This is a genomic window from Colwellia sp. MB02u-10, assembly GCF_014077185.1.
Lineage (GTDB): Bacteria > Pseudomonadota > Gammaproteobacteria > Enterobacterales > Alteromonadaceae > Cognaticolwellia.
Genome location: NZ_JACGVK010000118.1, coordinates 1 through 115343 on the forward strand (window position 1 = coordinate 1; position 115343 = coordinate 115343).

At 38.4% G+C, this 115343-nt stretch carries 89 protein-coding genes and 1 pseudogene; 40 read left to right on the forward strand and 50 right to left on the reverse strand.

The features are described 5' to 3' along the window. Positions 1-80 precede the first annotated feature (80 nt). The gene (locus H4J59_RS09845) at positions 81-506 is read left to right on the forward strand and encodes a hypothetical protein (RefSeq protein WP_182238956.1); all 426 of its coding nucleotides are present in this window, start codon (positions 81-83) and stop codon (positions 504-506) included. A 57-nt stretch (positions 507-563) separates the two neighbouring features. On the opposite strand, the gene sucD is transcribed toward H4J59_RS09845, so the two are convergent. The 8 genes from sucD to sdhC form a co-directional block, all read right to left on the reverse strand. Then, the gene (gene sucD / locus H4J59_RS09850; RefSeq protein ID WP_182238958.1) at positions 564-1436 is read right to left on the reverse strand and encodes a succinate--CoA ligase subunit alpha; all 873 of its coding nucleotides are present in this window, start codon (positions 1434-1436) and stop codon (positions 564-566) included. Then, positions 1436-2602 (reverse strand): ADP-forming succinate--CoA ligase subunit beta, encoded by a 1167-nt coding sequence (sucC, locus tag H4J59_RS09855; protein ID WP_182238960.1) that lies wholly within the window; start codon positions 2600-2602, stop codon positions 1436-1438. Before sucC ends, sucD begins: the two co-directional genes overlap by 1 nt. Before the next feature lie 162 nt (positions 2603-2764). Then, positions 2765-4282 (reverse strand): 2-oxoglutarate dehydrogenase complex dihydrolipoyllysine-residue succinyltransferase, encoded by a 1518-nt coding sequence (gene odhB / locus H4J59_RS09860; RefSeq protein ID WP_182238962.1) that lies wholly within the window; start codon positions 4280-4282, stop codon positions 2765-2767. Positions 4283-4333: 51 nt separating this feature from the next. After that, positions 4334-7138: a 2-oxoglutarate dehydrogenase E1 component gene (locus H4J59_RS09865; protein WP_182238964.1), complete on the reverse strand. Its 2805-nt coding sequence runs from the start codon at positions 7136-7138 to the stop codon at positions 4334-4336. Between the two features lie 92 nt (positions 7139-7230). Continuing rightward, positions 7231-7941, reverse strand: coding sequence for a succinate dehydrogenase iron-sulfur subunit (locus tag H4J59_RS09870; protein WP_182137706.1), 711 nt, complete (start codon positions 7939-7941; stop codon positions 7231-7233). Positions 7942-7953: 12 nt separating this feature from the next. Next, positions 7954-9723: a succinate dehydrogenase flavoprotein subunit gene (sdhA, locus tag H4J59_RS09875; protein ID WP_182238966.1), complete on the reverse strand. Its 1770-nt coding sequence runs from the start codon at positions 9721-9723 to the stop codon at positions 7954-7956. Continuing rightward, positions 9724-10071, reverse strand: a complete 348-nt coding sequence (sdhD, locus tag H4J59_RS09880; RefSeq protein WP_182238968.1) for a succinate dehydrogenase, hydrophobic membrane anchor protein — start codon at positions 10069-10071, stop codon at positions 9724-9726. Next, the gene (gene sdhC, locus H4J59_RS09885) at positions 10065-10439 is read right to left on the reverse strand and encodes a succinate dehydrogenase, cytochrome b556 subunit (RefSeq protein WP_182188874.1); all 375 of its coding nucleotides are present in this window, start codon (positions 10437-10439) and stop codon (positions 10065-10067) included. The genes sdhD and sdhC overlap by 7 nt, the downstream gene beginning before the upstream one ends. A gap of 408 nt (positions 10440-10847) precedes the next feature. Between sdhC and H4J59_RS09890 the strand changes: the two genes are divergently transcribed. The 3 genes from H4J59_RS09890 (at position 10848) to tcdA (ending at position 15562) form a co-directional block, all read left to right on the forward strand. After that, positions 10848-12134: a citrate synthase gene (locus H4J59_RS09890; protein WP_182238970.1), complete on the forward strand. Its 1287-nt coding sequence runs from the start codon at positions 10848-10850 to the stop codon at positions 12132-12134. Between the two features lie 370 nt (positions 12135-12504). Next, the gene (locus H4J59_RS09895) at positions 12505-14049 is read left to right on the forward strand and encodes a hybrid sensor histidine kinase/response regulator (protein ID WP_182238972.1); all 1545 of its coding nucleotides are present in this window, start codon (positions 12505-12507) and stop codon (positions 14047-14049) included. Between the two features lie 727 nt (positions 14050-14776). Next, the gene (tcdA, locus tag H4J59_RS09900) at positions 14777-15562 is read left to right on the forward strand and encodes a tRNA cyclic N6-threonylcarbamoyladenosine(37) synthase TcdA (RefSeq protein ID WP_182238974.1); all 786 of its coding nucleotides are present in this window, start codon (positions 14777-14779) and stop codon (positions 15560-15562) included. Between the two features lie 37 nt (positions 15563-15599). On the opposite strand, the gene H4J59_RS09905 is transcribed toward tcdA, so the two are convergent. After that, a complete protein-coding gene (locus H4J59_RS09905) occupies positions 15600-17291 on the reverse strand; it encodes a SufS family cysteine desulfurase (RefSeq protein ID WP_182238976.1) in 1692 nt (563 codons plus the stop codon). A gap of 169 nt (positions 17292-17460) precedes the next feature. On the opposite strand from H4J59_RS09905, the gene H4J59_RS09910 reads away from it, so the two are divergent. Further along, positions 17461-17703: a hypothetical protein gene (locus H4J59_RS09910; protein WP_182238978.1), complete on the forward strand. Its 243-nt coding sequence runs from the start codon at positions 17461-17463 to the stop codon at positions 17701-17703. A gap of 158 nt (positions 17704-17861) precedes the next feature. Here the strand turns inward: H4J59_RS09910 and H4J59_RS09915 are convergent, their stop codons facing one another. From H4J59_RS09915 to rimP, 9 genes are all read right to left on the reverse strand, one after another. Further along, positions 17862-19295 (reverse strand): lipopolysaccharide assembly protein LapB, encoded by a 1434-nt coding sequence (locus tag H4J59_RS09915; RefSeq protein ID WP_182238980.1) that lies wholly within the window; start codon positions 19293-19295, stop codon positions 17862-17864. Between the two features lie 23 nt (positions 19296-19318). Beyond that, positions 19319-20236 carry a lipoprotein NlpI gene (gene nlpI / locus H4J59_RS09920; protein WP_182238982.1) on the reverse strand — a complete coding sequence of 306 codons (918 nt, stop codon included), beginning with the start codon at positions 20234-20236 and terminating at the stop codon, positions 19319-19321. A gap of 134 nt (positions 20237-20370) precedes the next feature. Next, the gene (pnp, locus tag H4J59_RS09925) at positions 20371-22491 is read right to left on the reverse strand and encodes a polyribonucleotide nucleotidyltransferase (RefSeq protein ID WP_182238984.1); all 2121 of its coding nucleotides are present in this window, start codon (positions 22489-22491) and stop codon (positions 20371-20373) included. 588 nt (positions 22492-23079) lie between these two features. Then, positions 23080-23349: a 30S ribosomal protein S15 gene (gene rpsO, locus H4J59_RS09930; protein WP_182238986.1), complete on the reverse strand. Its 270-nt coding sequence runs from the start codon at positions 23347-23349 to the stop codon at positions 23080-23082. Positions 23350-23473: 124 nt separating this feature from the next. After that, entirely contained in the window at positions 23474-24418 is a 945-nt protein-coding gene (gene truB / locus H4J59_RS09935) for a tRNA pseudouridine(55) synthase TruB (RefSeq protein ID WP_182238988.1), read from the reverse strand. A 2-nt stretch (positions 24419-24420) separates the two neighbouring features. Continuing rightward, positions 24421-24828 carry a 30S ribosome-binding factor RbfA gene (gene rbfA / locus H4J59_RS09940; RefSeq protein ID WP_182238990.1) on the reverse strand — a complete coding sequence of 136 codons (408 nt, stop codon included), beginning with the start codon at positions 24826-24828 and terminating at the stop codon, positions 24421-24423. 134 nt (positions 24829-24962) lie between these two features. Next, a complete protein-coding gene (infB, locus tag H4J59_RS09945; protein ID WP_182238992.1) occupies positions 24963-27647 on the reverse strand; it encodes a translation initiation factor IF-2 in 2685 nt (894 codons plus the stop codon). Positions 27648-27668: 21 nt separating this feature from the next. Then, positions 27669-29165 (reverse strand): transcription termination factor NusA, encoded by a 1497-nt coding sequence (nusA, locus tag H4J59_RS09950; protein WP_182238993.1) that lies wholly within the window; start codon positions 29163-29165, stop codon positions 27669-27671. A gap of 29 nt (positions 29166-29194) precedes the next feature. After that, entirely contained in the window at positions 29195-29656 is a 462-nt protein-coding gene (gene rimP / locus H4J59_RS09955) for a ribosome maturation factor RimP (protein WP_182238995.1), read from the reverse strand. A 487-nt stretch (positions 29657-30143) separates the two neighbouring features. On the opposite strand from rimP, the gene H4J59_RS09960 reads away from it, so the two are divergent. From H4J59_RS09960 to nth, 8 genes are all read left to right on the forward strand, one after another. Then, positions 30144-32030, forward strand: coding sequence for an EAL domain-containing protein (locus H4J59_RS09960; protein WP_182238997.1), 1887 nt, complete (start codon positions 30144-30146; stop codon positions 32028-32030). A gap of 227 nt (positions 32031-32257) precedes the next feature. Then, positions 32258-32839, forward strand: coding sequence for an electron transport complex subunit RsxA (rsxA, locus tag H4J59_RS09965; protein ID WP_081153075.1), 582 nt, complete (start codon positions 32258-32260; stop codon positions 32837-32839). Continuing rightward, a complete protein-coding gene (gene rsxB / locus H4J59_RS09970; RefSeq protein WP_182238999.1) occupies positions 32839-33393 on the forward strand; it encodes an electron transport complex subunit RsxB in 555 nt (184 codons plus the stop codon). The genes rsxA and rsxB overlap by 1 nt, the downstream gene beginning before the upstream one ends. A 12-nt stretch (positions 33394-33405) precedes the next feature. Beyond that, positions 33406-35751, forward strand: a complete 2346-nt coding sequence (rsxC, locus tag H4J59_RS09975) for an electron transport complex subunit RsxC (protein WP_182239001.1) — start codon at positions 33406-33408, stop codon at positions 35749-35751. A 9-nt stretch (positions 35752-35760) separates the two neighbouring features. Then, the gene (gene rsxD, locus H4J59_RS09980) at positions 35761-36825 is read left to right on the forward strand and encodes an electron transport complex subunit RsxD (RefSeq protein ID WP_182239003.1); all 1065 of its coding nucleotides are present in this window, start codon (positions 35761-35763) and stop codon (positions 36823-36825) included. Beyond that, positions 36825-37466: an electron transport complex subunit RsxG gene (gene rsxG, locus H4J59_RS09985; RefSeq protein WP_182239006.1), complete on the forward strand. Its 642-nt coding sequence runs from the start codon at positions 36825-36827 to the stop codon at positions 37464-37466. Before rsxD ends, rsxG begins: the two co-directional genes overlap by 1 nt. Beyond that, on the forward strand, positions 37463-38167 hold the full coding sequence (locus tag H4J59_RS09990) for an electron transport complex subunit E (RefSeq protein WP_182239008.1): 705 nt from the start codon (positions 37463-37465) through the stop codon (positions 38165-38167). The genes rsxG and H4J59_RS09990 overlap by 4 nt, the downstream gene beginning before the upstream one ends. Positions 38168-38220: 53 nt before the next feature. Continuing rightward, positions 38221-38883 carry an endonuclease III gene (gene nth / locus H4J59_RS09995; RefSeq protein WP_182239010.1) on the forward strand — a complete coding sequence of 221 codons (663 nt, stop codon included), beginning with the start codon at positions 38221-38223 and terminating at the stop codon, positions 38881-38883. Positions 38884-39086: 203 nt separating this feature from the next. On the opposite strand, the gene H4J59_RS10000 is transcribed toward nth, so the two are convergent. Then, on the reverse strand, positions 39087-40013 hold the full coding sequence (locus H4J59_RS10000; RefSeq protein ID WP_182239012.1) for a LysR family transcriptional regulator: 927 nt from the start codon (positions 40011-40013) through the stop codon (positions 39087-39089). Positions 40014-40128: 115 nt separating this feature from the next. Here H4J59_RS10000 and H4J59_RS10005 point away from each other — a divergent pair, with 115 nt between their 5' ends. Further along, complete coding sequence (locus H4J59_RS10005) at positions 40129-40770, forward strand: LysE family translocator (protein WP_182239014.1); 642 nt, start codon at positions 40129-40131, stop codon at positions 40768-40770. A gap of 217 nt (positions 40771-40987) precedes the next feature. On the opposite strand, the gene H4J59_RS10010 is transcribed toward H4J59_RS10005, so the two are convergent. Then, the gene (locus H4J59_RS10010) at positions 40988-41896 is read right to left on the reverse strand and encodes a homocysteine S-methyltransferase family protein (RefSeq protein WP_182239016.1); all 909 of its coding nucleotides are present in this window, start codon (positions 41894-41896) and stop codon (positions 40988-40990) included. Between the two features lie 356 nt (positions 41897-42252). Between H4J59_RS10010 and H4J59_RS10015 the strand changes: the two genes are divergently transcribed. The 10 genes and pseudogenes from H4J59_RS10015 to H4J59_RS10060 all read left to right on the forward strand — a co-directional run bounded on the left by H4J59_RS10015 (position 42253) and on the right by H4J59_RS10060 (position 56461). After that, on the forward strand, positions 42253-43614 hold the full coding sequence (locus tag H4J59_RS10015; protein WP_182239018.1) for a GH1 family beta-glucosidase: 1362 nt from the start codon (positions 42253-42255) through the stop codon (positions 43612-43614). A gap of 175 nt (positions 43615-43789) precedes the next feature. Further along, complete coding sequence (locus H4J59_RS10020; protein ID WP_182239020.1) at positions 43790-45118, forward strand: glycoside-pentoside-hexuronide (GPH):cation symporter; 1329 nt, start codon at positions 43790-43792, stop codon at positions 45116-45118. Positions 45119-45425: 307 nt separating this feature from the next. Next, positions 45426-48455, forward strand: a complete 3030-nt coding sequence (locus H4J59_RS10025) for a TonB-dependent receptor (RefSeq protein ID WP_182239022.1) — start codon at positions 45426-45428, stop codon at positions 48453-48455. A 236-nt stretch (positions 48456-48691) separates the two neighbouring features. Continuing rightward, entirely contained in the window at positions 48692-50248 is a 1557-nt protein-coding gene (locus tag H4J59_RS10030; RefSeq protein WP_182239025.1) for a tryptophan halogenase family protein, read from the forward strand. A 63-nt stretch (positions 50249-50311) separates the two neighbouring features. Beyond that, entirely contained in the window at positions 50312-51040 is a 729-nt protein-coding gene (locus H4J59_RS10035; RefSeq protein ID WP_182239027.1) for a SapC family protein, read from the forward strand. A gap of 50 nt (positions 51041-51090) precedes the next feature. Beyond that, complete coding sequence (locus H4J59_RS10040) at positions 51091-52107, forward strand: cupin-like domain-containing protein (protein ID WP_182239029.1); 1017 nt, start codon at positions 51091-51093, stop codon at positions 52105-52107. 66 nt (positions 52108-52173) lie between these two features. After that, positions 52174-53658 carry a tryptophan halogenase family protein gene (locus H4J59_RS10045; RefSeq protein ID WP_182239030.1) on the forward strand — a complete coding sequence of 495 codons (1485 nt, stop codon included), beginning with the start codon at positions 52174-52176 and terminating at the stop codon, positions 53656-53658. Positions 53659-54095: 437 nt separating this feature from the next. Beyond that, positions 54096-55265, forward strand: coding sequence for a carbohydrate binding domain-containing protein (locus H4J59_RS10050; protein ID WP_182239033.1), 1170 nt, complete (start codon positions 54096-54098; stop codon positions 55263-55265). Between the two features lie 520 nt (positions 55266-55785). Next, a pseudogene (locus tag H4J59_RS19830) lies at positions 55786-56136 on the forward strand (polysaccharide deacetylase); the annotation flags it as partial. Further along, positions 56111-56461, forward strand: coding sequence for a hypothetical protein (locus tag H4J59_RS10060; RefSeq protein WP_182239035.1), 351 nt, complete (start codon positions 56111-56113; stop codon positions 56459-56461). The pseudogene H4J59_RS19830 and the gene H4J59_RS10060, both read left to right, overlap by 26 nt. 72 nt (positions 56462-56533) lie before the next feature. Here the strand turns inward: H4J59_RS10060 and H4J59_RS10065 are convergent, their stop codons facing one another. From H4J59_RS10065 to H4J59_RS10075, 3 genes are all read right to left on the reverse strand, one after another. Continuing rightward, on the reverse strand, positions 56534-57652 hold the full coding sequence (locus H4J59_RS10065) for a glycoside hydrolase family 16 protein (RefSeq protein ID WP_259369467.1): 1119 nt from the start codon (positions 57650-57652) through the stop codon (positions 56534-56536). Positions 57653-57757: 105 nt separating this feature from the next. After that, positions 57758-60358, reverse strand: a complete 2601-nt coding sequence (locus tag H4J59_RS10070) for a glycoside hydrolase family 3 protein (protein WP_404852018.1) — start codon at positions 60356-60358, stop codon at positions 57758-57760. An 8-nt stretch (positions 60359-60366) separates the two neighbouring features. Next, on the reverse strand, positions 60367-61629 hold the full coding sequence (locus H4J59_RS10075) for a sugar MFS transporter (protein WP_182239037.1): 1263 nt from the start codon (positions 61627-61629) through the stop codon (positions 60367-60369). 306 nt (positions 61630-61935) lie between these two features. Between H4J59_RS10075 and H4J59_RS10080 the strand changes: the two genes are divergently transcribed. The 4 genes from H4J59_RS10080 (at position 61936) to H4J59_RS10095 (ending at position 65847) form a co-directional block, all read left to right on the forward strand. Beyond that, complete coding sequence (locus tag H4J59_RS10080; RefSeq protein ID WP_182239038.1) at positions 61936-62934, forward strand: LacI family DNA-binding transcriptional regulator; 999 nt, start codon at positions 61936-61938, stop codon at positions 62932-62934. 330 nt (positions 62935-63264) lie between these two features. After that, positions 63265-63684, forward strand: a complete 420-nt coding sequence (locus tag H4J59_RS10085) for a VOC family protein (protein ID WP_182185749.1) — start codon at positions 63265-63267, stop codon at positions 63682-63684. A gap of 116 nt (positions 63685-63800) precedes the next feature. After that, positions 63801-64334 (forward strand): YaeQ family protein, encoded by a 534-nt coding sequence (locus tag H4J59_RS10090; protein WP_182239040.1) that lies wholly within the window; start codon positions 63801-63803, stop codon positions 64332-64334. A gap of 115 nt (positions 64335-64449) precedes the next feature. Next, on the forward strand, positions 64450-65847 hold the full coding sequence (locus H4J59_RS10095) for a M28 family metallopeptidase (RefSeq protein WP_182239042.1): 1398 nt from the start codon (positions 64450-64452) through the stop codon (positions 65845-65847). A gap of 227 nt (positions 65848-66074) precedes the next feature. Here H4J59_RS10095 and H4J59_RS10100 read toward each other — a convergent pair whose 3' ends face one another. After that, positions 66075-66440: a GNAT family N-acetyltransferase gene (locus H4J59_RS10100; RefSeq protein ID WP_259369468.1), complete on the reverse strand. Its 366-nt coding sequence runs from the start codon at positions 66438-66440 to the stop codon at positions 66075-66077. A gap of 317 nt (positions 66441-66757) precedes the next feature. Between H4J59_RS10100 and H4J59_RS10105 the strand changes: the two genes are divergently transcribed. After that, complete coding sequence (locus H4J59_RS10105; protein ID WP_182239045.1) at positions 66758-68617, forward strand: DUF885 family protein; 1860 nt, start codon at positions 66758-66760, stop codon at positions 68615-68617. A gap of 35 nt (positions 68618-68652) precedes the next feature. Here H4J59_RS10105 and H4J59_RS10110 read toward each other — a convergent pair whose 3' ends face one another. The 21 genes from H4J59_RS10110 to rpsB form a co-directional block, all read right to left on the reverse strand. Continuing rightward, on the reverse strand, positions 68653-68844 hold the full coding sequence (locus H4J59_RS10110; RefSeq protein WP_182239047.1) for a hypothetical protein: 192 nt from the start codon (positions 68842-68844) through the stop codon (positions 68653-68655). A 400-nt stretch (positions 68845-69244) separates the two neighbouring features. Beyond that, positions 69245-69814: a PhnA domain-containing protein gene (locus H4J59_RS10115; RefSeq protein ID WP_182239049.1), complete on the reverse strand. Its 570-nt coding sequence runs from the start codon at positions 69812-69814 to the stop codon at positions 69245-69247. Positions 69815-70075: 261 nt separating this feature from the next. Continuing rightward, on the reverse strand, positions 70076-71311 hold the full coding sequence (gene sstT, locus H4J59_RS10120) for a serine/threonine transporter SstT (RefSeq protein WP_182239051.1): 1236 nt from the start codon (positions 71309-71311) through the stop codon (positions 70076-70078). Between the two features lie 112 nt (positions 71312-71423). Next, entirely contained in the window at positions 71424-72800 is a 1377-nt protein-coding gene (gene tilS / locus H4J59_RS10125) for a tRNA lysidine(34) synthetase TilS (RefSeq protein ID WP_182239053.1), read from the reverse strand. A 95-nt stretch (positions 72801-72895) separates the two neighbouring features. Next, entirely contained in the window at positions 72896-73852 is a 957-nt protein-coding gene (gene accA / locus H4J59_RS10130) for an acetyl-CoA carboxylase carboxyl transferase subunit alpha (protein WP_182188919.1), read from the reverse strand. 52 nt (positions 73853-73904) lie between these two features. Further along, on the reverse strand, positions 73905-77459 hold the full coding sequence (gene dnaE / locus H4J59_RS10135) for a DNA polymerase III subunit alpha (RefSeq protein ID WP_182239055.1): 3555 nt from the start codon (positions 77457-77459) through the stop codon (positions 73905-73907). A gap of 8 nt (positions 77460-77467) precedes the next feature. Further along, positions 77468-78118 (reverse strand): ribonuclease HII, encoded by a 651-nt coding sequence (gene rnhB / locus H4J59_RS10140; RefSeq protein WP_182239057.1) that lies wholly within the window; start codon positions 78116-78118, stop codon positions 77468-77470. A gap of 18 nt (positions 78119-78136) precedes the next feature. Then, entirely contained in the window at positions 78137-79285 is a 1149-nt protein-coding gene (lpxB, locus tag H4J59_RS10145) for a lipid-A-disaccharide synthase (protein WP_182239124.1), read from the reverse strand. 64 nt (positions 79286-79349) lie between these two features. Next, positions 79350-80138 carry an acyl-ACP--UDP-N-acetylglucosamine O-acyltransferase gene (gene lpxA / locus H4J59_RS10150; RefSeq protein WP_182239059.1) on the reverse strand — a complete coding sequence of 263 codons (789 nt, stop codon included), beginning with the start codon at positions 80136-80138 and terminating at the stop codon, positions 79350-79352. Between the two features lies 1 nt (position 80139). After that, positions 80140-80592, reverse strand: coding sequence for a 3-hydroxyacyl-ACP dehydratase FabZ (gene fabZ / locus H4J59_RS10155; RefSeq protein WP_182234505.1), 453 nt, complete (start codon positions 80590-80592; stop codon positions 80140-80142). Positions 80593-80683: 91 nt separating this feature from the next. After that, entirely contained in the window at positions 80684-81706 is a 1023-nt protein-coding gene (gene lpxD / locus H4J59_RS10160; RefSeq protein ID WP_182239061.1) for a UDP-3-O-(3-hydroxymyristoyl)glucosamine N-acyltransferase, read from the reverse strand. Positions 81707-82156: 450 nt separating this feature from the next. Then, on the reverse strand, positions 82157-82675 hold the full coding sequence (locus H4J59_RS10165) for an OmpH family outer membrane protein (RefSeq protein WP_182239063.1): 519 nt from the start codon (positions 82673-82675) through the stop codon (positions 82157-82159). A gap of 141 nt (positions 82676-82816) precedes the next feature. Continuing rightward, positions 82817-85291: an outer membrane protein assembly factor BamA gene (gene bamA, locus H4J59_RS10170; RefSeq protein WP_182239065.1), complete on the reverse strand. Its 2475-nt coding sequence runs from the start codon at positions 85289-85291 to the stop codon at positions 82817-82819. 29 nt (positions 85292-85320) lie between these two features. After that, positions 85321-86676, reverse strand: coding sequence for a sigma E protease regulator RseP (rseP, locus tag H4J59_RS10175; protein ID WP_182239067.1), 1356 nt, complete (start codon positions 86674-86676; stop codon positions 85321-85323). Positions 86677-86696: 20 nt separating this feature from the next. Continuing rightward, the gene (ispC, locus tag H4J59_RS10180; protein ID WP_182239069.1) at positions 86697-87896 is read right to left on the reverse strand and encodes a 1-deoxy-D-xylulose-5-phosphate reductoisomerase; all 1200 of its coding nucleotides are present in this window, start codon (positions 87894-87896) and stop codon (positions 86697-86699) included. 5 nt (positions 87897-87901) lie between these two features. Further along, positions 87902-88768, reverse strand: coding sequence for a phosphatidate cytidylyltransferase (locus H4J59_RS10185; RefSeq protein ID WP_182239071.1), 867 nt, complete (start codon positions 88766-88768; stop codon positions 87902-87904). Positions 88769-88961: 193 nt separating this feature from the next. Further along, on the reverse strand, positions 88962-89729 hold the full coding sequence (locus H4J59_RS10190) for an isoprenyl transferase (RefSeq protein WP_182239073.1): 768 nt from the start codon (positions 89727-89729) through the stop codon (positions 88962-88964). Positions 89730-89827: 98 nt separating this feature from the next. Beyond that, the gene (gene frr, locus H4J59_RS10195) at positions 89828-90385 is read right to left on the reverse strand and encodes a ribosome recycling factor (RefSeq protein ID WP_182239075.1); all 558 of its coding nucleotides are present in this window, start codon (positions 90383-90385) and stop codon (positions 89828-89830) included. Between the two features lie 19 nt (positions 90386-90404). After that, complete coding sequence (gene pyrH, locus H4J59_RS10200) at positions 90405-91145, reverse strand: UMP kinase (protein ID WP_146878084.1); 741 nt, start codon at positions 91143-91145, stop codon at positions 90405-90407. Between the two features lie 296 nt (positions 91146-91441). Next, positions 91442-92314 (reverse strand): translation elongation factor Ts, encoded by an 873-nt coding sequence (gene tsf / locus H4J59_RS10205; protein WP_182239077.1) that lies wholly within the window; start codon positions 92312-92314, stop codon positions 91442-91444. Positions 92315-92408: 94 nt separating this feature from the next. Beyond that, positions 92409-93137, reverse strand: a complete 729-nt coding sequence (gene rpsB, locus H4J59_RS10210; protein ID WP_182137637.1) for a 30S ribosomal protein S2 — start codon at positions 93135-93137, stop codon at positions 92409-92411. Positions 93138-93510: 373 nt separating this feature from the next. Between rpsB and H4J59_RS10215 the strand changes: the two genes are divergently transcribed. The 5 genes from H4J59_RS10215 to H4J59_RS10235 all read left to right on the forward strand — a co-directional run bounded on the left by H4J59_RS10215 (position 93511) and on the right by H4J59_RS10235 (position 101500). After that, positions 93511-94137 carry a hypothetical protein gene (locus H4J59_RS10215; protein WP_182239079.1) on the forward strand — a complete coding sequence of 209 codons (627 nt, stop codon included), beginning with the start codon at positions 93511-93513 and terminating at the stop codon, positions 94135-94137. Between the two features lie 380 nt (positions 94138-94517). Next, positions 94518-95306 carry a type I methionyl aminopeptidase gene (gene map, locus H4J59_RS10220; protein WP_182239081.1) on the forward strand — a complete coding sequence of 263 codons (789 nt, stop codon included), beginning with the start codon at positions 94518-94520 and terminating at the stop codon, positions 95304-95306. 102 nt (positions 95307-95408) lie between these two features. Continuing rightward, the gene (glnD, locus tag H4J59_RS10225) at positions 95409-98033 is read left to right on the forward strand and encodes a [protein-PII] uridylyltransferase (protein ID WP_259369471.1); all 2625 of its coding nucleotides are present in this window, start codon (positions 95409-95411) and stop codon (positions 98031-98033) included. A gap of 30 nt (positions 98034-98063) precedes the next feature. Beyond that, entirely contained in the window at positions 98064-98894 is an 831-nt protein-coding gene (dapD, locus tag H4J59_RS10230; RefSeq protein WP_182239085.1) for a 2,3,4,5-tetrahydropyridine-2,6-dicarboxylate N-succinyltransferase, read from the forward strand. A gap of 695 nt (positions 98895-99589) precedes the next feature. Continuing rightward, entirely contained in the window at positions 99590-101500 is a 1911-nt protein-coding gene (locus tag H4J59_RS10235; RefSeq protein WP_182239087.1) for a methyl-accepting chemotaxis protein, read from the forward strand. An 859-nt stretch (positions 101501-102359) separates the two neighbouring features. Here H4J59_RS10235 and H4J59_RS10240 read toward each other — a convergent pair. The 3 genes from H4J59_RS10240 to truC all read right to left on the reverse strand — a co-directional run bounded on the left by H4J59_RS10240 (position 102360) and on the right by truC (position 105936). Then, on the reverse strand, positions 102360-103202 hold the full coding sequence (locus H4J59_RS10240; RefSeq protein ID WP_182137631.1) for a nitrate- and nitrite sensing domain-containing protein: 843 nt from the start codon (positions 103200-103202) through the stop codon (positions 102360-102362). Between the two features lie 39 nt (positions 103203-103241). Continuing rightward, positions 103242-103964 (reverse strand): methyl-accepting chemotaxis protein, encoded by a 723-nt coding sequence (locus H4J59_RS10245; protein WP_182239089.1) that lies wholly within the window; start codon positions 103962-103964, stop codon positions 103242-103244. A 1219-nt stretch (positions 103965-105183) separates the two neighbouring features. Beyond that, complete coding sequence (truC, locus tag H4J59_RS10250) at positions 105184-105936, reverse strand: tRNA pseudouridine(65) synthase TruC (RefSeq protein ID WP_182239091.1); 753 nt, start codon at positions 105934-105936, stop codon at positions 105184-105186. A gap of 399 nt (positions 105937-106335) precedes the next feature. Between truC and H4J59_RS10255 the strand changes: the two genes are divergently transcribed. The 3 genes from H4J59_RS10255 (at position 106336) to H4J59_RS10265 (ending at position 109425) form a co-directional block, all read left to right on the forward strand. Further along, on the forward strand, positions 106336-107376 hold the full coding sequence (locus H4J59_RS10255; protein ID WP_182239092.1) for a DUF3549 family protein: 1041 nt from the start codon (positions 106336-106338) through the stop codon (positions 107374-107376). 8 nt (positions 107377-107384) lie between these two features. Then, positions 107385-107687, forward strand: a complete 303-nt coding sequence (locus H4J59_RS10260; RefSeq protein ID WP_182239094.1) for a DUF3301 domain-containing protein — start codon at positions 107385-107387, stop codon at positions 107685-107687. Positions 107688-108306: 619 nt separating this feature from the next. Further along, on the forward strand, positions 108307-109425 hold the full coding sequence (locus H4J59_RS10265) for a hypothetical protein (RefSeq protein ID WP_182239096.1): 1119 nt from the start codon (positions 108307-108309) through the stop codon (positions 109423-109425). Between the two features lie 1474 nt (positions 109426-110899). Here the strand turns inward: H4J59_RS10265 and H4J59_RS10270 are convergent. Continuing rightward, positions 110900-111550 (reverse strand): GNAT family N-acetyltransferase, encoded by a 651-nt coding sequence (locus H4J59_RS10270; protein ID WP_182239098.1) that lies wholly within the window; start codon positions 111548-111550, stop codon positions 110900-110902. Between the two features lie 176 nt (positions 111551-111726). Next, entirely contained in the window at positions 111727-112575 is an 849-nt protein-coding gene (locus H4J59_RS10275) for a choice-of-anchor H family protein (protein WP_182239100.1), read from the reverse strand. A gap of 254 nt (positions 112576-112829) precedes the next feature. Between H4J59_RS10275 and H4J59_RS10280 the strand changes: the two genes are divergently transcribed. The 3 genes from H4J59_RS10280 to H4J59_RS10290 all read left to right on the forward strand — a co-directional run bounded on the left by H4J59_RS10280 (position 112830) and on the right by H4J59_RS10290 (position 115265). After that, positions 112830-113141: a PepSY domain-containing protein gene (locus H4J59_RS10280; protein WP_182239102.1), complete on the forward strand. Its 312-nt coding sequence runs from the start codon at positions 112830-112832 to the stop codon at positions 113139-113141. Between the two features lie 3 nt (positions 113142-113144). After that, a complete protein-coding gene (locus tag H4J59_RS10285) occupies positions 113145-113834 on the forward strand; it encodes a response regulator transcription factor (protein ID WP_182239104.1) in 690 nt (229 codons plus the stop codon). A 114-nt stretch (positions 113835-113948) separates the two neighbouring features. Continuing rightward, on the forward strand, positions 113949-115265 hold the full coding sequence (locus tag H4J59_RS10290) for an ATP-binding protein (RefSeq protein ID WP_182239106.1): 1317 nt from the start codon (positions 113949-113951) through the stop codon (positions 115263-115265). Positions 115266-115343 lie beyond the last annotated feature (78 nt).

The following is a 115343-nucleotide window of genomic DNA, read 5'->3' on the forward strand; positions in this document are numbered from 1 at the left end:
TAAAAAGTGGACGATGCCGATAAGAAATTGGAAAACGGCCTTGAATCGTTTTATGATTGAATTTGAAGACCGTTTGAAAGATGTTATTTAAACCTGGCAGTTACACAAAATCTGTTACAGGGTCCAAAAGAGGTACTATTAGTAAAAATGAAAGAGATGAAGTGACAATTAATCAGTCTAAAAAATTTATATTTTGCAAAGTTGACACTGATGAAGAATTATTTCCAGAATTAAAACATGGAGATATAGTTACTTTAGAGGGAGAAGTCACTCGCGAAAACAAAACAACTAATAACATGGGATTCAAATATTTAAATCACATCCTCACTGCTTACCCTGAGAATGGAAACATTGTTCAATACAAGCCTCTTTTATTTTTAAACTGTAAGCTATATGGAATTGTCAGTCGAGCAGATGATAAAGGTAATATAACATTGATAAAGCCTAAACTAATTTTTAGCAACCTTGAGTCTTTAGATAAAGATAAAAGTAAATCATTATTCTAACAAAAAACCCGCTAAATAGCGGGTTTTTATTAAGAATTACAAACTGTAAGCGTTAGCCTACCAACCTGTTTTCTCTTTAAGTGCTGAGCCAATTTCAGCTAAAGAACGTACAGTTTTAACACCGGCCGCTTCTAGTGCTGCAAATTTCTCATCAGCTGTACCTTTACCACCGGCGATAATCGCGCCAGCGTGACCCATACGCTTACCTTCTGGTGCAGTAACACCAGCAATGTAAGATACTACAGGTTTAGTAACATGAGCTTTGATATATTCCGCAGCTTCTTCTTCAGCAGTTCCGCCAATTTCACCAATCATTACGATTGCTTCAGTTTGTGGATCGTTTTGGAACATTTCCAATACGTCGATGAAGTTAGTACCCGGGATAGGGTCGCCACCAATACCTACACAAGTAGATTGGCCAAAACCAGCATCAGTAGTTTGTTTAACGGCTTCGTACGTAAGCGTACCAGAACGTGAAACAATACCTACTTTACCAGGCTTGTGAATGTGACCAGGCATGATACCAATCTTAGTTTCACCAGGAGTAATAACACCTGGGCAGTTAGGACCGATCATACGAACGCCAGATTGATCAAGCTTAGCTTTAACGTCAACCATATCTAAAGTTGGAATACCTTCAGTGATAGTAACGATAAGCTCGATGCCTGCATCAATAGCTTCTAAAATTGCATCTTTACAAAACGGAGCTGGTACGTAGATAACTGTTGCTGTTGCGCCAGTTACTTCTACTGCTTCACGTACTGTATTGAATACTGGCAGGCCTAAATGCGTTTGACCGCCTTTACCTGGGCTTACGCCACCAACCATTTGTGTACCGTACTCAAGTGCTTGTTCTGAATGGAATGTACCTTGACCACCAGTGAAACCTTGACAGATTACTTTAGTATCTTTATTAATTAAGACAGACATTATTTGCCCTCCGCAGCTGCTACAACTTTAGTCGCTGCATCAGTTAATGACTCAGCAGCAATGATGTCTAAGCCAGAATTTTTAAGAACTTCACGACCTAATTCAGCATTAGTACCTTCTAAACGTACTACAACTGGTACTTTAACGCCTACTTCTTTAACCGCGCCAATAATACCTTCAGCAATCATGTCACAACGAACGATGCCACCAAAGATGTTAACTAAAACAGCTTTAACGTTGTCGTCAGAAAGAATGATTTTGAATGCTTCAGAAACACGTTCTTTAGTCGCCCCGCCGCCAACATCTAGGAAGTTAGCTGGCTTGCCGCCGTGTAAGTTAACGATATCCATAGTACCCATTGCTAGGCCTGCACCGTTAACCATACAACCTACATTGCCGTCTAAAGCTACGTAGTTTAATTCAAAGCGTGCTGCATGAGCTTCACGTTCATCTTCTTGAGATGGATCGTGGAACGCGCGCATTTTAGGTTGACGGTATAACGCATTACCATCGATACCAATTTTGCCATCTAAACAGTGAAGATTACCTTCGTCAGTAATAACTAACGGGTTAATTTCTAGTAAGGCGAAATCGCAATCTTCAAACATTTTAGCCAGACCTAAAAAGATCTTAACAAATTGCTTCATTTGCGTTGGGTTTAAACCTAACTTAAAGCCTAATTCACGTGCTTGGTACGGTTGAGCACCTACAAGTGGATCGATTTCAGCTTGATGAATTAACTCAGGAGTCTCTTCAGCAATCTTTTCAATGTCAACACCGCCTTCAGTAGAGGCCATGAATACTACTCTACGACTTGCGCGGTCAACAACAGCACCAAGGTATAATTCGTTAGCAATATCTGTACAGCTTTCTACTAAAATTTTAGCAACTGGCTGACCATTCGCGTCAGTTTGGTAAGTAACTAAGTTCTTACCTAACCAGTGTTGGGCGAAATCTTTAATTTCTTGTTTTGTTTTAACTAGCTTAACACCGCCAGCTTTACCACGGCCACCAGCGTGTACTTGAGTTTTAACAACCCACATTGTGCCGCCGATTTTATCAGCCGCTTCTGCCGCTTCCTGAGGAGTATCGCAAGCGAACCCTTCAGAAACTGGTAAACCATATTCAGCGAATAATTGTTTCGCTTGATATTCATGCAAATTCATGGTGTTTTATCCATTTATCTGTAGATGAAAATGGCAATAATTGTTAAATTACTACCATCGAAAAAAGTCGAAAGAGTATAGTACAAAAGCTCTAAAGAACATAGTCCTTAGAGCCTAATACTATAGTCTAGATCGAACAATAGATTTTATTATTACTACTTACTATATGTTCAGCAACAAGCGTGTTGGATCTTCCAACAGCTCTTTAATTGTTACTAAGAAACCTACCGATTCTTTACCATCAACTAAACGATGATCATAAGAAAGTGCTAAGTACATCATAGGTAAAATTTCAACTTTTCCGTCAACTGCCATTGGGCGGTCTTGGATTTTGTGCATACCTAAAATTGCTGCTTGTGGCAAGTTAAGTATAGGTGTTGAAATTAATGAACCAAAAACGCCGCCGTTAGTGATAGTAAAATTACCACCTTGCATTTCGTCCATGGTTAATTTTCCGTCACGACCTTTAATTGCTAAGGCGCGAATACCGTTTTCGATGCCCGCCATGCTAAGTTGATCTGCATCACGTAATACCGGTGTAACTAAACCACGAGGCGTAGATACGGCAATCGATATATCAAAAAAGTTATGATAAACAATATCATCACCATCAATTGAGGCATTAATTGCTGGGTAGCGCTTAAGTGCTTCAGTGACCGCTTTAACGTAGAACGACATAAAACCTAAACGGGTATCATGCGTTTTCTCGAATACGTCTTTATATTGTGTGCGAAGATCCATAATTGGCTTCATGTTAACTTCGTTAAACGTGGTTAACATGGCCGTAGAATTTTTCGCTTCTAGTAAACGTGTCGCGATTGTTTTACGCAAACGTGTCATAGGTACACGTTTTTGTGTGCGCTCACCTAATCCGGCAGAAGCTGGTGCAGTTGGCGCTGGCGCCGCTGCTTTAGCTGGTGCTGCTTTTGGTGCACTTTTAGCAGCAAGGGCGGCGGCTTCTACGTCTTCTTTAGAAATACGACCGCCTTTACCTGTGCCAGTAACATTACTAGCCGTTAGACCTTTCTCGGTCATTAAACGACGTACTGATGGGCTAGCTAGTTCGTCAGAACCAATAGCTTCTTCAGCTGAAGCAACTGGCGCTGAGCTTGCTGTTGCACCGGCGTTAAGCTCACCAAGTTTTTGACTGCCTAAGACGGTATCACCTTCAACATGAATTATTTTACCAATAACACCGTTTTCTTGGGCGACAACTTCTAAAACGACTTTATCAGTTTCAATATCGACTAAGTTTTGGTCAACAGTAACTGTATCGCCTTCAGCAACATGCCAGGCTGCTACAGTTGCATCAGCAACTGATTCTGGCAATACCGGCACAACGATATCAATCACTTTAGTTGCACTGCCTGATGCTTTAGGAGCACTTGCGGTGGCTGTAGCTTCTTCGCTCTTACTTTCAGATACTTTATCTTCAGATGCTTTACCTTCAGACAAAATAGCAATAACTTGCTCGCCTAAAACCGTAGCACCTTCAGCTTGAGATATTTCAGTAATAACGCCATCTGATGTTGCTGGTACTTCAAGTACCACCTTGTCAGTTTCGATATCGACTAATACTTGATCGCGAGTTACTTTATCGCCTACTTGTACATGCCAAGTCGCTATTGTTGCATCTGCAACTGATTCAGGTAAAACGGGAACCTTGATTTCGGTTGTCATTTATATAATTCCTTACACACTCTTAATTAATCTCTTTATAAAAAAGAGGGTCTATTCCACATTAAGCGCGTCATAAACTAGCGCCTGTTGTTCTTTTACATGTACTGACATATAACCTACAGCTGGTGCTGCAGAGGCATTACGACCTGCATATGTCAAATAGCCTTTCTCAGGGATAGCCGCTCTAAAGTGATGCTGTGAACAGTACCAAGCACCCTGATTTTGCGGTTCTTCCTGACACCAAACGAATTGCTTAACGTGCTGATATTTTGCAATTTCAACTTTTAGCTCATCTTCTGGGAACGGGTATAATTGCTCGACACGAATGATGGCAACATTAGTTTGCTCATTCTTACGGCGTTGATCCAGTAGTTCGTAGTAAACTTTACCACTACAGAACACTACACGTTCAACACTGTCAGCATCAAGCTCATCGACTTCACCTATCACATTATAAAAAACACCGGTAGAAAGCTCTTCTAATGAAGAAACGGCCATCGGGTGACGCAATAATGATTTAGGTGACATAACCACCAATGGACGGCGCATAGGGCGAACCACTTGGCGTCGTAGCATATTAAACACTTGTGCAGGTGTTGTAGGTACACAAACTTGCATATTGTGATCAGCACACAGTTGTAAAAAGCGTTCTAAACGTGCAGATGAGTGCTCTGGGCCTTGACCTTCATAGCCATGAGGTAACAACATAGTTAAGCCACATAAACGGCCCCACTTTTGTTCACCTGAACTAATAAATTGATCAAATACCACTTGTGCACAGTTAGCGAAATCACCAAATTGTGCTTCCCAAAGGGTTAAGCCACTTGGCTCTGCTGTAGTATAACCATATTCAAATGCTAGTACTGATACTTCTGATAATACTGAGTCATTGACATTAAATGGGCCTTGACCTTCTCTAATGTGTTGCAATGGTAGATGACAACTAGCATCGTCTTGATTATGTAAAACAGCATGACGATGGAAAAACGTACCACGACCTGAGTCTTGACCGGTCAAACGAACACGCTTGCCTAAATCAACAATTGAAGCATAAGCTAAATTTTCCGCCATGCCCCAATCCAGTAATTTTTCACCACTAGCCATTTTTACACGATCATCGTAAATTTTATTTACGCGATTGTGTACTGGAAAATCTTCTGGAATAGTCGAAATTTTACTCGCAAGCTCTTTTAACTTCTCAAGCGAAATTTCTTTATCATAGTCATCATCCCAGTTATGACCAATATAAGGTGACCAATCAACAGAGTGTTCTGTCATTGGACGCCACTGTTCTACAGCACATTGGCCTTCATCGAGCAATTTACGATAATAAGCGGTTAACTCGTCAGTTCTCGCTTTGTTAAGCGAGTTTTCAGCATTAAGTTTGTCAGCGTAAAGTTGACGGGGAGTAGCATGCTTTTTAATTTTTTTGTACATAACTGGCTGAGTAGCACTGGGCTCATCAGCTTCGTTATGACCATGACGGCGGTAACAAACTAGATCGATTACCACATCACGTTTAAATTCATTACGATAATCAAGGGCAATTTGCGTTGCTAAGATCACCGCTTCAGGGTCATCACCATTAACGTGAAGAATCGGTGCTGACACCATTTTTGCCACTTCAGTACAGTATTCACCGCTGCGGGTGTCTTCTGAACTTGATGTTGTAAAGCCTACTTGGTTATTCACCACGATACGAATAGTACCGCCAACTTTAAATGCCCGTGCTTGCGACATATTAAAGGTTTCTTGCACGACACCTTGGCCAGCAATTGCCGAGTCACCATGAATGGTGATGGGTAATACTAAATCACCCTCATTGCAATCACGACGGTCTAATCGTGCACGCACAGAACCGATAACCACAGGATTAACAATTTCAAGATGCGATGGATTAAAGGCAAGTGCTAAATGAACATTGCCACCTGGGGTAACAAAGTCAGACGAGTAACCTTGATGATATTTAACATCACCAGAAGATAATATTTCGTCATGCTTACCGGCAAACTCGTCAAATAGCTTAGATGGGTTCTTACCCATAACATTAACTAACACATTTAAACGACCACGGTGGGCCATACCCATGACGACTTCTTTAGCACCTTGTGTACCGGCACGTGTGATGAGTTGTTTCAACATGGGGACTAGCGCATCAGCACCTTCAAGAGAGAAGCGTTTTGCACCGGGGAATTTTGCCCCTAAGTACTTTTCAAGTCCATCAGCCGCAACTAATCCCTTAAATATTTCTTCTTTCTCTTCAACGCTAAGTACAGCTTGTGACTGCACTGATTCCAGACGTTGTTGTAACCAACGCTTCTCATCAGTGGAGTTGATGTGCATATATTCTGCACCAATAGAGCCACAATAAGTCGTTTTAAGCGCTTTATATAAGTCACCAAGTTTCATTGAATCATGGCCAGTCGCCAAAGAGCCAATTTTAAACTCACGATCAAAATCATTTTCTGATAGTTCATGGTGAGATAATTGTAGGTCACGTACTTTGTCACGTTTCCATAACCCTAAAGGGTCAAGGTTAGCATTTTGATGTCCGCGAAAACGAAAAGCATTAATCAGCTGTAAAACTTTTACTTGCTTAGCGTCACTGCCACCTGAAACAACCACGGTTTTATGTGTCTGCTGGGCCAGCTCTTTAAATTCATCGCGGATTTCAGAATGCCGATATTCAACGTCAGCACCTTCAATTTTAGGAAGTTGTTGGAAAATACCTCGCCACTCTGCAGTAACAGATTGTGAGTTATTAAGATAAGATTCGTATAATTCTTCAATATAAGCAGCGTTTGCACCACTTAAATGGGAAGACTCTATCCAAGCCTTCATAGCACCTTCGGGCATTGCCTGTTCCTTTATGGGATAAAAGCAATTAAAACAAATGGTTAAAATAAAATATCCGAATACATTCGCTAGAAAGCACTCGGATGATTAAATTAAACCGCTCTGGTTAGCAACATTGACTTAATATGGCCAATGGCTTTGGTTGGGTTTAATCCTTTCGGACAAACATCAACACAGTTCATGATGCCGTGACAGCGAAATACACTGTAAGCATCTTGTAAGTCATCTAAACGTTCTTCTGTTGCAGTATCACGGCTATCGATAAGAAAACGATAAGCATGTAATAAACCCGCTGGACCGATAAATTTATCAGGATTCCACCAGAAAGAAGGACAAGATGATGAGCAACACGCGCATAAAATACATTCATAAAGCCCGTCTAATTTTTCACGTTCTTCAATAGATTGCAAGTGTTCACGTGCAGGTGGCGCTTTACCATCGTTAATAAGGTAAGGTCTGATTTTTTCATATTGATTATAGAACTGAGTCATATCAATAACTAAATCACGTATCACCGGTAAACCTGGCAATGGGCGTAAAACAATCTTCTTTGCTGGAACAGCAGATAAAGGTGTAATACAAGCCAAACCATTTTTACCATTAATATTCATACCATCAGAGCCACAAACACCTTCACGACATGAACGACGAAATGATAATGATGGATCTTTTTCTTTTAATAACGTGATAGCGTCAAGTACCATCATGTCTGAGCCTTCTGGAATTTCCAGCTCATAGTCTTTCATGTAAGGCTTGTTATCAACATCAGGGTTGTAACGGTATATCGAAAAAATTTGTTTCATCGCTAGTTCTCCTTAGTAAGTTCTTGCTTTCGGAGGGAAAGCTTCACGGTGGACCGGTGCCATATTTACTTGACGCTTAGACATAGATTCTGTCTCTGGCGTATAAATACTATGGCATAACCAATTTTCATCATCACGAACAGAAAAATCTGCACGCGCATGGGCACCGCGTGATTCAGTACGGAAATTCGAAGCTTTTGCCGTACAAAAAGCAGTTTCCATCAAGTTGTCTAATTCTAAACACTCGATACGTGCAGTGTTAAATTCTGAAGACTTGTCATCAAGGCTAGCATGTTGAATACGTTCACGAATTTCTGTTAATTCTTTCATGCCTTCAGCCATGGCATCGCCATCACGAAACACTGAGAAGTTATATTGCATGCACTTTTGTAGATCTTTACGGATCTGGAATGGACTTTCACCTTTAGTAGATGACTCCCAACGATTTGTACGCGCTAATGAAGCCTCTAAATCAGACTCAGATGCATCTGTACCTGCTTGGGTATCATTTAGGTAAGTTCCTAAAAAGTTACCTGCAGAACGACCAAATACCACTAAATCAAGTAAAGAGTTACCACCTAAACGGTTTGCACCATGAACTGATACACAAGCAATTTCACCAACAGCAAATAAGCCTTCTACAATCGTCTCTTTACCCGTTTCTGGGTTAAAGTTAATTGCTTGACCATTGACATTACAAGGTATACCACCCATTTGGTAATGACATGTTGGTATAACTGGAATAGGTTCTACCGCTGGGTCAACATGAGCAAATGTTTTAGACAAATCACAAACACCTGGCAAACGCTTTTCTAGCGTTTCACGACCTAAATGATCAAGTTTAAGCTTAAGATGTGGACCCATAGGACCGTCAAAACCACGACCTTCACGGATTTCTGTCATCATAGATCGAGCTACAACATCGCGTCCGGCTAAATCTTTAGCATTTGGCGCGTAACGCTCCATGAAACGTTCACCGTCTTTGTTAAGCAGGTAACCACCTTCGCCACGACAACCTTCAGTTACTAGCGTACCTGCACCAGCAATACCTGTTGGATGGAACTGCCACATTTCCATGTCTTGCATTTGTATGCCAGCACGAACCGCCATGCCAACGCCGTCGCCCGTGTTGATATGGGCATTAGTTGTTGATGCATAAATACGACCAGCACCACCCGTAGCAAGTACTGTTGCACGGGCTTTAAAGTAAACTATTTCACCTGTTTCAATGCAAATAGCCGTACTACCAACAATGGCACCGTCACTATTTTTAACTAAATCTAAAGCGTACCATTCTGAGTAGACGTTAGTTTTGTTTTTAACATTTTGTTGATACAAGCAATGTAACAATGCATGACCGGTACGGTCAGCTGCTGCTGCTGTACGTGCGGCCTGCTCGCCACCAAAGTTTTTAGATTGACCACCGAATGGACGTTGGTAAATTTTACCTTCTTCGGTACGAGAAAAAGGTAAACCCATTTTCTCTAGTTCGATAATGGATTCTGGACCCGTTTTACACATATATTCAATAGCGTCTTGGTCACCGATATAATCAGAACCTTTAACGGTATCGTACATATGTTGTTCCCAATGATCTTCATGAGCATTGCCCAAGGCTACGGTAATACCGCCTTGCGCTGATACCGTATGAGAACGAGTAGGAAATACTTTTGAAATCAAAGCACAAGATTTGCCTGATTCTGATATTGCTAAGGCAGCGCGCATACCTGCACCACCTGCGCCAATAACAATGGCGTCGAATTCACGAATTGGAACGTTCACTTACACACCCCACACAGTTAATGAGCCTGCTACAAGATATACTAGCAACAGAACAGAAAAGAAAAATTGCAAACCACCACGTAAAAGCGCTGGTTTAATGTAATCGGAAAGTACTTGCCAGACACCAATCCACGCATGAACTAATAACGCAATAAGTGCTAAAATTGTAAATATTTTAGTGACTAAACCACTAAAAAATGTCTGCCATATTTCAAAAGTTACATCTGGGGTTATAACGAAAAAACCGACAAGATATAAAGTATAAAATGCTAAAATTATTGCACTTGCACGAACAAGTACATAGTCATGTACGCCACTACGGCCTACTGTTGCTGCATTGTTTACCATAATTTAACTCCTACCACTACAGTAAGCACTAACCAAAGTGCGATAACAAATTTTGCTGTAGCATTACCCGAAGCTAACTCTTCAAAATAACCTAAATCCATAATTAAATGACGAATACCGCCAAGTAGATGATAGATAAGGGCAGAAAGCGTACCGAGGATAATTATTTTGAAGAAGACACCACTAAGTAGTGTCTCTATTTGGCTGAAACCTTCAGCAGAAGATAGGGATAAAGAAAGCGTCCACAATAAAATACCAATAGCAAACACCATGATTACACCTGATACTCGGTGTAATATAGAAGCATTAGCTGCTGCATGCATTTTAATTGTTGACAAATCTAAGTTTACAGGACGTTGTTTTTTCACGATTGTCGCCTAAGGAGCTCTTGGAGCATTCAACTTATTTGTTTTTACGCTACCTAACTAATTTACTCAGTTAGATAACCCCCTTTCGATGCAAATTATATTTCTACACTTAATAATTGAATGCAAAAAAAAGAATTTAGATCGGCCCGATTATATAGATGAAATCCATTAATTACAATTCTCTTGCCGACAAATTGGAGCCTATTTTTAAGGCGTACGACTAATGGCTACCCTTAGTTTACAAATATCTATTTGCACATCTGACTTTAGTCTAAGTGTTCAACAAACGAATTGACTTATAGGGGGTGATCTGAAGTAGAATGGTGTCAGTTTTATATTAACAAAAATTGTATAAGCACTTAATTTTCACGTTTTAACAATTTTCAATTTATAATGGGGACGAAACATATGGCTGATTCAAAAGCCTCTCTTAGTATCGACGGTAATGTAATTGCGGAATTGCCAATTCATAAAGGTAGTGCCGGTAACGATGTTATAGACATCCGTACACTAGGTGCTGCAGGCTACTTTACCTATGACCCAGGTTTTATGGCAACAGCGTCTTGTGAGTCTGCGATCACTTTCATTGACGGTGATAAAGGTATCTTACAACACCGCGGTTATGCGATAGATAATCTTGCTAAGCAAGCAGATTACTTAGAAGTTTGTTATATTTTATTGCACGGCGAAGCGCCAAATAGAACGCAATACGATGAATTTAAAAGCATTATTAATAATCACACTATGGTACATGAAAAATTAGTACACTTTTTTCATGGTTTTCTCCCTGATGCGCATCCTATGGCGATGCTATGTGGTGTGGTTGGCGCGTTATCTTCGTTTTATCATAGTGACTTAGATATCCACGCACCTGATCAACGTATGCGTAGCGCACATCGCTTAATTGCCAAAATGCCAACTATTGCGGCAATGGCATACAAATATAGTATTGGACAACCATTCGTTTATCCACGTAACGATTTAAATTATGCAGAAAACTTTTTGCATATGATGTTCTCTGTTCCAGCAGAACCCTATGTTGTTAGCCCAACAGTTGCACGTGCGATGGACCGAATTTTTACGCTACACGCTGACCATGAACAAAATGCATCAACGTCTACTGTACGCTTAGCTGGTTCTTCTGGTGCTAATCCATATGCCTGTATTGCTGCAGGTGTTGCATCATTGTGGGGCCCTGCACACGGCGGCGCAAATGAAGCATGTTTAACTATGCTTACAGAAATTGGTTCTTTAGACCGTGTTGACGAATATGTTGCTAAAGCAAAAGATAAATCTGACCCTTTCCGTTTGATGGGCTTTGGTCATCGTGTTTATAAAAACTTCGATCCTCGTGCCACGGTAATGCGTGACACTTGTCACGAAGTGTTAAAAGAATTAGGTATTCAAGATCCGTTGCTTGACGTAGCAATGGCATTAGAAAAAGTAGCGCTTGAAGACCCTTATTTCATTGAGAAAAAATTATACCCAAATGTTGATTTTTACTCAGGCATCATTCTAAAAGCTATTGGTATTCCAACGAATATGTTCACGGTAATCTTTGCCATGTCACGTAACGTTGGTTGGATTGCTCATTGGGATGAAATGCTAGGTCAACCTGGACAAAAAATTGGTCGTCCTCGTCAAAAATATACTGGCGAAATCAACCGTAAATTTATCCCTCTAAGTGAGAGATAATAAAGCTAAATCTCATTAGCTCACCTTCATCTTAGATAAAAAAGGCAACCTCTTGGTTGCCTTTTTCAATTTATAATTTTGTTCAGTCCTGAAATAATATCAATTTCATTAATTAGGTGCTCTACTTTATACGCAGGGAAAATGGCCAAATATAGGCATTTATTTAATAACTAGTTGTTCTAATTATTAAATAAATAACGCAGTATTAGGTTATTTTAACCAGTAAAAATGATCAGATAATTAGTGAGATTGGTATAAGTTATTGTTCAACTAATAACCTAATATATTGGGTAAACAAAGTTCTGTACATTGCTGTTTCAAACACTATATTGTTACAGCGATTTTTTATAATTTAAACGGTATCGTATTTGTGCTTGACCATATTTTAATCGTCGATGAAAGTCGCTTAGTACGAGAAGCTCTCGCTAAAATATTACTCTCCTGTGGTATTAACAAAAATGCCATTGCTTGTATTGAAAATACTGAAGACGCAATAGAATATGCGCAATTTTCAGCCATAAGCTTGTTGATTTGTTCAGATAATTTAACCAGTAAAAATAGCTTAAATTTTCGTGACAAATTAGCAAAAGCATCAAATATAAAACAACTGCCTTTAATGGTGCTGTCGCATCAAATTGACGAAAAAAATTCAGCTGTAAAGTTAAACAAAGCCCATAATGTAAAGTGCGCATTAACTGATAGCATCTCTCTATTTCCCCCCTTTAGAAAACAATATGTGATCGAAGCATTATTTGCATTAACACAAAACGCTATATTTACCGCTCAAACTCATCAAGCAGATGATAGTGATGCATTATCAAAGCCTGCTAGTAACACAGCACCTGTGTTACTAGAACAAAAGCCAACTATCCTTGTCGTTGACGATGAAAGCAGTAACATTGATGTAGCAGCCGGTAACCTGCGTGATCTTTACCGCGTAATGGCGGCAAAATCAGGTGAACATGCACTGAAAATAGTGGCCAACAATAAGTATAATATCAGGCTGATTTTACTTGATATTATGATGCCAAAAATGGATGGCTATCAGGTCTGTAAAAGCCTTAAAGACAATGAAGCTAGCGCCAGTATCCCAGTAATATTCCTTAGCGCTAAAGCACTCGTTGAAGATATAAAATATGGTTTTGATTTAGGTGCTGTAGATTATATTACTAAACCATTAAATGGTGATTTGCTGCGTGCTCGTGTTGCTACACACATCCGCTTACAGCAGCAAAAGCTAGATCTGTCTGCGCAAGTAGCTACCCTTAAAGAAAATGCCAAGTTACGTGAAGATATTGAGAAAATAACTCATCACGATTTAAAAGCGCCTCTGAACAATATTTTATTTGAAACATATCGATTAGCTGATAAAAAAGCAGCAAAATCAATTAATCGCGCAGTCAATAATGTTGTTAACATGGTTAATAACTCACTCAATGTCTACAAAATTGAGCAAGGTATTTATACACTAATGCCGCAGGTAACCAACTTAAACCTGTTAATTGAAGATGCCATCAATGCGATATCTAGTATTAGCCATGATAAAAAAATTCACTTTGCATTAAATGGCTTTGATAGTGAATATGCCATTATGGCTGAGCCTTTACTTTGTTTGTCAATTTTCAATAATTTGATCAAAAATGCAGTAGAGGCCTCACCTGTAAATCACACAATAACGATAGAACTAACGCATGATAATAATGATATATGCTTTAAACTCACTAACCACGGAATTATTGTTAAGCACTTACGCTCATCATTATTTGAGAAGTACAGTAGCTCAAACCATAGTACAGGCACAGGATTGGGCACCTATTCGGCTAAACTAATGACTGAGGTACAGCATGGGGAAATATCGTTTAATATTATCAATGAGCAGCAAACACAGTTTATAGTCAAACTGCCTGCGGCTTAACAGTGTTGTTATAGATATTATTTAGCTATAGCACGAACAGCGCCGAACAAATGGCTAAAAATTAAGGCTATATTCATAATTACAGTGGCCAAAAAAAACACTTAATTAATAGCCTTATTTGTAATACCATCTAACTAAACGTCTTTGTAAATGACTAATGATCACCTGATAGATCCCTTATTTAAACCGCTTTAAATATCCGATGCACAAGCTAATAATGTGGCTAAACCATTAAGCAATAACCCTTAAAAAAATCAGCACATGGCTAATACAGCTTGAATATTTGTTATTCATAGCCATAAACATGTCAAAAAAACCTCATCTTATGGCGATTAAAAAGTAATAGAGTGATATTTCGATAAATATCAGCGTTAATTAAAACAATTATTTTATAAAAATGACTCTTAATTTGCTAAAAAATGACATATTTACCTACATTTACACTTATATTTATCACAATTTTTTATACTATGACTAAAGTAAGCTTAATTTGTGATTGAAAAAACAACACCCTTGGCTATTTATCATCAAGATAGGTCTAATTTTCTATCAATACCGTAAATATTCATTATAAGGCTAATAAATACTAAATAGAGTGATATGGTGAAAATTGAAGCTAATAAAACAAAAACGATATCTTTACTGAGCGCTATATTAACTGCATTCGTAGCTTTACTGAAAGGTACTGCTATAATGCGCAGCGAATTTTCAAGCGAGTGAATAAATAATGTCAGATTATCAATTAAGGTTCGGTGGTATTGCCAGGTTATATGGTAATAGTCAAAGTGCAGCGCTACAGCAAGCAAATTTTTGTGTGATCGGTATCGGCGGTGTTGGCTCATGGGTAGCAGAAGCCTTAGCCCGTAATGGCATTGGGCAGATAACATTAATTGACCTAGATGATTTATGCGTAACCAATATTAATCGCCAAATTCATGCCTTAACCGATACCGTAGGCTTAAGTAAAGTTGACGTTATGCGCGATAGAATAAAGCAAATTAATCCTGAGTGCTTGGTTAGCACTGTAGAAGACTTCGTAACGCTGGAAAATGTCAGTGATATACTGTCAAATTCGTTTGATTACGTTATCGATGCTATCGACTCTGTTAATGTTAAAACGGCGATTATTGCTCATTGTAAACGAAATAAATTACCGATTATTACCATTGGCGGTGCTGGTGGCCAAATTGATCCTAGTAAAATTGCCATTGCCGATTTAAGCCAAACATTTCAAGATCCGCTGTTAGCGAAAGTACGAAACCAGCTGCGCCGAGAGTACAATTTTTCACGTAATGTGAAACGAAAGTTTTCAATTGATGCGATATTTTCCACTGAACAACTACGTTACCCAGACTCCGAAGGTAATGTTTGCCATGCTAAGCAGTCAGGCGATGGATCGATGCGTTTAGATTGTAGTGGTGGCTTTGGCGCAGCAACCCACGTTACTGCTTGTTTTGCTTTTTTTGCGGTTGCCAAGGCTATGGATAAATATTTGAAAAAAGCGCTTAGTTAGCCTTTATATATTCTACATAAAGGCTAACAGGTCACTATTATTCCTCTATTGAGTGCTGTATTTTCTGCACAATAGCCCTAAGGCCATTCCCCCTTGAAGGGCTTAAGTGTTGTAATAAGCCTAACTTAGCGAAATAACTGTCCATATCAAAAGCACTTATTTGCGCTGCCGTTTTGTTATCAACCGCGGCCAATATAATGGCAAATAGGCCCCTAATAACTTTGGCGTCACTATCACCTTTAAAGCGAAATAAATCATCTGCCTCTTGATAACACAACAACCATGCCTGACTTTCACAGCCAGAAATTAATGACAGTTCGGTTTTATCTTCATCAGGTAAGCGTAATTGCTTTTTACCCAACATCATAATTTCACGATGTTTACTGTCCCAACTTTTTGCTTTAGCGAACATAGCTAATATGTCGTCAACGGATAAATTACTGTTGGTAAGCGCATCAACACTAATAATGTCATCAGGTTTTGAAGCAGTTAAATCATCACTAACATTCGAGATTGAATCACTCAGCCTTCGTAATTGCTGCACCGTAAAGTCTATCTCTTGAAAGCTATTATATGCAGACAAAGATAAGCGGATGCAGCCATCAATATTGAGATATTGCATTAAAGGCATAGCACAATGATGCCCCGAGCGAACCGCAATCCCTACGCTGTCTAGCGCAGTAGCAACATCATGATTATGTTGCCCTGCAATAGTAAATGAAAACACTGGAATATCCGGCGCTTCGTCAACAATAAAGTTTAACCCCTGCACACTTGATAACTGCTCAAAGCAATATTGTGTTAATTGTCTTTCGTAGGCAAATATCCCGCTATGCCCTTGTTTTTCAATAAAACTAATCGCCGCACCTAAGGCTACAACACCCGCAATATTAGGGGTACCGGCCTCAAACTTATACGGTAAGTCATTAAATGTTGTTTGCTCAAAGCTAACCGCTTTGATCATTTCACCACCGGCTTGATATGGTGGCATTTTCTCTAATAATTCCTGTTTACCATACAGCACACCAACACCGGTTGGGCCATACATTTTATGAGCAGAAAAAACATAAAAGTCGCAGCCTAATACACTGACATCGACACTTAAATGAGCAATTGCCTGAGCGCCATCAACTAAGGTTAATGCTTGGTACTTATTCGCTACACGAATGATCTCTTCAATGGGATTAATTCGGCCAACAACATTAGAGATATGACCAAAACAAACAATTTTGGTGCGTTCGCCAATAATTCCCTCTAATTGGGCAACATCTATTTCACCGGTTTTCGTTAGTGGCAATACTTTAATTTTAGCACCCGTTTGCTTTGCAACAATTTGCCAAGGCACAATATTAGCGTGATGCTCGCTATAGCTTAAAACAATTTCATCATTGGGCTGTAATATTGTTCGTCCCCAACTCTGCGCAACTAAATTAATGCTTTCAGTACAACCTTTGGTCCAAATAATTTCTTTACTGGTTTTAGCATTAATAAATTTCTGTGCTTTTTCTCTAACGCTTTCATAAGCCACAGTTGCTCTGGCGCTTAAGGCATGAGAAGAGCGATGCACATTGGCATTATTCGATTGATAATAATTTTTATGGCTGTCAATAACACAGCTTGGTTTCTGAGTTGTGGCCGCATTGTCAAAATAAATTAACGGTTTGCCATTAACTTTGCCGGCAAGAATAGGGAATTGTTGACGAAAGGAAGTAGAAGAAAATTTTTCCATAAAAATGTAATAGTAATTTCATTAAGTTGCCACAATTATATCTTAACTTGTTAGTTAAAATCTTTATAAGCGTGAGAAAATCTTTAGATAGATAAAATATTAAATATCGTTCAGCAAAAAGAAATAATTTACGCTATACCTTAGGTGAGTAATTGGAGGAATAAATACTATGGCATTATTTTCATGGTTTCTTAGAAGGACGAAAGTTAGCCCCACCAAAAATAGCAAAACGTTAATAGAGGAAGAACTGTCAGTATTTAACAATAACACCATGTGGCCGATAGCTAAAGTAAGAATAAACACGGTATTACAGCAGGAATACGCAAATTCGGCAGCACATTTAAAAAAAGCAACTAAGTTCAATGCACCAAAGGAACCTAAGATTAATGTACTTAAAGAACACATTAGCTGACACCAAGTTAACTAATGAAACAAAAAACATAACCATATAGCCAATAAGTGTAATGTTTAAGTTGGCTATATTTTATAGTTGCTAAGTGCTAAGTTGCTAAGTGTTAATTAATCAAATTGCTTAACCTTTACTATACCTCCCACCTTGGCACAATTCCCTTAATGAGCTAAATCTCGCTTCAGATTAAAATGATAATTTGGCATTAAAAAAAGCTCGGGTGCTAACTCAATAATATTTAAATATATTTCCGGAAAATACAATTCAAAATACTCCAGCTTTGTACGTGAAGCTAAGGGTTTAAATGCTTGTGTCTTGCGTTGTTTATTACAAGAAGCTGTGGTGAATAGTCCTATTTCATTTTGATATGTTACTGGTGTGGCTAACGTCCAGCCTTGCTGATACTTCGACAATATTGGTGTTGAGTGTTTAATTAAATTTCGCCATGGCACCTGAGACAGTATGCTTGCTCGCAACTTCTCACGCTGCCCTTGATAAAAACCAGGTAAAACAACCAAATTATGAGCAAACGGGCTTTGCTGAACTTGCTGACACTTTTGATGTTGTTTGGGTAGCGGATATTCATCAACAAAACCAATGAAATGACTAAGCTCATGAATTAAAACATCAAGGCTGTCCTCCTGGTCTATATACATAATACCATGATCAACATTAGCACCACCTTGCTCAACAATAACACCAAGATAACGAGTATTAATGTCATTGCGTGTGATCCACACACTGGTATTACAGCTTATATTTTCGCTAACGCCATGCAGGCAATTAATGGCTTCGGCAGGAATATATTTAGGTGTTCGTAAACAAATATATTTTGCCAACTTGTGATGCTCAAAGGCTGACATTAACTGTTGGCCATGTCGTAAACCTTTTAAGTTTGTTGCAAACAGTTGCACATCTGCCAAACAAGCTGAATTTTTTTTTATATTTTGTTTTATATTTTTTTTTATATTATGTTCTATATTTTGTTCTATATTATACTCGAGTTTTTCTTCACTCTTCGTTTGGTCTTGGCTTTCACTAAACACAGAAAACTGTTCAAGTTCATTGTACAAGCCAATATTAGCGCCTTGCGCTAACCTGTTTTTATGCGCTGCAATAAAGGCTAGATCACCTTGATATAAGGCTATTTTATATAACATGGCTAGCGCATTTTTGTTCCCTGCAATAGGCAATAATAATGGTTTAATGTCAGCATATTGTTGATGCTTAAAATAAATATTTGCCAAGGCTATTCGCGCCGCAACATGCTGCTGACGTATAGCTACGCGATACCATAGTTCAGCTGATGTTATTTGCTTATCGCGACGATAATATTCAGCTAATTGATAAGCCGTATGAGCGTTGGAATCGCCATGGAGTTTTGCTAAGTGTAGCCATGCCTTATTATTACCTTTTGCTAACAACTGAACTAATCGTTCATCGGTATTAATAAATAAGTCTAAGGTTTCTAGTATCGATAGTTGTTGACGAGTGATCTCGGCGTTAGCAATTTTTTCGCGATAATCAGTGATGAAAAAAAATAAGCTTAGCGATGTAAAGACAACTAAGCTTATTAGAATTTTTTTAATTATCATTAAATTTTGTCTGTAAATGCAGATTAAGGTTCACTACTTTCTAGTACTGTTTCACGCATTAAGTCTAATTCAAGTTTGGCATACCTGTGCTCAACAAATTCATATACGTTGGTACTGAGCGCCAGTTTAAAAAAGTTAATCGCCGCATTAACATCACCTTGCAGTTGACTGTACTTACCTAAATAAAAATAGGCTTCACATAAGCGCTCTGTCAGTGCTTCATTGGAAGTAACATCTTCTGCCATCCGGTCAATAAAAGTACCTTGGCTCATTTCACCTAAGTAAAGTTTAATAACATTTTTTGCCCAAACACTTTCATCTATCTGTTGTGCATACACCACTAAGTCTTGATTGGCTTTTTGCTGATCTAATTCTACGTCCGCCAAATATTGCCACAACAGGCGATAAGGATCGTTCTGCTGGTATTGTCTAAATACCTTAAAGTCATCTGCAGCTAAATTTGGCCGGCCACCATAATACAGCGCAATGCCACGATTTAAATAAGCGTATTCATGATCGGGAGCCAATTCTATCGCGGAATCAAAGGCATCGTATGCCTGATTAAATTCTCGTAACTGAGTAAAATGAATACCTAAGAAATTGTAGGCGTCTGACATATCAGGTTTTAGATTAAGCGCTTGGTTAAAGTCAAAGCGAGCTAAAGCACGTAAACCCACTTTGTCGTATTCAACCCCGCGCTGATAAAACAATTCTGCTCGTTGGCCATCGCTGATTTCAGCGCGTTGTAACACTTGTGTTAATCGTGCCAGCGCTATTTCATTTTTATAACTAATGGCAATGGGTTCAGCAATGATCAAGTCGCCAATAACAGATTGCTCAGGGGTTGTTGATAAGCAACCTTGAGTGAGCAATAAACCTGAAATAAGTAACACTTTGGAAAGTAAAGCTTGAGAAAGTTGTGTTTTAGAAAGTAAGCGCACGAAAAGCAGTATCCTAGTGAGTATTTATACTGTTGAGTATATAAAAAAGGGAGCAATTAAGCTCCCTTTTTGTGTACAAGATGTCAGGTAGGTTTTACAAACGTACCTGATACACTTGATTTATAACAAAATAATTATTCTGCTGCGTCAGTTGTAGGCGCTACAACAGGTTTTTCCATTGCTTCTTTCATGCTTAAACGTACGCGACCTTGACGGTCAACTTCTAGTACTTTAACTGTTACGTCTTGGCCTTCTGTCAATACGTCGCTAACAGCGTTAACACGTTCTTCAGAGATTTGAGAAATATGTACTAAACCATCTTTACCTGGCAATACGTTAACAAACGCACCAAAATCAACGATACGTACGACTTTACCTGTATAAACAGTGCCCACTTCAATTTCAGCAGTTAATGCAGTAATACGTGCAATAGCATCTTTAGCTTGCTCGCCATCAGTCGCCGCAATTCTAACGGTACCATCGTCTTCAATTTCAATGGTCGTACCCGTTTCTTCAGTTAACTGACGAATAGTTGCGCCACCTTTACCGATAATGTCACGAATTTTATCTTGAGGAACTTTCATGGTATGAATGCGTGGAGCAAATTGAGAGATATCATCACGATGTCCGCCAATAGCTTCATCCATAACAGCTAAGATGTGATTACGCGCTGCTTTTGCTTGGTTTAAAGCAAGTTGCATAATTTCTTGCGTGATACCTTCAATTTTAATGTCCATTTGAAGTGCCGTAATACCACCCGTAGTACCCGCTACTTTAAAGTCCATATCGCCTAAGTGATCTTCATCACCTAAAATGTCAGAAAGTACAACAAAGTCATCGCCTTCTTTAACTAGGCCCATAGCAATACCAGCAACTGAAGCTTTGATTGGTACACCAGCATCCATAAGTGCTAATGACGTACCACAAACAGAAGCCATTGAAGATGAACCGTTTGACTCAGTAATTTCAGACACTACGCGAACTGAATACGGGAATTCTTCAGCAGAAGGCATAACAGCCAACATACCGCGTTTTGCAAGACGACCATGGCCGATTTCACGACGCTTAGGAGAACCAACAAAACCTGTTTCACCAACACAGTATGGAGGGAAGTTATAATGTAGCATGAAGCTATCAGTTTTCTCACCCATAATAGTGTCAAGACGTTGTGCATCACGTTGTGTACCTAAAGTAGCAACAACTAAGGCTTGAGTTTCACCACGAGTAAACACAGCAGAGCCATGAGTACGTGGTAATACACCCGTCATTACGTCTAGTGCGCGGATCATTTCAGGATCACGACCATCGATACGAGGCATGCCTTTTGTAATACGACCACGAACGACTGTTTTCTCTAAGTCGTGAAATAAATCTTTGGCTTCTTGCACGTCAAGCGCAGGATCAGCCGCTAATAATGTTTCGATAACACCATTGCGAATTTCTTTAATTTTTTCGTAACGAACTGCTTTTTCAGTAATTTGATAAGCTTCGTTTACTTGGCTTTCAGAAAGCTCTGTAATTTTAGCGATAACATCAGCGTTCTTAACCGGTGCAACCCAATCCCATTTAGGATTGTTAACTTCTGCAGCCATTTCTTTAATCGCCGTAATAGCTGTTTGCATTTGCTCATGACCAAACATAACAGCGCCAAGCATAACTTCTTCAGAAAGTACGTCAGCTTCTGATTCAACCATTAATACAGCAGAGTCAGTACCAGAAACAACTAAGTTTAACTGAGAAGCTTCTAATTCAGATTGTAATGGGTTAAGAATGTATTTTCCGTCAGTATAACCAACGCGCGCTGCACCAACAGGACCGCTAAAAGGCATGCCTGAAATGGCTAATGCAGCAGAGGTACCCAATAAAGCGATAATATCTGGAGAAATTTCTGGGTTAGCAGAAACTACAGTGATAACGACTTGAACTTCGTTAGTAAACCCTTCAGGAAATAGTGGACGAATTGGACGATCGATTAAACGACAGATTAATGTTTCTTCTTCTGAAGGACGGCCTTCACGTTTAAAGAAACCACCTGGGATTTTACCAGCAGCGTAAGTACGCTCTTGATAGTTAACCGTTAATGGGAAAAAGTCTTGTCCTGGTTTTGCTTCTTTTTTACCAACAACAGAGACTAATACTGAAGTATCGTCCATGCTAGCCATAACGGCACAAGTGGCTTGACGAGCAATAACGCCCGTTTCTAGAGTTACGGTATGTTGACCGAACTCAAATGTTTTAGTAACTGGATTAAACATTTAGTTAGTTCCTTAGATATTTTTGATTTTAATCAATCTGTACAATTATTTATTCACTTAGTTAATCATTAAGGCGTTACCGATAAGTTACGCACTAAGCTGAACAAAAAATTATACAGTTTGATTGATTAGTTTTTTACAAATACGAAATTTGCACGCACATTATACTTAACACCTATGTTTTTACTAGCCTGAAAGCATAAATGATGGGTTTAAAAGAGAAAAACCTGAAGATTTTTGCCTATATTCGCTATTTTGACAATTTAAAAGTAAGTGCCATGGATTTAGACTCATAAGGATATCCATTGGCATCAACTAGAATCAATTTTTGATACTCTATCTGGGTGTAATACAGCTGTCGCCCAAGCAATATAATCGCCTAACAAGTTACCTACTAGACTTTTATTGATTTGCAATTTATCTATACAGCAATAACTATTTCAGCGTAATGTTCAATTTTATAGCTGTAAAACAGCGTAGGACACAGTTTCATATCTCTCAAACTTAGGTGGGTAAACTCAAAGGATAAAAAAAGGAGCCATTAGGCTCCTTTTTATGATTTTTGCTTATTTTATAATAAAGCTCGTCTTAACGACGTATACCTAATTTACCGATTAAAACAGTATAACGTTCAACGTTTTTACCTTTTAAGTAATCAAGTAATTTACGACGTTGGCTTACCATGCGTAATAAACCACGACGTGAATGGTGATCATGGATGTGCTCTTTAAAGTGACCTTGTAAGTGGTTGATTTGTATAGCTAACAAAGCAACTTGTACTTCTGGAGAACCAGTATCACCTTCACATTGTCCGTATTCTGCAACGATAGCAGCTTTTTCAGCAGCATTTAAAGACATAATATTTACCTTAATTTTAGTGTTTAAAATCGCGTCGAGCCGAACACTAAATCAGCAAGACGTTCTAAGAGCGCGTAGTCTATCAATAACTGCTGTAATTGCAACCTAAACCTAGAGTATAAAGTTATCCGACAACAGTGATACGTTTAGGATTAACTAAACCATCATCATCGATTTCTCCAACGCCAATAAATTCACCCGTATCAACATCATCGCCAATGAATACTTGTACTAGACCATTTGCTGGCGCATTTGAGCACTGTACAGGATTACCATGACGTAAAAAATTTGCTGACATATCATCAACAAAAACCGCAGGAATACCATCACAAGCGGTTGTCATCGGTAGTAATAAGTCATCTAAATACACCGATGGCGGAACATCTTCAGCGACTGCTTGTGCTAACAGGGTTTCTAATGTTTTGATTGTCACCATTTTTTCTGTCGGGTAATTACCCACAGCACTGCGACGTAATTGAGCAACATGAGCACCACAGCCTAAAAGTTCGCCTAAATCGTCAATGATGGTGCGAATGTAAGTACCTTTAGATACATGAATATCTAAATCAACTTCATCACCTTCAAAACGTAATAAGTCCAAGCGAAATACCGTAATGTCACGTGACTCTCTAGGTACTTCAATACCTTCACGGGCATATTTATATAAAGGTTGCCCTTGATACTTTAACGCTGAGTACATTGATGGGATCTGTTGAGTTGTACCGCGAAATGAGTCTAATGCTATGGCTAATTGCTCAGCACTGACATCAACAGACTTTTCACTAACAATCTCACCATCCGCATCACTAGTGCTAGTACGCACACCTAATTTAGCGGTAACTTGGTAAGTTTTATCTGTATCAAGTAAGAACTGAGAGAACTTAGTTCCTTCACCCAAACATATCGGTAACATACCCGTGGCCAATGGGTCTAAAGCGCCGGTATGACCTGCTTTTTGCGCGAAATAAATGTGTTTAATTCGCTGTAGCGCATTGTTAGATGACATATCATAAGGTTTATCAAGTAATAAAACGCCGTTAATAGCACGGCCTTTTCTTTTCTTCGCCATGGTTATTCGCTCTCTGGGGCCGGGGCTTCGTCTATTTCACCTTCGTGATTCTTCACGTCTTCAGCAACCGCGTTATCAACTAGGTTACCCATGCGAACACCTTCAACCATAGAGCTATCATAAATAAATCGTAGCTCTGGCATAATACGGGCATTAATACGTTTAGCTAACAAAGTGCGAATGTAACTTGCCGCTTCATTTAATACCTCGATTGACACATCAACATTTTGACCTTCCAAAGTGAAAAAGGTAACAAATATTTTTGCATAGGCCAAATCACGGGTAATTTCTACCGCATTTACCGTCACCATGCCTAGACGTGGATCTTTTACTTCGCGCTGAATAATCATCGCGATTTCTTTCTGAATTTCTTGTGCAACTCGATCAGTACGAGCAAATTCTCTGGCCATAAATAATTCCTATAACATAATGAACTAATGTTGATGACAGTATACCTGCATCAATATTAAGTATTACTTATATTTTGTAAATGAAAATGGAGGCTAAGCCCCCATTTTAACTAAACTATGAAAACTAAACGCGATTAAAGTGTGCGTTTAATCTCAACTGTTTCAAATACTTCGATTTGGTCACCAACACGAACATCGTTATAGTTCTTAACACCGATACCACATTCAGTAGAGTTACGAACTTCTGCTACATCGTCTTTAAAGCGACGTAAAGATTCTAACTCACCTTCGTAAATAACTATGTTTTCACGCAATACACGAATTGGTGCTGAACGTTTGATAATACCTTCAGTAACCATACAACCAGCAATTGCGCCAATTTTTGGTGACTTAAATACATCACGTACTTGTGCTAAACCAATGATCTCTTGCTTAAACTCAGGAGCAAGCATACCGCTCATTGCTGCTTTAACTTCGTCGATTAAGGCGTAAATAACGCTGTAGTAACGTAAGTCAATTTTATCAATCTCAATGACTTTACGCGCTGCTGCATCGGCACGAACATTAAAACCAATCACAATTGCGTTAGAAGCCGAAGCTAAAGTTGCATCTGTTTCAGTAATAGCACCAACACCACTACCAATAATGCGTACTTTAACTTCATCAGTAGAAAGCTTAGTTAATGAATCTGAGATGGCTTCAAGTGAACCTTGAACATCAGATTTAAGTACTACATTAACTTCAGAAACTTCACCAGTAGCCATGCTTGCAAACATATTTTCAAGTTTAGCTTTCTGTTGACGCGCAAGTTTCACATCTCGGAATTTACCTTGACGGAATAAAGCAACTTCACGCGCTTTCTTCTCATCTTTAACGACAGTTGCTTCATCACCTGATATAGGTACACCACTTAAGCCAATAATTTCTACTGGAATAGATGGACCTGCAGATTGAATAGTGTTGCCATTTTCATCACGCATAGCACGAACACGACCGTATTCTAAACCACAAAGTACGATATCACCTTGGTTCAATGTACCTTCTTGAACAAGTACAGTAGCCACTGGGCCACGGCCTTTATCAAGTTTAGACTCAACAACCACACCATTAGCCATTTTATCAACAACAGCCGTAAGTTCTAGAACCTCTGACTGTACTAGTATAGCGTCAAGTAGTTCGTCAATACCTAAACCAGTTTTAGCCGATACATGACAGAATTGAACGTCTCCGCCCCACTCTTCAGAAAGTACGCCGTGCTGTGATAACTCACTCTTAACACGATCAGTATCTACACCTTCTTTATCCATTTTATTGACAGCGATGATAATTGGCGCGTCAGATGCTTTAGCATGCTGAATAGCTTCAATTGTTTGTGGCATTACACCATCATCTGCGGCAACAACAATAATAATAATATCTGTTGCTTTAGCACCACGTGAACGCATGGCTGTAAAAGCCGCGTGACCAGGAGTATCAAGGAATGTAATCATTCCGTGCCCTGTTTCTACATGGTAAGCACCGATATGCTGGGTAATACCACCTGCTTCGCCATCAGCTACTTTAGCTTTACGAATGTAATCAAGTAATGACGTTTTACCATGGTCAACATGACCCATAATAGTCACCACAGGTGCACGTGTAATAGCTTCACCAGTATGATCGCGATCTGAAAGTACCGCTTCTTCTAAAGCATTTTCTTTCACTAACACAACTTCACGACCCATGTCTTCAGCAACTAATGCTGCAGTTTCTTGGTCAATCACTTGGTTAATGGTTGCCATAGCACCCATTTTAAACATAGCTTTAACGACTTCAGCGCCTTTAACCGACATTTTGTTCGCTAACTCTGCCACCGAAATTGTTTCGCCAATGCGAACTTCGTTTAGCTTAATTTCAACTGGCTTAGTGAAACCATGCTTTAAGCTTTGAGGTGAAGATAAGCCTGACTTGCCTTTACCTCTAGCATTACGACCGCGGTTATTTCTGTCTTGGCCAGCAGGTTTTTTCTTCTTGCGGCGACGACCACTTTCATCTGCCGAATCACTTTTATCTTCAGCTTCTTGCGCGTATTTAGAAGAGGTTAAATGTACCACTTCTTTTTCTTTCGCTTTACGCTCTGCTTCTTGCTCTTTCCAGCGTGATTCGTTTTCTTCAGCCAGTTTACGTGCTACTTCTGCAGACAAGCGGGCTTCTTCTTCAACTTTAGCGGCTAATTCAGCATCTTGCTGTAAGCGTAATTTTTTCGCTTCTTCAGTTTCAGCTACCACTGGTGCTGGTTTAGCAGCCGACTCTTCAATGTTTTTTGCTTTCGCTACAGCAACTTGCTTAGCTTTAGCGTCTGCTTCAACTTTTGCTTCGGCTTTAGCTTCTGCCTGCACTTCTGCTTTTACAGCGGCTACTGCAAGCGCATTTACTACTTCTTTAGCATCAGCTTCTGCTTTAGCTTTCAAATCGATTTCTGCTTGAATACGTGCTTCTTCAGCAGCTTTCGAATCAACGTCAGCTTGTTGTTGCTCTTCTAAATCGCTACGTTTTACGTAGGTACGCTTTTTACGTACTTCTACTTGAACCGACTTAGCTTTGCTGCCGTGACCTAACACCAAAGTAGACTTTTGCTTACGGCTAAGGGTCATTTTGCTTGGATTAGCGGCTGAGTCACCATGTTGCTTTTTCAAGTGGTCAAGTAATGATTCTTTTTCTTCTTGCGAAACAGAATCAGTTGCCGATTTATTCACGCCAGAGTCAGCCAATTGGCTAACTAAGCGATCCACCGGTGTACCGATCTCTTTGGCAAGTTGTTCTACTGTTACGTTTGCCATCTATATAATTCTCCCGGTGAGTTATTCTTCGTTAAACCAACAAATATTACGTGCAGCCATAATTAGCTCGCCCGCTTTGGTTTCATCTAATTCTTCAATGTCCGATATTTCATCAACACCTTGTTCAGCAAGATGTTCTAATGTTGTAATACCACGACTCGCTAATACAAACGCTAAATGACGCTCTAAACCGGCAAGATTTAATAAATCTTCTGCTGGCTCTGAACTTTCAAGTGTTTCTTCACTGGCTAATGCTTGCGTAGTAATTGCCGCTTTTGCACGTTCGCGCAATTCTTCAACCATGTCTTCATCCATGCCGTCAATATCAAGCATTTCAGCAACAGGTACGTAAGCAATTTCTTCTAACGATGTGAAGCCTTCTTCTACTAACATCAAGGCAAAGTCTTCATCAAGGTCTAGCTTGTCAATAAATAGCGTTAATACTTTATCGTTTTCAGCTTGGTGCTTTTCGTTCATGTCTGCAACGGTCATGACGTTTAGTTCCCAGCCAGTTAATTGGCTAGCTAAACGTATATTTTGACCACTTCGACCAATCGCCATGGCTAAATTGCCTTCTTCAACAGCGATATCCATGGTGTTTTTGTCTTCGTCAACAATGATAGAGGCAACTTCTGCCGGTGCCATTGCATTGATAACATATTGTGCCGAGTTGTCATCATATAAAACGATATCAACACGTTCACCACCTAATTCACTTGAAACGGCTTGTACGCGTGAACCACGCATACCAACACACGCACCCACTGGATCGATGCGTTTATCGTTACTTTTTACAGAAATTTTCGCACGAGAACCTGGGTCGCGAGCTGCGCCTTTGATCTCAAGCATTTCTTCACCAATCTCTGGTACTTCAACACGAAAAAGTTCAATTAACATTTCAGGTTTTGTACGGCTAACAAATAATTGCGCACCACGTGCTTCTGGTTTAATTTCATAAAGTAAACCACGAACGCGATCGCCTGGACGGAAACTTTCACGCGGTAACATGTCATCGCGGTAAATAATCGCTTCTGCATTATTTCCTAAATCTAAAATAACACTGTCACGGCTGGCTTTTTTCACAACACCTGTAATAATTTCGCCAATTTGTTCTTGGTAAGCGTCAACAATAAGACCACGCTCTGCTTCACGTATTTTTTGTACAATAACTTGTTTTGCTGTTTGCGTTGTTACACGGTCAAACTTAACAGATTCGATTTGATCTTCAACATAATCACCAACGTTTAATTCTGGTTCATCATATTGCGCTGCTGCCAAACTAATTTCAGCATACGGGTTTTCCATTGGTGTATCGCTTTCTTCAACGATTAACCAACGACGAAAAGTATCAAATTCACCCGTTGTACGGTCTATACTGACACGAACTAAAATGTCGCCTTCGTATTTCTTTTTTGTCGCTGTTTCTAAAGCGGTTTCCATCGCTTCAAAAATGCTTTCTCGTGGTAGTGCCTTTTCATTAGAAACAGCATCTACAACCAGTAATATTTCTTTACTCATGCTAGTTAGCCTTTCTCAGTATTTTAAATTTATTTACGATGGTTATAAATAAGGTGGGCCTTATCTATGTTACTGATAACAAGTTCATATTCTTCGTTATCAACCATGACAATTAAACTGTCGTTTTCAACAGTAACTAATTTACCTTTGAATTTCCGACGGCCATTCAATGGCATTGAAATTTTTACTTCTACTGTTTCATCAACAACCGCTTCGAAGTGCGCTTTATCAAAAAGCGGGCGATCAAGCCCAGGTGATGAAACTTCTAAGCTATATTCACTACTGATTGGGTCCTCTACATCTAGCATAGCCCCTACTTGACGACTTACTTCAGCACAGTCATCAACATCGATGCCATTTTCATGGTCGATAAATATTCGTAAAACCGAGTGGTTACCCGCGCTATGAAATTCAACGCCTAATAACTCCTTACCCGTTTCTTCAACGGCAGGACGTAACATTGCGGTTAGTTTGTGTTCAAATTTAGCCAATCATTTTCTCCAATTTGGAAGAGTCCAGAAACAAAAAAAGGGCATAAAGCCCAGCGATTTACCTTGCTGCTATTGCACCTTTTCACAAAGTTAAGATACAAAAAAGCCCCATTACGCGGGGCTTATTCACTGAACCCACGATGTAAACCAAGCAATAACTCTCTCGGTTCTGTGTAACAATATCTTAGAAAATTTACCAAATTGCGATAAAAATCTATTCAGTGAAATATTGCTACATTCAAGCTGCGCATATTATATAGAATAGCTATTTTTATAGCAAGTTAATTTTCTTAAACACTATAAGGCTAAAGTAGTAAGATAACCCCGCTCTAGTGAAAAAATTTATTACAAATTTTACTGACATGAGTATAATAATTATTGTGGCATAATCAGATAGTTAGTAAATCACTTCAATTCATGTTAAAAATCATTCGTAACATTTAACTTGTGATCATTACAGCGGGACGTAACGGCATTCTGGAATTATATGTATAGATATTCTCAATTACTTTTAAGAAATTTTCTCTTTGTTTTGGGCTTTGTTGCTAGCACAGCACTTGCCTGTACTTTGCTATTAGCATTTCAAATCTCTGAGCAACAAATTCAACACCAACAGACATTACTCACTTTAGACCAAGAGATGATACTTGGCGACGGTGCAACGTTTGCCAAGCAAGTATCAAAGTTCAACCGTTACCAATTTATCAATATTGCTAATAATGAGGGTACCATCATTATTAATCAGCAACAGAAACCTATGCTATTTGCCGACTTGATACTGGCGCCTATTAGCCAAGTGAAATTGCCTAATTCAGCTTTAACGATACGTTATCAATTAGATGCCAATGATGATGCAGTCTTTTTATATGGGGCGGTATTATCGATGTTTGTATTAAGTGTTTTATTCATTTTTATTGCAACGTCATTTAGCCTTACACGGTATCGTCGATTAACTCAGAATATTTGTGATCAAATAAAGCAAGAACTTAACCTTATCATTTCCGGTCAAGATGACGCTGATGAGGTTAAAGATAATAAAATTTATTTACCTGAAGTTCAGCAATATTTAACTGAACTTAAAACACTGCTTGCTAAAAAAAATAGCGTAACAGCCTTATTAGAAAAAGATGCCTACATCGAACCGGTAACTAAATTAGAAAATCGTAATCGTTTTATTCAATTTTTTGAAAATACAGATAGCCGTTCCGATTTCGGGGTTTTGTCTATTACTCGTTGCTCTGAATTACAAACTATTAATCAAGTTCACGGTTATCATGAAGGTGATAATTATATCCGCAAGGTGGCTGATATTATGAAAAATGCCATCAGTCGATATAGAGGTGCGCAAGTTTTTCGTTTAAATAGTTCTGACTTTGCGACATTAATACCCAATATTAGCTTAAAAAGAGCAGAAACTTTTGCAGCAGACCTAACGGCAAGTTTTAATGAATATCAGTATGCGTCAGATTTAGACTCTATTGGCTATACAGGTTTAGTTTATTTTAATGATAACAAACCATTAAGTGAACTTTTAGCGTTAGCTGATACCGGTATTAGTATCGCCCAAACAAAAAATGTTAATGCTTGGTATGCCCAAACTGACAGTAGCATTTTATACAACAACAGCGCGAGTTATGGCAATCAACATTGGCGGCAAGAAATTGATAGTGTTATTGAAAACCAAAGAATTAAGTTGCTTGTCCAGTCGATTAAACCCAACAGCCCTAACAACCAGATCTACTCAGAAGTTTTAGCTCGTTTTTTAAATAGTAATGACGATATTCTTCCCACCGCTTCTTTTTTCGCTATGGCTGAAAAGCTCGACAAAATTGTTGCTGTTGATCAGATGATTATAGAGGCTGTAATAAAAGAAATTGCTGATAGAAATATGCAAGATCATTTCTTTGGTATTAATATTAGCGCTCGTTCGATAAACGACGGTCATTTCCTTATTTGGCTAGAAAGACGGCTTTTGCGCGATACAGCCATTGCCTCAAAACTGGTGTTTGAAATTACTGAAAGTGGCTTACAGCAAAATATAAAAACCAGCAAAAAATTTATTGATATGATCCATCGGGTTGGCGCCAAAATTACCGTTGAACGTTTTGGTATTGGCTTAACTTCGTTTAAATTCTTTAGAGATTTAAAGCCTGACTTTATTAAAATGGATAGCACTTACACTCGAGATATTGACGAAGACAAAAATAATCAATATTTTATGCGTTTGATGGTAGATTTAGCACACAGATTAAGTGTGAGTGTACTAGCAGAAAGCGTTGAAACCCAAGAAGAAAAATTTATGCTTGAAAAGCTATTTGTCGACGGCTGTCAGGGTTTCTACATCGGTAAGCCTAGAGCTATTTCTTTGGTGTAGTGGCTTAAGTAATCTTAACTAAAGCCACTGAAATACTGTGGCTTTTTATTTTTTCATCGGATTTTAAAAGCCATTAACTTGTGGCTTTATTGTTTAACTTTATTCGCGTTTTTTCACCACAAGTAATTAATGACACATTAAAATGAATACCCTTACGGTTCGTATGTTGTTTATTGCCTGATAAACACGGATAATAGTGCGAATTTCCACAGTAATATATTGATCAAATGACTGATTATCTCTTGCTACTTGTTGGCACAGTATTAGTAAATAACTTTGTCTTGGTTAAATTTCTAGGCTTATGCCCATTTATGGGTGTGTCGTCTCGAACTGAAACTGCCATAGGTATGTCGTTTGCGACAACATTTGTTATGACGCTAGCTTCGTTACTGAGCTACATCGTCAATAGTTATATTCTAGCGCCCTTAGGTTTAGAATATTTAACCACCATGACCTTTATTTTAGTGATTGCTGTTGTCGTGCAATTTACTGAGATGGTTGTGCATAAAACCAGTGCAAACTTATATCGCTTGTTAGGTATTTTTCTGCCACTGATCACCACTAACTGCGCTGTACTTGGTGTTGCGCTATTAAACCTTTATGAGCAGCATAATTTTTTCGAATCTATTATTTATGGTTTTGGCGCCGCTGTCGGCTTTTCTTTAGTATTAATCATGTTTTCAGCTATGCGAGAAAAACTGGCTAATGCCGATGTACCCGCGCCATTTAAAGGCTCAGCTATTGCCATGATCACGGCAGGTTTAATGTCATTAGCATTTATGGGCTTCACAGGATTGGTTAAGTTTTAATGAGTACAATCATCGCAATATTAGTACTGGGTGTTCTTGCCGCCTTATTTGGTGCCTTGTTAGGTTTCGCTTCAGTGCGGTTTAAAGTACAAGGTGATCCACTAGCTGAACAGTTAGATGCACTGCTGCCACAAACACAATGTGGCCAATGTGGTTACCCTGGTTGTAAACCTTATGCAGAAGCCGTTGCTAATGGTGAAGCTATAAACAAATGTGCGCCAGGTGGTGAAGACACCATTAAAAAAATTGCTGAATTAATGGGTGTGGAAGTACAGCCTTTAGATGAAAATCATGAAGCAGATAACTCACCTAAAGTCGCTTTTATTATTGAAGAAGACTGTATTGGCTGTACCAAGTGCATTCAAGCCTGTCCGGTTGATGCCATTATAGGTACAACTAAGCAAATGCACACGATCATTACTGATGAGTGCACGGGTTGCGACTTATGTGTTGCACCTTGCCCAGTAGATTGTATAGAGATGATCTCAGTTGCCACAACAACACAAAACTGGCAATGGGATTTAGATAGTATACCTGTAGTAAAAATAGATTAAGACGAGGTTTGGGTGGAATCGGTAATTGAACGTATAAAACGAGGAAGTTTTTCGCAGTTTCATGGCGGCATACATCCGCCTGAGCAAAAATTTCTCACCTGCTCTAAACCCATTGCTAGTGCGCAAATTCCTGAACAGTTGATTATCCCTATTCGTCAGCATATTGGCCAAGCAGGTAATGTCATGGTCAAAGTCGGTGACAAGGTGCTTAAAGGACAAATGTTAAGTGATTGTGACAGCCCAATGTCGGTGCCGATTCACGCCCCTACGAGTGGTACAATCACGGCCATTAAATCAATGGCAATCCCTCACCCTTCTGGCTTGAGTGAAGCTTGCATTATATTAACACCTGACGGTGAAGACACTTGGAAACAGCGTCATATTTGTCCTGATTTTCACTCATTAAGCAAAACGCAAATATTAGAAAAAATAGCCAATGCAGGTATTTCTGGTATGGGAGGCGCAGGCTTTCCAACACAAGTCAAAGTAAGCACCTTAGCTAAAATAAATTATTTAATTATCAATGCTGCTGAGTGTGAGCCCTATATCACTGCTGATGATTTATTGCTCCAAGAACATAGCCCAACCATTCTAGATGGCATTAAAATTCTTGACCATTTATTAACACCAAAAAACATTCTTATCGGTATCGAAGAAAATAAAACTAAGGCCATTGCAGCCTTAAAAAAAGCCACCGCAGATATTGACCATATCGACGTTTGTGTTATTCCAACGAAATACCCAAGTGGTGGTGAAAAACAACTGATACAAATATTAACCGGTCAAGAAGTCCCTAGTGGCGTTTTACCAAGCTCTCTGGGTATAGTGATGCAGAACGTTGCCACCTGCTTTGCTATTGCTGACGCGGTTATCAATGACACGCCACTGATCAAACGCGTTGTTACCGTTAGCGGCCAAGCGCTAGAAAAACCACAAAATATCTGGGCACTTATTGGCACTCCCGTTGGTTTTTTAACGGCTCAATGTGGCTACAACAATAGTCAAAATAGGCATTTAATCATGGGCGGCCCTATGATGGGCTTTAGTTTACCTCATGATCAAATTCCGGTGATAAAAACCACCAACTGTATCTTAGCGCCTAGTGAAATTGAAATAGCCTCACCCTTTTCGTCAACGAGTAGTAAAGAGGTTGAGTGTATTCGCTGTGGTCAATGTGCTGATGTATGCCCTGCACAATTGCTACCACAAGAATTACTGTGGAGTGCAAAAGCAAAAGATCAAGCACAACTGGCAAAGCTTAATCTATTTGACTGTATTGAATGTGGTGCTTGTGCTTACGTTTGCCCAAGCCAAATCCCTTTAGTGCATTATTATCGTGTTGCCAAAGCTGAAATACGTCAGCAAAAATTACTCGATATCAAAGCCGAAAAAGCCAAAGTTAGATTTGAAGCCCGTAAGCAAAGACTTGAACGCGAAAAAGTTGCCCGAGTAGAAAAACATAAAAAAGCTGCCGAGGCGCGCAAGATCAGAATGAATACAGATACAAGCGCAGCAAAATCAGAAAAATCTGCAGTAGCAGACGCACTTGCTCGGGTAAAAGCAAAAAAAGCTCAAGCCAGCATAAAGCAAAATACTGCTGAAGGTTCTATTACCAGTACTGTCGAAATTACTGCTGAATCAGTTGCGCCAATTAACGATAGTAAGAGCCCGGTGGCCAATGCTATTGCAAGAGCAAAAGCGAAAAAAATAGCACAAAAAAACCAAGCACAAATAGAGTCGTTAGATACGCTGCAAAACAACGAGTCACCAAGCTCATCGCAAGCAGCGCCGGTTGTCATTGATAAAAAAGCTAAGGTTGACGTAGCCATTGCAAAAGAAAAAGCAAACGAAAATAAACCTCAAGCAGAAGCAGAAGCAGAAAAAATATCAAACAGCCCTACTGCTCAAGTTGACACAACAACAAAAGCACTTCTCATTGAGGTAGTTAACTTAGCATCAGTTTCAGATGACAAAGCCACTCAAGCACTAAATAAGAAGGTGAAAGTGGCCGCTGCAATTGCGAAAGCAAAGGCTAAGGCGAAAACTAAAACAGCAGCAAGTTTAGCGGCTGAAACATCGTTTGACCGTACCGAGCCATCAACAACGCCTGCTAACATTGATGTAATGCAATATAGTGATACAGCAGCACAAGTTAAAAATGTTGAAGAAGCGAAAGCAAAAGAATCTCAACAAATATCCAACGCAACATCAAGCTCCATTAAAAGTGAGCAAGACAGTATGCTGGCAACACAAGCGGATATTGCGGCAACTAAAAAAGCGCGCGTAGCGGCAGTAGTTGCTAAAGCAAAGGCGAAAAAACTAGCCGCGTCATCTAACAAATCAACAACTTCAGAGTAATTAAGCACCATGGCCTTTTGGATAGCAAGTTCACCGCACAATCATCAACAAAATGAAACATCAAGCCTAATGAGGCTGGTGATTTATGCCACCATTCCAGGGATATTTGCGCAATGGTACTTCTTTGGCTGGGGTAACTTAATTCATATATCTTTAGCAGTAACAGCTGCAATTATCGCTGAGTTTACCGTACTATCATTAAGAAATAAAAAAATAACGCCCCAGTTATTTGATGGTAGCGCCATATTAACCGCTGTTTTACTGGGTATAAGTTTACCTGCCTTAGCCCCTTGGTGGATATCAGTTATTGGTAGTGTTTTTGCGATTGCACTGGTTAAACAACTCTATGGTGGTTTAGGACATAACCCTTTCAATCCAGCAATGGCGGCCTATGTGATGCTGCTGATTTCATTTCCGCTGCAAATGACTCAGTGGCAACCACCACTATCATTACTGGCTATGGATATACAATTAACTGACACGCTTGCCGTTATTTTTTCTGGCTATACGCCACAAGGTTACTCAGTTGAACAAATTCGTACCCACATCGATGGTTTTACCATGGCGACTCCACTAGATACAGTTAAAACTAATATGACTTTAGGGTTAACGGTAGTTGAGAGTATGCAAGCCCCAAGCATAGGTAAACATTTTGGCGTGGGTTGGGAATGGATCAATGCTGGTTTTCTACTTGGCGGCTTATTTTTATTGAGTAAAAAAGCCATTCCTTGGAGCACACCCGTAAGTTTTCTATTAAGTTTATTTGTTTGTAGTTTCATTGCCTTTATGATTAGTCCTGATAGCAATGCCTCAACTATGTTTCACTGGTTTACTGGCGCAACCATGCTAGGGGCATTTTTTATCCTGACCGACCCTGTTTCTGGTGCAACGAGCGTTAAAGGTCGACTCGTCTTTGGCGCGCTAGCTGGCTTATTAGTTTTTCTGATCAGAAAGTTTGGTGGCTATCCTGATGCTGTCGCCTTTGCCGTTTTACTCTGTAATATGTCCGCGCCTTTAATTGATCAATATACCCGCCCTCGCACTTATGGCCACGACTTAGGAGTGAAAAAATAATGTCGGAGTTAACGCCTGCAATAAGTAAAAACTCAAAAATATTAGCCTTATTCGCGGTAGCCTGTACGGCAACCGTTGCTTTAGTGCAGCTACTGACAGAAGATCGCATTGAACTTCAGTCTCAACAACAATTAATCCAACAATTAAACCAAGTTATTCAAAAAGATAGTCATGATAACGAAATGTTCCGTGACTGTATTATAGCGCCTACGGGCAAGGACACAGAGTTGTTAATCGATGTGATTTACCGTGCGCGATTAAATAACATGCCGACAGCTGCTGCCATTAAAACAGTGGCACCCGATGGTTACAGTGGTAATATCGAATTGTTAATTGCGCTAAACATTGATGGCAGTGTGAGTGGCGTTAGAACATTACTACATAAAGAAACCCCCGGGTTAGGTGATAAAATAGAACTCAGAAAAAGTGATTGGATCACAACATTTGCCGGAAAAAAAGTCTTAGGTAAAAACGATAATCGCTGGGCGGTTAAAAAAGACGGTGGTATGTTTGACCAATTTACCGGAGCTACCATTACCCCCAGAGCTGTAGTAAAAACAGTTAGAAAAACCATTAATTACTTTCAAGCTAATCAAAAAGTCATTTTTAATGCCGCCAGTAACTGTGGAGTGGAACAATGAAAATAAATCCAGAATATAAAGCATTAGCTTGGCAAGGTTTATGGAAAAACAACCCAGGCTTGGTACAGTTGCTTGGCCTTTGTCCCTTATTGGCGGTAACCTCAACGGTTGTTAACGCTTTAGGCTTAGGCATTGCAACCATGTTTGTCCTGATTTGTTCAAACGTCACCGTCTCAGCCATCAGACAATGGGTGCCCAAAGAAATCCGCATTCCAATTTTTGTGCTTATTATTGCCACTTTTGTTACCTGTGTGCAATTGCTGATGAACGCGTTTACTTACGACTTATACCAGTCGTTGGGCATTTTTCTGCCGCTCATCGTCACTAATTGCGCTATTATTGGTCGGGCAGAAGCCTACGCCTCTAAAAATCCCATTAAGCAATCTAGTTTTGATGGCTTAATGATGGGGCTTGGTTTCTTAGCCGTATTAGTTGTCTTAGGGGCAATACGTGAAGTTTTAGGTCAAGGGACATTATTTGATGGCGCAAACCTGCTTTTAGGACAATGGGCCACAGGGTTACGCATAGAAATTTACTCGCTTGATAGCCAGTTTTTATTGATGATATTACCGCCAGGTGCATTTATTGCCATGGGATTTTTAATCGCAGGTAAAAATGTTATTGATCATAAAATAGCACAAGCAAAGCCTAAAAAATTAGAACAAGCTATTGAACGTGTTCGTGTAAACTTTGAAAATTAACTAAGCATACTTAACTAAGCACACTTAAATGAAAAAAATAAAAAATATCTCTGATGAATAAAGAAACACGATTAGCCATGTTAACTCGGTTGCGAGACAAGGATCCGAGTCCAACCACAGAGCTTAATTTCTCCAGTGCTTTTGAGTTATTAATTGCGGTGTTATTATCCGCTCAAGCCACTGATGTCAGTGTCAACAAAGCCACTGACAAACTTTATTCTGTCGCTAATACACCAGAAGCACTGCTTGACCTTGGTCTTGACGGCTTGAAGTCTTACATCAAAACCATAGGTTTATTTAACACCAAAGCGGTAAATACTCTTAAAACCTGTCAAATGATAATCGATTTGCATGGTGGTGAAGTGCCTGAAAATAGAGCGGCTCTTGAAGCCCTACCCGGCGTTGGCAGAAAAACGGCTAATGTTGTACTCAACACAGGGTTTGGTTGGCTAAAAGATAATGAGGGTAAATACTTTATTGCCGTTGATACCCATATCCAACGCGTCGCTAATCGCACTGGCTACGCCAAAGGCAAGACAGTAGAAGAAACAGAAAAAAACATCATCAAACACACGCCAAGAAAAACAGAATTTTTCTTTAATTTACATCATTGGTTAATTCTTCATGGCCGTTACACCTGCATAGCTCGCAAACCAAAATGCGGTTCATGTATTATTGAAGACTTATGTGACTTTAAAGGCAAGACTGAAGACTAAAAGTTTACTTAACCTATTTAAGACCAGTACAAGTGTAATATTAACCATTGAGCTTAAGTGTTTATCGTTAACGCCAGCAGCGAAAGTAAATGAAAACCACCTTGTTAATCCTGCTATGTCTTTTCAACACTTTACTCATAACTTAGCGACTTTTACTGACAAACTACCCCTCCTCAAACTGGCTGCGTGTTAATGACAATCACTTAGCCGCCTGATTTAATTATCTGTAACTTTTGTTTCATAAAATCGATAAACATGCGGTTTTTATTGGGCATATATTTACTTTGCACATACTGCAAACAAATATCTCCGTGATAACTACACTGTAACTGCCAGCCTTTCAATAGCGGGATCAGCCTTCCCGCTTCAAGCCCTCGCTGCGCGGTGTAATCAGGTAAAGAGCCAATACCAAAGCCCTGTTCAATCGCGTCTCGACGCATTTCACTGTGGTTAAGTAAATATGATCCCGTGACTTCTACGGTGGTTTTATGATTTTCATTACTAAATCGCCATCGGTTGTCGGTCATATTTTCGCCTAAGCAAATGCAGGGTAAATCTTTTAAATCATCAGGATGTTTTGGCAGAGCATGCTTGGCTAAAAAATCAGGACTGGCACATAACACCTGTTCAACGCGACCAATGTTAACATTGACCAAAGCTTCAATAGGATAGTCATTAATATGAATCAAAAAATCGACACCGTCATGGATCGGATCTAAAATACGGTCAGTGACTTTTAAATGTAACTGAATGTCTGGATAACATTTTAAAAACTCAACAAAAAGCGGCCGTAATACCTGATTGGCCAGTGATTTTGGTGCCGCCACCCTCAATAATCCACTCACCGTCGATGTGACAGAACGACTAGCATTAACCGCTTTTTCTGCCGACTCAACCATCTGTTTACAGTAATCAAACGTTATTTTTCCTGACTCAGTTAACGCCAGTTGTCGTGTTGTACGCTGTAATAGTTTTATGCCTAACGCCTCTTCTAATCTGCTTATTTGACGGCTGACTGCTGAGGGTGTTACGCCAAGTTTTTTTGCCGCTTTACTAAAATTTCCCTGCTCAACCACAGTGACCAAAATAGCCATATCAGACAATAAAGGCATCAGTTTATTTGTGTCCATTAGGCACAAGTCCTTATACAAATATGTGTATTGTTTAAAATTCCTCATAGATTAACATACATCCGCAGTCATGAGTTGGCTGCTATGAGCATATGTTAAATGATGAGAGGTAAATATGGAGTTGTTAATCAATACGTATATGGCAGAAATTATCACGGTGAGCACCATCGCTATTTTTATGGCTATGTTACCTGGGGCTGATTTTGTGTTAGTGACCCGCACGAGTATCTACAATGGTCGTTTGGCCGGTTTATATATGAGCTTAGGCATGTGTTTATCTGTTTGTATTCATGCCAGTTATTCAATTGCAGGCTTAGCTGTGATAATTGCAAATTCAGCCTGGTTATTTTCTATAATCAAATATTTAGGCGCGGCTTATCTTATCTATATTGCTTGGCAGTTATTAACAACACGCGAGCCTTTACATAATGACCAAAAACATCAAACAGCAGATATTTCGCCCTTTATCGCGCTGCGTCGTGGCTTTACTTGCAACATATTAAACCCTAAAACCTCTATCTTCTTCTTAAGTATTTTTACCCAAGTCGTGTCGGTAGATACCCCATTAATAATGCAAATAAGCTATGGTTTAATCATTATGTTGGCACATTTTATCTGGTACAGCGGTGTTGCTTTACTGTTATCACACCCCAGTATATTGCCTCGCTTTAATCGCCAAAAACAAAAAATTGATAAAGTAGCAGGATTTATCTTGATACTGATTGCGATAAAGCTCAGCCTAATGAGTGCTATTTAAATAAGAGCTACAATTAGCGATCTCAAGACATAGCTAATTGTAGGCTTTCAGACTTAGTTTTTATCAGGATATGGTCAATAAAAACTTCAGGTTTATTTTTGCTCAATACTTATTGTTATACAAAAATTTAATAGTGCAGCGGCAGCTATTAAGTATTAAGGTTCAACGCTCAAAATTCAACATTCAACACTCGATATTTTCCCTCCAAGTGATGACATTATTTAAGTTTTGCTAATTTTTTGATATGTGCCGGTGAAATCCCACAACAGCCACCGATAATAGAGGCACCAGATTTAAGCCAAGATGATGCAAATTCGCTATACGTTTCTGGTGAAACATCATCTCTAATACCAGAAATACCATTATTTTTATTTGCTTCGTGTAGCTCACCAATGGCTGGAAAATTATTAGCGTACACACCCAGCTGAACTTCGTTTTCAATTCCTTGATCTAATAACGCCTGTTTAGCGTTAATAAGTGCGGTCTGCATGACTTCGACACAGCTACAATTAAATAATATTGCCGAAACATTTTGCCCTGCAATTTCGCTAACGGCATCATAAACTGACTCTCCTGAACGTAGAGTCGGCTCGGTGGATATTTCATCTTTAACAGTAAAGGCAATCCAGGTAGGTTTGCCGGTGACAAGAGTGCGAGCCTTGATCATTGTGGCTTCTGCGATAGAAGATATCGTTTCGGCTAGCCATAAATCTACATCAACGTCCTGATTTTTTATTAATAACTCAAGCAAGGGTTGCGCTTGTGCGACTGAAAAAAGATCCGGTCGGTAAGAGCCTAACACTGGCGGAATACAACCCGCGACTAACAAACTTGAATTATCCTCAACACACTCTCGTGCTAACTTAGCGGCTAGTTTAATGAGCCCAGCCCCTTGTTCGTTAAAGCGTTTCTCACCAAGATGAAAAGGCACTAACGCGTAAGTATTGGTGGTGATAATTTCAGCACCGGCCTTTATAAAGCTACGATGCACTTGAGAGATAAAATGAGGCGCCTCAATTAACGCTTGAGCTGACCATTCTGGCTGTTGAAAAGGGCCACCAATACGTTGCAGTTCACGGCCCATACCACCATCAAGAATTATCGGTAATGTAAAGGGTAATGTCATACTAATTCTTTCATCTGTTATCTATAAAATAAGAGCAGAATAACCATGCGATTGGCGTAAAGCAAGCGTAAATGAGACATTGATAAAATTGAATTAGGCTTTGCGTTTTTGGATATTGATCTCTAGTAGCAAGCTACTGACCTAGTCAACTAAAAAACATGCCCTTTCCTACTTAAATCACATGAAAATCATTATACCGGGCATTAGTTAGCCTATTATTTACCGAAAACAGATTGACCTTTAATATCAATAAAGATAAATTGAAAGCGCTTCCAGATACTATAAAAAACTGAAAGATCTAAAAATCATTAACGCTAACTAAACCACTAACAATAAATCACTAAGAATAAATAACTATGAAACTGACTTTACCTTATAACTCAAAAATGAATTCAACAGATTTTATTTATGGTGTTGCTACTGCCTCATTCCAAATCGAGGGCGGTATCGAGCAACGATTACCCTGTATCTGGGATACATTTTGCTCTTTAGAGAACACTATTGTCGATGGTTCAAATGGAGACGTTGCCTGTGATCATTACCATAAATGGCCTCAAGACATCGAAATGATTGAATCTCTCGGCGTTGATGCTTATCGTTTATCTATTTCGTGGGGAAGAGTTGTCAATGAAGATGGCAGTATCAATGCAGCAGGTATCGCATTTTATATTGCCTTGTTAGATAAATTAGTTGAGAAAAAAATTAAATCCTTTGTTACGCTTTATCACTGGGATTTACCACAACACCTTGAAGATAAAGGTGGTTGGTTAAACAGAGAAACGGCTTATGAATTTCAAAAATATACAGAAATAGTGATTAAAGCATTTGGCAATAGAGTGCATTCTTATGCTACGTTAAATGAGCCTTTTTGCAGCGCTTATTTAGGCTATGAAATTGGCATTCATGCACCAGGTATTAAAGGTAAAGAGTTTGGCAAAAAGGCAGCTCATCATTTATTACTTGCTCATGGTTTAGCGATGCAATCACTTAAAAAATTAAGCCCGAACACACTTAATGGCATAGTACTTAATTTTAGCCCTAGCTACCCTGCTTCCGAAAACCCAGCGGATATAGCAGCAACTCAGTTCGCTGATGATTATTTTAATCAATGGTATATAAAGCCTATTTTTGATGCTCAATATCCAGAAATACTGTCGCAACTGCCATTATCACAACATCCTGATATTATTGCAGGTGATATGGACATCATTGCAGAATCTGTTGATTTTTTAGGTATTAATTATTATACACGTGCAATATATCAAGCTGATGAAAATGAAATATTCGCTCAAATTACCCTTAAAGATGTTGCATTGACAGATATGGGTTGGGAAATATATCCATCAGGGTTTTCTGATTTATTGATTTCTTTACATGCCAAATACACCTTACCTCCTATTTATATCACCGAAAATGGTGCCGCAATGCCTGACAGCATCAAAGATGGCAAAGTAGAAGATGCTCACCGAGTCGCTTATTACCAAAGCCATCTTAACGCGGTCAATACAGCCATTGAATCGGGTGTCGACATCAGAGGTTACTTTGCTTGGAGTTTAATGGATAATTTTGAATGGGCTGAAGGCTATTTAAAAAGGTTTGGTATTGTCTATGTCGATTATCAAAGCCAAGAAAGAACAATAAAAGCCAGTGGTTATGCCTATCGTGATTTAATCAATCAACGAAAAAATAATAATAACAATAATTTACTTAATAGTTAATTGAAAAAACAATACTTTAAATACCACTGTTATTAAAAGAAATATTGTTTTCATATGATACCAAGAACGCTGTTTTAGCGTGTTTACACACTATACTTTAAATATAATTGAACAACTTAAAGTGTCATTGCATATAAAATAAGAAGAATATTAACTTTAAAAAAAAGAGATTTACATGCTGAAAATTAAAGAAAAAATAGCTTACGGCTTGGGCGACACTGCCAGTAATATCATCTTCCAAACCGTGATGATGTTTTTACTTATTTATTATACCGATGTGGTTGGTCTTTCTCCTGCACTTGTTGGCACTCTTTTTCTTGTTGTTAGAATATTTGATGCAATCACTGATCCCTTAATGGGGGCAATGGCTGATAGAACGAAAACTAAGTGGGGACAATTCAGGCCTTATTTATTATGGCTAGCACTTCCCTTCTGCCTGATCAGTATTTTAGCTTTTACCACCTTTGATTTATCTGAAAATGGCAAAATCGTTTATGCATTTGCTACTTATACTTTGTTAATGATCGCTTATACCGCGATAAACATTCCTTATTCAGCGCTAGGTGGTGTACTTACCGCTGACCCTGAAGAACGCGTATCAGTACAATCATATCGATTTGTTTTTGGTATGTTAGGTGGTCTAATTGTTGCCGCAGGCACCATGCCATTAGTGGAGTGGTTTGGTGCTGGAGATAAAGCACAAGGCTATCAGTACACTATGATAGCCATGAGCTTGCTAGGCTTAATGCTTTTTCTGCTTTGTTTTGCCGGTACAAAAGAAAGAGTCAGCCCGCCAAAAGAGCAAAATTCAAGTTTTAAAGAAGATTTGTCAGCCTTATGGAAAAATGATCAATGGCGAATTCTTTGCTTAGCTGGATTATTGTTATTAAGTGGCCAAGTACTGCGCGGCACACTCGCGGTTTATTATGTGAAGTATTATTTAGGTCGCGCTGACCTGATCACCTTATTTATGACTTTAGGTATGATAGGTAGCATTCTAGGTTGCGCACTGGCGTTACCACTATCTAAAAAAGTATGTAAAATTAAAGCCTATATTTGTTTACAATCAATCGCTGCTTTTATTTGTATTATCAGTTATTTTGTTGGTAGTGAACAAACCGTTATGGCCTTCACCTTATTCTTTCTTTGGAGTTTTTTTTTGCAGATGGCCACCCCCTTACTTTGGGCAAAAATGGCTGATACTATCGATTATGGACACTGGAAAACTGGCGTTAGAATAACGGGTATGGTTTATTCAGCTATCGTTTTTTTCATCAAACTTGGCGTTGCCATTGGCGGTGCATTAGCGGGTTGGTTATTGGCATATTATGGCTACCAAGCTGATGTAGAACAAAGCACTAACACGCAACAAGGCATATTAGCTGCTTTCACTATTTTTCCTGCTGTAGGGTCGATATTAGTTGCCTGGGTAATGCGCTGGTACATACTTGATGCAAAAAAAGTGCAATTTATTCACCAAGCTTTAAAAAATACATCAAGTTAGTTAATTTACAAAATGTAAAGCGCTAGCCTAAAAATAATAGCGTTAGCGTTTTATTAGCGAGTTAAAGTCGCCTCTATCAAGTAAATAAACGCACGCTAAATCTAGCCACTAAACAATATTTGAACTTAAATTTAACGAGTAAAAGCTCTAAAATAGTTAACTTTATTTATTAAAATACGGTTGACCTTATTAGTAAAATATTTTAAATTGTGGAAGCGCTTCCTGATTGAAATTTGTTTTTTTAAATTAAACTGGAAGCGCTTCCAAAAATATAACCATTATAATATGAAATGCCTAGGGGAGATACATGAAGAAATCTACTTTTAAAAAAACTCAACTTGCTACAAGTTTATCTATAATTTTAGGCGTAACGGCAATAACGCCAGTTTTTGCTGCTGAAGAAGTTACAAAAGATAAGACTGAAGTGATCGAAGTTACGGGGATCCGTAGCAGTATGATCAAATCAATGGATATTAAGCGCTCTGCAAGTGGTATTGTCGATGCGATTAATGCGGAAGATATAGGCAAATTTCCAGACTCTAACTTAGCAGAATCATTACAACGTATTACTGGTGTTTCAATTGACCGTTCTAATGGTGAGGGCAGTAAAGTAAGTGTTCGTGGCTTTAGTGCAGACCGTAACTTAATCTTGTTAAATGGCCGTCAAATGCCTAATACAACAGGTGATCGCTCTTTTGACTTCTCAAACGTTGCAGCGGAAGGAATCAGTGGTGTTGAAGTTTACAAAACATCGATGGCAAAAATGTCTACGGGTGGCATTGGTGCAACACTTAACATTAAAACGAATAAACCACTAAACAACCCTGGCATGCACGCCGTTGTTAGTGTACAAGCTTTAGATGATACCTCAGCACAGACAGGTGGTACGACTCCTGAGTTATCAGGTTTATATTCAAATACCTTTGCCGATGATACTTTTGGTATTTCTCTTTCAGCCAGTTATTCAGAACGTGAAAGTGGTAATCAACAAGCAGGTGTAAGTACTGGTTGGAGAAGTTATGACCCTGATGGTCAAGACATCAACGGCAATAATCGCTTTGGTCCTATAGAAAATGGTCAAAGTGATCAATTTAACCGTGCTGAAAATCCAGACGTTTATTCTGTTCCACAAACCACTTTTTATACTTTTGAAGAAGTACAACGTGAGAGAACTAACGCTCAATTAGTATTACAGTACAGCCCGATGGAAAACATCACGGCAACATTAGATTATACTTACATCCAAAAAGAACAAGATACACAAGTAGCTAATGTTTCAGCTTGGTATGCCTCTCCTGGAAATGCTGTTGATGTATGGACATCAGGTAATGTCGCCTCACCATTATTACATTCTGAAGTTTATGATGATCCAACAGATTTAGCGATGGGCTCTGGTGATTATGGGATACGTGATAAAACCTCTTCAATAGGTTTTAACCTTGATTGGCAAGTTAGCGATAGCTTGAGCTTATCATACGATTATCACGATTCAGACGCTGAAAACACACCAAATAATCAGTATGGCTCTAATAACAACTTAGCGGCACGAGCACTTATTCGTACGGCATCGGCTACTGACTTCACGGGTGTTTTACCTACGCTTGCAGTACGTGGTGGTAATGCGGTAATGGCGTCAGATATGCAAGTAACAGGTAGTTCTTTTAGTAATGAGCAAGATCATTCTCACATTGAGCAACATCAGTTTGATGGTGCTTTTATTTTTGAAAAATCGGGCAGTATTGACTTTGGCATAGCCATGACAACAGCTGAAAATCGTGATCAAAGAAGAACAGTACAACGTAATAACTGGGGTGGTGAAGGTGAACCTGGATCATTTGGAGATGAAAACTTTACACGTAGAACTATTCTAGATCAGTTTGACGAAAGTGGTGGCAATTTCAGTGATTTTGTAGACGTTACTGGCACTGATTGGGCACCGGATATTTTAAATACTTATTTTGAATTTAACTTTCTTGACGTAAGACAAATTGCTGAAGATACGTTATCCATACAACCAGGTATTATTGGTGATTGTGGCTCATCTTTTTGTCCTTCAACAGATTATGCTCTTGGTGTCGATCAATATACCAAAGAAGAAATGACCGCAGTATACTTCCAGTATAATTATGAGGGTGAGATAGGCGACATGCCATTTGATGTGCATTTAGGTGTGCGTTATGAAGAAACAGAAGTTGCAACCACATCAAATGTTCCTGGTTTTAACGCAACAACTTGGGTTGGTGATACTGAATTACCGTTAACTCTATCCGGTGGCACTGAGTTTCAGACCAAAACGGGTAAATATGATCATGTATTACCAAGCATTAACTTTAATATAGAAGTAACCGACGATATTATACTTCGTGCCGCTTTCAGCGAAACGATAGGTCGCCCAAGTTATGGTCAAATGATTGGTGGTACATCATTAGGTGGATTAGCTCGAGTAAATAGTCCTGGTGCAGGTAACTCAGGTGATGCAGGTTTATTACCGCTTGAAGCTAAAAATTTCGACCTGTCGGCAGAATGGTATTATGGCGAAGGTAGCTATATTTCATTAGGTTATTTCCAAAAAGATATTACTAACGAAAGTATCCGAACAGAATCAGTTTATACCCAAGATAATCTTACCAACCCTGGTGCTTTAACAAGTCCGTTTGTACAACAGGCTCTTGCAGCCGGTATTGACCCTAACGATCGTCCAGCTCAACGCCTATGGATTTCTGAAAACATTATTGACCCAGCGGTAAATGTTGTGGGTGGTAATGTAGAAATAAATGGTCGTCCGGTTGATCCATTAGTGCAATTTAATATTGCATCATTTGCTAACTCTACCGAAGAATCAGGTTTTGACGGTGTTGAATTTGCCGTACAACATTTATTTGGTGATACAGGTTTTGGTACGATTGTTAACTATACCTATGTTAACTCTGATAATTCGTATAATAATGCCTCTATTGGTAGCTCAATTAATGGTAATGGCGTTAACTATGACTCTGATCAAGTCGCTGAAACTGGCATTAGTGATACGGCTAACGTGGTGGGTTTCTACGAGAAGCATGGTTTTTCTATACGTATTGCTTACAACTGGCGTGATGAGTACCTAACATCTCATTTCCAAGGAGATGTAGGGGCTTCGCCAGTTTATGTAGAAAAGTACAGCCAAGTTGATTTAGCGGTAAATTATGATGTGTCACAAGTTGAAGGCTTAACTGTTTTCTTCAACGGCATTAACATTACTGATGAAAAGAGACGTACACGCGGTCGTAGTAGCTATGAAGTATTAAATTACACTCAAACGGGTGCTCGTTTTGCTTTAGGCGCTCGTTATTCGTTCTAATAATGACCTTGGTTAATTAGAAATAATAAAGCCGCTAAATTAATAATTTATGCGGCTTTTATATTTACAACAAACAAAAATAAATTTTTCACAAATACTTAGGTGTTATATTAACTAAATCTTAAAAGCTGAAGCTGTCTCAATATCATGTAAATAGCAGTAATTAGACCAATTAAGACACAATATAGTTTAGCAAATCTAACCTGATTTTTAATGAGAAATTAAGAAAAAAATTTATGAATCAACCATTAAAAAGAATAGTAATTGTTGGTGGCGGCTCTGCAGGCTGGCTAACAGCGGGGATTATCGCTGCAGAACATGCTACCAACCAAGGTTCAGGGGTAGAAATTACACTGGTTGAATCAGCAGATGTTGCACCTATAGGTGTTGGTGAAGGTACCTGGCCATCAATGCGTGGTACGTTGCAAAAGATGGGGATTTCTGAAACTGAATTTTTACTAGAGTGTGATGCAAGCTTTAAACAAGGTTCGAAATTTACCAACTGGAGGACGAACACTAACGAGCACTATTACCACCCTTTCACCTTGCCAAATGGTTTTAATGAGATAAATCTTTCATCATATTGGCAACCATTCAGTGATAAAATTAGTTTTGCCGATGCCGTTTCTGAGCAAAGTCATTTAGGTGCTCACGGTTTAGCACCAAAACAAATAACGACACCTGAATATTCATTTGTAGCCAATTATGGTTACCATTTAGATGCAGGTAAATTTGGTCAGTTTTTACAAAAACATTGCACAGTTAAATTAGGTGTAAAACACGTTATTGACCATGTCACTAAAATAAATTCATCTGCAACAGGTGATATAGCGTCAATTACCACAAAAAAGCAAGGTGATATCTTCGGCGATCTGTTTATCGACTGCACTGGGACATCATCATTATTATTAGCTCAACATTATAAAATTCCCTTTATTAGTAAAAAACATATTTTATTTAATGATTCTGCAATGGCCGTACATGTGCCTTACGAGAATAGTGATAGTCCTATTGCATCATTTACTTCATCTACAGCCCAAACCGCAGGTTGGGTTTGGGATATAGGACTGCCAACACGACGAGGTGTTGGCTATACATATTCCAGTGCACATATATCACATGATCTAGCAGAACAAGAATTACGTAATTACTTAGTCCCTTCAATGGGAAAAGATGCTGCTAATTCAATAATGATACGAAGAATACCTTTGAATCCGGGACACAGAGAAAAGTTTTGGCATAAAAACTGTGTTGCAATTGGTTTGGCTGCAGGTTTCATTGAACCCTTAGAAGCCTCTGCTTTAGCATTAGTTGAACTATCAGCGAAAATGATCAGTGAGCAGCTGCCTGCGAATCGCCAGACCATGGATATTATAGCCAAACGTTTTAATGACAAATTTTTACATCGTTGGGAAAACGTAGTTGATTTTTTAAAGTTACATTATGTCTTAAGTCAGCGAACTGATTCAGCTTACTGGCTAGATAATAAAAATAAAGAAAGTATACCTAAAAGTTTACAAGAACTTATAAGCTTATGGCGTTATCAACCACCCTATCATTATGACGCAACGCACACTGAAGAAATGTTTCCGCCTGCTAGTTTTCAATACATTTTATATGGTATGAACTTCGTCACTGAGCCATTAGCACACAAAAAAAGGGTGAGTTATGCTGACAAAGCAGATAAATTATTTAATGATAATATAAAAAAAACACAGAAACTTTTATCTATTTTACCAACAAACCGTGAAATCATTAACAAAATTAAAAAGTATGGTTTACCCAAAATTTAGTGTTACAAAAATACAGTAACTCTCTTTAACTGAAATAAATGTAAACAATGTGTGGAATTAAAAATGACAAATTCTGTTTTACTAAACAACATCGATCACCAAAACTTAAAAATAATCACTGAACGATCTGCCACCTATGGTGACAACCTATGGTATGCACAAACTTTTCCGATGGAATTTAAAAGTGTACAAGCCTATTACCCCATTTTTTTTAATAAGAATCCAGATACAGGTAAATTCTTTCCACTTGCTTTGTTTGGTTTTGAAAATAAAGAGAACTTATTCCTCTCTGACAATAAGTGGACTGCTGATTATATTCCAGCAATGGTTGCTAGACAGCCGTTTTTAATCGGTATACAAGCACTAAATGAAGGAGGCATTGAAAAGAAACAGAGAATGTTGAATATTGATCTTGATAATCCCCGTGTTAATCAAGATCAAGGTGAATCTATCTTTTTAGAACATGGTGGTAATAGTCTTTATTTAGATAAAGTTGCAGATCTACTTGAAGCTATTCACCATGGGCTAAACGATAGTAATGATTTTATCGATGCTTTAAATGAACACCAATTATTAGAATCGGTGACTTTAGATATCACTCTCAATGATCACTCAAAAAACCAAATGCTTGGTTTTTATACTATTAACGAAGAAAAACTAGCTGAGCTGAGTAGTGATATTTTAAAGTTATTGCATAAAAAAGGATTTTTACAAGCAATCTATATGACTATTGCATCACAAGCGAATGTTAGAACATTAATCAGTAAGAAAAATGAAAGACTTAGTCTTTAATCTGTTTAATATCACCCTTTTCATCATAAATTTAAACTTGGTATCTGCAAATGTTGGCAATAACAAATAAAGTTAAGGAGATAAGCAATTGTCAACCAGGTGATATACCTGAATTTGTTTTATCATCAACACAGCCGCTTATTTTGAAAGGTTTTGGTGATAAATGGCCGATGGTGATTGAAAGTAAAAAGTCGCCTGAAAGTTCGGCGAATTATTTACGTAAATTATATAATAATAAGCCTGTATTTAGTGCTTATGGCGAACCAGGAACTCAAGGACGTGTTTTTTACAATGATGATATGAGTGGTTTTAACTTTAAAAACATTAGTGCTGATCTTAATATAGTTTTAGATAAATTATTAGCACACGCTGAAGATAATAAACCACCCACAATCTATGTTGCCTCAACAGAAATTAATGCTTTGCTTCCTGGTTATAATGATGAAAATAATGCTTCGATTGACCATCTAAAACCATTAACCAGTATTTGGATTGGTAATCAAAGTAAAATAGCCGCACATTACGATTTCCCAAATAACCTTGCCTGTTGTGTTGCAGGTAAAAGAAGATTTACTTTATTCCCACCAGAGCAGATAGCTAACCTGTATGTTGGGCCTATGGAAATGTCACCAGGTGGTCGTGAAATTAGTTTAATTGATTTTGAACAACCTGATTTTAAAAAATTCCCTAAATTTAAACAAGCATTACAAGCCGCTCAAGTTGCAGAGTTGGAAGCTGGCGATGCCTTATTTCTTCCGGCTATGTGGTGGCATCATGTCAAAGCATTAAGTGCCTTTAATGTACTCGTAACACATTGGTGGCGGGACAGTCCTGCGTTTATGGGCCAACCAGAAAATGCATTGAAATTAGCGATATTAAGTTTGAGAAATCTTCCTCCAGCACAAAGACAGGCTTGGAAAGCTATTTTTGATTATTATATTTTTGATCATCAAGAAAATGATTTAGATCATATTCCTGATTTTGTTAAGGGGATGTTGTCTCAACCGTTAGACGTAAATTCAGCAAAAAAAATTAGGGCTGACTTACTTAATAAACTGAAAATATAAACTGAAAATATAAACTGAAAATATCTTTTTAAAACTAATAATTATATTTGTAAGGATAATTTAAATATGAATAACAAAGCCATAAAAAAAGTTGTTATTGCCGGTGGTGGTACTGCGGGCTGGATGACAGCAGCGGCACTATCAAAGCTGTTTGGTAAAAATTTAGACGTTGTCCTTGTTGAATCTGATGACATCCCTACCGTGGGAGTTGGTGAGGCAACGATACCTACTTTGCATATTTTCCACCGATTATTAGGTATTAATGAACAAGAGTTTATGGCAGCGACGAATGCTACTTTCAAGTTGGGTATTTCATTTGAAAATTGGCGTGATGTTAATAAAGACTATATTCACTCCTTCGGATTTTTAGGTCAAAATTGCTGGGCGGCTGATTTTCAACATTTTTGGTTAAAGGGAAAACAGCGTGGTATAGTTTCAGCCATAGGCGATTACGTGCCTGAACACTTAGCCGCTAGAGCAGGAAAGTTTGCCGTAGACGCAGATCAAGCCTCTAACTATGCCTATCACCTTGATGCTGGTTTATATGCTGTTTTTCTACAAAAACTAGCAGAAAAGCATGGTTTAAAGCGAATTGAAGGCCGTATTAATAATGTTGTTCTAGAAAAAGATAATGGCTTTATTAGTTCTCTTGAATTAACCAACGGCAAAGTAGTTGAAGGTGACTTATTTATTGATTGTACTGGTTCTAGAGCTTTATTAATTGAACAAGCACTACATACCGGCTATGAGGATTGGTCACACATATTACCTTGTGACAGCGCTATAGCAGTACAAACTAAAACTGTTACTAAACCGGTGCCTTATACACGCTCTATTGCGAGGGATGCTGGTTGGCAGTGGAAAATTCCCTTGCAAAATCGAACAGGCAATGGATTTGTTTTTTGTAGTAAATACATGTCTAACGAAGAGGCTACACAAACTTTATTAAATAATATTGAAGGTGAACTGCTAAATGAACCTCGCGTTATTAAATATAAAACAGGTACTCGTCGTAAACATTGGAATAAAAACTGTGTTGCCATCGGTTTATCTTCCGGTTTTATTGAACCGCTAGAATCTACTGGTATTCATTTATTTCAAAAAGCGATTATACGCTTAATGCAGATGTTTCCATCACAAGGGATTAAACAATCTGCTGTTGATGAGTTTAATATACAAACTAAAACCGAAGTTGACAGCATTAAAGACTTTATTATTTTACATTATAATTTAACTGATCGTAAAGACACCCCTTTTTGGCGGTACTGTAGCAATATGGATATCCCTGAAACGTTAAAACACCGTATGTTGTTATTTAAAGAAAGCGCCAATGTATTCAAAAAAGAAGAAGAGCTTTTTGGAGAAACATCTTGGGTACAAGTAATGATGGGACAGGGTCTAATGCCTGAACAATATCACCCTATTGTGGATTTAATGGATGACAATGAATTACAAAAATTTTTAGATAATATTAAGCTAACAGTCAAGCGTAAAGTTGATAATTGGCCTAATCATTTAGATTTTATTGAGCAACATTGTAAAGCAAAATAGCCTGCGGTATCTTAAATTTGCAATTGATAATTATGTAGAAAAAATATAATATTCATACCAAGTCGAATTAAATTACAGCTAATGAACAGGCAGACTCAATAGCCAGTTGAGTTTGTTACTTTATATACTTTTATCCTTAAAAATTACAGTCACTATATTTAGTTGTAAATTTAAAAAAGTGTAAAAAAAACTTTATTATAAGCATTACTGGTGGTATAACTGGAAGCGCTTACAGAATAATAATGTGTGTTAAAAAATAAATCAGCAGTATTTATAAAAAAAATTGGTAGCGCTTCCAGCAGGACTGATGGCGATACCCATATAAATGAACTCGCTGCATTAGACGTTGCAATTGGACTAAAAAAATATTGTTTTTTCCTCTTTTAAGCCGTTTGAGTGCGTAGTTCTAATAATATAATATCTAGGGGAACAACTACATGATGAAAATTAAACATTTAAATATTAAGCTATCAACTTTAGCTATTGCTATTGCACTTACTGGCTGTGGTGCTGATTTGGAGCCAGTAGATGGTGACTCTATTGGACCAAGATTTGCGGCTCCAGAGTTTACTAGTGCCGCTGCTGAAACAGCTGCTGGAGTAGGGGAAGTATATAGTCATACCTTTACAGCAAGCGATGCTGATGGTGATGCCTTAACTTTCTCAGCAATCCTTCCAGATGGTTCTTGGTTAAACTTTGATGCCAGTACCGGTGTTTTATCAGGTACTCCGGCTTCAGGTGATAAAGGTCTTAGTTCTGTAACCGTAAACGTAACAGATGGCATGTTTACTACATCTGAGAATGTCCTTATTTCAGCAGGAAGTGGTGGTAAGCCAGATACCGCGGGTAACTTATTAACCAATAGTACCTTTGATGCTGGACTTACCGACTGGTCGGACGCTCCCGGTGTGTATGTATATGAAAATCTTGTTCCAGAGCCTACGGCCAATGTCTACGATACCGGAATCAGCCATCCATTAACTTTAGTTACAGGTGAAGTTTATACTCTAAGTTATGATGCTAAAGCCTCTACAGCTCGTCCTATGACTGCTGGTTTTGGTTTATTTCATGACCCATGGACGAATGACACACATACAGTTGAGTTAACCACTGAATGGGAGACATATACGTTTATGGAAGCAGCTTCTGCAGGTGATGACAATAGTCGTACTATATTCGATATGGGTGGTGCAATTGCAGGGGACATTTCATTACGTAACATCTCACTTGTCGACGCTGCTGGCACTGATATATTTGCTACAACTGATCCCGTAGGAAGCTATTACGAAGCCTATGTAGCAACTGCTGGTGACGCATATGCTGTCAATTTAAGCCAAATTATGACTATCATTCCTGATGCAGTTTATGTAGTAGAATTTAAAGCAAAAGCTTCTGTCGCTCGAGATATTATTGTTGGTGTTGGTTTAAACCATGCCCCGTGGGATAATACTACAGAATCTGTTGCTATAACGACTGAATGGGTGACATATTTTGTTGTTGTTCCTGCTACAGGTTTTGGTGATGACAATAGCCGTGTATTATTTGATATGGGTGCTCAAGTCGGTGACGTTTCTCTAGACGAGATAACTGTAGGCATTGCTCAGTAATTCTTTGGTATTATTTAGCTGAAGAATAGCGGTTAATTGCTCAAGCTTTATATAATAATGCATTACTTCAATATTGATGATATTTCATTAGATATCATCAATATTTTATTAATATACTTCAATTAAATTAACTAAAGAGCTAAAAGAGCTAAAAATTTTTACCCTTCAAGCCTTGATGACATACCTGCAGTTAAGACAAACACACCTATAATTTTTATAACCACCTAATACATTTTAAGTGAGCACCAGCCAATGGTCATATAAGGGGTCATTTCATGACTAAAGCACTTAAAATCATACCAATTTATGTATATGATCTGACCACGATAGAGATCGTAGTAAGGATAGCTATATGCTCATATTTATAAAATACTGGTGGATTTTTAGACCCTCAAGAGAATTCATTTGTCGAACTGTAAAATGAAAACTTCAAAGTTGTTTATCCATCTGATATAAAGCTTTATATTCAATATTTAAAACCAAATTATAAATAGATGACTAACTAGCTGTAAGCGTTACCTATGGTGATGCCTTAAACAGTCAATTTGATCCTGCTTTACCCACCCTTAATAAGTTCAGCCTTAAAGCGACTTTCTATTTAATACTTAATTCATCTACCGTAGAAGATCATATAACGGAACGGCGAAAAGCTGCTCAACAGAGCCATGAATTAGCAAGTTATCCTATTACTCATATTTGTCGAGGATCATTGCCTAATAGTGCATGGGTACCAGAATATAATGATTTAGATAAAAAATACTTTGCTGAAATTATTAAGAAGTGCATACAGCCACTCATTTTTAAAAGCACGGATGGTGAAAACATAAAAAGATTTACTGTACCTTGTGCCGATCAAATCGGTAGAGAATAGAAGCTACGTAGATGCTTTTATTCAGACTTTTGTTGGTATTAAATCCCATGTAAGAAAAATCCCAAAAAATCGCTGTTCAATAAATATGATGAATGTGCCAGTTTGGTCGCCGTTAGGAAAATCAGGCGCTGAACTAATCACTTATGTACAAAAGTGGCTCTCGAGGGTACCTATCGCTAACTTTACTTTTCATGGCGCTGATGGCGATTACCTTTCGGTATCAAAACATGCTCGTCAAGAGTTATTAGATTACCTAGTTAGTAATGCAGATACTTATCGTAATGTTAATTTATACGTAAAAAAAATGCTAACTAATACTTTTTAAAGTCTTAGTTAGCATTTAACGGTTCTATATATCCCTTATCAATCAATAAACATTTTCAGGGTACTTAAACAATTACAGCGCCGGTGCTTGCTTACCTTCCACTAGTATAGCGTCATCACCGATTGTTGCACAGCCAGCACCTGTGAGAGGTGACACTGAGCATTCATAAACTCGGACATAATCAATTTCTAATGATTGTGGAAATACACTGTCATTAATGCCTTTTTCGTTAACCGAAGCGGACCAATTCCCACCAACAGCAAAATTTAATAATAAATGAAATTTTTGATCAAAAGGTGCACCACCCTCACCGTTTATCAATAAACCCTCATCATTCATATATTGGCTATACCAACCGGTATCACGCTGGGTAGCAAAATGAATATCATCAACATACCAACGAATTTCCCCTGCTTGCCATTCAACGGCGTATTCGTGGAAACCATCTGCAGGGTTGACACCATCAGGTAAGTTAAAGCCTTTACCTGAATAAACATTCTCAGGCCAGGCACGGCCATAATGAAGCGTGCCATGCACACGTGATTCTTCGTCTCCTGAGCTCGCACCCGCTTCATCTGATTGTGTTTTTAAGTTCACCGCTTCCATGATATCTATTTCACCCGAGCCGGCCCATCCACCATAAGCCCAATCAGTAGGCAGCATCCAAATGGCTGGCCAGGTGCCTTGTCCTTGCGGTAATTTAGCACTAATTTCAAAGCGTCCATAAGTCCAGTCACCTTTGTTCTTGCTGCGTAACCGTGCTGATGTATAAGGTAGAGTGCGGGTATTCATAGCGTTGTAATTAGTGTCATCGTCATGTGCCGCAGGACCGGTAAAATTTTCTTTTAATGCTACTATTTTCAAAATACCTTGTTCAATAAAAGCATTGTCTTCTCGGTCGGTATAACATTGTTGTTCATCATTACCCCCACCAAAACAATTGACCTCAAAACTCCATTTGTTTAAATCAATATTGTTATCATTAAATTCATCCTGCCAAATTAACTGCCATTGATTATTCACTACAGAAGCAGTTGTTGGGTCTTTACTCTCTTCACTCGCATGATCAGAAGATATATCTGTAGCTGGCGTAGTTGATATATTAGTCGTGTTCGTGTTGTTACCCGATCCACCACCACATCCGAGTAAAGTCATTAAACAGGCTATGAGTAATAATGTTAAATGCTGCATAGAAAAGTCCTTGTTATATATATATTTTTATTAATAAATTGCAATCAGTAGTTACCGCCGTAATTTTAGTCATACGGCGGTTTAATTTAACGAGTCAATAATAATTTAATCACAGCTCATTGTTGCTTTATCAATACCTTGCGGCGTTAAGTTTATATCAGCGAAGCTTAATGAAACTTTACCATTAGTAGACAAGTTAAATGGCGACATAATTTTGGAGAAATCTGTGCCTGCTTTTTTAAAGCAAGCCAAGTCGATCGTCACTTTATGCCATTCATTTAAACTCTGGTTAATTAACAATGAGGTAATATCAAGAGAGCCTTTGCAATCCCCTTCACAACTCATAGCTAAATTAATCGGTGCTACTGGTGTAGTTTCTAAACGCACGCTAAAACTTAATACCGAGTCAGCCTCGATATATGCCCGTAAATCTTCCGGAAAGTTACTAAAGATATTGACACTTGCCAGCTCACTGCCATCAAAGGTTATTGTTCTAGCATCTTCTTGTACCACTTTGTCCATAGTTCTTAAGGTAATAGCCCCTAATGACTGCGTATTTGAAGTAACAGGAGATGACTGCTCACCTGATTGCAACGCAACACTCCATGGCTGCTTAATCGCTAATTCAAATATTTTAAAAGTGCCTAACTCATCAGAAGATATTTGAGAAACTTCACTTAACTGATCAGACAACAGAGTCATTTTTTTATTATCTTGCTGCTGATAGGTTAAACCAAAACCATAAGGTAATAAGGGTTGATAGTTTTCGTCAAATCGATTAACCGATGTTTGATCCGCACTAGCAGGCCAAGAATATGAAAGCTTACCCTTAAAGTCATAACGTAAACTGCTATCCGCTTTACTAAACAAAACGTCAGCGACACCATTGCCTTCTGAACCCGGCAACCAAGCAGCAACAAAAGCACTTGACGCATTAAGTTCCGCATTTACCCACATTGGTCGTCCACTAATAAAAATAGAAACAACAGGTATCCCTTGTGCTTTTAAACGTTTGAGTAAAGCTAAATCGGTTTTATTACCGCGTTGATACTCAAGGTTATCTAAGTCGCCATTACCCTCGGCATAAGGTTCCTCACCAAAAACAACAATAGCAACATCTGGCTTTTCAGTGAACTCACCTGTAGGGCTTAATTGCACTTTACCGCCAGCCGCATTAACAACTTGCTCTATACCGTCATAAATCGAAGACCCACCCGGAAAATCAGCGTTAGTGTTACCTGTACCTTGCCAAGTAATGCTCCATCCTCCTGACTGCTTACCAATATTGTCAGCGCCATCTCCTGCAACTAATACATTTGCACTCGGCGTTAAGGGTAATAAATTAGCTTTATTTTTAAGCAAAACTAAAGATTCACGTACGGCTTGACGAGACACTAAACGATGCTCTGCTGAGCCAATTAAGTCAGTTTTACCTGATAATGGACGATTTTTTGGACTGGGTTTAGTGAATAAACCTGCACGTATTTTTACTCTTAAAATACGGCTCACCGCATCATCTATTCTTGATAAGCTAATTTCACCCTTATTAACTTGTTTAATGGTATTTTCATACAAAGGTTTCCAAGCAGCTGTTGGCACCATATAGATGTCTAAGCCCGCATTGACTGCTTGTGGACAGCTTTCGTTAGTACAGCCTTTTACTTGGCCATGACCGTTCCAGTCACCAACAACAAAGCCGTCAAAGCCCATACGATCTTTCAAAACATCGGTCATTAAATACTTATTGCCATGCGTTTTAGCGCCATGCCAGCTATTGAATGATGCCATTACCGATTGCGCGCCAGCTGTTAAGCCACCAACATAACCTTGGGCATGATGTTTAAAAAGATCACTTTCGCTATCTAAGTTATCCCCTTGGTCATCACCACCTTTTGTGCCACCATCACCAATAAAGTGTTTAACCGTACTGATAACGCGAGTGTCGCCTAAAAAGTCATCGCCTACAGCACCTTGCAGCCCTTTTACAATAGCGGCCGAATATAAACCGACTATTTCAGGGTCTTCAGAATAACCTTCATAGGTTCTGCCCCAACGATCATCTCTAACAACGGCAACCGTAGGAGCAAACACCCAATCAATACCGGTTACCATCACTTCTTTAGCCGTTATACTGGCAATATTCTCCATAAGTTCAGCATTATTTGCCGCGCCTAAGCCAATATTATGAGGAAATAATGTTGCGCCAATCACATTGTTATGACCATGAACTGCATCAGTACCCCACATAGTCGGAATATTTATCCCATCTACCGAGTCATCGATTGACGCTTGATACAGAGCTTCAGCCAATTTTATCCAATCAGCAGGCGTGGCATGTTTATTATTATCAGGGAAAGCACCCCCACCATTTAAATATGAGCCAAAACCATATTTACGCATGTCTTCAACCGTAATGTCTCGGATTTCAGGTTGGATCATCTGTGCAACTTTTTGCTCTAACGTCATAGTCGCTAGAATTTTGGCGACTTTAGTTTCGACTTTATTGTCTTTTTTAACTTCAATATCAAGTACCGGCCAAATGGCTATATTGTTTTCGCTATTAGGGGCAACATCAACCTGAGCTATATCCGATTTAGAGCTAGTGCTAGAGTTAGCGTTATCAGTACAAGCAAAAAGTGACATGGCAACAGCAATCCCCATGAAGGGTTTAGCAACGCTTTTAAGTGAATTTATTTGAATAAACATAACAATATTTATACCTTTACTGATACAGGTTTACTACCTGACAAGCCATAATAAGCAATAAATGCATAGCAAATAATGGGTAAGAAAAATGAGTTTTGTAGGCCAATACTATCGGCCAAAACACCTTGGATAAGTGGTAAAATAGCACCACCAACAATCGCTAAACATAAAATACCTGAACCTTGGCTGGTATGTTGGCCTAGACCATTAATGGCCAAACTAAAGATGGTAGGGAACATAATTGAATTACATAAACCTACTAACAGAATGGCAAACATCGCTATTTGACCAGATGCAAGGATAGTAATAATCATCAATATCACCGCCATAAAAGCGTTGAAGGCTAATACTTTTCCTGCGGCTAATTTTTGCATAACCGCGGCACCAATAAATCGTCCCACCATCGCACCGCCCCAATAATAGGCAATATATTTTGCGGCTTGGGATTCTTCTAAACCAGCAATGTTCGGATCATTAAAAAAGCTCACTAAAAAGCTGCCAATAGAAACCTCAGCACCAACGTAAACAAAAATACCAATGGCACCTAAAACTAAATGACGATATTCCCAAGCGCTGCCCGCTATCGGTTTTTCAGCCACTGACTCTTCAATATGCTCAACGACAGGTAATTTTATATAAGAAAAAATAGCCGCAAGTATTAATAATAAACCGGCGAGTAAAACATAAGGTAATTGCACTGATTCTGCTTGTTGAGCGACCGACATTGATTCTGCTACTTGATCTAAGATCAAATAAGCACCAAAAAATGGCGCGACCGTGGTGCCAAGTGAATTAAATGCCTGTGTCATCGTCAAACGTGAAGAGGCTGTTTCAGGATTGCCTAAAATACTGACATAAGGATTAGCTGACACTTGTAATATCGTAATACCACTGGCTAATATAAATAGTGCCATTAAAAATACTGGGTAGCTGTGCATTGCTGCTGCTGGGTAAAAAGCAAAACAACCAATGGCAGCAACAATCAATCCAAGCACAATACCTTTTTGAAAACCTACTTTTTTAACTATTTTTCCTGCAGGAATAGAAACGAGAAAGTAAGCACTAAAAAAACAAAACTGTACTAGCATTGCTTGGCTATAAGATAAATCGAAAATAGCTTTCAAATGAGGAATTAAAATATCATTTAAGCAGGTAATGAATCCCCACATAAAAAAGAGTGATGTTAATGATGTGAGTGCAAAAGTATAATTTTTGTTTTCAGTGTTTGATGAAAACCTATTCACGTTTGATTGAATCGGTGTACTAGCCATATAATTCCCCTAATAATTATGAACAACAGGTCATTGCTGCTGTTGTTATTTTTATAATTTCCCACTTTAAATACACTCAGGTAGTCCTTAAGTAAGTATTTTTAAATAAACTGGAAGCGCTTCCATATTGAATGTCATTAAGATAAAAAGCAACTATTATTTACAGTCATAGGAAGCGCTTCTAAAATAGAAAATTTTTGTGTATCTTATAACAGTTATAACTATAGGCTCAGTATTTGGTTTAGCTAAGACCTTGTATGTTTAAGTTCTCTAAAGCAGCATTAATAAAAAAGATGAAGGAATAAAATGGCGACTATATACGAAGTTTCCGCATTAGCGGGAGTCTCATTATCATCTGTATCTCGCGTACTGAATGATCATGAACATGTCAGTAAAAAAACTAAAGAAAAAGTCGTGGCAGCCATGAACGAGTTAAACTATCGACCAAATACCATTGCCCGATCATTAGCTTCCAATCGTTCAAACAGTGTTGGTGTGCTAGTTTCCGAGTTACATGGTCCCTTTTTTGGTGCCATGTTGAGCAGCATTGAATTAGAGCTCAGAAATGCAGGTAAACATGCGGTTATTACTGCAGGTCATAGTGATGAAAAAAGTGAAATAAATGGCTTAGATTTTTTAATTGATCGAAAATGTGACGCACTTATTTTACTGGTTGACGCCATTTCAGATGACTACTTAATTAAATTAAGTAAAGGTAACACCCCTTTTGTTATCTTGAACCGCAATATCTCAGAAATTAGTGATCATTGTTTTTATTTAGATAACGAACTAGGGGGTTATTTAGCCGCAAAATATTTAATTGAACAAGGGCATAAAGAGATTGCTTATATCTCTGGGCCTTTAACAAAACAAGATTCTACTGAGCGCTTAACTGGCCATAAAAAAGCACTAGCTGAAGCCAATATTCCCTTTAAAGAAAGTTTACTCTATGAAGGTGATTATTTAACAAAAAGCGGTCGAGATGGTATCAATTTCCTCATCAAGCATAAAACCACATTTACTGCTGTTGCTTGTTCAAATGATGAGATGGCATCTGGGGCCATGCGAGGAGCCAGGGATCATAAATGGTTAATCCCTGAACAATGTTCATTTATTGGTTTTGATAATGCTTTTTTCACTGAGTATCTCTACCCTCAATTAACCACTATTAATTTTCCAATTAACGATATGGCGAAAATGTCTACTCAATGGATCTTGAAAAATGTCTATAAGCAAAAAGAGTTAGACATCACAAACATGTTTATTCCTGAACTTATTGAACGACAATCAGTCAAAAAAAATTAACATTAGATGTCATCATCCATGAGCTTAAATTGATGCGATTATTGAGCTAATTAACCTTTTAGAATCACAAGTTCTCTTCAGTAAAAGATACCAAGAGTTAAGACACGACAGTAAATAAAACGCTAGTATAAGTATGGTGTTTAAACTTGAACTCAATAATTTTTATCTGTTAGCAAAGCAAAAAAACAATACGTTTATTAAGGGAAGTGAAAACTGGAAGAGATCTTTTGACAATAAACAACTTAAAAACCTTATCAAAGAGTCATATCAAAGACTAAAAATGATAAGGTTATCAATTTTATCATTAAATATAAAATGGACGAGCAAACTATGAAATTTTTACATACTATGATTCGTATTACCGACTTAGACAAGTCACTAGATTTTTTTATTAAGCATTTAGGCTTAATAGAAACCCGCCGTTTTGACGTTCCTGCAGGTAAATTCAGCTTAATATTTTTAGCAACAGAGCCAGGTGCCGCTGAAATAGAACTTACCCACAACTGGCATTCAGCAGAAGAATATACTGTCGGTAGAAACTTTGGCCATTTAGCCTTTGAGGTTGACGATATCTATGCCTTATGTGAAAAGCTAATGGCCGCAGGTATTACTATTAACCGACCACCACGCTGTGGCCACATGGCATTTGTTAAATCACCTGATAATATTTCAATCGAATTATTGCAAAAAGGCGAGCGACTAGCGCCACAAGAACCTTGGTTAAGTATGGAAAATTCAGGTAGCTGGTAAAATAGTCCATACCCGCTGAAGATTAATTAATTCACTTGTTATAAGTTGCTATCACAAGGACTTAATACGCGTTAATATACTGAATTAATTAATCAAAAATAATACTCAGAATCTTCATGGCCTTAAAAGCAACCATCAAAAAAGCGACGATCCATCTCTCTGATATGGATCGTCACTATTATGACACCATACAATTAACCATAGCACAGCACCCTTCTGAGAATGACCGTCGCATGATGATCAGACTCATTGCCTATCTACTCAATGCCAGTGAAAACCTACAATTTGGTAAAGGTGTTAGTGATGAGGACGAAGCGGCCATTTGGCGAGTTAATTACAGTGACGTCATTGAACTCTGGATTGAACTAGGCCAACTCGATGAAAAAAGGCTGAAAAAAGCCTGTAATCGCGCCCAACAAGTGAAGCTTTATTGTTATGGCAGCAGCGTAGACACCTGGTGGCAACAATCAAAAAGTAAACTAAATCAACTCAATAAACTATCGGTAGAAAGCTTTAGTGAAGAAACATCTCAAGCTTTGGAGCTACTCGCTAATCGCTCGATGGAGTTTCAAGTGAGTATACAAGATGGCCAGTTCTGGCTTACCTGTGGTGAACAATCACTATTAATTGAACTCAATAAACTTAAATAGTCTTAGCCTAATAGGCGCTAATTGAATAACAACACTTAACTTAGCGTTAACCTCTTGATTATTTTGTAATAATTTCAATAATAAAATTTTAAATACTATGGCAATACCAATAACTATGATGAGCATATTTGACTCTACTCTAAAGAAACACACCGATTATAAACTCAAAATTTTCTCGGTCATGCTAGCGATTACCTGCTCATTCTCTAGCGTTGCAGCGACAATACCGTTAAAACAAGTGGTCAAAGATATTACCTATTTAGCCGCTGACAAGTTAAAAGGTCGGGCAAGTTTTAGCCCTGAAATTGACCAAGCGGCAAATTATATTGCTCAGCGTTTTGCTAATATTGGCCTAAAGCCCCTGCAAACCAGTCTCTCGTTAAGTAAAATAGCCATTAATTCGATTGTTGACGCCAAAGAGAAACCTGCCCTGTTCTTACAAGCTTTTACCGTCAATCAAATTCAAGTTCAAACGCTTAACGTGATGTTAAATAGTAAAAAAATTAGTCCTGAATACTTAGCTATAGCGACAACGATAGAGGAAGTAAATTGGCAATTCGGTAACGCAAAAAGCCATAGGGTTGAGAAAACCGATGATCTACGTAAAATTTTAACTGAGTTAAATCAAGCCGGTGGTCAACACTTAGTTATTATCAATAGTGCACATGCGAAAAGCTTTAAGGCCTATCAAAACTATTTTAATCGTGGCTTAACTAAGCTTTCACTTGAACATCCTGGTGCTATTGTCATGGTATTAAGTGACGAAAATGAAATTGAAAACTATAGCGTTAACGCCAGTGCAATAATCACTAAACAATCGCTAACCAATGTAGTGGGTGTATTACCTGGTATTGAAAGCCCTAAAGAAATCGTTTTATACTCATCACATTACGACCATTTGGGTATCACAGACGATGGTAAAAAAATCTATAATGGCGCTGATGACGATGCATCAGGTACGACAGCGGTATTAAATTTAGCGCAATATTACGCCGAGAAAGGCGATAACAAACGTACGTTAATGTTTAGTGCTTTTACGGCTGAAGAGATTGGCGGCTTTGGCTCTAGCTATTTTTCACAGCAGCTGAACCCTGATAACGTGGTTGCCATGATCAATATTGAAATGATTGGCAAACCATCGAAATTTGGCCCAGGAACCGTTTGGATGACGGGTATGGAACGCTCTAATTTAGGCGCCTTACTCAATGAAAAGCTCATCGCGCTTGACACACAAATATACCAAGACCCCTACCCAAAACAAGGGCTATTTTATCGCTCAGACAATGCAACTTTAGCGCGTTTAGGTGTACCTGCACACAGTTTTAGCAGTACACAACTCGATAAGGATCAACATTATCATCAAGTTAGTGACGACATTAGTAGCTTAGACTTATCATCGATGCATAAAGTCATTGAATCGTTAGCCACAGCAACACAGTCGCTTGTTGACGGCGCAGTAACACCAACGCGCATTGATAAAGCGCAAATAACCATTGAAGGTAAAATTTACTAAACTGATTATGTTTTTTAGCTTTAAAGTGAGTGTTAGCCTTTAAAACTGATATTGGCCTTTACGTTTAACCTTATATCTAACTTAGGACTTTTTAATGAGTCAGCCTTTAAGTAGAGTGGCCTAATTAGAGAAAAGTAAATCCAGCGTATGATGACCAAAAGCACTAAATTTTTAAGCGGCTATTTTTCAGCGGCTAAAGCTCTGATATTTGCTCGTTATTGCTGACATTACTGACATTGCCAGCGCATTTGATACTCGAGTTTATTGCTATCCATCACCACAAAATCATGGCGTAAATATAACTGCTTAGCCGGATTTTTTAACAATACATTTAAGGTAATAGCGAGTTGTTTGTCTTGAGCTTTACGCTTAACTAACTCAAGCACTCTGCTGCCAATTCCTAAACCTTGATATTGCGGTAATAACTGAAATTGGCGCAGGTGAATTTTATCAGCAAACAAGCCTAATTTTAATAATCCAATCGCTTTATCTTGGTATGAAATAATATAAGAATCAGAAAAAAACTCATCAATGCGCAGCAGATGAGCGGTATCATCAAGATAAAGTCCAGCATATTGTAAATGCTTATTCATCGTTACTTTTCGTAAGCTTAACAGAAAAGCTCTATCGTTTATTATTGCCCGTCGAAAGCTAACCATAGCTGCACGCTTTTGGTTAAGGCTGTTACTTGCCAATACTTTATTTATTTATCACCTCGAACGCGAATAATTTATCCATCAATGACACCACTATAGCAAGTTGATTAATGTGGTAAACCATAAATTTCTGCTTTGAACTATGAGAGAATAACTGAAAGTCATCGCAAAAAAACCACCATTGAGCGCGGCATGCTTGATCGCTAACGAAAGATAACGGCAATATAGCGCATAAACTAAAATAGGACTACAACATGACCTTCAATAAATCACTTCTTGTTATCTCTATTACCGCGGTACTATCGGTTGCTTGCAGTAATGAGACTATGACACCCGTTGTTAAAGGCAATAATGCGCTTGCAATGCCATCTACATCAGCACAACTTAATAGCACAGCTGAGGCTTCTCAAGTAGCAAATGAGTTATTTGACACTATTTTTATGGAAGGCGTTAATCGTAATCCTGTTAGACAAACCTATCTTGGCATTAAAACTGACTACGATAAGTGGCAAGATCTATCAGAGGAAAACAGTGCTAAAGAGCTCGAATTTGCTAAACAAGCGCTGCAACGAATTCAAGTCATTGACATCAATAATGTCGATAAGCAAACCCAGTTGAGCTACCAGCTACTTTCACAAAAACTAACACAAAAAATTGCTGACTACCCTTGGCGTCACCATAGCTACCCTGTTAACCAAATGTTTGGGGTGCACTCACAAATACCCGCATTACTGATTAACCAACATAGTATTAAAGACACTAAGCAAGCCCATGACTATATTGCCCGTGTAAAAAACTCGAAACTGTTACTGGAGCAATTGGTTGATCAACTTAAAATCAGAGCGGATAAAGGTATTATTGCCCCCAAATTTGTTTTTGCTCATGTGATACGCGATGCAAGCAATTTACTGGTAGGTGCCCCATTTGATAATAAAGCTGACAGTACTTTATTTACAGACTTTAATAAAAAAATAGCACAATTAGAGCTTTCTGATGAAGAGAAACAGTCCTTAACTGATGAGCTAGCAAGCGCGTTAACCACAGAGTTTAAGGCCGGCTATCAAGCATTAGTCAGCTACTTAACTGAACTTGAAAAACAAGCTGATGATAACTACGGTGCCTGGAAATTTCCACAAGGCGATAAATTTTATAATAATGCCTTAAACCGAACAACCACCACTGAATTAACCGCAGATGAAATTCATAAAATTGGTTTAGATGAAGTTGCACGCATACATGATGAAATGCGCGTGATCATGAAAAAAGTTAACTTTGAAGGCTCATTAAACGAGTTTTTCCAATTTATGCGCCACGACCCACAATTTTATTATGCTGGCGATGAAGCTGGCCGTCAGCGTTATTTAACTGAAGCAACTGACATTATTAATACTATGAAAGGTCAGCTAGATCAGTTGTTTATTACTAAACCAAAAGCAGACTTAAAAGTTAAACAAGTTGAAGCGTTTAGAGAGAAATCTGCGGGTAAAGCCTTTTACCAACAACCCGCTCCTGATGGCTCACGCCCTGGTATTTACTACGCTAACCTTTACGATATGGCGGCTATGCCAACGTATCAAATGGAAGCGCTCGCTTACCATGAAGGCATTCCTGGACATCATATGCAGATAGCGCTAAAACAAGAACTTGAAGATATTCCAAAATTTAGAAAGTTTGGTGGTTACACAGCTTATAGTGAAGGTTGGGGTTTATATTCAGAGATGATCCCAAAAGAAATTGGCTTTTATCAAGACCCTTACGCTGACTTTGGCCGTTTGGCAATGGAGCTATGGCGCGCCTGCCGTTTAGTGGTCGATACTGGCATGCACAATAAAAAATGGGATCGTACAAAAAGCCTAGCGTATTACATGAATAATACGCCAAATGCCGAGTCTGATGCGATAAAAATGGTTGAACGTCATGCCGTTATGCCTTCACAAGCGACAGCATATAAAATTGGCATGTTGAAAATTGTGCAGTTGCGAGCCAAAGCAAAACAACAGTTAGGCGATAAATTTGATATTCGCGAATTTCATGATGTTGTATTAACCAATGGCGCAGTACCACTTAACGTATTAGAAGATATGATTAATGACTACATCGCATTAAATCGTTAACGCTATGATGAGTTAAGCTTATAATAGCTTAACTCTCACCACGCTTTCACATTCATGTGATCTTGGCATTGCCGACATGGGTGTCGGTACTTAGCTTTTGTCGGAAACATCAAAGCTGACCATTCATCCTGAATATAAAAAACGCCAAGTGCATAAGCAGTTGGCGTTTTTATTTTAGCGCTAATTATGCTTAAGCTGATCATTAAGCGGGTTTTATTTTTTGCCACTCATTATTTAACCTTGCCCCTAAATACAAAGCAAAAACAGGTGTCATCATTGTAAGATGAAAAAATAGTACCACTTTCATTAAATTTGTGATCTTGTTGTGCGCAGAGAAAACGCATCAGGGCAAGACGCTTGATTGAGCAATAGCTGGCTATTGTGATTGAGAGCACCGTAGCCTTGGTGTATTTTAACCAGCACAAGTGGGCAATAACTTAATGAAATTGGTATAAGCTAAAAATCCAACCAGTGAGCCAAATATGCCCCGATATAAAATCGCCCAATTTGAGCGTACTTGTCACTGCTGATAAGGCAAACCACCATCAATAAAAAAGCACTAAGCAGCGGTTAGGCTGATAGTGCTTTCGTTGTTCTTTATTGGCTTATAATAGCGCTGCTTTAACGTTAAGCTTTCTTTAAATAGCCCGCTACTAGCACAATACGCGTTCCGTTAACTTTACCTTCAATATGCTCTGGATTATCCGTTAAGCTAATGCCACGCACCATAGTGCCTTGTTTAGCGGTAAAGTTTGCCCCTTTAACTTTTAGATCTTTAATCAAGGTAACATTATCGCCATCTTGCAATTCAGCGCCATTGCTATCGCGAGTTGGCCCTTCGCGCTCAGCGGCAGCTATACCCTGCTCTGCCCAGGTTTTCACCGCATCTTCTAGATAAATCATATCTAGCGCATCTTGCGCCCAACTTTCTGCTGACAATTTATGTAGCATACGATAAGCCATGACTTGCACTGCGGGTTCTTGATTCCACATCGCGTCAGTTAGACAACGTAAATGATTAATATCAAGCTCAGCATTGCCTTCGACCTGTGCTAAACAAACGCTACACACATAAATGCTTTGCTGGGCACTTAAATCACTGGTCGGCGGTACAGGAAATACCGTTAAGTTGTCAGTTGAAGTACAAAGTTCACAACTTGAGTTACTACGTTGCTTTAATGCCTGTTCAGTTACCATAATAATATATCCACAAAAATTTTGGCGTTATTATGCTCTTAATTAAGCGATTTAAGAAGTGCTGATTATTGCCACGGTAGAAATTAAGCCGCACAATTTATTTAATGACAGTATTTTACTCTATTTTGCATAAGCAGCTTTACTGCTTTATGCAGTGAAATTGCCATAAAGCCATCGAGCCGAAGGTATTTCAGGACGATGGCTTTATTCAGTTTATTCCGTATGACAGTAACAAAGCACACTAAAATAGAGCTAAATGTCTTATAAATTTTTAGTAATATGATGCGAGGCCGCTGCAGTAAAAACAACATCTGTAGAGCTATTCAGTGCTGTTTCTGCTGAGTCTTGAATAACACCAATAATAAAACCTATCGCCACCACTTGCATAGCAATGTCATTATCAATACCAAACAAACCACAAGCCAGTGGAATAAGTAATAATGAACCACCCGCAACGCCTGAAGCACCACAAGCTGATACCGCCGCAATAACACTCAATAAAATAGCGGTAGCAAAATCAACTTCAATATTTAAAGTGTTCGCTGCCGCTAGGGTTAATACGGTAATCGTGATGGCCGCTCCAGCCATATTAATAGTGGCGCCTAAAGGGATAGAGACCGAATAAGTATCCTCATGTAAATCAAGTTTTTCACATAACTCCATATTTACAGGAATATTTGCTGCCGAGCTACGCGTGAAAAATGCGGTAATACCTGACTCTTTTAAACACCTTAACACTAACGGATAAGGATTTTTACGCATAACAAGGTAAACAATGACGGGATTAACAATCAGTGCCATGATCAGCATTGAGCCTAAAAGTACCAGCACTAAGTGGCTAAATTCACCTAAGGTATCAAAGCCTGTTGTCGCTACTGTATTGGCGACTAAACCCATGATGCCTAAGGGTGCGAAACGAATAACTAACTTAACAATACTTGAAATAGCTTCGGCAAAATCATGCACCATCACTTTGGTTGATTCACTGCCTTTTTTCAACGCGAAGCCTAAACCTAAGCCCCAAGCTAAAATACCAATAAAATTACCGGTAACAACGGCATTGAAAGGATTATCAACAATTTTAAAAGCTAATGTTGATAATACTTCACCTAAACCCTGTGGAGGATTAGCGCTAGCGCCAACTAAATCTAAAGTTAATTGCACAGGAAAAGTAAAACTTAATACGACCGCTACTAATGCCGCACTTATAGTGCCAATTAAATAAAGCCCAACAATAGGCTTTAAGTTGGCATCGCTATTCGGTTTTTGATTCGCAATAGATGACGCGACTAAAACTAAGACCAAAATAGGCGCAACCGCTTTCAATGCACTGACAAATAAACTGCCCAGTATAGAAAATGACTGAGCAATATCAGGTGATACAAGTGCTAAAGCAATGCCCAAAACAATAGCAATAATGATTTGGTTGACAATATTAATCGCTTTTAGTTTGCTAAAAAATGACTGACTTTCTAAAGGAGTATTTTCTGTTGTCATAGTTGCTCTTATTTAAGTTATTGTTATTTGAATTATTAAGATAACGTATTGATGAAATATTTTTTACCACTTATGCACCAACACTGTCTAGTTTATTCGTTACACGGTAACTTTAAAAAGACAGTTCACCCTGCCATGAAATAGCAAACGCTGAACTTTTGTTATCAGCGACATAGGCCTGACAAACAAACTGCCCTGCTACAGCGACTAATTCATGGTCATAATATATAAAAGGTAATCTTTTCCTCTGCCATGGTGGGATAGCAAGCTCTTGTAATACTTTTTTTACCGGGCGTGAATGCTGTCGGTATTGCGGTAAACATATAGGGTTTTCGTGAGAAAAACGTATCGTGACTATTTGATTGTTTTTCGGTTTTTTGATCAAGGCTTGCCAATGACTTATATCTTGCTCTTGTGCAAGTAAACTCGAAAAGCTCAACACGCCTAATTTATCTGGCAGACAAACCTCAACAGATTTTTCACCGGCTAAAATCGCTATATCTAGACTCTGTTGCCATTTTGAAAGATCCTGATAAATAGCGGTTAAATACAGCGCTGTTTTATATCGTCTTATGCAACACGCGGCTAACTGAACAACCGGCGATTTATCAGCTTGTGCATTTAATTGTTGGCATATTTGCATTAATTGCTGACGACTTGGCATTAAAAAATCATGGCTAGATAAAAAATAGCGTAACAGGTTTTTAAGCCGTGGCTCACTCAGTGCATTCAATTTAGCAACAGACAACTGACAAGACGAATATTGGCAATCAGCTAAGTCTTGCTGCGCTAATTCATCTAGCAGTTGCTGCGCTTCCAAGCAATGCTCAGCACTGCGTGCTATCGTCTTATTGATACTTGGCCAACGCGCATTCAATGTTGGTAAAATTTGATGACGCAGAAAATTTCGCTCAAAGCGCTCATCGGCATTAGACTCATCTTCAATCCAACTCAGTTGCTGCTGATTGGCATAGGCAACAATATCGGTACGCGATATCGATAACAGCGGCCGGGTAAGCGTGTGCTGCGCTAACGGTAAGCTTACCTGCATAGCCGATAAACCTTTTAATCCCGAGCCACGTTTTAAGGCTAATAAAAATGTTTCTGCTTGATCATTAAGATGATGACCAGTAACAATAAAAGCAGGTTCAGTGCTTGCTTGCACTAAAACTTTATAGCGTGCATCACGCGCAATCGCTTCTAAGCTTTGCTGTGCTGGCTTTTTTAAATTTAATTTATGACTGATAAAAGTTAAGGATAATCTATCGCATTCTTGTTGTGCAAACGCTTGCCACGCATCGGCATCAGGACTTAAACCATGGTTAACATGACAAACAACAATAGCATTGGGCAGTTGTTGCTGTTGTTTTAACTTTGCCAAAGCAACAAGTAGTACTTGGGAGTCGACACCACCGCTATAGGCAATAATAATAGGTTTTTCTGGTGTATGTTTAAAGAAACTCACCAGTGCTAATTCAATTATATTCACAGTTCTAAAACAACATCGCGTATAAAATATGATGACTAAGGGAAGTATTACCAAGCATATAAAAAGCGACCCTTTGTAGGTCGCTTTTTATGGTTTTAACAGTAGCCGAATGACATTAATTTATCATAACGACTTTCAATTAATTCATCGCTGGAAAGTTTATCAAGTTCAGCAAGATCAGACTTTAACGCTTGCTTCAGAAATGCCGCCATTTGATCCATATCACGATGAGCACCACCTAAAGGTTCTTCAACAATACTATCGATAAGCCCTAACTCTTTAATACGTTTAGCCGTAATACCCATAGCTTCTGCTGCTGTCGGTGCTTTCTCAGCCGTTTTCCACAAAATAGAGGCACAGCCTTCTGGAGAAATAACTGAGTAAGTTGAATATTGCAGCATATTCACTTTATCACCAACACCAATAGCGAGTGCACCACCTGAGCCACCTTCACCGATAACAGTACAAATAATCGGTACATTTAAACGTGACATCGCTTTTAAATTCGTCGCAATTGCTTCACTTTGGCCACGTTCTTCAGCGCCAATACCAGGATATGCACCCGGGGTGTCAATAAAAGTGATAATTGGCATTTTAAAGCGCTCTGCCATTTTCATTAAACGCAAGGCTTTACGGTAACCTTCTGGACGTGGCATACCAAAATTACGTTTAACTTTTTCATTAGTTGAACGACCTTTTTGATGACCAATAATCATCACAGGTCGACCGTCTAAACGCGCAGTGCCTCCCACAATAGCTCTATCATCAGCATAGGCTCTATCGCCAGCCAATTCGTCGAATTCAGTAAAAATACGTGGCAGATAATCTAAGGTATATGGGCGCTGAGGATGACGTGCAACTCGCGCCGTTTGCCAAGGATCTAAACCAGAAAAAATCTTTTGAGTGAGTTCGTTATTTTTCTCTCGCAACTGAGAAATTTGATCTTCTAAATCAAGATCTAATCCTTGGCCATTATTGACCAATTGCAATTCTTCAATTTTTGCTTCAAGTTCCGCAATTGGGAGCTCAAAATCTAAAAAATTTAGTGACATATGATTATTATTACCTATGTTGTCTTTGAGTATCGTTGTTAATAAACGCTACCTATTTAAATTTTAACTCGACTTGCTCATCACCCAATAGGGTTTTCAAATCGTATAATAGCATGTCGCTTGGCGACACGCGCCACTGTACTCCCAACTCTAGCATACCTTGCGCTTCATCTCTTTGATAAAAAACACGAACTGGGCAAATACCATCTTTATAAGGCGTTAACACCTCCGTAAACTGATCGATAAATCGTCCTGAGAGCTGATTTTTATCGATTTGCAAATCTAATGACGTGACATAGTTTTCCCGTGCATCAGCAATGGTCATAATATCTCGAGCGGTCATTGTAATACCCCCAGAGTAATCATCAAAGCTGACCTGTCCACTACAGACCAAAATTGCATCAGATATGAGCAATTCAGCGAACCTATCGTAGTCATCTGGAAATAATCGGATATCCATACGCGCACTTTTGTCGTCTAGCGTGACTAAGGCCCAGCGCCGACCACGTTTATTGACTAATACCCGCACCGCTAAAACCAAGCCTACGGCTATGCTAGTTTTATCTTTATTGGTTGGCTGTAAGCTGACTAAACGCCCGGTTGCATAACGTTTAATTTCATTTAAATAACGATTTATTGGGTGACCGGTTAAATATAAACCTAATGTTTCTTTTTCGCCATCTAACCAGCGTTGTTCAGGCCACTTAGCAACGGTTTTAAATGCTTGTCGATTGTCTTCTGGCTCTTCATTAATCAAGCCAAATAAGTCGTTTTGCCCAATAGCTTGTGCTTTGGCATGTTGTTCGGCCGCTTTTAACGCTTCGGGTAAAGACTCAAACAAGGCAGCGCGATGTGGCCCGTCTTTGGCATTAGGGCCAAGCGCATCCATGGCACCAGACTTAATTAATTTTTCTAATATGCGTTTATTAATTTTTTTCAAATCAACTCGAGCACAAAAATCAAACAAATCAATAAACTCACCATCACTTTCACGTGCGGCGATTATGGCTGCTATTGGGCCCTCACCAACACCTTTGACCGCGCCAATACCATAGATAATTTGGTCGGCGTCATTAACAGTGAACTTATAGTGGCCACGGTTAACATCTGGTGGTAATAAATCAAGCCCCATGTTGCCGCATTCATCAACTAAGGTAACAATTTTATCTGTGTTATCCATATCGGCTGACATTACTGCCGCCATAAAAGGTGCTGGAAAATGGGTTTTCATCCACAGCGTTTGATAAGACACTAAAGCATAGGCGGCAGAATGTGATTTGTTAAAACCATAGCCGGCAAATTTTTCAACTAAATCAAAAATCTTTATCGCTAGCTCACCATCAACGCCACGGCCAACAGCACCAGCCTCAAAACCCTCACGCTGTTTGGCCATTTCTTCTGGCTTTTTCTTACCCATTGCACGACGTAACATATCTGCGCCACCCAGCGAGTAACCCGCTAGCACCTGCGCAATTTGCATGACCTGTTCTTGATAAAGAATAATGCCGTAGGTGGGCTCAAGGATAGGTTTTAAGTCAAGATGTTGCCAAGTTGCATCAGGATAACTTATCGCTTCACGGCCATGTTTACGTTCAATAAAGTTATCAACCATGCCTGATTGCAAAGGCCCAGGTCTAAACAGTGCTACCAGGGCTATTATATCTTCAAAGCAATCCGGCTTAAGTTTTGCAATAAGTGACTTCATACCGCTAGATTCAAGTTGGAAAACAGCCGTTGTTTCCGACCTTAATAACACTTTAAAACTGGCTTTATCTTCGAGATTGATGGTGGCTAAATTGATCCGCTCTTTACCCTGTTTCAACAGTTTTGCATCAGCCATTTCAATGGCCCACTGCAAAATAGTTAAGGTCCGTAAACCAAGAAAATCAAATTTAACTAAACCGGCGTCCTCAACATCATTTTTGTCAAATTGGGTGACCGGATTTTTACCGTCTTCATCACAATAAAGTGGTGCAAAGTCAGTAATCGTAGTAGGCGAAATAACCACACCACCAGCATGTTTACCGGCATTTCGTGTTGTGCCCTCTAAGATGCGACACATATCAATAAGATCTTTTACGTCACTGTCTTGAGCATACATCTCCGGCAGCTTTGGCTCTTCTTCAAAGGCTTTTGCTAAGGTCATGCCCGGTGTCGGTGGGATTAGTTTTGAAATACGGTCAACAAAACCATAAGGATGACCAAGCACTCGGCCAACATCACGAATAACCGCTTTTGCGGCCATAGTACCAAAGGTAATAATTTGCGATACCGCATCACGGCCATATAACTCGGCAACGTGGTCAATCACTTCATCGCGTCTGTCCATGCAAAAATCAATATCAAAATCAGGCATAGAGACACGTTCGGGGTTGAGAAAACGCTCAAAAAGTAAATCATATTCAAGGGGGTCAAGATCGGTTATTTTTTGGGCATAAGCCACCAACGAACCTGCCCCTGAACCACGCCCAGGTCCGACCGGAATATTATTATCTTTGCTCCACTGAATGAACTCCATCACGATCAGGAAATAGCCCGGAAACCCCATGTTATTAACCACTTTTAGCTCAATAGCTAAACGTTCGTCATAAGGTTTACGTTTTTCGGCATAATCAGGGGCGTTTTTATCAAATAAAAATTCTAATCTTTCTTCTAAACCTTCTTCTGATACTTTAACCAAAAAGTCTTCAATCGATAAGCCCTCAGTAGGAAAGTCAGGTAAAAAATATTCCCCTAAGCGCACGGTAACATTGCAGCGTTTTGCAATTTCAACTGAGTTGGCTAGTGCTTCGGGGATATCAGCAAAAAGCGCTAACATTTCCTCTTCAGTGCGAAGATATTGCTCTTTAGAATATTTTTTTGGCCGACGTTTATCGTCTAAGGTGTAACCGTCATGTATAGCGACGCGAATTTCGTGAGCATCAAAGTTATCAGGACTCAAAAACATCACTTCATTGGTGGCAACAACAGGAAGCTCATAACGAGACGCAAGCTCTACAGCAAGATGAAGGTAATTCTCTTCCTCGTTACGACCGGTTCTAATCAGCTCAATATAATAACAATTAGGAAAATATTCTTGATAAAAACCGAGCATTTCATCAACAAGTTCATTATTACCTTTTAATAATGCTTTACCAATGTCGCCTTCTCGGCCACCGGAAAGTATAATCAAGCCTTCTGCGCGCTCAATTAGCCAATCGCGGTCTAGTACCGCTTTACCTTGAATATGGCCACGTAAATAGGCTTGAGAGATTAATTCTGTTAAGTTTTTATAGCCTATATTGTTAGTTGCTAAAATCACTAAACGTGATAATTCATCTTCAAGCGCAGCGCTTTTAACCCAAAAGTCACAGCCTATAATAGGTTTCATGCCTGCATCGTGCGCGGCATGGTAGTACTTAACTAAACCACATAAATTAGTTTGGTCGGTTAATGCCATAGCGGGCATATTTAACTCAGCTGCTCTGGCAATGATGGGCTTAACTTTTTTTAAACCATCAGACAGAGAATAGTCACTATGCACTCTTAGATGAATAAACTTGGGATCATTAGCGCTGACTAATTGACCCGATAGTGCGGCAGATATTGGGAATTCAGATTCAGACATCTAGTGCTCTAATTATTGGTAATATGGGCTGCTGTATTAGCAAGTACATTGGCGACAGGCTTAAAACTTCTGCGATAACAATCTAATACCCCATGTTCAATGATTTTTTCTAAATGTGCTTTTGTTGGATAACCCTTGTGTTGTGCAAAACCGTAGTAAGGGTATAGCTTATCTAAGGCGACCATCTCACCATCTCTGGCTACTTTCGCTAAAATAGAGGCGGCACTAATTTCAGCTACACGCGCATCGCCTTTAACTACACTTTGCCCCATAATATGACCACTTTCATGAGCAAACGTTGGACAACGGTTACCATCGACTAAGACGTAATCAGGTGTCACGTTTAATCCTTGCACAGCACGTTGCATCGCCAACATGGTGGCGTGGAGAATATTGAGGCTGTCAATTTCTTCTGGCGACGCACGGCCTATTGACCAAGCAATAGCACGTTGCTTAATTTCTCCTGACAAATGCTGTCTTTTTTTTTCTGAAAGCTTTTTAGAGTCCATTAATCCTTCAATTGGATTGTCAGGGTCTAATATCACCGCAGCCGTCACGACATCGCCGACCAATGGCCCGCGACCCACTTCATCAACACCGGCAATGCAATAGGCTAGGGGATATACAAAAGGTGGAAAAACTTTTTTAACTGCAGGCATAATTACTCTAGTTCACTATTATAATAAGTCGATAACCGCTTTAGCCGCTTGCTTGCTAGCATTTTGCTTAAGCGTTAAGTGGATATCAGTATAAGCTTGATTCAACGCAGACTGATCTTCAAACAAACGCTCTGTCACTAAAGGTAGAATATTTTCTACACTAACCTCTGCTTGCAAAAGCTCAGGCACTAAGCTTTTGTTAGCAAGTAGATTCGGCAATGAAAACCACTTCAGTTTTACAAAACCTTTAAACATATGATAAGTCAGCGGGTTAAACTTGTAACAAATCACCATTGGACGTTTTACTAAGGCGGCTTCTAACGTGACCGTACCTGATGCGGTTAATAAGCAGTCACTGGCAGCCATGACTTGTTGAGTTTTGCCAACGATAACCTGTACCGAAAGCTCTGGCGCTATTTTATGGTGTAATTGATGAAATTGTTGCGCCCTTTGCTCACTGATCATAGGCACAACAAAGATAACTTCACTGCTATTTTCCTGCTCAGTACCCAAGAGTTTTTTTGCTGTCAATAAAAATGGCTCAACCAGTCGTGCAAGCTCTCCTGAACGACTACCTGGCATCAGTGCCAGTATTTTTGCTGACTCAGATAAACCGAGCGCTTGTCGCGCCATGCCTTTGTCACTCACCAGCGGAATATCATCAGCAAGCGAATGGCCAACAAAAGTACAAGGGATTTGATGTTTGTCGTAAAAAGCTTTTTCAAAAGGTAATAAAGACAGCACCATATTGGTTGCTTTGGCAATTTTGAAAACGCGCTTTTCACGCCAAGCCCAAACTGAAGGGCTGACATAATGTACGGTTTTTATCGCTTGTGTTTTTAGCCGTGCTTCCAAGCTAATATTAAAGTCAGGCGCGTCAATACCGATAAAAACGTTAGGTTTATTGGCAATAAAATAATCGCTTAAGGTTTTTCGAATATGCAATAACCGCCGCAAGCGCCCAAGCACTTCAAAAACCCCCATTACCGATAGTTCTTCCATATCAAATAGGCTTTCAAAACCCAACGCCAACATCTTAGGGCCGCCAATACCGATAAATTTGGCCTTAGGGTAACTCAGTTGCAGTTGTTGCATTAAGCTCGCACCTAAGGTGTCGCCAGAATGCTCACCAACCACCATAGCAAAAGTTACTACAACATCGTTCATCGTTTCACTACTAGGTAAATCATGGTCAGATAACGGCTTTGAATTCACTTTAATCACAGGAAAATCAACGGATAATACCGCGACTTGAATTTTTAATAAAGTCAGTAAAGAAGGTTAATTCAGCTGTACTTGCATCCCCTTCAGCAATTTTTTTCATGGCTTCATCAACCGTTAAGCCTTGGCGATAAACCGCTTTATAAGCACGTTTAATATGCAAGATAACCTCTTTATCAAAACCACGGCGTTTTAAGCCTTCACTATTTAAACCAAAAGGTTTTGCCGGTTGGCCTGAGGCCATAACATAAGGAGGAATATCTTTAAGAATTAAAGAATTGGCGCCAACAAAACAATGCGCGCCAATATGGCAAAACTGATGCACACCTGTCATACCGCCAATAATGGCATGGTCACCAACATGAACATGGCCTGCAATAGACGCACCGTTTGCCAAAATACAGTGGCTGCCAACCATGCAGTCATGCGCAACATGGGTGTAAGCCATAAATAAATTGTTGCTACCAATTTGCGTTAGATTATTGTCTTGAATAGTACCGCGATGCACGGTGCAATATTCACGAAAAACATTGTTGTCACCGATCACCAATTCTGTTGGCTCACCGGCATATTTCAAATCTTGGCAATCTTCACCAATCGAGGCAAATTGAAAAATACGATTGCCATTACCCAGAGTCGTTGGGCCGTTAATAACCACGTGTGAACTTATCTGGCAATTATCACCAATAACAACATTCGCTGCGATATGAGTCCATGGTCCAATGTTAACATTTTTGCCAATAACAGCCCCAGCTTCAATAATAGCTTGCGGATGGATCAATGACGTTGAATTTATCATATTATATTGCTCTTCTTGCGCACATTAAATCCGCAGAACATACCACTTTGCCATCAACTTTAGCTTCGCCGTAAAACTTCCACATGCCACGGCGCTCTTTAATAAGTTCTAAATGCAAATGTATGGTATCTCCAGGATGAACGGGCTTTTTAAATTTTGCTTTATCAATTGAGGCAAATAAAAACAATTCACCATCGACTTTATCTGCAACTGATTTAAAGCCTAGAATACCGCTAGCCTGGGCCAGCGCCTCAAGAATAAGTACACCTGGAAAGATAGAATAGCTTGGAAAATGCCCCAAAAATGCAGGCTCATTGACTGTGACATTTTTTATCGCATGGATTGACTTTCCAGGCGAATAGTCAAGTACACGATCAACTAATAAAAACGGGTAACGATGTGGAATGATCTGTTTAATTCCTTCAACATCGATAATATTATTTTGCGATTCCAAAATTTATTCCTTTATGTATTTAACTATGACGTTTAAGTGCAAATTCTTTACTCATCGCCATTAACTTAATGAATTCATTCGTTAGCGAGAATTATTTCAATTGGGATAATTCTTTTTCTACTGTACTTAAGCGTTTAGTTAACGATTCAAGTTTTTTAATTCTTACGTTATTCTTATGCCATTCTTTATTGGGTTGACATGGCATGCCAGATGAATAAACCCCTGGCTCAGATATAGATTTTGTTACCATGGTCATACCGGTAAATACACAGCCATCAGCGATGTTAATATGACCATTTATACCAACAAGGCCGGCAATAACGCAATTCTTGCCAATCTCAGTACTGCCAGCAATAACACTACAAGCCGCCATGGCCGTATTCTCACCGATCACCACATTATGAGCAATCTGTATTTGATTATCTAAAATAACACCATTGTTAATAATAGTGTCACCTAAAGCGCCACGATCTATTGTCGTACTCGCCCCAATTTCGACATTATCGCCAATAATAACTGTGCCTAGTTGCGGTATCTTAACCCAACTGCCTTTATTATTTGCATAACCAAAACCGTCGGAGCCAATAACGGTATTAGCATGCACTGAACAATTGTTACCAATAACCACGCCATGATAAATACTAACGTTCGACCAAATGCTAGAGTTAGCGCCTATTTGAGCCCCAATACCAATAAAGCTCCCTGCACCTATACTGACGCCGTTTGCAATATTAACACCGGCTTCAACCACCGCATTAGCACCAATAGTGACGCCTTCACCAATAATAGCGCCATCATCGATAGCAGCACTGGCGTGAATGCTGTGAGCAGGTTTTGGTGTGGTATCAAGTAACTGCGCAACTAGAGCATAGCCCATGTAAGGATTATCCATAACTAAAGCGTTGGTTTGACATTTTTCCGCTTCAGCTTGGGTGACAATAACTGCACTGGCATGAGTTTTTGCTAATTGATCACTGTATTTACTGTTCGCTAAAAAAGCGATTTGCCCGGATGATGCCCTAGCTAAAGTGGCAATACTCAATATTTCACATTGTCCATTGCCTCGAACAACAGCCCCAATTTTTTCTGCAATGTCTGCAAGAATGTAACTCATAAGCATCAACTTTTTTATATGTTGTCTAAGGTAAAGTTTAAAGTAGCCGTTATACTAGGCAGGTTAATTAATTGTTCAGCTTAAAATCGTCTAAATAATACACTTTTCGTTGTGCACAATCACATCAGTAAACTATTTCAACAATGTGCTGCGAACTTGTTCTATTGGCTTACATCGACGTAGAAGTATTGCCGTATGCCGTGAAGCCATGTTCTTACATAGGTGTAAGTCATCAGCGTATATAGCAGTAATTATCCGTATTGAACATGACTCTTTGTCTCATTGAATCTAGTCAATTGTTTAATCTATTTCGACTTAAAGAAAAGTGCTAGCCATCTTAGGGCTAAACGCAATATTCCGAATCAACTTGATTCGGAATATTAAATAGACGAGAAAGCAAAGAATAAAGAACTGCATTAGCTTTTATTCAAACAGCCTAACAATAAATTATTACTTCAGTACACTAACTTGCTTAACCACTTCTGCTGTGATGGCAGAATCTGGTTTTGAGTAAACTACGGCACTTTGCTCAAGTACTAAATCATAATCACCTTTTGCAGCAATATTGTCTATTGCTTGGCGAACCAATGCGATGATTTTATTAGTTTCTTCGTTTTTACGCGCACCAGTTTTTTCCTGAAATGCTTTGCCTTTCGCTTGATAATCTTGATAAAGCGTACCAATTTTAGCTTCTAGATCTGCAATATCTTTAGCACTCATCAAAGAACCATCGCGCTTGCGCTTTTCTTGAAGGTACTTAATTTCTGTCTCAAGTTGTGATAACACAGCTTGTTCGTCTTTAAACTCTTCGCCTAGACTTTTCATTATTGCTGCAGTTTGTGGAATTTTACCCATAACTTCTTGAAAGTTAACTACACCAATTTTTTGCTCTGCTGCCATAGCTGAACTTGCTAATAAAAACCCTGATGCTGCAGTAGCCATAGCGATAGATTTAATCAAATTTTTCAATTTTTACTCCTAAAATATTTTTCAATATTTTTATTTAATTTTGTTATGCGGTAGTTATACCGCCTCAGTTAATTTGGTTCAAGCCTATTTATTTAAAGGAAGCTAAATTATGTCAATTAACAACCTTTATTTAAGCAAAACTTAAAACGTTTGGCCGATATTAAAGCTAAAGAATTCGGTATCATCGCTTTCAATTTCTTTCAACGTTTTAGCAAAACTAAAAATCATTGGCCCCATGGGTGATAACCACTGTACAGATAACCCTGCCGACGCTCGATAGCGACCTACATCGGAGTAGTCATCAATTTTTTCACGTTCAATGCTATTCAAGTCCTTGTAGCTGTTTAAATCAAATTCGGTATCCCAAACATTACCGGCATCAATAAATATACTTGTGCGAACACTGTTGCTAAAGCCTTCGTCTAAAAATGGCGTTGGTACAATAAGTTCAAGACCTGCAATAGCAATAGCATTACCACCAACAGAACGTCTAGAGGTTTGAATGAAATCGTGATCAGGACCTAAACAACAGCCACCATCGGAGCCAACTGAATCAGGTGTCCCTGGAATTGAGGTGGGCCGGCGATATATGGCACGTGGTCCGACAATATTTGATTCAAAGCCTCTTAAAGTGCCAGAGCCACCCGCCCTAAAGTTTTCCCAAAATGGTAAAACTTGGTCGTTGCCTTCGACAGAACCATAACCATTACCATAACCTAACTGAAACTTAGCTAAAACAGTCCAGCGTTGGTCCTGGGTTAACGGAAAATACCATTTAGTATCTAAGTTAATTTTAAAATAATTTACGTCTGAGTTAGGCGTGGTCATTTTATAAGACAGACTTTGTTGCGAGCCGGCAGTAGGAAATGTTCCGCGATTCAGCGTTGAACGTGATATGGCAGCATTAAGATCAAAGTTCTCAAAGTTTAAACCACCATCAGGATCGTTAGGATCTGAATATAATTCATAAAACTTTTGAATTTGTTCGTAAGATTCTAAGCGAGTAATACCATTATTCTTATAACCTGCACCAAAACTTAAGCGCAAATACTCGTTAATAGGAAAACCTAAGGTGATACCCGCACCGTAAGTTTTATTATTATACTCAACTAGGTTGGCATTACCGGCGTCAAACTCTTGATAGAAAAGATTGCCGCCTAACGAAACACCGTCAACCGTAAAATAAGGGTCGGTGTAAGAAACATTAGCACTTTTTGAGTAGCTTGAGGTATTAACACTAAAGCCTAAGCGATTACCGGTACCTAAAAAGTTATTTTGCTGAATACCCGCGTTTAAACTTAACTGTGTCGTTGAGCCATAACCAATACCAGCAGTAAATGAACCCGATGGTTGTTCTTTTACTTCAAAGTCAATATCAACGAGGTCGTCTTCACCAGGTAATTGGTTAGTTTGAAATTCAACCGTTTCCATATAAGGTAAACGCTGTAACCAAGCTTTTGAGCCTTCAACGAGGTTGTTAGATAACCAAGCCCCTTCCATTTGACGCATTTCACGGCGTAAAACGCTCTCAGAGGTGACATTATTGCCTTTAAAGTTAATGCGATTAACATAAACTCGTTTACCTGGGTCGACCGACAAGACCAGTTTCACGGTTTTGTTTTCTTCATCAATTTCAGGAATAGTCACCACTTTTGGATAGGCATAACCATAGCGACCTAAAAACTTGCTAACTAACTCTTCTGAATAAGTCACCAGCGCACCATTGTAAAGTTCTTCAGTTTTAATCGGGGTAATGGCACGAATAGTTTTTTCAAAGCCGGCCATGTCACCAATAAAGTCAACTTCACTAACAGTATAAATCTCGCCCTCAGTAACATTAAGCGTGATATATACCGCTTCTTTGTTCGGTGTCATTGATACTTGCGTTGAATCAACTTTATATTGCAAGTAACCTCGGTCGAGGTAGTAGCTTTTAATGGTTTCCATATCACCTTGCAAGGTTTGCTTTTGATAGCGATCTTGCGCCATAAAGTCCCACCAAGGTGAATCATAAGTTAATTCAATTCGCTCGAGCAACTCGGTATCTGAAAACTTTTCATTACCGACAATATTGATTTGCTCTATCGCAGCAGCATCACCTTCTTTAAAAACAAAGTCGATGTTAACCCGGTTACGCGGTAAGTGAGTGACATTAGCTTTAACATCAGCGTTGTATTTACCCACACTGTGATAAAAATCTTCTAAACCGACTTCAAGACCTGAGATAACGGTCATATCTAGCGTTTCACCAACACGTATATCACTGCCGTCAAGGCTTTCGGTCAATTGCTCTTCTTTGAGATCTTTATTACCATCAAAAGTAATAGCACTAATCGTTGCTCTTTCTCGGACCCGATAAATAACCGTATTAGCATCTCTTGAGACCACAACGTCACTGAAGTGGCCAGACTTATAAAGTGCCTTAATTGATTGTGATACACGAAACTCGTTTAAGTTATCACCGACATTGAATGGGATATGAGTTAAGGCTGCTCCTAGCGCAACACGCTGTAGCCCTTTAACTTGAATATCTTCTACTTGAAAATCGTCAGCCGCTTGCACTGATGTTCCCAAACTACCTAATAATACCGCCAGGGTAAGTTTTTTAATAATCATAAAATATTAACTTTATATACTTCTTTTAGTTATAATCGCGATAAATCGTTAAATATGGCGATACTCATTAAGCTTAGTAGCGCTATAGTACCAAATTTAAAACCTATTTCTTGTATTTTTTCTGGCACGGGTTTCCCCGTTAAAAGCTCGATAAAATAATAAAACAAATGTCCTCCATCTAAAACAGGTAAAGGTAAAAGATTAATGATGCCAAGGTTGATACTAATCAGCGCTAAAAAGCCCAGAAAGTAAACAAAGCCATAACTAGCGCTATTACCTGCACCTTGTGCAATTGATATTGGGCCACTTAAATTTTTAACTGATACGTCACCGGTAATTAACTTACCAATCATATCAAAACTTAATGTTACTAAATTCCATGTTTTTACCACACTTTGTTCAAGTGCAGATATTGGACCATAAGCTTGTTCAAATAAATATTCTTTTGGATAGGGATCCGATATCGGCTGTACGCCTAAATAACCAATCACCTTACCTTGCAGCATTTTTGACTCAGGTTGAACGTTAAGCGTTAATTCTTTACCATCTCGTAATACCCTAACCGGAATGTTTTTGTCTGGATAGCGTTTAATTTGATCAGAAAACTTCTGCCACTGACCATTAATGTTTTCATCCGCAATAGAAAGTAATACATCACCCACGACTAAACCTGCTTTTGCTGCTGGGCTACCTGCTGCAACAACGGCTAACTTTGCTTGCACATTAGCCCGATACGGCATAAAACCTAAGCTAGCTATCGAAGATTCTTTTTCCGGAGCAAATGTCCAGTTTTTGGTATTTAAGTTAAAATCTTGACTTGATGTTCTATCCGAGGTCTTTACCGTAAAAATAATATTGTTATCGCCCATTGCACTGACTAACGCTAAATTAACCGCTTGCCAGTCTAAGGTTTCATGCCCTGAAATAGCGATTATTTCACTATTTTTTGGTAAGTTAGCTTCACTAGCAATTGAACCCGCTGTTACCTCACCAATAATAGGCTTTACGCTTGGCACACCAATTAAAAACATTAAATAGAAAGCGACAATAGCAAAGCCAAAATTAGCAAAAGGCCCAGCGGCTATAATGGCAATGCGTTGATACACTGACTTGGCATTAAAGGTGCGACTTATTTGTGCTTCGCTTACGTCATCGACTCGACTATCGAGCATTTTAACGTATCCGCCCAGTGGTATCATGGCGATAACAAACTCAGTGCCGTGACGATCGACTTTACGCCAAATGGCTTTACCAAAACCGATAGAAAAGCGATCTACTTGCACACCGTTTTTACGTGCGACCCAAAAATGACCGTATTCATGAACGGTAATTAAAATACCCAGTGCAACAACAAAAGACACAAGATTCCATATAAACTCTATCATGCTACTACTCTTTAATTACGCTAATGCTTGGCTTGAGTTATCAGTGATTGTGCGAAAATTCTAACATTTTTATCCAAAGCAACAACATCTTCGATTGAAGTCACCTTTTCTGAGACAAACTTATTGACAGAAGTTTCATTTATTTTCGCAATATCAGTAAATTTAATTTTTTCGTTTAAAAAAGCATCAACGGCAATTTCATTGGCGGCATTCAGTGCCGTGCATGCACCTTGGCCACTTTTACAGGCATCAATGGCTAACTTTAAATTCGGGTACTTGACGAGGTCGACTGCTTGAAATTCTAATGATTTTGCTGCGAAAAAATCAAAGGGTGCGACGCCGGATTCAATGCGTTGTGGAAAACTTAATGCATGCGCAATCGGTGTACGCATATCAGGATTACCCATTTGAGCAATAACAGAGCCATCTTTATATTGCACCATAGAGTGAATAGTACTTTGCGGGTGCAGCACAACTTGAATATCATCAGGGTCAATATTAAACAGCCATTTAGCCTCAATAAACTCTAAGCCTTTATTCATCATAGTAGCTGAATCAACGGATATTTTACGGCCCATATCCCAATTAGGATGTGCACAAGCCTGTGCGGGAGTCACATGTTCTAACTCATGATTCTCCCAGGTTCTAAACGGCCCACCTGAACCCGTCAATAAGACTTTACTCACCCCATTATCAGCTAGGTCACAATAACCTGGCTGTTGTTGTGCCCTTAACGGTAAACACTGAAATATTGCATTGTGTTCACTATCAATCGGCAAAAGCTGGGCGCCAAACTCTTTTACGGCCTCAATAAATATGGCGCCAGAAGTCACTAAAGCTTCCTTATTAGCGAGCAACACTTTTTTACCGGCTTTTACCGCCGCTAGTGTCGGCAATAAGCCTGAAGCACCGACAATGGCAGCCATGACGGTATCAATGACAGGGTCTTGCGCGATGATTTCAAGCGCAGAAGTACCTGAGGTCACCTCAATGTGAGCAAGTTTTGCGGCAAGCAATTTTTTAACCAGCAGTTCGGCATGTATTTCAGAGACCATAACAACTTTATTAGGCTGAAACTCTAGGCATTGATTAAAAATATCATCAACGCTTGAATAGGCCGACAAACTCACGATATCAAATTTTTCAGGATGCAATCGCACAACATCTAAAGTGCTTTTGCCAATGGATCCGGTAGAGCCTAGAATACACAATTTTTGCATTTATTCTACCAACCCAAATATACGTAACATAACGCATAGATAGGTGCTGTTGCGGTTAAACTGTCAATACGGTCAAGTACACCACCGTGCCCTGGCAATATTGTACCACTGTCTTTTACACCCGCTTGACGTTTAAACATACTTTCATTTAAATCACCCAAGACAGAAATAGTGGTAATTAAAATTGTTACGGGTATTACGACACGATATTGCACTATAGACCAATCAATAATATAACCGGCAACTGCCACCATAATACAGGCAAAAATAACACCCCCTAAGAAACCTTCTAAGGTTTTACCTGGGCTAACATTGGGTAACAGTTTGCGCTTGCCAATAGACTTGCCAACAAAGTAGGCACCAACGTCAGCACTCCACACCATGAGAAGCAGAAACATCAATAATTGCGCGCCATGGTAACTGTCTACTTGGTAATCGCTACTTCTAAGTACCATAAAAGCCAACCAGGTAGGAATTAAGGTTAAACAGCCAAAAATTCCGCGCACGGAGCGATGACTTGACCAGAATGCGCTATAGCGGGGGTATAAAAAGGTTAAGCCTGCAGACAACAACCACCAAGCAACAGCTAACCATAGCACTATATTGGCCTGCTCAAGTAAAATCTTTGGTGCATGCCACAATTGCTCAAGTGGTAAGAAATGCCATAATGTTGCTATTAATATACTGGTGATACCGACAAAAGCTAATCGGCGACGCTTGTTAACAAAACCCATTAAGGGTCCCCATTCCCAAGCACCAATCGCCATAACAACTAGCATTACTGCTGCAAAGTTAATTAGAGATAAATAAAAAATCGCCCAAATCGCAGCGGGTGCGAGTATTAATGCAGTTATAATTCGTTGTTTTAACAAACGATATTCCTTAAATTGTGTTATAGGAACTTGATTAATTATCAGTTGATTTTTAATGGTTAAAATGAAAAAACACGGCGTTATAAATTTACAAGTAGAATAACTACTGACTAAATTTTATGCCTGGTATTTATCCATTTTTCCTCATTAAAAAAGTAGATCACTTGATTAATCAAATTGCTATTAAGTATTTTTAGTTTTTATTAGTTACTTGTTCACCCGTTTGACCAAAACGTCGTTCTCGTTGGTCAAACACAGTAATCGCTTTTATAAATTCTTTTTCATTGAAGTCTGGCCATAACACATCGGTAAAATATAACTCTGCATAGGCTGCTTGCCAAAGCAAAAAATTACTTATGCGATAATCGCCACCTGTTCTAATCAATAAATCTAATTCAGGTAACTGAGCCAAACTTGTTTGTTCGTGAAGTGCTGCTTCGGTAATCTCATCAGCTTTGATTTCTTGACGTGCTACTTTTTCTGCCAATTTTTTTGCTGCGTGAGCGATATCCCAACGTCCGCCATAGTTAGCGGCAATTGATAATACCATACCGGTATTTTCAGCCGTTAAAGCTTCTGAGTCTTTAATCATTCCCTGCAATTTGCTAGAAAACTTACTCAAGTCACCGATAACATTAAATTTAATACCATTTTTATGCAATCGTTTAACTTCTCGGGTTAACACAAACATAAACAGATCCATCAAAACGCCAACTTCACTTTCAGGGCGTTGCCAGTTCTCGCTACTAAAGGCGAATAATGTTAACGCTTTAACACCACTTTTTGCTGCCGTAGCGACTGAAGATCTCACTGACTCAACACCAGATTTATGCCCTGCTGCGCGTTTTTTTCCTCTTAACTGTGCCCAACGGCCATTACCATCCATAATAATAGCAATATGCTGAGGTATTTTTGCCTCTACTGCTAGCAAGGGATTAATTTGGTTATCTGTTTTACTCACATACTCTCCATAGTAAGCTTAACGCTGAGTATTAAATTGGTCTATGCAAAAACGCCGTAGTCATTATCTACGGCGTTATGGATTAAGCAATGAAAATTTTAAATTTCCATTAATTCCTTCTCTTTAACGGTCAAAATATCATCGACTTGTTTAATAAACGTGTCAGTGATTTTTTGTACGTCATCTTCCGCTTGATGCATTTCATCTTCACTGACTTCTTTTTCTTTATTTAATGATTTAATATCAGTATTTGCATCACGACGGATATTACGTACCGCAACTTTACCGCCTTCGGCCTCAGCACGAACGACTTTAACTAAGTCTTTACGTCGCTCCTCGGTTAGTGCCGGTAAAGGAATACGAATTAACGTACCTTGTGATGACGGATTAAGCCCTAAGTCAGACTTTAAAATGGCTTTTTCAACCGCACCAATCATACCTTTGTCAAATACAGTAATAGCTAGAGTACGTGCGTCTGGCACAGCGATATTACCCACTTGGTTAAGCGGTGTATCCATACCGTAATATGAGACAACAATATTATCGAGTAATGAGCGATGTGCTCGCCCAGTACGTACTTTGTTCAAACTAATTTTTAATGACTCGATACTTTTCGCCATTCTTTCTTGAGCGTCTTGTTTTATTTCGTTTATCACTATTTTATTCCTGCACTAATTAATTTAAATTTTTGGCGTGATCTATCGTTGTACCTTCATCACCACCCATAATGACAGACTTTAATGCGCCAGGTTTATTCATGTTAAACACACGTAGCGTCATACTGTGATCACGCGCTAGCGTAAAAGCAGCTAAATCCATCACTTGTAATTCTTTTTCTAAAACGTCTTGATAGGATAAATGGCTGTATAAAGTTGCATCTGGATTAGCCACTGGATCTTCTGAATAAATGCCGTCAACCTTGGTCGCTTTTAACACCACGTCCGCTTCAATTTCAATACCACGTAAACAAGCTGCTGAATCAGTGGTAAAAAATGGGTTACCTGTGCCAGCACTAAAAATAACCACACGGCCAGATTTTAATAAGCTAATAGCTTCAGCCCAATTATAGCGGTCGCAAACACCTGCTAAATCGATTGCTGACATTAAACGCGTATTAACAAAAGCACGATGTAAAGCGTCACGCATGGCTAAGCCATTCATCACGGTTGCCAACATGCCCATTTGGTCACCCACAACTCGATTCATGCCGGCTTCAGCCAGGCCTTTACCACGAAACAGATTACCACCGCCAATAACTAAGCCAACCTGAATGCCCATTTCGATTAATTCTTTTATTTCTTGTGCCATGCGATCCAATACTTTTGGATCTATGCCAAAACCTTCTTCGCCCATTAGGGCTTCACCACTAAGTTTTAAAAGAATTCGACGATACATTGGTTTGGGGTTGATGCTCATGTAATAAACATTCCTTAAGAATTTTTAAATTAAAATAGACTAGGTCTGATCGACCACGATTATTTTAATACGTTTAGCCACGGTTCGAAAGTCAAATATGAAAAAAGTCTACCCTAGAAGCTATTTATTGTTTTTCAATGACAAAATAGTATGATATTTGAACGATAATTATACATTATCCAAAATAGCTGACTTATTATAGCCTGCTTTATCTGCAAAATTTTGCTATAAAAAAAGCGCCAATCGGCGCTTTTTCAAGAAATATGCTTTAACTCATCTCAATTCACCAAAGTGAATTAAGCTTTTGCCGCAGCGATTTGTGCTTCAACTTCAGCAGCAAAATCTTCTTGTTTCTTCTCAATACCTTCACCAACTTCTAAACGAACAAAGTTAGCAACTGAAATGCCTTTCTCTTTTAAAATAACGCCGACAGTTTTCTTAGGTTCCATGATGAAAGGTTGACCGGTTAAAGATACTTCACCAGTGAATTTTTTCATACGACCAATGATTATTTTTTCAAGCAATTCTACAGGCTTTTTCTTGTTGTCTTCAAGCTTGTCATTTTCAATTTTTAAGATATCTAATTGAATCGCTTTTTCTTTTTCAACAACATTAGCAGGAACATCTTCAGGATTGATGTAATCAGGCTTACTTGCAGCAACGTGCATAGCAATGTGTTTAAGTGCTTCTGCATCACCTTCACCAGCAACAACAACACCTATGGTAGCGCCGTGACTGTATGTCGCTAATGTAGTACCTTCAATGTATTCTACGCGACGAACATTGATGTTTTCACCAATTTTTGTCACTAGCGTAATGCGCTTTTCTTCGAATTGAGCTTGTAACTCTTCGATAGTTGCTCTAGCAGCAAGAGCGGCATCAGCAACTTCATTAGCAAAAGCTAGGAAGTTATTATCTTTTGCTACGAAATCAGTTTGGCAGTTAACTTCAACTAAAGCAGCAAGGCCAGCTTCAGTTTTAATTAAGATTGTACCTTCAGCAGCGATATTACCCGCTTTTTTAGCCGCTTTCGCTTGGCCAGACTTACGCATATTTTCAATCGCAAGTTCCATATCGCCGTTAGCTTCTTGTAAAGCTTTTTTACAATCCATCATCCCCGCAGCTGTGCGTTGACGTAATTCTTTAACTTGTGCAGCAGTAATTGTCATGAAATTTTCCTCAATATAAAAAGTGTTCAGTAATTACCACAACAACCAAAATTGTTGTGGTAATAACAGCATAAAACGTTACTTAAAACTGAATTTATTCAGTTTCAACAAAACCGTCTTTTTCAGCTTGTACTGCGATGTTTTGCTCGCGACCTGAAAGTACAGCGTTAGCTGCAGAATCTAAGTATAAGGTCACAGCGCGAATCGCATCATCGTTACCTGGAACGATGTAGTCAACGCCATCTGGATTTGAGTTTGTATCAACAACAGAAATTACTGGAATGCCTAAGTTGTTAGCTTCTTTAATAGAAATGTGCTCATGATCCGCATCAATAATAAATAAAACATCAGGTAAACCACCCATGTTTTTGATACCACCAAGGCTTTTCTCAAGTTTTTCCATTTCACGAGTACGCATTAAAGCTTCTTTTTTAGTAAGTGCTTCAAATGTACCGTCAGAGCTTTGAGCTTCAAGATCTTTTAAACGTTTGATTGATTGACGTACTGTTTTCCAGTTAGTCAACATACCACCTAACCAACGGTGATTTACGTAAAATTGATCACATTTTATTGCTGCATCTTTTATAGCATCGCTTGCTGCGCGTTTAGTACCAACAAATAAAACTTTACCTTTCTTCGAAGAAACATTGCTTAATACAGCAAGAGCGTCGTTGAACATTGGTACAGTTTGTTCAAGGTTGATGATATGAACTTTATCACGAGCACCAAAAATGTATGATTTCATTTTTGGGTTCCAATAACGGGTTTTGTGACCGAAATGAACACCTGCTTTAAGCATATCGCGCATAGAAACGTTTGGCATGTTTTTTCCTTTGTGGGGTTAAGCGTTCATACATCCAATATACACGACCCTTATTGCGCTTTACTTATTGTAAATTCGCTGAGCACCCCGGTATATCTTTGCTAGATGTATGTGAGTTTAGTTTTAATGTACTGAATTTTTTCAATACCCTTTTTAGTGCTAAATATATTCGAAAAAATCAGCAAAGATTTAGACAAGCATCATTGAAGATTCAGACAAACAATTTAACGGCGCACTTTATAACATATTCTAGAGCAATTAACTAGTTTTTAACTTGAAATTAAGCTTAATGATATTTTATTTTACTAAGGGCTAGGATCTTTAATAGCAGCAAGTTAAAATTAAGCCACATTTTTATCAGGTTCGTTAACTCATGTCATTGAACACAACAAATGCAGAACTTTTTTATATTTATGATAGTCATTGTCCTTGGAGCTATGCCTCTGCAGTATTAGTTGAAAAAGTGTTAAGTGCTTTTCCAAACATTACGCTTAGAGCTATGCACATAGGCTATTACGATGGCGACAACAAAGTATCAGCCACTACCCTTGCTGATGTAGGCGAATTTAGTCAAGTCGTGTTTGGTGCTAATTACCTTGATACACTCAATTACACAAAAGACTCGACTTTAGCCGCTAACTTAATGGCCTGGGTGCAAAACAAATCAGCAAAGTCTGCCTTTGAATTATTAACGAAATTGCAGCATGCACATTTTGTTTTGGGTAATGAATTGACTGACCAAGAAAGCGTTAGTGAAATAATTGAAGAGCTCAAACTGTCACCACCAGCAAAGTGCCTGCAATCTAACAAGTTAACCAAAGATGCTGAATTTGCTATTCATGACATTACAGAAGTGCAGGAAATTATTGGCACACAAGCCATTCCAGCGATGTTATTGGCATGCAATGAGAGTTTGGTTTTGTTAAATCACAACCTTTATTTAGAGAATCCTGAAGCCATAGTAGAAGCAGTTAACATTGAATTAGAGAATTTATCTTAATGCTAAGTGATGACAATTTTGCGTTGTCATCACTCTTTTTTAAAGGGCATTACTTTATAGAAATAGCTCAAGAGAAATAGCTCAATAAACATCGTTCGATAAGCAGAGAAAAAGAGAGTTGAAATTATTTTCAACTGCTACCCTGTGCTTTTTCCATCGTTAATATTTACATGCTACACCTAGCAAATATCCGCTATTTTTTATTTAACTATTCACTCTAGCGTTTTACGATTGGGAAAAAGTAACAAAAACAGGTAAAATCATCCAGAATTATTATTTACCTACGACTAACTGTATTGCGATACAGTTTATTGCAATACAATAAGTAGCTAATTAATTTATCATAATCACATTATTTACAGAGTCACGTTTGAGGTTTTATGACAATAACGATTAAAGATCAGCAAGATATTCAAAAAATGAAAATTGCGGGAAAACTTGCTGCAGATGTATTGGAAATGATCGAGCCTCACGTTCAGGCCGGCGTAACAACCGACCAGCTTAACACCTTATGTGCTGAATTTACTGACAAAGTACAAAATGCCATTTCAGCACCTTTAAATTACCATAATTTTCCAAAGTCTATTTGTACTTCGGTTAACCACGTAGTTTGCCACGGCATTCCTAATGACACGCCTTTAGTTGATGGCGATATACTCAACATTGATATTACCGTGATAAAAGATGGTTACCACGGTGACACCAGTAAAATGTTTTTAATTGGCGAAACGTCTGCTGAAGATAATCGTCTTTGTCGTATTACCCAAGAAGCACTTTATATCGGCATTAAAAAAGTTAAGCCTGGCAATACCTTTGGTGAGATAGGGACTGCTATTCAAAAATTCATCAAAAAATCGGGTCGTTATTCGATAGTCAAAGAATATTGTGGCCATGGTATAGGCACAGTATTCCATGAAGAACCGCAAATTGTTCATTATAAAAATAATGACAACGAAAAGATGCAAGAAGGCATGTGCTTTACCATCGAACCTATGATCAATTTAGGTCGTGCTAATACCTTGCTCGACAAAGAAGATAAATGGACGGTATATACCTTAGATGGTAAAAAGTCAGCGCAATGGGAACACACCCTTGTAGTGACCAAAACGGGTTGCGAAATATTAACCTTACGCAAAGATGACACCATTGCCCGAATATTACATAATTAAATGCTTAATACTTTATAAGTCAGTAACCCTTAGTATTATTTTAACTTAAAAGCTAATGACAATATCAATAAAACTATGAGAGCCAAATATGAGAGCTAATTGTTGAATACATCATCATTAATTCCAGAGAAGTACATTGAGGCTCTCGCCGTTAGTGCCCCTTCATTAAATAGTTCACAAATATGTGTACTGAGTAATGAATTTCTTCAGTGGCAAAAAGAGCAGTTTCCCATTAGTGAAGTTACCTCGCTTGTTGCTGCTAGGGCTTTTTATGTTGATCTGATTTTAACCAAACTTTGGTGTCAGCACCATTTGGATGAATTTCAAATCAGTTTGGTTGCTGTTGGCGGTTATGGTCGAAAAGAGCTTCATCCCTATTCAGATGTTGATATCTTATTAATTACCCAAAATGTCGTAGCCGATGACTTAGCCGAAAAAATATCCGCTTTTATTACCCAACTTTGGGATGTAAAACTTGATATAGGCCATAGTGTTCGCAACATAAAAGAATGTCTTAATCAAGCAATTGACGATGTAACCATCGCCACAAACTTGATGGAATTACGACAAATCTGCGGTAATAATGCCTTAGTGTCTCAATTACAACCCTTGTTGATTGAAGACATATTTTGGACCTCTGAAAAGTTTTTTCTTGCCAAGCGTAATGAACAGTATCAACGTCATCAACAATACCATGGCGCATCTTATACTCTCGAGCCTAACTTGAAAGCTAACCCTGGTGGTTTACGCGATATTCAAACTATTGGCTGGGTTGCCAAGCGCCATTTTATGGCAGATACGCTTGAGCAATTGATTGACCATAACTACCTCACCACTAATGAGTTTTTTGAACTGCTTGAGTGTCAAGATTATTTATGGCGCATGCGCTGTGCATTGCACTTTATCGCTGGGCGTAATGAAAACCGCTTACTGTTTGACTACCAGGCTGATGTTGCTGAATTAATGGGTTTTGGCGATGGTGGCAAGCTTGCTATCGAGCGGATGATGAAAAGATTCTTCCGCATTATATCGCGTGTTTCAGAGTTAAATAGAATGCTCTTGCAGCATTTTGAATACGCTATATTAAACGAGAAAAAACACAGTAAAAAAATAGTGCTTAATGATGACTTTGTCATTATCGATGGTCAAATCAAGGTCTGTGATAAACGCGTTTTTACCCGTTCAACCATGATTATGGAAATGTTTTTACTGATTGCCCAACATAAAGAAATCACTGACTTACATCCGGAGACTTTGCGCTTAATGCGTAATGCGCGCCGGCGTTTAGTCTCAGGTATGATTGATTATGCTCGCTGTCGGGAAATATTTGTCGCATTAGTTAAACACCCTCGTGGTCTAGGTTTGGCCTTTACGCTTATGCACCGCCATTCAATTATTGGTGCTTACCTACCGCTATGGCGAAATATTGTTGGCCAAATGCAATTTGATTTATTTCATGCCTATTCTGTCGACGAACACAGTTTTCGTTTATTGAAAAACTTGTATCGTTTTAGCCAAGTAAAACATAACAATGAATACCCTTTGTGCAGCAAGATTGTTCAACGCGTGCGTAAACCTGAACTGTTATATTTCGCCGGTATATTTCACGACATTGCTAAAGGCCGTGGTGGTGATCATGCAAAACTTGGCGCGATTGACGCGTTAGACTTTGCTAAAATCCATAAATTAGGTGATCACGATGGTCGAATGATCGCTTGGCTAGTAGAAAAACATTTATTAATGTCAGTTACCGCTCAGCGCAGAGATATTTCTGACCCTGAAGTCATTAAAACTTTTGGCGCGATTGTACGAGACGAAGCTCATTTAGACTATTTATACTGTTTAACTGTCGCTGACATGCGTGCCACCAACGAAAGTTTATGGAATAGTTGGAAAGCTAATCTACTGGAAGATTTATATTTCAGTACTAAACGAGCCTTTAGGCGTGGTCTTGAAAAGCCAGTTGATTTAAGAGCAAAAATTAGAGAAAATCAACAACAAGCTATTGAAATTTTAAAAGTAGAATCGCTCGATCAAGAGCGCTTAAAACAATTATGGAAAGAGTTTAAAGCTGACTATTTTTTACGTTATTCCCCTGAACAAATTGCTTGGCACTCTAAGCATATTTTGTCGCACAACAAAGTTAAGCCCTTGGTCATTATTAGTCCAAAACCTTATCGTGGCGGCACAGAAGTATTTGTTTATACAAAAGATAAACCTAATATATTTTTTAATATTGTTTCATTACTTGGCGCGAAAAAATTGTCCATTCATGATGCAAAAATAACCACTAATAAGTCTGGCTTCACTGCTAACACCTTTGTGGTCTTAGATAACCGTAATAAAGCCATTAATGATAGTGCTAGAGCCCTGTCCATAGCACGCTCATTAAGCGTTAAATTAGCGTCAAAAGAAATTCGAATCAAGCCTAAGCCTTTAGCCAAGCGCTTTCGCCAATTTAAAGTACCAACACATGTCAGTTTTATAGACGGTACAGCAAGAAACCGGACGATATTAGAAATAGTGGCTTTAGATCATCCCGGTTTATTGGCTAATATTGCTACTATTTTTCAAAAATGTAACATACAAATACATTCAGCTAAAATCACCACATTTGGCGAAAAAGCTGAGGATGTTTTTACCATTTCAAATAATGACAATCAAATACTAACCATAGAGCAAAAAAACGCATTAGAAGCAATGCTTTGCGCTGATAGTCACCGATAAACTTTAGCAAATTAATTTTAGGAATTTTTGATGTTAGCATTACAAACAATTATTGAACAAGCGTTCGAAGAGCGTATGAGCATTACGCCTGCCACGGTATCTACTGAGGTAAAACAAGCGGTATTAGATGCATTAGCGGCATTAAACAATGGCTCAGCGCGCGTTGCAGAAAAAATTGCGGGTGAATGGGTTGTACATCAGTGGCTGAAAAAAGCTGTGTTACTCTCATTTAGAATTTGGGATAACGAAGTTATCGACGGTGCAGAAAGCACATTTTTCGATAAAGTTCCAATGAAATACACTGATTACAGCCATGCCGATTTTGTTGCTGATGGTGTCAGAGTTGTACCGGGTGCGTCAGTGCGTACAGGTAGTTATATTGGCAAAAATGTTGTGGTGATGCCCAGTTTCGTTAACATTGGTGCCTATGTAGATGAAGGCTGTATGGTAGACGCTTGGGCAACTGTTGGCTCTTGTGCACAAATTGGTAAAAACGTACATCTATCAGGTGGCGTTGGCATTGGCGGCGTACTTGAACCCCTACAAGCGGGCCCCACCATCATTGAAGACAATTGCTTTATTGGCGCTCGCTCAGAAATTGTAGAAGGCGTTGTGGTTGAAGAAGGTGCCGTAATTTCAATGGGCGTTTATATCGGTCAAAGTACACGTATTTATGACCGAGAAACTGGCGAAGTGCATTATGGTCGAGTACCAGCAGGCTCAGTTGTTGTACCAGGCAACCTTCCCTCTAAATGTGGTGCCTATAGCTTATATGCAGCGATAATCGTTAAAAAAGTTGATGCAAAAACACGCGCTAAAGTAGGTATTAATGCCTTACTTCGCTCGGTATCTGAAGAGTAATTTTCTGCTTTAACTTTTAACCTTAACTTGTGTAGTGTTGTTAAGTACACTGCACAAGTTTACTGAAAATATTATCACCTCCTAAATAAAACGCTGTTTGTTACACCTTGCCTCTAATCTAGATTGACCAAATAAATTTTCTACATTTCTGCTCAGTACCATGCTCAATACCATAAACCCAACGCTTAAAAAGAGCTTTAAATCAAAAGTTCATCAACCAGTCAAAGCACTAGATAATTAAGCAAGAACGTCAAATAATCTAGCTTAGTCAAGTTTATAAATGCTATAAGCTTTGCCGCCATAACGCTTACCACTGTAACCTTTGCAATAATGAAGCTCAATACACTTTATTATCAAATAACACCATCATAATTTACGGCTACAAATAGAGGTATATTAAACTGCTTTGTGTTAATACCTAGCGGTTTTAGGCAGTTAATCAGCCTAAATAGCGGCAGACAAAAAATAATAGATTTTACTGGTGCTAATTAGATAAAATCAGTATCAGCTCATGCCGAATTTATAGCTGAATTATTGTTTTTTAAATGGTGAAAATACAAGCATATGTTAAACTTGCCGAAATTTATAGCTAACGCTCGTTATAAGCCTGTTATAATCCTGTTATAACAAGTGTTTTATTGTCAAATCGCCGTAACAGCAAAGTCTACAGAAAACTTACCCATAGGAACAATTTGATGAGATTTTTCAACACCCCTTCTATCCAATCTAAACTGGTGATTGCCATGTTAATGGCTGTCGTCATATCTACCAGCATCGTCGGATTTGTCGGTCACTCAAAAGCTAAAGAACTACTTATTTCTCGACTACAGCATTCCGACTTACCTAACCTTTTACTGCGTGTTCGCAATGCTGTGGATGGAGAAATTTCAGAAATGAAAGTGCTGACAAAATCAATTGCAACAAACCCCTTTTTGCTTGATTGGATAAAGTCTGGTGCGAGTGCAGACAATGACGCTAACGTTATAAAAATGCTAGATAAAATAGCTAAAGATAACAACTTGAGTAATGCATCTTTTGCCGATCGTAAAACAGCTAAATATTGGAACCAAGATGGTTTTCTTCGTGTACTTAAAGATGACAATATTGATGGTTGGTTTTTTGCGTTCACCAATGGAAACAAGCAAGAGTCCGCCAGTACCTACGCATACCCTAATGGTAATGTAGATGTATTTATCAACTATCAGCAGCTGAACGGAAGAGGTATATCAGGCTTGTCAAAGTCATTTAATGACATGGTGAGTTATTTAAATAGCTTTAAAATTGAAGAATCTGGCTTTGTTTATCTTGTCGATGATTCAGGGTTAGTAAAAATTCATAAAGATAAGGAAAAAAGTGACAAAACAAAACTTACTGATCTTTATAGTAATATAAACACTCAAATTCTTTTATCCCAAAAAGAGTTTGCATTCCAAGAAACCGAAAACTTAATCATTGCGACTAGCTATATCTCAAGCCTTGGCTGGTATGTGGTTGCAGAAGTTCCAAAAGCTGAGCTTTACTTAGCATTGAACGAATCTCGAAATTATATGCTTATATGGTTTGGTATTATTGTTGTTGTCTTTATCTTTATCAGTATCATTTTAGCAAAAAGTTTAACCAAACCTATTAACGATCTTGCACGGGTATTCAGTCAGTTAGGTGATGGAGAAGGCGATCTTAGTTACCGACTAAGTGAAAGCGGTAGTGATGAGGTATCGCGTTTAGCTCGTGGCTTTAATACCTTTATCAATAAAATACATGCTGTGGTTAATGATGTGTCCACCACATCAAAAAATGTTCGCCAAGCCGCTATTAAAGTTTCTCAAGATGCAGAACAGTCAAGATTAGATGCCGAAAGTCAGCGTGATATCGCAACGCAAGTTGCAACAGCCATTAGTCAAATGGGTTCAACCATCAGCGAAATTGCCGAAAATGCCACCCATGCAGCAGACTCGACAAATGAAGCAACAACTCAAGCTAAACATGCACAAATTGTTGTTAAAGATTCCACTGAAAATATTTACCAGATGGCTCAAAAGATGGAGTCAGTATCGACTACCATTGCGTCGTTAGCGGATAAGAGCAATGCAATTGGTAGTGTTCTCGATGTTATTCGTGGCATTTCAGAGCAAACAAACTTGTTGGCCTTAAATGCCGCTATTGAAGCAGCTCGAGCTGGCGAACAGGGTCGTGGTTTTGCTGTTGTCGCTGATGAAGTACGCAACTTGGCAAAGCGCACCAGCGAGGCAACAGATGAAATTAATAAAATGATTAACCTGTTACAGACGGAATCTAAGCGAGCGGTAGAGGGTATAAGAGAAAGTAAAGAGACTGCCGAAATTGGGGTGACTGATGCTCAGCAGACCACAGAAGCACTCAATGAAATTGTTGCAAATATTCAACAAATTTCAGATTTAAACACTCAGGTCGCCACGGCAACAGAAGAGCAAGCCGCGGTCGTTGGTGAAATTAATACTCATGTGCATGCGATTAGTGATAGTACAGAAAATAGTGCACAAATATCAACCCGCATAGCCTCTTCAAGTGAATCGTTAACCGCAATGGCAATGAACTTAGATAGCTTAGTAGAACGATTTAAAATATAAAAAAAAGTTTTAGCAAGTGCTAATAGCAACATCTAAGCAGTTGTAGAAGCTAAATAAAAATCGACACAAACATCCCATGCAAGCCCATTTATGCCCTTGGGCATAAATGGGCTTTTGTGAATAAAGATAGAAAAATTTGGCAATAAGCTTTATTGATTAAAAAATCATCAAAAATATTCCAAATAAAGTTGCAGCCTGGCTTCTTAATACGCAAGAGCGGAAGAAAAAATTTGAAATTTTTTGTATAGGAAAGTCGACTGTACACCCTTTAGTTGACTTAAGCAGGTCGAAAGTCAATTTGATAATCATTGGCATAGTCACCGTTCCAAAAATTTATTTTGAGACTAATATCATGATTGAAAAATCAAATATAGTTGTAGAACGAACATAATTTATCTGACTGCTGCAAACATTACTGCCGGTGACGACTCGTATCTGAACATTCACTTTTACCACTTTGCTGACATTGTGTCACACATCCATAACGACAACTTTGAACAACAAAGCGGTCATCAGCGATAGGCAAGTAGAGGCTATAAAATCAATCTGGTGCTCAGCTAAAATATCCATGCATAATATTTTTTGTCCTTCGTCGGTATCAAAACACATTGAGGTGGTAATGCAGAGCCCATCTCCTGTAATAGATTGGTAGGGTGGTGAAATATGTATTTGATGGGGCTGTCTGATGGTGTGTTGAGCGTTTGATTTCCTTTAGTGTTAATGAAGGTGAAGTCAATGTAGTTTGAGCTACAGAAGCGACTGTTGTTATTGTCATTTGTTATTCCTCGTAGCTAAAGAGCTACATAAGCTATTGATGGCATTTTTTAAGTAGGAGGTACTAGTTAATCAGTAACTGTCTCTAAGCTATATCCAAAGAATTACTGATTTGCGTTAACTGATGTTCAAATACATCATCAATAGACTGAATAACCAAACTAGCTTGTTCAAAATATACTTGTTGATCTAACGTAATTTTATCGGCATTAAGAAAAGCTTGGTCAACGGTAGACAAGAACATTTCGGTTTGCTCTTGTGTGATTTTAATTAACTTATTATGTTCTTCTAAATATTGTGGCAAACAATGAAGTTGATGCAATACAGTTTTAATTACTTCACTAATTTGTTGTTGTAAGAAACTTAGACGAATATTGTCGGTACTAGAACAAGTTTTTTGTGTTGCGACGCTCACGCCAATGGCTCTTGCCTGACCAATCATTTCTGTAGCACCGATCACTTCACGCCAAACATAACCAGCTTCAGGAAACTGTAGTAAAAATTGAGAAAATAACAGACCTTTTTCGGCTTCGTCTTCAAGTAAATATAATATGTTGCTAATGAGTAGTGTATGTTGATCAAAACTATTGTCTGCGCTTGTACTACCTGTACTAAGTCTTTGCCAGTGATCCAAAAAGCTGTGCCAACGCTCATTATCTTTAGCAAAAGTTAGCTCATTTTCTCTAATATTTTCTTGAATGCGCTGTCTGATGGTCTTCATTTTAGGTAACATCTCTTTTTTGCCATTTAAATATGCCGCGGTCATTCCTCTGTGTTGTTGAATAAAATAAATAAGTTCTTTTAAAGCTCTTACATTCAGCAAACCTTGATGCTGTATTTTAAAGCGATTTTTTTTAGAAAGTCTTAGTTTTAAATAAAAGATAACTAGGATAAATATTAGCAGTACAATTATTTGATAAAGATTCATTTGTTAGTAACCCTCTTTTTAAGTTAATTCTTTGCACAGCTAATGGGTAAGTTTTCTCAAGTGTTCTGCCACAAGTTCAGTTTGTTTAGCAATGTCAGCATTGGCTTCTGAACTTTGAACAATTTGCTCGACATGTCGTGATATTTCTTCCGTAGCTAAGACTTGTTGCTCGGCATTTACTGAAACGACTTCTGTTTCCTGTTGCACTGAGTCTGTTGCCAAGGCTATTTTTTCCAGCATTTTGTTAACATTTTTTGCTTTTTCACCACAAGCATTTGTTTTGTCGAAGACAAGTTTCATACTTTCAACAGTATTACTGCTTTGGCTTAATACCTGATTGATTATATTGGCTATGTGATCGCTAGAACTATTGGTGCTTATTGCTAGGTTTCTAACTTCTTCTGCCACAACAGCAAAGCCTCGACCAAAACTACCAGCGCGCGCAGCTTCAATAGATGCGTTCAATCCTAATAAATTGATTTGTGATGATATCTTTCGAATAGATTCAGTGATCAAAGTGACTTCCTGTGCCAAATCGTCTAAATCTTGCATGCCTTGTTGTGTTTGAGACACTTCTTTGCTTACCTCTAATATCGCGCCTGTTAACAAAGTAATATGATTTTGTCCACTCTGTACTATTTTATCCGCATGCTTAGCAGAGCTGTGTACTGCGGAGATTTTACTGCTGACTTCACTAATTGATTGGCTCATTTCTAAAATTGCAGCTGCGGTCGACGATGTTGCATTAAATTGCTTTTCCACATTGTTCGATAAACTTATCGTGGTTTCTATTACTTGGCTTGCAGAATAAGTTACCTCCTTTAACTTATTTTTTTGCTGCTGATTAATACGCGATAACTCTCGAAAAGATTGTAATAGTGCAATTGACGTGTTTTTGGATAATAACGTATCGAACTTCAGGCTTCGGTAGTCAAAACTTACCGGGTCAATATTATTTATGATTGAATTGAACTGATGTTCTTGGCGTGAAAAGGTTACTGTTAGCCCGAAAAAAAATAAAGAATGACAGCAGAAAATAGTGCAGCCTCTGTACTTCCAAAAAAAGGAACAGTATTAATTAAGGTAAGCATTAATGTAATAAAACAGATTAAAGTTAGCTTAAGGCCTAATAATCTTATTAAATATTCAACTGGTAGAAAAATGACCATAATAATTCATATACACTCAATTTAATTGCATTTTTCCTAAAGCAAGATATACGCCAAAACATAATTAACTGTTTTTAAAGTATTATTTTAAAATATACCCATTTAAAAACCGCTTTCTGGTAATAAAATGGTGCAATTGCACTAAAAAAAGGGGTTTCAAACTTAATTATCGAACTCCTGTCAATTATGAAGTGAGTTGCTGCCAGTGGTAGAGTAATCAGTTAATATCAAAAAAGCTTAACTAAGTGTTACAAAATAGGATCAAAGATTTTATAACGCCTCGTGCCCCTTTGCACCAGAGGAGTACGAAAAATATGTCAGCTATATAATCGGAAAGTTGACCTTTTTGTTTAACCTATTTATGTCAACACTACGCACAAAGTTAGCATTAGCAGTTTTATGATGAACGACGGCTGTGGCCTAGTTGTCTGTCAGCCTAGATGACTCAATGACAAAACTTCCATCAAAAAAATATATATTTCAATCAATGGGCAACGTCGGCGATCAGGAGACTGTTAACTTAAATTTTTTGAAAGATATTTTGGTATCTAAACCTAATAATTTCAGTTTCCAACTTTATCTAGAACCCACAGCAGGTGTGAAAATTCAGAGCTCCTTAGCCTTCTATATTGTTATGCGAGCGTTAGCACCATAGAATATATAGGCTAATACCCACTATCATTTAAGGTAGTAGGGTATCAGCCAAACGTAATTAGCTTAAATCTTGCGACAAAGAATGAGCAATGTAAATTAACACCCCGTGATTCGTTAGATTGAGACAAATAATACACCACGACTGTAAAAGCCGAGTATTACCATTTAAAGACATTAAATATCTGCTGCCATTGTTCATCAAACTCAGCTTCAATTAATATGTCCAGCCCTGTTACGGGGTGAATAAACTCCACCTGTTTAGCCATTAACATTAAACGTTTAAAACCAAAGTGTTCACCAAAAAATGGATTTTGCTTATTGTCACCATAATTTATATCACCAATGATAGGGTGGCGTAAGTGAGCAAGATGTCGACGAATTTGGTGACGGCGTCCCGTATGAGGTTGACATTTAATTAACGAATATCGCACGCTTGTATAATTACCTAAGGGCACCGGCAATGACGCAATAGCGACTGACTTGTAGAGTGTTTCTGCACTTTGCGCTTCTTTAGCACGGCTAACATTTTTATCTCCTAAATCATCAAGCTTTTCTTTTAATGGGTGATCAATAACCCCGTCATTTAGCAAATGTCCGCGCGTTAAAGCAAAGTAAGTTTTTTTTATCTTTCTCTCGCTAAACGCTTGCCCCATTAAGCGAGCTACATCCTGGGTTAAGGCAAATAACAACACACCTGATGTGGGTCTATCAAGGCGATGTAATGGGTAAACATATTGGCCAATTTGATCACGAATAAGTTGTAAGGCAAAGTAAATTTCATCTTTGTCCATAAAGCTTCGGTGGACAAAAAGCCCTGGGGGTTTATCAACAGCCACAAGATATTCATCTTGATATAAAATTTTCAATAGTGGTTTTTCAACAATTACCGTACCCGCATTTTTAATTGTCATGTTAATTTATTTTTCTCTCTGATATTAACTTATATTGCTCAAAATAATCTGGTCAATACTTCACAGGCCAAATTGTCAATATTTGTTATTGTTGTATTGTTGTATTGTTGTTATTAATCGTTCGATAAAAATAGTACTTAGCCAATTTAGCGGTCAAAAATATATTTTTACCTTCTCAAATTTAGTGCTGGATTTATTAACGTCACAGCAGTGCTACTTTAAGTGCTAAATATAAATTGTGCAGTAAAAATTTTATAGATATAAGCTAATAATCATTGCAATTATCTAAAATCACCGGATAAAGATTAACGGTGGAGTTAAAGCAGCGTTATCTCTATAATGTTGAGTCATAACAACACCTAGCCACTTATTAAACTTTTAATAGCGACAGTAGATTCTATGAGTATAACTTCGGACACTATTTCTTCAATTTCAGCATTACTGAACTTATCAGATTCTCAATATTGTATTTACGACATCGGTCGTCGAGTAGATAAAATATCAATAGAGCAATTTGAACAAATTGAAGCAGCTCAACTGCCTTACCCCTTTCCAATTCAAGGTCATGCAATGCTTGCCATTGCATTTTGGCAAAAGCAATCTACTAGCCCTTATTTATGGTTTGTCAAACTACCGTTAGATGAACGAGGTCTATTAAATCAAGGCGCTAGGAATCATTTTATTGCCATTATTGTTGAAGCCTTAGGTGAAAACCTTACGGTAAATCCAACCGAGCAACAAGAAGCGTTACTGAAGAAAAACCCTTATCACTTTACACCGGCCCAGTATAAATTAGCCGCGATAAATAGTGTTTTGTCAACGTCGCTTAAACAATCGGCTAGCAAGTTTTATGCACCTGCACAACGTTACTTATCGGGTGTCAACGGATGGGAAGCTTGGCAAGACCTTGGGGTGCAAGGTTTATCTGACTTTGCCTTTCGACTCAACGAAGCTAACAATAGTGAAGTTTTAACAAACGCTTTAAGTTACTTGCCTGAACAAGTACTTGTTCCCTTATCTTCTGCACTTGAAAACGTTAGCTTACCTGAGGACGTTATTGAGCAAATAACACTACGTTTTCAACAAGCACAAGCCAGTAACAATACCGTCATTACCATCGCGTTGTTACGTGCACTTGCATCGAGTACAGAGCACACTTATAGTCAAAGCCTGCTGAATAATTTAATCATTAATCAAAGGTTAGATGAAGATATACTGATTATTATTGCGGGTCGTTTATGGCCAATATTAAGTACGGAAAAAATGCTTTTTGTCTACTTAGAGCATTTAATAAAAGATAAAAACAAGGCCTTATTTTCAGCAATATTTAAAGATTTAGTTGCAATACCGATGATACGCCCCGTACTATTGCAAGCCATTCGTTCACCAAAACGCAGCCCTGATTTGGCCCAAGCCATTGGCACGCTTTTTAAACCATAGGCATTCTCATGGAAAATATTTACTATCTACTTTTTATCGGCTTACTCTTTTGGTATTTTGTATATTTACGAAAAGTATCTGAGTATGCTCGCTCCCATGTTGATAAATATTGTAAACATGAAAAGTTGCAATTTATAGCGATAGCGCGTTTATCGAGTCGATTTAGGTTCTCTAAACGTTTAGGACCACATTGGTTAAGTCATTTTGATTTTGAATTTAGTGGTGACGGTGAATCTACATACCATGGCACAATGATATTACGCGGTTACAAACTTGACAATATCGACACGCCCCCTTACCGAGTTAACTGACACAACGCTAAATAAACGCCTAAAGGAAAGCGACCTTAAGTCGCTTTTTTTGATTTAACTGATGATCCTTTAACACATCATCCACAAAGGATCTGTTCACTCCATGAATAACCTACGCGTCCTGCAAGGTATCCATATTAACCTAAATTAAATAACCCAATACTCTCTGATTAACGCTATAAATACAATGCTATTTTTGCGCTGTACTGAATCGCTTCCCTCGTACTGTGTCTGCTTGACAGTATAGAGTCTAATTTATACCAATCTCACTAATTATCTGACCATTTTTACTGGTTAAAACAACCAACTACTGCGTTATTTATTTAATAATTAGAACAACTAGTTATTAAAATAAATGCCTTATATTTGGCCATTTTCCCTATGTATAAAGTAGACCACCTAATTAATGAAATTGGTATTAATTGATATTTTAAAACAGGTAGATAAAGTTTTATTTTTGTTAGTTTGATCAATGACTATAAATGCACAAACAAATATCTCAGATAAACTGACTTCGCAGGAAAAATTGGTTACCCTTAATGACTCTCATTGAGTTTTATTTTAGTAATTTTCAAGTTAGCGTATACCGCCATATAGCTAACTTATTTTTGGAGGTCTTTTGCAACTTATCAAGTCGCTATTTTGCTGGCACGGTTTTGATAACCGACAACGTTTTATCTTTATTAGTCTTACATGTTTTCTTGCTTTTATCATACTAAATGAAAGCTTAAGTGATTATAAATTAATCGCTATTTTTATACTGTTATTATGTTCATCAACATACTTAGCGGCTACTCGGCGTCGACTCAATGATGCGCATCTACATAACACTTGGATTCTAGCGCCTGCGGGTAGTTTTTTGGTGACAGGTTTTTTTATTGTTTTTACTGGCTACAACAGCAGCTATTGGTTGCTATTAATACCTTTACTTATGATGGTAGTACTTTTAACTTACCCAAGCAAAAGTCAAAGGCGCTATATACTTGGTTATAATGGTCCAGTTAATTTGTCTGATTTTCAACAACTAAAAAAAACTAATTCCCGCAACAGCCAACGTATTGAGCCTACTATGGATAGTGTCAATATAAGTCAATCTTCAATTAATAAAAATGATTATTCACCACTTGCAGATAACAGTAAAAATACCTCTTCAACCACCCATGCCAATCACTTCAGTGATAGTTCGCAAGATAAAATCGAACTTGCTGAGTCAATTCGCTTAGCGCTTTTTAGCAAGAAAAACAGCCAACTCATTATAGCCTTGATTAGCTTTTTATTAGTAATAGCATTCATTATATCAATGCTATTTACTCAGCCAACGCCGGCTGATAATCCTGTGGAACACACAAGTGAAATTCAAAAAACAGCAAAAGAATTTCAACATCAAATAACATTACCAGACAACTTCTCTATCATGATCGCTGCCAATAACGCTATTGTTATCCAGTGGCAAGCTAGTGTTGAAAATAACCTTAACGTTTGGGCCCTAGGCACTGCTGAAGGTGATAAAAGTTGCAAAAGCATCGAGTTTACGAAAGAAGAAGTGATTAGAACCTATAGTGTCAGCACAACAGATAACAAGTATTATGCCTATTTTTCGCCATTAGACACCAAAGCGTTAATTGAAAATATCGCTTTTAAAAACAAATTTTCACTCTGCGGCTACAATTTCTCATTAAAAGGCAGTCAAGCTAAGTTAGGGAAATCAGCTTTTTATGCCAATTTAATTGAATATTGATTTAGCCTGATAAATAAAAATAAAACAGCTTTAAATTCATTTATGATTGAATTTAAAGCGTATTTAATAACCTTATTTAAAATAAGCTGTGAAAATATCTCTTGTCAGATCATTAATTTCAACGTAATTAAGGCATATTTATTTAAGATTTAGATAGTAATTTCAGTGCATTGGTACACAAGGTCAATTATTTACTTTCTTGCCTGAGCACTAATCTATTTAATTTATTAAATGATTATCTGATTGCTAGCTCTGATTGTTGACAAGCCATATTAAGCTAATAATAGTGAAAAATTTTAATAAAAAACCGCTAATAATATGAGTAAACAGTAGATATTAGATGACTTTAAGACAATATTTTTTAGTCATATTGGCTTAAAATTAGACTAGCATTAGTACGTTGAGTGAATTTTAGACAAAAAAAAGCGGTTCAATGAACCGCATTTCTAAAACTAGCTTATATGCATCCTGCATAAATATATAATGTTCCCTCTTCATCCATAAAGAGCTGTCCTTAGCCTTTCCTAGCAAACCTTTTGCTGTCCATATTGTCCTTAATAATAACCATCCTAGTTACATCATTTGTCTATATTCATCTTCCTGATGATTATTCCGTGACAATTATTCATCCCATCCTTGCGAGACATCCTATCTCTTTGCTAATCTAAGCATCCAATTGGTAAGCCATTACCGTTATTCGTAATCCCTTTGTCTTCCTGACAGGTATAATAGTAGACTAAATGCTAACTTTTTAAAGTAGGTGATTTAAAAAAACATCAAACAATCAATCTCCGCAGATAAAAATAAAAAATAGGCATATAAAAACAATTACTTAAAATACACTCAAAGATTTATATGTATATCAAAAGTATTATATCTTACAGTAATGTGAGACATGTCTTACATTGAATTGGCATATTCAGGTGTACGAAAAACAAACTACTGGTATTGTAGTCCTTGCACTTTAAGATGCAGACTTGTGCAAGCGAGAAAGGGTTCGCTACCAGACAGAGTTTAAGGCAGCTCAGTAAAGGGTAAAAGTAGCGCGAAGTCGGTTACAGCAAAAAATCCTTGTTCTCAGCAACTGCGTGTGCAGAGCCTGAGTAACTCAATCTATGTGAGAACGCCTATATTGGGTTGTCTATATAAGAACGTTTCTATAAAAGCCTCTGTGTAAAAGTATCACCAAAATCGATAACACCGAAGGTGGCGCTTTCTTGGCTTGCTCGTTGGGAGTTAAGTCAGAAGTGATACGGGTCTATAACAAAAAACCTACTAGAAATGTTATGAGAAAATCTTTCAGTTGGTTAAATGCTAATGTCGATATAACATCACAGCCAATAACTAAATGCTAGTCGCCCATAATCAATGAAAACCATAGTCCTTGTAACAAGTTGATTATTTAGCTAGCTAAAGTAAAGCTTTTGGTTGTATCACTTTACTTATACAAGATTGACAGTTAGATGATTAAGCATTAATTTTCCGCTGCTTCTCGATAATAAACCATCAAAGAACCAGAGACATTACCGACAGCAACTTCTTTAATGAACTGATAGTTTACGTCTTTAAAAAATGCTTTATATTTTTTACTGGTAGCGTAAACGGCAACACCTTCACTGTCTTTATGCTCTGCTAAAATGGTATTTACCGCTGCCATTAGATAATGACCAAAGCCATGGTGTTGATGTAATGGGTGTATAGCAATAAAAGACAACATGTGAAATTTTTTCAACGGTACTGTCGCTAAAACAATTTTTTCTTTTTCAATCATTTGTTTGGTACTAAAATAACCTGCACCAAGCAACATTTTCAAACGCCAATGCCAAAATCGCTCAGATGACACACCTTCTTCAGGGTTATTTAAGCAGGCAACGCCCACCATGGTTTCACCTAAATACAAACCGATCATTGGCTGCTTTGCTTGCCAAAAAACATTCAGTTCTTCGCGTATCGCTGCCCGTAAACGTTGTTCATAATCGCTTTTATCCGCAGAGAATATTTCAAGAAACACAGGATCGTCATGATACGCTTGGTATAATAATGATGCGGCTAATTTTAAATCTTCAGCCGAAAGATATGCAGCTTTTATATCGACATTGGTTTTTTCAATGACTTCTGGTGACATCTAGAGTCCCTCATAAATAGTACGATTTTTATTGTTTTTTTATCTCTTAACCATATCAGGATATTAGAAATCAGGTCAAACTTTATTACTAGAGATAAGCGATAAGCCGTGCTACTTTCGCTAATAGTCGCTTTATTACTACGAAATAACATAACCTTGTCAGTTTAATTAATTTTTTAATATTGTCCGAATTTAACTACACAATAGCGGTAAACTAAGGCCAATAATGCGCCAAACAACAACCAACTGCTGCCTCCTGAGTGTTCATCGTAGTATTCAACCGCTATATACTCAGGATCATAGTCGCTACTTTCTAATGGCAGTGCATAAAGCGCATTAGTATTACTTGCACTGTAAGTCGCCACCACAGCACTAAAACCCACTTCATATAAGTCAATTAACACATCATAATGATCTGCTACATAACCTGAATCTAACTGAGTAATCACTTCAAATTCATCTTCACTATCTTCGCCAGTAATAACAAAGTCATCACTAGAATAGTACAAAACCCAAGGTCCACCATTTCGACTCAGGTATAAATCAGCATAAACAACAGCTTGCTCATTAGCCATTGACGATAGTATATCGGCATCAAATGTTACGCTAAAGCGCTGATAATAGCCGTCTTCATCAATATCCAGAATAAGTTCACTGTAACCGCTGTAAATTGAAAAGCTATGATACGAACCGGCGTCATATTCAACATCTTGACTTAGCGCTGAGGTGCGTAAAAGTGCTGTCTTTTTTTGCTGGCGGGCATAGCTTACCTCAGGTCGACTCATGCCTTTAAATGCTAAGGTTCTCTGGGAAATCTTAATCTGCTCTTCAGGTGTAGGGTTACTTTTTAGATTAGTTTTTTCACGCTCGACGACATTATTTTTTAATCCGCTAATAGAGCGACTTGCCTGTTCATCTTGTAGCTGTGTTTGTGCAAAAGACACTTGGCTGACCAACAACAATATTGCCGTTAACTTGATTGTAGATTTCTGATTAAACAGTTTATAAAAAATTTTATTAAACATAATGATAGCCTCGATAAAGTATGGCTGTCATTTAACCTGAGTTATTCTGAACCCTAGCTGAACACGGTTTTTTGACTTTTAAATACTACCGTCATTAAACACCATGATATGCAGCTTGATAAAACAGTGAGCTTATATTCAGAAAGCATTCAGTTTAGTTATTTTAAAATAAACCCTACTTGGATTCTATCCATCATTATTTTACACTGTTTGACAATCGCGTTTTGATCAAGTCGTTTTAATAAGGTTTCACAATGAAAAAACAATTATTTATGTTAAGCGTAGTAACGTCATTAATAGCAGCACCCGTGTTTGCTAGTATTGAGGCTACACCTAATAGCTTAATGATTGTAAAAGCTAAATATGGTCAATCTAACAGTGCTAAATCACTTAGTCCTCAACAAGCGGCCCGTATTGTCCAAAATAAATTTGGCGGTAAAATATTAAAAGTTAATAACAATGGTTCTAAAAAAAATCCAAGCTACCGGGTAAAGTTACTTAAAAACAACGGTCATGTAATTTCAGTTAACGTTGACGCCCAATCAGGCCGTGTATCAGGAAACTAATTAATGCGAATTTTACTCATCGAAGACGATAAAAATCTACAACAGCATGTGAAAGATCATTTAATCACGGCAAAATATTGTGTCGATGTAGCGAGTGATGGTGAGCATGGCTTATTTCAAGGCCAAGAGTTTCCATACGATGCGGCTATTATTGATTTAGGCTTACCGAAACTTGACGGCGTGAGCCTTGTTAATTCTTTGCGCGAACAAGGTTTTAGCTTTCCTATATTAATACTCACGGCGCGTGGTAGTTGGCAAGATAAAGTCGCTGGATTAGAGGCTGGCGCTGATGATTATTTAACTAAACCTTTTCATATTGAAGAGCTATTAGCACGGTTAAATGCCTTAATTCGACGCAGTGCTGGTCAAGCAAGTCCGTTAATCGCAAATGGCCCCTTTGCGATTAACACCGCAAGTAGGCAAGTGAGCGTTAATCAACAGGTTATTTCGCTCAGTAGTTATGAATACAAATTATTTGAATACTTAATGCACCATTTAGGTGAAGTCAAATCAAAAACACAGCTCACTGAGCATATTTATGATCAAGACTTTGACTTGGACTCCAACGTGATAGAAGTTTTTATCCGCCGACTACGAAAGAAACTTGACCCTGAAAACCAATACCAATTTATTGAAACTTTACGTGGCCAAGGCTACTTATTAAAAGACTTAACGCACCTAACCTCTGGTTAATTAAACTAACATAGCATTGGGCTTTTATTTTACAAAAGGTAAATTTAGTTGTTAAATTCGCTAAAAAAGTCACTTAAATCATTAAAAACTAGAGTACTACTTAGTGCCTTATTAATGATTTTTATCTTATTGCCCATTGTTGGGTTAATTATCAGTAATGCCTATGAAAAACATATGCTTGCTAGTTTAAAAAATGAACTTTCTGCTTATTCCTACTCTATTTTAGCCATTATTGAAGTTGAAAATAACAGCTTGCTGATGCCTGAGCAGTTATTAGAAACGCAATTTAATGTTAGCCAGTCAGGTTTATATGCTGTGCTCACTAGTAGCTCAGCAACCATGCAAGAAAATACGGCGCATCAGCTACCCACTTCATCTGAAAAGCTTTGGAGTTCTCAGTCATTACTCTCGCCATGGCCGGCAGAAAACTTTCAACAACCTCACTTAGGAGAAAGTGCATTTTATCAAGCTCAGATAGCAGCGCAGCCACACTTTGTTTATAGCTTAAGTGTCAGTTATGGCAGTGAACAACAACCTTTGCCCATGACCCTACATATTATTAAGCAACAGAACGACTTAACTCAGATGATGGCCGAATTTCATCACCAATTAATGCTAGGGTTAGCCGGTTTAATGCTGGTACTTTTATTAATTCAATACCTTTGGTCGTTATGGACGTTAAAGCCGTTAAAAACCTTAAAAACAGAGCTTAGTGATGTCGAACAAGGCAAAAGTGAACGTCTTATGGGCACTTATCCAACCGAGCTACATCAAGTGACTGAGCAATTGAATTTATTATTAAATGCCGAACAAAAACAGCGCCAACGCTATCGTAATGCCTTATCAGATCTCGCTCATAGTTTAAAAACACCCCTGGCCGTTATGCAAACTCAAGCCACGCTATCGCCACTAACTCAAGAGCAGCTCAATATTATTAATACCATCATTGAATATCAGTTACGCAAGGCACAAAGCGCTGGCCAATCCTCCTGGTACTTGGGTACAGCGGTAGCACCAATAGCCAATAAATTAATCAAAAGTTTAGAAAAAATATATCGCGATAAATCCTTATTATTTGTGGTCAATATTACCGATGAATGCAACTTTAAAGGTGATGAAGCTGACCTATTAGAAATACTAGGTAACTTATTAGATAACGCCTGCAAAGCCGCTAAGCAAGAAGTACAACTTGAGATCAGTCACAGTACCAAAAACATGATGATCATTATTGAAGATGATGGTGCTGGCATCGCACCTAATTTAAGAGAAGAGATATTACAACGTGGTACTCGAGCCGACACTTATCAACATGGTCATGGCATTGGTTTGGCGATAGTGCGAGATTTAGTCAATAGTTACCAAGGTAGTATACTTATTGAGTCGTCAGCGCGACTAAAAGGTGCCAAGTTTACGCTTAATTTCCCACTATAAAATTTAACTCGCCAGATAAGCACTCGATTCAGCTAACGTTCAGTTTACAGCAGTTATATTACTAGCATAACTTAAAAA

What these genes read in the sequence shown, in the direction of transcription:
- H4J59_RS09845 (WP_182238956.1), top strand. Translation starts at nt 81, where the DNA reads ATGTTATTTAAACCTGGCAGTTACACAAAATCTGTTACAGGGTCCAAA.
- sucD (WP_182238958.1), bottom strand. Translation starts at nt 1,436, where the DNA reads ATGTCTGTCTTAATTAATAAAGATACTAAAGTAATCTGTCAAGGTTTC.
- sucC (WP_182238960.1), bottom strand. Translation starts at nt 2,602, where the DNA reads ATGAATTTGCATGAATATCAAGCGAAACAATTATTCGCTGAATATGGT.
- odhB (WP_182238962.1), bottom strand. Translation starts at nt 4,282, where the DNA reads ATGACAACCGAAATCAAGGTTCCCGTTTTACCTGAATCAGTTGCAGAT.
- H4J59_RS09865 (WP_182238964.1), bottom strand. Translation starts at nt 7,138, where the DNA reads ATGCCCGAAGGTGCTATGAAGGCTTGGATAGAGTCTTCCCATTTAAGT.
- H4J59_RS09870 (WP_182137706.1), bottom strand. Translation starts at nt 7,941, where the DNA reads ATGAAACAAATTTTTTCGATATACCGTTACAACCCTGATGTTGATAAC.
- sdhD (WP_182238968.1), bottom strand. Translation starts at nt 10,071, where the DNA reads ATGGTAAACAATGCAGCAACAGTAGGCCGTAGTGGCGTACATGACTAT.
- H4J59_RS09890 (WP_182238970.1), top strand. Translation starts at nt 10,848, where the DNA reads ATGGCTGATTCAAAAGCCTCTCTTAGTATCGACGGTAATGTAATTGCG.
- tcdA (WP_182238974.1), top strand. Translation starts at nt 14,777, where the DNA reads ATGTCAGATTATCAATTAAGGTTCGGTGGTATTGCCAGGTTATATGGT.
- H4J59_RS09905 (WP_182238976.1), bottom strand. Translation starts at nt 17,291, where the DNA reads ATGGAAAAATTTTCTTCTACTTCCTTTCGTCAACAATTCCCTATTCTT.
- H4J59_RS09910 (WP_182238978.1), top strand. Translation starts at nt 17,461, where the DNA reads ATGGCATTATTTTCATGGTTTCTTAGAAGGACGAAAGTTAGCCCCACC.
- H4J59_RS09915 (WP_182238980.1), bottom strand. Translation starts at nt 19,295, where the DNA reads ATGATAATTAAAAAAATTCTAATAAGCTTAGTTGTCTTTACATCGCTA.
- pnp (WP_182238984.1), bottom strand. Translation starts at nt 22,491, where the DNA reads ATGTTTAATCCAGTTACTAAAACATTTGAGTTCGGTCAACATACCGTA.
- rpsO (WP_182238986.1), bottom strand. Translation starts at nt 23,349, where the DNA reads ATGTCTTTAAATGCTGCTGAAAAAGCTGCTATCGTTGCAGAATACGGA.
- truB (WP_182238988.1), bottom strand. Translation starts at nt 24,418, where the DNA reads ATGGCGAAGAAAAGAAAAGGCCGTGCTATTAACGGCGTTTTATTACTT.
- rbfA (WP_182238990.1), bottom strand. Translation starts at nt 24,828, where the DNA reads ATGGCCAGAGAATTTGCTCGTACTGATCGAGTTGCACAAGAAATTCAG.
- infB (WP_182238992.1), bottom strand. Translation starts at nt 27,647, where the DNA reads ATGGCAAACGTAACAGTAGAACAACTTGCCAAAGAGATCGGTACACCG.
- nusA (WP_182238993.1), bottom strand. Translation starts at nt 29,165, where the DNA reads ATGAGTAAAGAAATATTACTGGTTGTAGATGCTGTTTCTAATGAAAAG.
- H4J59_RS09960 (WP_182238997.1), top strand. Translation starts at nt 30,144, where the DNA reads ATGTATAGATATTCTCAATTACTTTTAAGAAATTTTCTCTTTGTTTTG.
- rsxA (WP_081153075.1), top strand. Translation starts at nt 32,258, where the DNA reads ATGACTGATTATCTCTTGCTACTTGTTGGCACAGTATTAGTAAATAAC.
- rsxB (WP_182238999.1), top strand. Translation starts at nt 32,839, where the DNA reads ATGAGTACAATCATCGCAATATTAGTACTGGGTGTTCTTGCCGCCTTA.
- rsxD (WP_182239003.1), top strand. Translation starts at nt 35,761, where the DNA reads ATGGCCTTTTGGATAGCAAGTTCACCGCACAATCATCAACAAAATGAA.
- rsxG (WP_182239006.1), top strand. Translation starts at nt 36,825, where the DNA reads ATGTCGGAGTTAACGCCTGCAATAAGTAAAAACTCAAAAATATTAGCC.
- H4J59_RS09990 (WP_182239008.1), top strand. Translation starts at nt 37,463, where the DNA reads ATGAAAATAAATCCAGAATATAAAGCATTAGCTTGGCAAGGTTTATGG.
- nth (WP_182239010.1), top strand. Translation starts at nt 38,221, where the DNA reads ATGAATAAAGAAACACGATTAGCCATGTTAACTCGGTTGCGAGACAAG.
- H4J59_RS10000 (WP_182239012.1), bottom strand. Translation starts at nt 40,013, where the DNA reads ATGGACACAAATAAACTGATGCCTTTATTGTCTGATATGGCTATTTTG.
- H4J59_RS10005 (WP_182239014.1), top strand. Translation starts at nt 40,129, where the DNA reads ATGGAGTTGTTAATCAATACGTATATGGCAGAAATTATCACGGTGAGC.
- H4J59_RS10010 (WP_182239016.1), bottom strand. Translation starts at nt 41,896, where the DNA reads ATGACATTACCCTTTACATTACCGATAATTCTTGATGGTGGTATGGGC.
- H4J59_RS10015 (WP_182239018.1), top strand. Translation starts at nt 42,253, where the DNA reads ATGAAACTGACTTTACCTTATAACTCAAAAATGAATTCAACAGATTTT.
- H4J59_RS10020 (WP_182239020.1), top strand. Translation starts at nt 43,790, where the DNA reads ATGCTGAAAATTAAAGAAAAAATAGCTTACGGCTTGGGCGACACTGCC.
- H4J59_RS10025 (WP_182239022.1), top strand. Translation starts at nt 45,426, where the DNA reads ATGAAGAAATCTACTTTTAAAAAAACTCAACTTGCTACAAGTTTATCT.
- H4J59_RS10030 (WP_182239025.1), top strand. Translation starts at nt 48,692, where the DNA reads ATGAATCAACCATTAAAAAGAATAGTAATTGTTGGTGGCGGCTCTGCA.
- H4J59_RS10035 (WP_182239027.1), top strand. Translation starts at nt 50,312, where the DNA reads ATGACAAATTCTGTTTTACTAAACAACATCGATCACCAAAACTTAAAA.
- H4J59_RS10040 (WP_182239029.1), top strand. Translation starts at nt 51,091, where the DNA reads ATGTTGGCAATAACAAATAAAGTTAAGGAGATAAGCAATTGTCAACCA.
- H4J59_RS10045 (WP_182239030.1), top strand. Translation starts at nt 52,174, where the DNA reads ATGAATAACAAAGCCATAAAAAAAGTTGTTATTGCCGGTGGTGGTACT.
- H4J59_RS10050 (WP_182239033.1), top strand. Translation starts at nt 54,096, where the DNA reads ATGATGAAAATTAAACATTTAAATATTAAGCTATCAACTTTAGCTATT.
- H4J59_RS10065 (WP_259369467.1), bottom strand. Translation starts at nt 57,652, where the DNA reads ATGCAGCATTTAACATTATTACTCATAGCCTGTTTAATGACTTTACTC.
- H4J59_RS10070 (WP_404852018.1), bottom strand. Translation starts at nt 60,358, where the DNA reads ATGTTTATTCAAATAAATTCACTTAAAAGCGTTGCTAAACCCTTCATG.
- H4J59_RS10075 (WP_182239037.1), bottom strand. Translation starts at nt 61,629, where the DNA reads ATGGCTAGTACACCGATTCAATCAAACGTGAATAGGTTTTCATCAAAC.
- H4J59_RS10080 (WP_182239038.1), top strand. Translation starts at nt 61,936, where the DNA reads ATGGCGACTATATACGAAGTTTCCGCATTAGCGGGAGTCTCATTATCA.
- H4J59_RS10085 (WP_182185749.1), top strand. Translation starts at nt 63,265, where the DNA reads ATGAAATTTTTACATACTATGATTCGTATTACCGACTTAGACAAGTCA.
- H4J59_RS10090 (WP_182239040.1), top strand. Translation starts at nt 63,801, where the DNA reads ATGGCCTTAAAAGCAACCATCAAAAAAGCGACGATCCATCTCTCTGAT.
- H4J59_RS10095 (WP_182239042.1), top strand. Translation starts at nt 64,450, where the DNA reads ATGATGAGCATATTTGACTCTACTCTAAAGAAACACACCGATTATAAA.
- H4J59_RS10100 (WP_259369468.1), bottom strand. Translation starts at nt 66,440, where the DNA reads ATGAATAAGCATTTACAATATGCTGGACTTTATCTTGATGATACCGCT.
- H4J59_RS10105 (WP_182239045.1), top strand. Translation starts at nt 66,758, where the DNA reads ATGACCTTCAATAAATCACTTCTTGTTATCTCTATTACCGCGGTACTA.
- H4J59_RS10115 (WP_182239049.1), bottom strand. Translation starts at nt 69,814, where the DNA reads ATGGTAACTGAACAGGCATTAAAGCAACGTAGTAACTCAAGTTGTGAA.
- sstT (WP_182239051.1), bottom strand. Translation starts at nt 71,311, where the DNA reads ATGACAACAGAAAATACTCCTTTAGAAAGTCAGTCATTTTTTAGCAAA.
- accA (WP_182188919.1), bottom strand. Translation starts at nt 73,852, where the DNA reads ATGTCACTAAATTTTTTAGATTTTGAGCTCCCAATTGCGGAACTTGAA.
- dnaE (WP_182239055.1), bottom strand. Translation starts at nt 77,459, where the DNA reads ATGTCTGAATCTGAATTCCCAATATCTGCCGCACTATCGGGTCAATTA.
- rnhB (WP_182239057.1), bottom strand. Translation starts at nt 78,118, where the DNA reads ATGCCTGCAGTTAAAAAAGTTTTTCCACCTTTTGTATATCCCCTAGCC.
- lpxB (WP_182239124.1), bottom strand. Translation starts at nt 79,285, where the DNA reads ATGAACGATGTTGTAGTAACTTTTGCTATGGTGGTTGGTGAGCATTCT.
- lpxA (WP_182239059.1), bottom strand. Translation starts at nt 80,138, where the DNA reads ATGATAAATTCAACGTCATTGATCCATCCGCAAGCTATTATTGAAGCT.
- lpxD (WP_182239061.1), bottom strand. Translation starts at nt 81,706, where the DNA reads ATGAGTTACATTCTTGCAGACATTGCAGAAAAAATTGGGGCTGTTGTT.
- bamA (WP_182239065.1), bottom strand. Translation starts at nt 85,291, where the DNA reads ATGATTATTAAAAAACTTACCCTGGCGGTATTATTAGGTAGTTTGGGA.
- rseP (WP_182239067.1), bottom strand. Translation starts at nt 86,676, where the DNA reads ATGATAGAGTTTATATGGAATCTTGTGTCTTTTGTTGTTGCACTGGGT.
- ispC (WP_182239069.1), bottom strand. Translation starts at nt 87,896, where the DNA reads ATGCAAAAATTGTGTATTCTAGGCTCTACCGGATCCATTGGCAAAAGC.
- pyrH (WP_146878084.1), bottom strand. Translation starts at nt 91,145, where the DNA reads ATGAGCATCAACCCCAAACCAATGTATCGTCGAATTCTTTTAAAACTT.
- tsf (WP_182239077.1), bottom strand. Translation starts at nt 92,314, where the DNA reads ATGACAATTACTGCTGCACAAGTTAAAGAATTACGTCAACGCACAGCT.
- rpsB (WP_182137637.1), bottom strand. Translation starts at nt 93,137, where the DNA reads ATGCCAAACGTTTCTATGCGCGATATGCTTAAAGCAGGTGTTCATTTC.
- H4J59_RS10215 (WP_182239079.1), top strand. Translation starts at nt 93,511, where the DNA reads ATGTCATTGAACACAACAAATGCAGAACTTTTTTATATTTATGATAGT.
- map (WP_182239081.1), top strand. Translation starts at nt 94,518, where the DNA reads ATGACAATAACGATTAAAGATCAGCAAGATATTCAAAAAATGAAAATT.
- dapD (WP_182239085.1), top strand. Translation starts at nt 98,064, where the DNA reads ATGTTAGCATTACAAACAATTATTGAACAAGCGTTCGAAGAGCGTATG.
- H4J59_RS10235 (WP_182239087.1), top strand. Translation starts at nt 99,590, where the DNA reads ATGAGATTTTTCAACACCCCTTCTATCCAATCTAAACTGGTGATTGCC.
- H4J59_RS10240 (WP_182137631.1), bottom strand. Translation starts at nt 103,202, where the DNA reads ATGAATCTTTATCAAATAATTGTACTGCTAATATTTATCCTAGTTATC.
- truC (WP_182239091.1), bottom strand. Translation starts at nt 105,936, where the DNA reads ATGACAATTAAAAATGCGGGTACGGTAATTGTTGAAAAACCACTATTG.
- H4J59_RS10255 (WP_182239092.1), top strand. Translation starts at nt 106,336, where the DNA reads ATGAGTATAACTTCGGACACTATTTCTTCAATTTCAGCATTACTGAAC.
- H4J59_RS10260 (WP_182239094.1), top strand. Translation starts at nt 107,385, where the DNA reads ATGGAAAATATTTACTATCTACTTTTTATCGGCTTACTCTTTTGGTAT.
- H4J59_RS10270 (WP_182239098.1), bottom strand. Translation starts at nt 111,550, where the DNA reads ATGTCACCAGAAGTCATTGAAAAAACCAATGTCGATATAAAAGCTGCA.
- H4J59_RS10275 (WP_182239100.1), bottom strand. Translation starts at nt 112,575, where the DNA reads ATGTTTAATAAAATTTTTTATAAACTGTTTAATCAGAAATCTACAATC.
- H4J59_RS10280 (WP_182239102.1), top strand. Translation starts at nt 112,830, where the DNA reads ATGAAAAAACAATTATTTATGTTAAGCGTAGTAACGTCATTAATAGCA.
- H4J59_RS10285 (WP_182239104.1), top strand. Translation starts at nt 113,145, where the DNA reads ATGCGAATTTTACTCATCGAAGACGATAAAAATCTACAACAGCATGTG.
- H4J59_RS10290 (WP_182239106.1), top strand. Translation starts at nt 113,949, where the DNA reads ATGATTTTTATCTTATTGCCCATTGTTGGGTTAATTATCAGTAATGCC.